General features: G+C 62.1%; 105 protein-coding genes, 3 tRNA genes and 1 pseudogene (1 of these 109 cut by a window edge). 55 read left to right on the forward strand and 54 right to left on the reverse strand.

Annotation, left to right across the window (positions count from 1 at the left end; all coding sequences use genetic code 11):
- Positions 1-100: 100 nt before the first annotated feature.
- The 12 genes from dnaA (at position 101) to ARUE_RS00055 (ending at position 13384) form a co-directional block, all read left to right on the forward strand.
- Complete coding sequence (gene dnaA, locus ARUE_RS00005) at positions 101-1519, forward strand: chromosomal replication initiator protein DnaA (RefSeq protein WP_011772782.1); 1419 nt, start codon at positions 101-103, stop codon at positions 1517-1519.
- 575 nt (positions 1520-2094) lie between these two features.
- The gene (dnaN, locus tag ARUE_RS00010) at positions 2095-3219 is read left to right on the forward strand and encodes a DNA polymerase III subunit beta (RefSeq protein ID WP_011772783.1); all 1125 of its coding nucleotides are present in this window, start codon (positions 2095-2097) and stop codon (positions 3217-3219) included.
- A 41-nt stretch (positions 3220-3260) separates the two neighbouring features.
- Entirely contained in the window at positions 3261-4208 is a 948-nt protein-coding gene (gene gnd, locus ARUE_RS00015) for a phosphogluconate dehydrogenase (NAD(+)-dependent, decarboxylating) (protein ID WP_014920277.1), read from the forward strand.
- Positions 4209-4231: 23 nt separating this feature from the next.
- Positions 4232-5425, forward strand: a complete 1194-nt coding sequence (gene recF, locus ARUE_RS00020) for a DNA replication/repair protein RecF (RefSeq protein ID WP_014920278.1) — start codon at positions 4232-4234, stop codon at positions 5423-5425.
- Entirely contained in the window at positions 5412-5966 is a 555-nt protein-coding gene (locus tag ARUE_RS00025) for a DciA family protein (RefSeq protein ID WP_011772786.1), read from the forward strand. Before recF ends, ARUE_RS00025 begins: the two co-directional genes overlap by 14 nt.
- A 337-nt stretch (positions 5967-6303) precedes the next feature.
- Positions 6304-8382, forward strand: coding sequence for a DNA topoisomerase (ATP-hydrolyzing) subunit B (gene gyrB, locus ARUE_RS00030; protein WP_011772787.1), 2079 nt, complete (start codon positions 6304-6306; stop codon positions 8380-8382).
- Between the two features lie 62 nt (positions 8383-8444).
- The gene (gene gyrA, locus ARUE_RS00035; RefSeq protein WP_011772788.1) at positions 8445-11114 is read left to right on the forward strand and encodes a DNA gyrase subunit A; all 2670 of its coding nucleotides are present in this window, start codon (positions 8445-8447) and stop codon (positions 11112-11114) included.
- Positions 11111-11830, forward strand: a complete 720-nt coding sequence (locus tag ARUE_RS00040; RefSeq protein ID WP_014920279.1) for a DUF3566 domain-containing protein — start codon at positions 11111-11113, stop codon at positions 11828-11830. Before gyrA ends, ARUE_RS00040 begins: the two co-directional genes overlap by 4 nt.
- Positions 11831-11943: 113 nt before the next feature.
- Positions 11944-12017: transfer RNA gene (locus tag ARUE_RS00045), tRNA-Ile, on the forward strand.
- Positions 12018-12064: 47 nt separating this feature from the next.
- Complete coding sequence (locus ARUE_RS24560; RefSeq protein WP_210065230.1) at positions 12065-12184, forward strand: DLW-39 family protein; 120 nt, start codon at positions 12065-12067, stop codon at positions 12182-12184.
- Between the two features lie 70 nt (positions 12185-12254).
- Positions 12255-12330: transfer RNA gene (locus ARUE_RS00050), tRNA-Ala, on the forward strand.
- A gap of 145 nt (positions 12331-12475) precedes the next feature.
- A complete protein-coding gene (locus ARUE_RS00055) occupies positions 12476-13384 on the forward strand; it encodes a DMT family transporter (RefSeq protein WP_014920280.1) in 909 nt (302 codons plus the stop codon).
- An 18-nt stretch (positions 13385-13402) separates the two neighbouring features.
- Here the strand turns inward: ARUE_RS00055 and ARUE_RS00060 are convergent, their stop codons facing one another.
- Positions 13403-14278, reverse strand: a complete 876-nt coding sequence (locus tag ARUE_RS00060; RefSeq protein ID WP_014920281.1) for a glycosyltransferase family 2 protein — start codon at positions 14276-14278, stop codon at positions 13403-13405.
- Positions 14279-14422: 144 nt separating this feature from the next.
- A complete protein-coding gene (locus ARUE_RS00065) occupies positions 14423-15394 on the reverse strand; it encodes a hypothetical protein (RefSeq protein WP_014920282.1) in 972 nt (323 codons plus the stop codon).
- Between the two features lie 154 nt (positions 15395-15548).
- On the opposite strand from ARUE_RS00065, the gene ARUE_RS00070 reads away from it, so the two are divergent.
- Positions 15549-16091, forward strand: a complete 543-nt coding sequence (locus ARUE_RS00070; RefSeq protein ID WP_011772794.1) for a peptidylprolyl isomerase — start codon at positions 15549-15551, stop codon at positions 16089-16091.
- Positions 16092-16112: 21 nt separating this feature from the next.
- Complete coding sequence (locus ARUE_RS00075) at positions 16113-16967, forward strand: rhomboid family intramembrane serine protease (RefSeq protein ID WP_011772795.1); 855 nt, start codon at positions 16113-16115, stop codon at positions 16965-16967.
- Here ARUE_RS00075 and ARUE_RS00080 read toward each other — a convergent pair.
- From ARUE_RS00080 to ARUE_RS00115, 7 genes are all read right to left on the reverse strand, one after another.
- Positions 16954-17583, reverse strand: a complete 630-nt coding sequence (locus tag ARUE_RS00080) for a GyrI-like domain-containing protein (RefSeq protein ID WP_014920283.1) — start codon at positions 17581-17583, stop codon at positions 16954-16956. The genes ARUE_RS00075 and ARUE_RS00080 overlap by 14 nt on opposite strands.
- 723 nt (positions 17584-18306) lie before the next feature.
- A complete protein-coding gene (locus ARUE_RS00090; protein WP_014920285.1) occupies positions 18307-18906 on the reverse strand; it encodes a DNA-3-methyladenine glycosylase I in 600 nt (199 codons plus the stop codon).
- Between the two features lie 104 nt (positions 18907-19010).
- Entirely contained in the window at positions 19011-19745 is a 735-nt protein-coding gene (locus ARUE_RS00095) for an alpha-ketoglutarate-dependent dioxygenase AlkB family protein (protein ID WP_014920286.1), read from the reverse strand.
- Positions 19742-20371 carry a methylated-DNA--[protein]-cysteine S-methyltransferase gene (locus tag ARUE_RS00100; protein WP_014920287.1) on the reverse strand — a complete coding sequence of 210 codons (630 nt, stop codon included), beginning with the start codon at positions 20369-20371 and terminating at the stop codon, positions 19742-19744. The genes ARUE_RS00095 and ARUE_RS00100 overlap by 4 nt, the downstream gene beginning before the upstream one ends.
- Entirely contained in the window at positions 20371-20898 is a 528-nt protein-coding gene (locus ARUE_RS00105; protein ID WP_014920288.1) for an RNA polymerase sigma factor, read from the reverse strand. The genes ARUE_RS00100 and ARUE_RS00105 overlap by 1 nt, the downstream gene beginning before the upstream one ends.
- Complete coding sequence (locus ARUE_RS00110; RefSeq protein WP_014920289.1) at positions 20898-21407, reverse strand: methylated-DNA--[protein]-cysteine S-methyltransferase; 510 nt, start codon at positions 21405-21407, stop codon at positions 20898-20900. Before ARUE_RS00110 ends, ARUE_RS00105 begins: the two co-directional genes overlap by 1 nt.
- 45 nt (positions 21408-21452) lie before the next feature.
- Entirely contained in the window at positions 21453-21707 is a 255-nt protein-coding gene (locus ARUE_RS00115) for a cell division protein CrgA (protein WP_043469552.1), read from the reverse strand.
- 156 nt (positions 21708-21863) lie between these two features.
- Between ARUE_RS00115 and ARUE_RS00120 the strand changes: the two genes are divergently transcribed.
- Complete coding sequence (locus tag ARUE_RS00120; RefSeq protein ID WP_014920290.1) at positions 21864-22694, forward strand: class E sortase; 831 nt, start codon at positions 21864-21866, stop codon at positions 22692-22694.
- 170 nt (positions 22695-22864) lie between these two features.
- Positions 22865-23506: an aminodeoxychorismate/anthranilate synthase component II gene (locus ARUE_RS00130; RefSeq protein WP_014920291.1), complete on the forward strand. Its 642-nt coding sequence runs from the start codon at positions 22865-22867 to the stop codon at positions 23504-23506.
- Between the two features lie 102 nt (positions 23507-23608).
- Here the strand turns inward: ARUE_RS00130 and pknB are convergent, their stop codons facing one another.
- From pknB to ARUE_RS00165, 7 genes are read right to left on the reverse strand one after another with little or no spacing between them, the layout of a single operon-like run.
- Positions 23609-25522, reverse strand: coding sequence for a Stk1 family PASTA domain-containing Ser/Thr kinase (gene pknB, locus ARUE_RS00135; RefSeq protein ID WP_011772807.1), 1914 nt, complete (start codon positions 25520-25522; stop codon positions 23609-23611).
- Between the two features lie 10 nt (positions 25523-25532).
- On the reverse strand, positions 25533-27374 hold the full coding sequence (locus ARUE_RS00140) for a protein kinase domain-containing protein (RefSeq protein WP_011772808.1): 1842 nt from the start codon (positions 27372-27374) through the stop codon (positions 25533-25535).
- Positions 27371-28828, reverse strand: coding sequence for a penicillin-binding transpeptidase domain-containing protein (locus tag ARUE_RS00145; protein WP_011772809.1), 1458 nt, complete (start codon positions 28826-28828; stop codon positions 27371-27373). Before ARUE_RS00145 ends, ARUE_RS00140 begins: the two co-directional genes overlap by 4 nt.
- Positions 28825-30255, reverse strand: coding sequence for an FtsW/RodA/SpoVE family cell cycle protein (locus ARUE_RS00150; RefSeq protein ID WP_014920292.1), 1431 nt, complete (start codon positions 30253-30255; stop codon positions 28825-28827). Before ARUE_RS00150 ends, ARUE_RS00145 begins: the two co-directional genes overlap by 4 nt.
- Entirely contained in the window at positions 30252-31955 is a 1704-nt protein-coding gene (locus tag ARUE_RS00155) for a PP2C family protein-serine/threonine phosphatase (RefSeq protein WP_014920293.1), read from the reverse strand. The genes ARUE_RS00150 and ARUE_RS00155 overlap by 4 nt, the downstream gene beginning before the upstream one ends.
- A 3-nt stretch (positions 31956-31958) precedes the next feature.
- Positions 31959-32438, reverse strand: a complete 480-nt coding sequence (locus ARUE_RS00160) for an FHA domain-containing protein FhaB/FipA (protein WP_024818875.1) — start codon at positions 32436-32438, stop codon at positions 31959-31961.
- Positions 32439-32443: 5 nt separating this feature from the next.
- Positions 32444-33187: an FHA domain-containing protein gene (locus tag ARUE_RS00165; protein ID WP_011772813.1), complete on the reverse strand. Its 744-nt coding sequence runs from the start codon at positions 33185-33187 to the stop codon at positions 32444-32446.
- A gap of 375 nt (positions 33188-33562) precedes the next feature.
- On the opposite strand from ARUE_RS00165, the gene ARUE_RS00170 reads away from it, so the two are divergent.
- Positions 33563-33645: transfer RNA gene (locus ARUE_RS00170), tRNA-Leu, on the forward strand.
- Positions 33646-33845: 200 nt separating this feature from the next.
- On the opposite strand, the gene ARUE_RS00175 is transcribed toward ARUE_RS00170, so the two are convergent.
- On the reverse strand, positions 33846-34544 hold the full coding sequence (locus tag ARUE_RS00175) for a FadR/GntR family transcriptional regulator (RefSeq protein ID WP_014920294.1): 699 nt from the start codon (positions 34542-34544) through the stop codon (positions 33846-33848).
- Positions 34545-34554: 10 nt separating this feature from the next.
- Positions 34555-35682: an L-talarate/galactarate dehydratase gene (locus tag ARUE_RS00180; RefSeq protein WP_014920295.1), complete on the reverse strand. Its 1128-nt coding sequence runs from the start codon at positions 35680-35682 to the stop codon at positions 34555-34557.
- 151 nt (positions 35683-35833) lie between these two features.
- Between ARUE_RS00180 and ARUE_RS24005 the strand changes: the two genes are divergently transcribed.
- The 3 genes from ARUE_RS24005 to ARUE_RS00195 all read left to right on the forward strand — a co-directional run bounded on the left by ARUE_RS24005 (position 35834) and on the right by ARUE_RS00195 (position 38880).
- Complete coding sequence (locus ARUE_RS24005; protein ID WP_014920296.1) at positions 35834-35986, forward strand: hypothetical protein; 153 nt, start codon at positions 35834-35836, stop codon at positions 35984-35986.
- A 1503-nt stretch (positions 35987-37489) separates the two neighbouring features.
- Complete coding sequence (locus tag ARUE_RS00190) at positions 37490-38059, forward strand: RNA polymerase sigma factor (RefSeq protein WP_043469557.1); 570 nt, start codon at positions 37490-37492, stop codon at positions 38057-38059.
- Positions 38056-38880, forward strand: coding sequence for a hypothetical protein (locus ARUE_RS00195; RefSeq protein WP_014920298.1), 825 nt, complete (start codon positions 38056-38058; stop codon positions 38878-38880). Before ARUE_RS00190 ends, ARUE_RS00195 begins: the two co-directional genes overlap by 4 nt.
- Positions 38881-38905: 25 nt before the next feature.
- On the opposite strand, the gene ARUE_RS00200 is transcribed toward ARUE_RS00195, so the two are convergent.
- Complete coding sequence (locus tag ARUE_RS00200; RefSeq protein WP_014920299.1) at positions 38906-39622, reverse strand: TetR/AcrR family transcriptional regulator; 717 nt, start codon at positions 39620-39622, stop codon at positions 38906-38908.
- A gap of 55 nt (positions 39623-39677) precedes the next feature.
- On the opposite strand from ARUE_RS00200, the gene ARUE_RS00205 reads away from it, so the two are divergent.
- From ARUE_RS00205 to ARUE_RS00215, 3 genes are all read left to right on the forward strand, one after another.
- Complete coding sequence (locus ARUE_RS00205) at positions 39678-41105, forward strand: flavin monoamine oxidase family protein (protein WP_081589106.1); 1428 nt, start codon at positions 39678-39680, stop codon at positions 41103-41105.
- A 90-nt stretch (positions 41106-41195) separates the two neighbouring features.
- Positions 41196-42092 (forward strand): universal stress protein, encoded by an 897-nt coding sequence (locus ARUE_RS00210; RefSeq protein WP_014920300.1) that lies wholly within the window; start codon positions 41196-41198, stop codon positions 42090-42092.
- Between the two features lie 23 nt (positions 42093-42115).
- A complete protein-coding gene (locus ARUE_RS00215; protein WP_014920301.1) occupies positions 42116-43618 on the forward strand; it encodes an APC family permease in 1503 nt (500 codons plus the stop codon).
- Between the two features lie 5 nt (positions 43619-43623).
- Here ARUE_RS00215 and ARUE_RS00220 read toward each other — a convergent pair whose 3' ends face one another.
- Positions 43624-44181 carry a hypothetical protein gene (locus ARUE_RS00220; protein ID WP_014920302.1) on the reverse strand — a complete coding sequence of 186 codons (558 nt, stop codon included), beginning with the start codon at positions 44179-44181 and terminating at the stop codon, positions 43624-43626.
- 168 nt (positions 44182-44349) lie between these two features.
- On the opposite strand from ARUE_RS00220, the gene ARUE_RS00225 reads away from it, so the two are divergent.
- Complete coding sequence (locus ARUE_RS00225; RefSeq protein WP_043470916.1) at positions 44350-44733, forward strand: VOC family protein; 384 nt, start codon at positions 44350-44352, stop codon at positions 44731-44733.
- Positions 44734-44788: 55 nt separating this feature from the next.
- Here ARUE_RS00225 and ARUE_RS00230 read toward each other — a convergent pair whose 3' ends face one another.
- Positions 44789-45238, reverse strand: a complete 450-nt coding sequence (locus ARUE_RS00230) for a DUF5997 family protein (RefSeq protein WP_014920304.1) — start codon at positions 45236-45238, stop codon at positions 44789-44791.
- A 33-nt stretch (positions 45239-45271) separates the two neighbouring features.
- Here ARUE_RS00230 and ARUE_RS00235 point away from each other — a divergent pair, with 33 nt between their 5' ends.
- Positions 45272-45997: a LysR family transcriptional regulator substrate-binding protein gene (locus ARUE_RS00235; protein ID WP_043469560.1), complete on the forward strand. Its 726-nt coding sequence runs from the start codon at positions 45272-45274 to the stop codon at positions 45995-45997.
- Positions 45998-46104: 107 nt separating this feature from the next.
- Here ARUE_RS00235 and ARUE_RS00240 read toward each other — a convergent pair whose 3' ends face one another.
- The gene (locus tag ARUE_RS00240) at positions 46105-46803 is read right to left on the reverse strand and encodes a GntR family transcriptional regulator (protein ID WP_014920306.1); all 699 of its coding nucleotides are present in this window, start codon (positions 46801-46803) and stop codon (positions 46105-46107) included.
- 109 nt (positions 46804-46912) lie between these two features.
- On the opposite strand from ARUE_RS00240, the gene ARUE_RS00245 reads away from it, so the two are divergent.
- Genes ARUE_RS00245 through ARUE_RS00260 form a run of 4 tightly spaced genes read left to right on the forward strand, consistent with a single transcriptional unit; the run spans position 46913 to position 52507 of the window.
- Entirely contained in the window at positions 46913-47671 is a 759-nt protein-coding gene (locus ARUE_RS00245; protein ID WP_081589107.1) for a LamB/YcsF family protein, read from the forward strand.
- Between the two features lie 47 nt (positions 47672-47718).
- On the forward strand, positions 47719-49068 hold the full coding sequence (locus tag ARUE_RS00250) for an MFS transporter (RefSeq protein WP_014920307.1): 1350 nt from the start codon (positions 47719-47721) through the stop codon (positions 49066-49068).
- A gap of 6 nt (positions 49069-49074) precedes the next feature.
- The gene (locus ARUE_RS00255; protein ID WP_014920308.1) at positions 49075-50739 is read left to right on the forward strand and encodes a 5-oxoprolinase subunit B/C family protein; all 1665 of its coding nucleotides are present in this window, start codon (positions 49075-49077) and stop codon (positions 50737-50739) included.
- A gap of 7 nt (positions 50740-50746) precedes the next feature.
- The gene (locus ARUE_RS00260) at positions 50747-52507 is read left to right on the forward strand and encodes an acetyl/propionyl/methylcrotonyl-CoA carboxylase subunit alpha (protein ID WP_014920309.1); all 1761 of its coding nucleotides are present in this window, start codon (positions 50747-50749) and stop codon (positions 52505-52507) included.
- On the opposite strand, the gene ARUE_RS00265 is transcribed toward ARUE_RS00260, so the two are convergent.
- Positions 52508-53755, reverse strand: coding sequence for a D-arabinono-1,4-lactone oxidase (locus tag ARUE_RS00265; RefSeq protein ID WP_014920310.1), 1248 nt, complete (start codon positions 53753-53755; stop codon positions 52508-52510).
- A gap of 129 nt (positions 53756-53884) precedes the next feature.
- Between ARUE_RS00265 and ARUE_RS00270 the strand changes: the two genes are divergently transcribed.
- Entirely contained in the window at positions 53885-54889 is a 1005-nt protein-coding gene (locus ARUE_RS00270; protein WP_043469564.1) for a LacI family DNA-binding transcriptional regulator, read from the forward strand.
- On the opposite strand, the gene ARUE_RS00275 is transcribed toward ARUE_RS00270, so the two are convergent.
- From ARUE_RS00275 to ARUE_RS00285, 3 genes are all read right to left on the reverse strand, one after another.
- The gene (locus ARUE_RS00275) at positions 54890-55885 is read right to left on the reverse strand and encodes a bile acid:sodium symporter family protein (RefSeq protein WP_014920312.1); all 996 of its coding nucleotides are present in this window, start codon (positions 55883-55885) and stop codon (positions 54890-54892) included.
- Between the two features lie 106 nt (positions 55886-55991).
- Entirely contained in the window at positions 55992-57488 is a 1497-nt protein-coding gene (locus ARUE_RS00280) for a SulP family inorganic anion transporter (protein WP_014920313.1), read from the reverse strand.
- 22 nt (positions 57489-57510) lie between these two features.
- Positions 57511-58617 carry a GTP pyrophosphokinase gene (locus ARUE_RS00285; protein WP_011772837.1) on the reverse strand — a complete coding sequence of 369 codons (1107 nt, stop codon included), beginning with the start codon at positions 58615-58617 and terminating at the stop codon, positions 57511-57513.
- 110 nt (positions 58618-58727) lie between these two features.
- Between ARUE_RS00285 and ARUE_RS00290 the strand changes: the two genes are divergently transcribed.
- Both ARUE_RS00290 and ARUE_RS00295 read left to right on the forward strand, forming a co-directional pair.
- The gene (locus ARUE_RS00290) at positions 58728-59549 is read left to right on the forward strand and encodes an alpha/beta hydrolase fold domain-containing protein (protein ID WP_011772838.1); all 822 of its coding nucleotides are present in this window, start codon (positions 58728-58730) and stop codon (positions 59547-59549) included.
- A gap of 39 nt (positions 59550-59588) precedes the next feature.
- Positions 59589-60524 (forward strand): carbohydrate kinase family protein, encoded by a 936-nt coding sequence (locus ARUE_RS00295; RefSeq protein WP_011772839.1) that lies wholly within the window; start codon positions 59589-59591, stop codon positions 60522-60524.
- A gap of 15 nt (positions 60525-60539) precedes the next feature.
- Here the strand turns inward: ARUE_RS00295 and ARUE_RS00300 are convergent, their stop codons facing one another.
- On the reverse strand, positions 60540-61598 hold the full coding sequence (locus ARUE_RS00300; protein ID WP_011772840.1) for a glutathione S-transferase family protein: 1059 nt from the start codon (positions 61596-61598) through the stop codon (positions 60540-60542).
- Positions 61599-61683: 85 nt separating this feature from the next.
- Here ARUE_RS00300 and ARUE_RS00305 point away from each other — a divergent pair, with 85 nt between their 5' ends.
- Positions 61684-62493 (forward strand): HAD family hydrolase, encoded by an 810-nt coding sequence (locus tag ARUE_RS00305; RefSeq protein ID WP_187329940.1) that lies wholly within the window; start codon positions 61684-61686, stop codon positions 62491-62493.
- On the opposite strand, the gene ARUE_RS00310 is transcribed toward ARUE_RS00305, so the two are convergent.
- Both ARUE_RS00310 and ARUE_RS00315 read right to left on the reverse strand, forming a co-directional pair.
- On the reverse strand, positions 62490-63419 hold the full coding sequence (locus tag ARUE_RS00310) for a methyltransferase family protein (protein ID WP_014920314.1): 930 nt from the start codon (positions 63417-63419) through the stop codon (positions 62490-62492). The genes ARUE_RS00305 and ARUE_RS00310 overlap by 4 nt on opposite strands.
- Complete coding sequence (locus tag ARUE_RS00315; protein ID WP_014920315.1) at positions 63416-64282, reverse strand: NAD-dependent epimerase/dehydratase family protein; 867 nt, start codon at positions 64280-64282, stop codon at positions 63416-63418. The genes ARUE_RS00310 and ARUE_RS00315 overlap by 4 nt, the downstream gene beginning before the upstream one ends.
- A gap of 135 nt (positions 64283-64417) precedes the next feature.
- On the opposite strand from ARUE_RS00315, the gene ARUE_RS00320 reads away from it, so the two are divergent.
- Both ARUE_RS00320 and ARUE_RS00325 read left to right on the forward strand, forming a co-directional pair.
- Positions 64418-64687, forward strand: coding sequence for a hypothetical protein (locus ARUE_RS00320; RefSeq protein ID WP_014920316.1), 270 nt, complete (start codon positions 64418-64420; stop codon positions 64685-64687).
- Between the two features lie 13 nt (positions 64688-64700).
- Positions 64701-65498: a glycerophosphodiester phosphodiesterase family protein gene (locus ARUE_RS00325; protein ID WP_014920317.1), complete on the forward strand. Its 798-nt coding sequence runs from the start codon at positions 64701-64703 to the stop codon at positions 65496-65498.
- 41 nt (positions 65499-65539) lie between these two features.
- On the opposite strand, the gene ARUE_RS00330 is transcribed toward ARUE_RS00325, so the two are convergent.
- The gene (locus ARUE_RS00330; protein WP_014920318.1) at positions 65540-67357 is read right to left on the reverse strand and encodes a glycoside hydrolase family 2 protein; all 1818 of its coding nucleotides are present in this window, start codon (positions 67355-67357) and stop codon (positions 65540-65542) included.
- A 65-nt stretch (positions 67358-67422) separates the two neighbouring features.
- Here ARUE_RS00330 and ARUE_RS00335 point away from each other — a divergent pair, with 65 nt between their 5' ends.
- Positions 67423-68394 carry a D-2-hydroxyacid dehydrogenase family protein gene (locus ARUE_RS00335; protein WP_014920319.1) on the forward strand — a complete coding sequence of 324 codons (972 nt, stop codon included), beginning with the start codon at positions 67423-67425 and terminating at the stop codon, positions 68392-68394.
- A 225-nt stretch (positions 68395-68619) separates the two neighbouring features.
- Positions 68620-69762 carry a glycerate kinase gene (locus ARUE_RS00340; RefSeq protein ID WP_043469569.1) on the forward strand — a complete coding sequence of 381 codons (1143 nt, stop codon included), beginning with the start codon at positions 68620-68622 and terminating at the stop codon, positions 69760-69762.
- On the opposite strand, the gene ARUE_RS00345 is transcribed toward ARUE_RS00340, so the two are convergent.
- Positions 69763-70005, reverse strand: coding sequence for a DUF2630 family protein (locus tag ARUE_RS00345; RefSeq protein WP_011772849.1), 243 nt, complete (start codon positions 70003-70005; stop codon positions 69763-69765).
- 94 nt (positions 70006-70099) lie between these two features.
- Here ARUE_RS00345 and ARUE_RS00350 point away from each other — a divergent pair, with 94 nt between their 5' ends.
- Positions 70100-70543, forward strand: coding sequence for a YdeI/OmpD-associated family protein (locus ARUE_RS00350; RefSeq protein WP_011772850.1), 444 nt, complete (start codon positions 70100-70102; stop codon positions 70541-70543).
- Between the two features lie 360 nt (positions 70544-70903).
- Positions 70904-72046 (forward strand): alpha/beta hydrolase family protein, encoded by a 1143-nt coding sequence (locus ARUE_RS00355; protein ID WP_014920321.1) that lies wholly within the window; start codon positions 70904-70906, stop codon positions 72044-72046.
- Positions 72047-72052: 6 nt separating this feature from the next.
- On the opposite strand, the gene ARUE_RS00360 is transcribed toward ARUE_RS00355, so the two are convergent.
- The 4 genes from ARUE_RS00360 to ARUE_RS00380 form a co-directional block, all read right to left on the reverse strand.
- Positions 72053-72967 carry a hypothetical protein gene (locus tag ARUE_RS00360; RefSeq protein ID WP_143711591.1) on the reverse strand — a complete coding sequence of 305 codons (915 nt, stop codon included), beginning with the start codon at positions 72965-72967 and terminating at the stop codon, positions 72053-72055.
- Between the two features lie 6 nt (positions 72968-72973).
- Positions 72974-73420, reverse strand: coding sequence for a hypothetical protein (locus ARUE_RS00365; protein ID WP_014920323.1), 447 nt, complete (start codon positions 73418-73420; stop codon positions 72974-72976).
- Entirely contained in the window at positions 73417-73887 is a 471-nt protein-coding gene (locus ARUE_RS00370; protein WP_286140006.1) for a hypothetical protein, read from the reverse strand. The genes ARUE_RS00365 and ARUE_RS00370 overlap by 4 nt, the downstream gene beginning before the upstream one ends.
- A gap of 575 nt (positions 73888-74462) precedes the next feature.
- Positions 74463-75719, reverse strand: a complete 1257-nt coding sequence (locus ARUE_RS00380) for an MFS transporter (protein ID WP_014920325.1) — start codon at positions 75717-75719, stop codon at positions 74463-74465.
- 70 nt (positions 75720-75789) lie between these two features.
- Between ARUE_RS00380 and ARUE_RS00385 the strand changes: the two genes are divergently transcribed.
- A complete protein-coding gene (locus tag ARUE_RS00385; protein WP_286140008.1) occupies positions 75790-76728 on the forward strand; it encodes an ArsR/SmtB family transcription factor in 939 nt (312 codons plus the stop codon).
- Positions 76729-76775: 47 nt separating this feature from the next.
- On the opposite strand, the gene ARUE_RS00390 is transcribed toward ARUE_RS00385, so the two are convergent.
- Both ARUE_RS00390 and ARUE_RS00395 read right to left on the reverse strand, forming a co-directional pair.
- Positions 76776-77327: a dihydrofolate reductase family protein gene (locus ARUE_RS00390; RefSeq protein WP_014920327.1), complete on the reverse strand. Its 552-nt coding sequence runs from the start codon at positions 77325-77327 to the stop codon at positions 76776-76778.
- A 38-nt stretch (positions 77328-77365) separates the two neighbouring features.
- Entirely contained in the window at positions 77366-77692 is a 327-nt protein-coding gene (locus tag ARUE_RS00395) for a hypothetical protein (RefSeq protein WP_014920328.1), read from the reverse strand.
- A gap of 232 nt (positions 77693-77924) precedes the next feature.
- Between ARUE_RS00395 and ARUE_RS00400 the strand changes: the two genes are divergently transcribed.
- Positions 77925-79745, forward strand: a complete 1821-nt coding sequence (locus ARUE_RS00400; protein WP_286140011.1) for an FG-GAP-like repeat-containing protein — start codon at positions 77925-77927, stop codon at positions 79743-79745.
- A 92-nt stretch (positions 79746-79837) separates the two neighbouring features.
- On the opposite strand, the gene ARUE_RS00405 is transcribed toward ARUE_RS00400, so the two are convergent.
- Positions 79838-80404: a type 1 glutamine amidotransferase domain-containing protein gene (locus tag ARUE_RS00405; protein WP_011772860.1), complete on the reverse strand. Its 567-nt coding sequence runs from the start codon at positions 80402-80404 to the stop codon at positions 79838-79840.
- A gap of 193 nt (positions 80405-80597) precedes the next feature.
- Here ARUE_RS00405 and ARUE_RS00410 point away from each other — a divergent pair, with 193 nt between their 5' ends.
- Positions 80598-81089 carry a DUF2975 domain-containing protein gene (locus ARUE_RS00410; RefSeq protein WP_014920330.1) on the forward strand — a complete coding sequence of 164 codons (492 nt, stop codon included), beginning with the start codon at positions 80598-80600 and terminating at the stop codon, positions 81087-81089.
- On the forward strand, positions 81089-81376 hold the full coding sequence (locus ARUE_RS23545) for a helix-turn-helix domain-containing protein (protein WP_071162400.1): 288 nt from the start codon (positions 81089-81091) through the stop codon (positions 81374-81376). Before ARUE_RS00410 ends, ARUE_RS23545 begins: the two co-directional genes overlap by 1 nt.
- A gap of 169 nt (positions 81377-81545) precedes the next feature.
- On the opposite strand, the pseudogene ARUE_RS25060 reads toward ARUE_RS23545, so the two are convergent.
- The 6 genes and pseudogenes from ARUE_RS25060 to ARUE_RS00440 form a co-directional block, all read right to left on the reverse strand.
- Positions 81546-82334 (reverse strand): annotated as a pseudogene (locus ARUE_RS25060) (Gfo/Idh/MocA family protein); the annotation flags it as partial.
- 27 nt (positions 82335-82361) lie between these two features.
- Entirely contained in the window at positions 82362-83381 is a 1020-nt protein-coding gene (locus ARUE_RS00420; protein ID WP_014920332.1) for a LacI family DNA-binding transcriptional regulator, read from the reverse strand.
- A gap of 44 nt (positions 83382-83425) precedes the next feature.
- A complete protein-coding gene (locus ARUE_RS00425; RefSeq protein WP_014920333.1) occupies positions 83426-84883 on the reverse strand; it encodes a GH1 family beta-glucosidase in 1458 nt (485 codons plus the stop codon).
- Positions 84883-85785, reverse strand: coding sequence for a carbohydrate ABC transporter permease (locus ARUE_RS00430; RefSeq protein WP_014920334.1), 903 nt, complete (start codon positions 85783-85785; stop codon positions 84883-84885). The genes ARUE_RS00425 and ARUE_RS00430 overlap by 1 nt, the downstream gene beginning before the upstream one ends.
- Positions 85782-86879, reverse strand: a complete 1098-nt coding sequence (locus tag ARUE_RS00435; RefSeq protein ID WP_014920335.1) for a carbohydrate ABC transporter permease — start codon at positions 86877-86879, stop codon at positions 85782-85784. The genes ARUE_RS00430 and ARUE_RS00435 overlap by 4 nt, the downstream gene beginning before the upstream one ends.
- Positions 86880-86946: 67 nt before the next feature.
- Complete coding sequence (locus ARUE_RS00440) at positions 86947-88263, reverse strand: ABC transporter substrate-binding protein (RefSeq protein ID WP_017198221.1); 1317 nt, start codon at positions 88261-88263, stop codon at positions 86947-86949.
- Positions 88264-88715: 452 nt separating this feature from the next.
- Here ARUE_RS00440 and ARUE_RS00445 point away from each other — a divergent pair, with 452 nt between their 5' ends.
- Complete coding sequence (locus tag ARUE_RS00445) at positions 88716-90182, forward strand: GH25 family lysozyme (protein WP_014920337.1); 1467 nt, start codon at positions 88716-88718, stop codon at positions 90180-90182.
- 48 nt (positions 90183-90230) lie between these two features.
- Here ARUE_RS00445 and ARUE_RS00450 read toward each other — a convergent pair whose 3' ends face one another.
- Together ARUE_RS00450 and opgC are read right to left on the reverse strand one after the other, a co-directional pair.
- On the reverse strand, positions 90231-91586 hold the full coding sequence (locus ARUE_RS00450; protein ID WP_014920338.1) for a uracil-xanthine permease family protein: 1356 nt from the start codon (positions 91584-91586) through the stop codon (positions 90231-90233).
- 74 nt (positions 91587-91660) lie between these two features.
- Positions 91661-94135, reverse strand: a complete 2475-nt coding sequence (gene opgC, locus ARUE_RS00455; RefSeq protein ID WP_014920339.1) for an OpgC domain-containing protein — start codon at positions 94133-94135, stop codon at positions 91661-91663.
- A 204-nt stretch (positions 94136-94339) separates the two neighbouring features.
- Between opgC and ARUE_RS00460 the strand changes: the two genes are divergently transcribed.
- Together ARUE_RS00460 and ARUE_RS00465 are read left to right on the forward strand one after the other, a co-directional pair.
- Positions 94340-94945, forward strand: a complete 606-nt coding sequence (locus ARUE_RS00460) for a malonic semialdehyde reductase (RefSeq protein WP_014920340.1) — start codon at positions 94340-94342, stop codon at positions 94943-94945.
- A 248-nt stretch (positions 94946-95193) separates the two neighbouring features.
- The gene (locus ARUE_RS00465; RefSeq protein WP_014920341.1) at positions 95194-95694 is read left to right on the forward strand and encodes a 2'-5' RNA ligase family protein; all 501 of its coding nucleotides are present in this window, start codon (positions 95194-95196) and stop codon (positions 95692-95694) included.
- 128 nt (positions 95695-95822) lie between these two features.
- On the opposite strand, the gene pgm is transcribed toward ARUE_RS00465, so the two are convergent.
- Positions 95823-97484: a phosphoglucomutase (alpha-D-glucose-1,6-bisphosphate-dependent) gene (pgm, locus tag ARUE_RS00470; protein ID WP_238324454.1), complete on the reverse strand. Its 1662-nt coding sequence runs from the start codon at positions 97482-97484 to the stop codon at positions 95823-95825.
- Between the two features lie 196 nt (positions 97485-97680).
- Positions 97681-98436, reverse strand: coding sequence for an SDR family NAD(P)-dependent oxidoreductase (locus ARUE_RS00475; protein WP_011772873.1), 756 nt, complete (start codon positions 98434-98436; stop codon positions 97681-97683).
- 192 nt (positions 98437-98628) lie between these two features.
- On the opposite strand from ARUE_RS00475, the gene ARUE_RS00480 reads away from it, so the two are divergent.
- Positions 98629-99258, forward strand: a complete 630-nt coding sequence (locus ARUE_RS00480) for a DUF4190 domain-containing protein (protein ID WP_014920342.1) — start codon at positions 98629-98631, stop codon at positions 99256-99258.
- An 84-nt stretch (positions 99259-99342) separates the two neighbouring features.
- On the opposite strand, the gene ARUE_RS00485 is transcribed toward ARUE_RS00480, so the two are convergent.
- From ARUE_RS00485 to ARUE_RS00495, 3 genes are read right to left on the reverse strand one after another with little or no spacing between them, the layout of a single operon-like run.
- On the reverse strand, positions 99343-100842 hold the full coding sequence (locus ARUE_RS00485; protein ID WP_014920343.1) for a peptide MFS transporter: 1500 nt from the start codon (positions 100840-100842) through the stop codon (positions 99343-99345).
- 54 nt (positions 100843-100896) lie between these two features.
- The gene (locus ARUE_RS00490) at positions 100897-102333 is read right to left on the reverse strand and encodes an amidase (RefSeq protein ID WP_014920344.1); all 1437 of its coding nucleotides are present in this window, start codon (positions 102331-102333) and stop codon (positions 100897-100899) included.
- The gene (locus tag ARUE_RS00495) at positions 102326-103069 is read right to left on the reverse strand and encodes a Type 1 glutamine amidotransferase-like domain-containing protein (RefSeq protein WP_014920345.1); all 744 of its coding nucleotides are present in this window, start codon (positions 103067-103069) and stop codon (positions 102326-102328) included. Before ARUE_RS00495 ends, ARUE_RS00490 begins: the two co-directional genes overlap by 8 nt.
- Positions 103070-103223: 154 nt before the next feature.
- Between ARUE_RS00495 and ARUE_RS00500 the strand changes: the two genes are divergently transcribed.
- The 3 genes from ARUE_RS00500 to ARUE_RS00510 all read left to right on the forward strand — a co-directional run bounded on the left by ARUE_RS00500 (position 103224) and on the right by ARUE_RS00510 (position 104850).
- The gene (locus ARUE_RS00500; RefSeq protein WP_011772877.1) at positions 103224-103550 is read left to right on the forward strand and encodes a rhodanese-like domain-containing protein; all 327 of its coding nucleotides are present in this window, start codon (positions 103224-103226) and stop codon (positions 103548-103550) included.
- Between the two features lie 32 nt (positions 103551-103582).
- On the forward strand, positions 103583-104515 hold the full coding sequence (gene pheA / locus ARUE_RS00505) for a prephenate dehydratase (RefSeq protein ID WP_011772878.1): 933 nt from the start codon (positions 103583-103585) through the stop codon (positions 104513-104515).
- A gap of 104 nt (positions 104516-104619) precedes the next feature.
- Positions 104620-104850: a hypothetical protein gene (locus ARUE_RS00510; RefSeq protein ID WP_043470919.1), complete on the forward strand. Its 231-nt coding sequence runs from the start codon at positions 104620-104622 to the stop codon at positions 104848-104850.
- Here the strand turns inward: ARUE_RS00510 and ARUE_RS00515 are convergent.
- Positions 104847-105908, reverse strand: a complete 1062-nt coding sequence (locus ARUE_RS00515) for a diacylglycerol/lipid kinase family protein (RefSeq protein WP_011772879.1) — start codon at positions 105906-105908, stop codon at positions 104847-104849. The genes ARUE_RS00510 and ARUE_RS00515 overlap by 4 nt on opposite strands.
- 112 nt (positions 105909-106020) lie before the next feature.
- Between ARUE_RS00515 and serS the strand changes: the two genes are divergently transcribed.
- Positions 106021-107301, forward strand: a complete 1281-nt coding sequence (gene serS / locus ARUE_RS00520) for a serine--tRNA ligase (RefSeq protein WP_014920347.1) — start codon at positions 106021-106023, stop codon at positions 107299-107301.
- A 30-nt stretch (positions 107302-107331) separates the two neighbouring features.
- Here the strand turns inward: serS and ARUE_RS00525 are convergent, their stop codons facing one another.
- Entirely contained in the window at positions 107332-108360 is a 1029-nt protein-coding gene (locus ARUE_RS00525) for a hypothetical protein (RefSeq protein ID WP_014920348.1), read from the reverse strand.
- A 218-nt stretch (positions 108361-108578) separates the two neighbouring features.
- Between ARUE_RS00525 and ARUE_RS00530 the strand changes: the two genes are divergently transcribed.
- From ARUE_RS00530 to ARUE_RS00540, 3 genes are all read left to right on the forward strand, one after another.
- Positions 108579-109424: a Cof-type HAD-IIB family hydrolase gene (locus tag ARUE_RS00530; protein ID WP_014920349.1), complete on the forward strand. Its 846-nt coding sequence runs from the start codon at positions 108579-108581 to the stop codon at positions 109422-109424.
- A gap of 38 nt (positions 109425-109462) precedes the next feature.
- Positions 109463-110317 carry a helix-turn-helix domain-containing protein gene (locus tag ARUE_RS00535; protein WP_014920350.1) on the forward strand — a complete coding sequence of 285 codons (855 nt, stop codon included), beginning with the start codon at positions 109463-109465 and terminating at the stop codon, positions 110315-110317.
- A 78-nt stretch (positions 110318-110395) separates the two neighbouring features.
- Positions 110396-110791, forward strand: coding sequence for a DUF1761 domain-containing protein (locus ARUE_RS00540; protein ID WP_011772884.1), 396 nt, complete (start codon positions 110396-110398; stop codon positions 110789-110791).
- A gap of 16 nt (positions 110792-110807) precedes the next feature.
- Here the strand turns inward: ARUE_RS00540 and ARUE_RS00545 are convergent, their stop codons facing one another.
- Positions 110808-111548, reverse strand: coding sequence for a GAF and ANTAR domain-containing protein (locus tag ARUE_RS00545; protein ID WP_014920351.1), 741 nt, complete (start codon positions 111546-111548; stop codon positions 110808-110810).
- 141 nt (positions 111549-111689) lie between these two features.
- On the opposite strand from ARUE_RS00545, the gene ARUE_RS00550 reads away from it, so the two are divergent.
- Positions 111690-112159: the 5' portion of a sigma-70 family RNA polymerase sigma factor gene (locus ARUE_RS00550; RefSeq protein WP_014920352.1), read on the forward strand. Its footprint extends 307 nt past the window's final position; the window shows 470 of its 777 coding nt (coding positions 1-470); it begins with the start codon at positions 111690-111692; its stop codon lies beyond the right edge, outside the window.

A 112159-nucleotide genomic window follows, 5' to 3' on the forward strand; every position in this document is an offset into this window, starting at 1 on the left:
CCCGCTGTGTATAACTCTGTGGATTATCGCCCAGAACAGCGCCGCCGGAGACACTTCGGCTGCCAGCAACGCCGGCAAGCAAGTATTTAGGAACTGATTGATGACAGTAGACGAAGCCAACCACGCCAACACTGTCGGAAGTTCCTGGCGCAGGGTGCTGAGCCTCATGGAACAGGACGACCGGGTTTCACCCCGTCAGCGCGGTTTCGTCATCCTCGCCCAAGCGCAGGGCCTTATCGGTTCAACACTTCTGGTGGCTGTTCCCAACGAACTCACCCGCGAAGTCCTCCAGACGCAGGTCAAGGACGCCCTGGACGATGCCCTCCGCAACGTCTTCTCGGACGACATTCGCTGCGCAATCGACGTGGACACCGATCTGGTGCCCGTCCACGCAGAGCCGGAACCCGCCGTCGAGCTTTCCTCAGTCTCTGACTTCGCAGAACCGAAGCCGCAGCCCACGCCGCCCAGCACCTCGCATGAGTTCGGCCGACTGAACCCGAAGTACATCTTCGATACCTTCGTGATCGGTTCATCGAACCGCTTTGCGCATGCTGCCGCAGTTGCCGTAGCTGAAGCTCCGGCAAAGGCATACAACCCGCTGTTCATCTATGGCGACTCAGGATTGGGTAAGACCCACCTGCTGCACGCAATCGGGCACTATGCCCGCCGGCTCTACAGTGGCATCCGGGTCCGCTACGTGAACTCGGAAGAGTTCACCAATGACTTCATCAACTCGATCCGCGACGACGAAGGCACCAGCTTCAAGACCACGTACCGCAACGTGGATGTGCTCCTGATCGATGACATCCAATTCCTGGCGGGCAAGGATCGAACCCAGGAAGAGTTCTTCCACACGTTCAACGCCCTGCACAATGCCAACAAGCAGGTTGTCATCACCTCCGATCAGCCGCCCAAGATGCTCGCCGGCTTCGAGGACCGCATGACGTCCCGCTTCGAGTGGGGCCTGCTGACGGACATCCAGCCGCCGGAACTCGAGACCCGTATCGCGATCCTCCGCAAGAAGGGCCTCAGCGAAGGCCTTTCTGCGCCTGACGACGCCCTGGAGTACATCGCCTCCAAGATTTCCAGCAACATCCGGGAACTTGAGGGCGCATTGATCCGCGTCACGGCCTTCGCGAGCCTCAACCGCCAGCCGGTGGATGTGGCCCTCGCTGAGATGGTTCTCAAGGACCTGATCACCGACGACGGAGCCCAAGAGATCACGGCAAAGCAGATCTTGGACCAGACAGCTGACTACTTCAAGCTCAGCATGGAAGAGCTCTGCAGCAAGTCCCGTACGCGCACCCTGGTGACTGCCCGGCAGATCGCCATGTACCTGTGCCGCGAGCTGACAGATATGTCCCTGCCGAAGATCGGCCAGGAACTCGGCGGTCGGGACCACACCACTGTGATCCACGCAGACCGCAAGATCCGCGAGCTGATGGCGGAGCGCCGTGTGATTTACAACCAGGTCACCGAGCTGACCAACCGGATCAAACAGCAGCAACGCGACTCCTGAAATCCACACCGGGCCCGCCACTACATACCTTATTAACAGGTGCATGTGGATAAGCCTGTGGATACTTAAGGGGACAAGCTCGGTTAATGGGCTTAAAACCCTTAAGGCATCTGTGGATCGTTAAAAACTGCCCAGGGAGTTGTCCCCATCCACACCCTGTTTAAAACCCAGTTAACACACAATCCGTGAACAGGGCTTAACCGCGAAACGACGCGGTGAGATCGAGTTATCCACAGTTTCCACAGCAGTTATTAACACTACGAATCCCAAAAAATTGAAATCCCTCAAATAACAATCTCGTTCTGCCACACGTCCCGACCTGAACAGAGCAGACCAACAGCCCGGCCCAAGCCGGCCTGCGACTGTCCACATACGAGGGGGCAGGCCCGACGGGGATGGGTTAATCGCAGATCTTCCGGCTAAGCTGTCAGCAGCGCTCCCATCCTTGGGTCTGTTTGTAGTTCGCTGAGTGCGGACCATGCAGGTTCCGGTGCCGGACTGCGAAGATTTAGCGGCTTCCAAGCAGGAATCCGCAGCTACTACATGGCAGCAGCAATGAAAGGCGGCACCCTTCCGTGAAGTTCAGAGTCGACCGCGACGTCCTGGCAGAAGCCGTTACGTGGACCGCGCGGTCGTTGTCTCCGCGGCCGCCCGTACCTGTGCTTTCCGGCCTCCTCCTCAAAGCCGAGGCAGGCACCGTTAGCCTCTCCAGCTTTGACTACGAGACCTCGGCGCGTTTGGAAATCCCCGCAGATATCGCTGTTGAGGGCACCATCTTGGTTTCCGGACGCCTGTTGGCAGACATCTGCCGCAGCCTTCCATCGGCGCCTGTCGAAGTGGAGACCGACGGCAGCAAGGTCACCCTGACGTGCCGTCGAAGCAGCTTCCACCTGGCCACCATGCCTGAGTCCGAGTACCCCGCACTTCCGGCCCTCCCGGCAATCAGCGGAACCTTGCCGGGCGACGCTTTCGCCCAAGCCGTGTCCCAAGTGATCATCGCGGCAAGCAAGGATGACACCCTGCCGATCCTTACCGGCGTCCGCATGGAGATCGAGGATGACCTCATCACACTCCTTGCCACGGACCGCTACCGGCTCGCCATGCGCGAGGTTCCCTGGAAACCTGTCACTCCGGGCATTTCCACCAGCGCACTGGTCAAGTCCAAGACCCTGAACGAAGTAGCCAAAACTCTCGGTGGCAGCGGCGACATCAACCTGGCACTTGCTGATGACGACAGCCGGCTCATTGGCTTCGAAAGCGGCGGACGAACCACCACATCACTCTTGGTGGATGGCGACTACCCCAAGATCCGTTCGCTCTTCCCGGATTCCACTCCGATCCACGCAACAGTCCAGACTCAGGAACTCGTCGAGGCCGTTCGCCGAGTGTCGCTCGTGGCCGAGCGAAACACTCCGGTCCGCCTTGCCTTCACCCAGGGACTGCTGAATCTCGACGCCGGTACAGGCGAGGACGCACAGGCTTCCGAGGAGTTGGAAGCCCAGCTTTCCGGCGAGGACATTACCGTTGCCTTCAACCCGCATTACCTCGTTGAGGGCTTGAGCGTGATCGAAACCAAGTACGTTCGTTTCTCTTTCACCACTGCTCCGAAGCCGGCCATGATCACAGCCCAGGCTGAAGCGGATGGCGAAGACCAGGACGATTACCGCTACCTCGTGATGCCGGTCCGCCTCCCCAACTAACTGGCAGTCGTGGCGGTTCCGGAGCCCCGGAACAATCACGAATGCAAGCCACTTGGGCCAGCCCGTACCGTCTCCCGCCACCTTCACAGAAAAGAGTTCACACTGTGCACATCGGACTGATCGGCCTCGGAAAAATGGGTTTCAACATGCGGGAACGCATGCGGAACGGCGGCATTGAGGTCACAGGTTTTGACCGCAATCCCGATGTCACGGATGTCGCGTCGGTGGATGACCTCATCGCTGCACTGCCCACTCCGCGGTTGGTGTGGGTGATGGTTCCCTCCGGCGCCATCACTGATGCGGTGGTGACGGAACTCGGCGAAAAGCTCAGCCCCGGTGACATGGTGATCGACGGCGGCAACTCGCGTTTCACGGAAGACCAAAAGCACGCTGCTGCACTTGCCGAGAAAAGCATCCGCTTCGCGGATTGCGGTGTCTCCGGCGGTGTCTGGGGCCTGCAGAACGGTTACGGCCTGATGGCAGGCGGTGCCGACGAAGACATCGAACTCGCCATGCCTGTTTTCGACGCTCTCCGCCCCGAAGGTGAACGAGCTGACAGTTTCGTCCACGTGGGCGGCGTTGGTGCGGGCCACTACGCCAAGATGGTTCACAACGGTATCGAGTACGGCCTCATGCAGGCATACGCCGAGGGCTACGAATTGCTAGCGGCAAAAGACATCGTGAAGGACCTTCCCGGGACTTTCCGTGCATGGCAAAAGGGCACGGTTGTCCGGTCCTGGCTCCTGGACCTCATGGTCAAGGCACTCGACGAAGATCCGGGTCTGGCCTCGATCGATGACTACGTTGAGGACTCCGGCGAAGGACGTTGGACCGTGGAAGAGGCAATCGCCAACGCAGTGCCCGCCCCTGCAATCACGGCTGCGCTCTTTGCCCGCTTTGCCTCCCGCGAAGATAATTCTCCGGCCATGAAAATGGTTTCCGCCCTGCGCCACCAGTTCGGCGGACACGCCACCCGTCCGGCCAACTAGGCCGCAGGAGTCCTGCAAACGGCGTGTACCTAGAACATCTTTCGCTGACGGATTTCCGAAGCTACGCACAGGTCGACCTGAAACTCGGCCCCGGTGTGACGGTCTTGGTGGGTTCAAACGGAATCGGCAAGACCAACCTGATGGAAGCCATCGGGTACCTGGCCACGCTGAGCTCCCACCGGGTCAGCACGGACGCTCCGCTGCTTCGTTTCGGTACGGAGCGCGCTTTGATCCGGGCCAAGTTGGTCCGTGGAGAGCAGTCAACGGTCATAGAGCTTGAGATCAATGCCGGCCGCGCAAACCGGGGACGCATCAACCGCAGCAACCCTGTCCGGGCACGGGACATACTGGGAATCTGCCAAACGGTGTTGTTCGCGCCCGAGGACTTGGCTCTGGTCAAGGGTGATCCTTCGAACCGACGTCGCTTCCTGGACGAACTGCTGGTGAGTCTGGTTCCGCGGCACGCCGCAACCCGCAGCGACTACGACCGCGTATTGAAGCAACGCAATGCTTTGCTGAAATCCGCACGTACCGGCAAGTTCACCGCCGGGCACGAGGCAACCCTGGATGTCTGGGACCAGCACATGGCCCGCGCCGGCGCAGAACTCCTGCATGCCCGCCTGGAACTTGTGGAGCGGTTGCGTCCCCACCTGAACAGCGCTTACGCGCAACTTACTGACGCTTCCAAGGACGCCGGCGCTATCTACCGCTCAACCATTCAGGGCGTACTTGACGACGACGGCGGTCCAACCGATCACGGAACGGAACCTTCGCCGTCGGTTGACGACCTCCGGCTGCTGTCCGTTGACGAACTCACTGAGCGCTACGTTCAGGCCTTCGCAGCATCGCGGAAAAAGGAACTGGAACGCGGTATCTCCTTGGTAGGTCCGCACCGCGACGAACTGGAACTCGTTCTGGGGCAGGCCCCGGCCAAGGGGTACGCGTCACACGGTGAAACGTGGTCAATGTGCCTGTCCTTGCGCTTGGCTTCCTACTATGTGATGTTGGATGACGCCCGCACCGGTGGCACCGCCCCGATCCTGATCCTGGACGACGTTTTCGCCGAACTGGATGTCCATCGTCGGCGTAAACTGGCTGCTATAGTCGCCGGTGCCGAGCAAGTGCTGGTGACTGCCGCCGTCGATGCCGATATCCCCGAGGAGCTGGCCGGACGGCGCGTAACCGTTGTTCCGGGAGGCATCGATGGCGAAGGATAGCCGCGACGGACTACAACCCGGCCGCGAGCCGGATGAGATCGATGCTGCCCAGGCGGCTCTGAACCGCATGCGCGAGGCCGCAGCGGCCCGTGGGGAAGTTCGGCAGCGCGCGCCCAGGCCCGGATCTGCTCCAAAACGCCAAGGGCTTCGGGATACCAGGGGTTTCGCCCAATTCCACGGCAGCGGCCGGGATCCCTTGGGGCTTGGAAAAGTGGTTGGCCGCTTGGTCGCCGAGCGCGGTTGGACGTCCCCCGTGGCCGTCGGTTCGGTTATGGCGGAATGGGAAACTCTGGTGGGACCGGACATCTCCTCCCACTGCACTCCGGAGAGTTTCACTGACACCACGCTGCATGTCCGCTGCGACTCCACGGCTTGGGCCACTCAGCTTCGGCTGTTGAGCACGAGTCTTCTGGAGATGTTTCGCAATGAACTGGGCGAAGGAGTGGTCACCAGCATTCACGTGTTGGGGCCCTCGGCTCCAAGTTGGCGAAAAGGTGGACGCAGCGTTAACGGTCGTGGACCCAGGGACACTTACGGCTAAACGGCGTGCAGGGCGTTTCAACGCCCCCGAGTCGTATAGGCCCCCGTCGGGACCTCCAAAGGGCCATTCCAGATAGGGCCAGCGGTCTCCCATGGGCATATTCAGCTGTCGGCTGCCCCCGTATTTGCAAGGATTCGAGCGTTTCCACGATAGAATTGGCGTAGATCACTGAGCGCCGGTGAAACGTCGTCTGGACCTGAATCCACTCTTGTGGCATCGGGGACCCCTGTCGTCGTAGTAATCGGCGCAATCAGTCACGTGCCCGTTGGCCGCTGCGGTTCGCCGTGGGCAGCTCCGGGAACGGCCGACATCGAGTACAGAGGAGTCGAAAGCGCCTGTGGCTAACGACAATGCAGAGACCTTGGCAGTAGAGCCCGAAGAGGAGACTGTTCCCAAGCCTGACACGCCCGCGGAGGCGCCCAGGGAGTACGGTGCCAGCGACATCACCGTGCTGGAGGGCCTCGAAGCCGTGCGCAAACGCCCCGGCATGTACATCGGCTCAACCGGTCCCCGCGGCTTGCACCACCTGGTCTACGAAGTGGTGGACAACTCTGTTGACGAGGCTTTGGCCGGCTACTGCAGCCACATTGAAGTTACGCTCCGTGCTGATGGCGGCGTCCGCGTTGTGGACGACGGCCGCGGTATCCCCGTGGACATTCACCCAACCGAAGGCAAGCCCACGGTTGAAGTGGTCATGACCATCCTGCACGCCGGCGGTAAGTTCGGCGGCGGCGGTTACGCCGTATCCGGTGGCCTCCACGGCGTGGGTATCTCGGTAGTTAACGCCTTGTCCCGCCGGGTGGACACCGAAGTTCGTCGGCAGGGCCACGTTTGGCGGATGACCTTCGCCGACGGCGGCAAGCCGCAAGGTGAACTCGTCAAAGGCGAGGCCACCGACGTTACCGGGACGTCCCAAACGTTCTACCCTGACGGCACCATCTTTGAGTCCACGGAGTTCGACTTCGAGACGCTCCGTGCACGTTTCCAGCAGATGGCCTTCCTCAACAAGGGCCTCCGGATCACGCTGACGGATGAGCGGCCGGTAAACCGCGACGGCGACGACGACCTCGACCTGGACGCTGTGGCAACCGAGGGCGAAGTAGCCGCCGAGCACCGCACTGTGGTGTACCAGTACCCGGACGGCTTGCTGGACTACGTCAAGCACCTGAACTCGAGCAAGAAGGTTGAAATCGTCCACGAGGACGTCATCGCTTTCGAAACCGAGGACACTGAGCGGCATATCGCCGTCGAGGTTGCCATGCAGTGGACCACCGCTTACTCGGAAAGCGTCCACACGTACGCAAACACAATCAACACCCATGAGGGTGGAACGCACGAAGAAGGCTTCCGCGCCGCGATGACCTCTCTCATCAACCGCTACGCGCGGGAGAAGAGCATCATCAAGGAGAAGGAAGACAACCTCACCGGCGATGACATCCGCGAAGGTTTGACGGCCGTCATCTCTGTGAAGCTTTCCGAGCCGCAGTTCGAAGGCCAGACCAAGACCAAGCTGGGTAATTCCGAGGTCAAGGGCTTCGTCCAGCGCGTTGTTACGGACCAGCTGGGTGACTGGCTGGAACGGAATCCCGGCCCCGCCCGCGATGTTATCCGCAAGGCCATTTCCGCTGCCCAAGCACGCATGGCCGCGCGCAAGGCCCGCGATAATGCCCGCCGGAAGAGCCCGCTGGAGTCCTTCGGCATGCCTGGCAAGCTCTCCGACTGCTCCTCGAAGGATCCCTCGCGCTGCGAGGTCTACCTCGTGGAGGGTGACTCCGCAGGCGGCTCAGCCAAGCGTGGCCGTAACCCGGAGACCCAGGCCATCCTGCCCCTCCGCGGCAAGATCCTGAATGTTGAGCGTGCCCGCCTGGACAAGGCCCTGGGCAACGCCGAAGTCCAGTCCATGATCACCGCCTTCGGTACGGGTATCGGTGAGGACTTCGACATCGCCAAGCTCCGCTACCACAAGATCGTCCTGATGGCAGATGCTGACGTCGATGGTCAGCACATCACCACCCTGTTGATGACGCTCTTGTTCCGCTACATGCGTCCGCTCATCGAGAACGGTTATGTGTACCTAGCTCAGCCGCCGCTGTACAGGATCAAGTGGTCCAACGCGGCCCACGACTACGTCTACAGCGACCGCGAACGCGATGAAACCATCCGTAAGGGTGCCGCTATGAACAAGCGCCTGCCCAAGGACAACGGAATCCAGCGCTACAAGGGCCTCGGCGAGATGGATTACACCGAGTTGTGGGATACCACCATGGACCCGGATCGTCGCACGTTGTTGCAGGTCACCATGGATGACGCACTGGCCGCCGATCAAACCTTCTCCGTCCTGATGGGCGAGGACGTCGAATCGCGCCGAAACTTCATCCAGCAGAACGCCAAGGACGTCAGGTTCCTCGATATCTAGGGCCCACACGGGCATCTGAATATTCCAGAACTGACATATACCTGAAACGGAAATCTTAGATTATGAGTGACGAAACTCCCGAAGTCCCGGAACCGAACGACGTCGAGGATGTTGTTCTCGAAGGTGATGTGCTGACAGACCGCGTGGAGCAGGTGGACCTGCAGACGGAAATGCAGCGCTCCTACCTGGACTACGCCATGGCCGTGATCGTCGGCCGCGCCCTCCCGGACGTCCGCGACGGTCTCAAGCCGGTGCACCGCCGCGTTCTGTACGCAATGTTCGACGGCGGATACCGCCCCGACCGCTCGTTCAACAAGTGCGCCCGCGTTGTGGGCGACGTCATGGGCACCTACCACCCTCACGGCGACATGGCGATCTACGACGCTTTGGTCCGCTTGATCCAGGACTGGACCATGCGCTACCCGCTGGCACTGGGCCAGGGCAACTTCGGTTCGCCCGGTAACGACGGCGCGGCCGCACCCCGTTACACCGAAACCAAGATGGCCCAGCTTGCCATGGAAATGGTCCGCGACATCGACGAGGAAACCGTCGACTTCCAGGACAACTACGACGGCAAGAACCAGGAACCAACCATCCTTCCGGCGCGTTTCCCCAACCTGCTGGTCAACGGCTCCTCAGGTATCGCCGTCGGCATGGCCACCAACATTCCGCCGCACAACCTTCGCGAAGTCGCAGAAGGCGTGCAGTGGGCGCTTGATAACCCCACAGCCACGCGCGAAGAACTCCTCGAAGCACTGCTGCTGCGCATCAAGGGACCCGATTTCCCTACGGGTGCCACCATCCTTGGCCACAAGGGCATTGAAGATGCTTATCGCACCGGCCGTGGCTCCATCACCATGCGTGCCGTGGTTAATGTTGAGGAACTCCAGGGACGTACGTGCCTTGTGGTGACCGAGCTTCCCTACCAGGCCAACCCGGACAACCTGGCCATCAAGATTGCCGAACTGGTCAAGGACGGTAAGATCCAGGGCATCGCGGACCTTCGCGATGAAACGTCCGGCCGAACCGGCCAGCGCCTGGTGATCGTGCTCAAGCGCGATGCCGTGGCCAAGGTGGTCCTGAACAACCTTTACAAGCACACCCAGCTGCAGGACAACTTCTCGGCGAACATGCTGGCAATTGTGGACGGCGTACCGCGTACGTTGAGCCTTGATGCCTTCATCCGTCACTGGGTTGCGCACCAGATGGACGTCATTGCCCGGCGAACCCGCTACCGCTTGCGCAAGGCTGAGGAAGAAGCGCACATCCTGCGCGCACTCCTCAAGGCTTTGGACATGCTGGACGAGGTGATTGCGCTCATCCGCGCATCCAACACCACGGAAGCGGCTCGCGAAGGCCTTATGGAGCTTTTGGAGATCGACGAACTCCAGGCCCGTGCCATCCTGGACATGCAGCTGCGCCGACTTGCTGCCCTCGAACGCCAGAAGATCCAGGACCGTCATTCCGAGCTCGAAGCGATGATCCAGGAGTACAACGCGATCCTGGCTTCTGAGGAACGCCAGCGCCAGATCATCAGCGAGGAACTCGCGGAGATCGTTGCCAAGCACGGCGACGACCGCCGCACCCACATTCTGATGGGCTTCGACGGCGACATGTCCATGGAAGACCTGATCCCTGAAGAGGAAATGGTAGTCACCATCACCCGTGGCGGCTACGTGAAGCGGACTCGGAGTGACAACTACCGCTCGCAGCAGCGTGGCGGCAAGGGCATCAAGGGTGCGCAGCTGCGCGGTGACGACGTCGTGGAGCACTTCTTCGTGACCACCACCCACCACTGGTTGTTGTTCTTCACCAACCTTGGTCGCGTGTACCGGGCAAAGGCTTACGAACTGGCGGAAGCCGGCCGAGACGCCAAGGGCCAGCATGTTGCCAACCTGCTGGCGTTCCAGCCGGATGAGCACATCGCCCAGGTCCTTGACTTGAGGGACTACCAGCAGGCTCCGTACCTGGTGCTGGCTACCAAGAATGGCCTGGTCAAGAAGACTCGGTTGGAGGACTACGACACCAACCGCACAGCCGGCGTCATCGCCATTAACCTGCGCGATGAGGACGAACTCGTTTCGGCCCAGTTGGTCAGTGAAACCGATGACCTCCTCCTGGTTTCTCGCAAGGGCCAGTCAATCCGCTTCACGGCCACCGATGATGCTTTGCGTCCCATGGGCCGCGCCACCTCCGGTGTGACCGGTATGAAGTTCCGTGAAGACGACGAACTACTTGCCGCAGACGTGGTCCAGGACGGCTCGTTCGTCTTCATCGTGACGGAGGGCGGCTATGCCAAGCGAACCGCCGTGGACGAATACCGTCTGCAGGGTCGTGGCGGCCTGGGCATCAAGGTGGCCAAGCTCGCTGAAGACCGCGGTGACCTTGTTGGCGCCTTGATCGTGCAGGAAGAGGACGAAGTCCTGGTAGTCATGGAGGGTGGCAAGGTGGTCCGCTCGGCTGTGACCGGTGTCCCTGCCAAGGGACGCGACACCATGGGCGTCATCTTCGCCAAGCCGGACAAGAATGACCGCATTATCGAGGTTGCCCGCAACAGCGAACGCGGATTGGAAGTGGAAGAGTCAGAGGACGGACTCGACGATGACGTAACGTTGGCTGCAAACGACGGCGCCTCCGAGGCGACCGTGACGGCCGAAACGGAAAACGACGCAGACCCGGAATTCGAAACGGGCGCGGAGCTGAACGAAGACAATACCGGAGGTAACGAGTGAGTAATTCCGACTCATATCCCAAGCCGAGCACAGGTGTCCCCGGCGGACTCCGGCAGCCCGCGGGCAGCGCACAGGCAGGAACGCCTGCAAGGCCCCAGCAGCGTCCCGGAACCGGCGCACCCGGAACCGGTGCTTCCGGGAGCGGAGCAGCAGGCGCACGTCCCGCAAGCGGCACCAACTCCGCTCAACGGCCTGCTGGTGCTCCCGGACAACGCCCTGCCACGGGAGCTCAGCGTCCCGCTGGTGCCCCGGGCCAGCGCCCGGTGCAGCCCGGCCAACGTCCGGCGGGCACCGCTCCCCAGCGGCCGGCGCAGGGTGGGCCCGGACTGGTGAAGCCGGCCCCCAAGGCAAAAGTTCGCCGTGCGCGCCTCTTGGTCAGCAAGGTGGACCCGTGGTCAGTACTGAAGATGGCATTCCTGTTGTCCGTGGCGTTGGGTATCGTCACGGTGGTTGCCGCGATCGTTCTGTGGACTGTGCTGGATCTCACAGGCATCTTCGACCAGGTGGATAGCCTCCTCGGTACCTTGGCGGGTTCCGAAGGTGGCGGATTCGAACTGAAGAAGATTGCTTCGCTCGGCCAGGTGGCGTCCTTTGCCACCATCATTGCCGTAGTGAACGTGGTCCTCCTGACCGCACTGTCCATGCTGTCAGCCGTTCTGTATAACATTTCTGCAACGTTGGTTGGTGGCGTCGGCGTCACTCTGACCGACGACTAGTCAAAACCCCCGGAAATACGCCAAAAAGGGCGGAAATCCTCCGGGGAAATGCCTCGATTTGAGATCGGGCCGGGATGTGCTGTACAGTCATATCTCGGCCCGATGAGGCATCGGGGCGTATAGCTCAGGCGGTTAGAGCGCTTCGCTGATAACGAAGAGGTCCCAGGTTCAAGTCCTGGTACGCCCACGGAACCGAAAGAGGTTCAGGTAAAACTGAACCAGAATGAGGTGCTTGTGAAGAAGTTGCTGGTAGTAGTAGCAGCGGTAGTCGCAGGTGTCCTGGCCTATAAAAAGGCCCAGGAATCCGAAGCCCGGAAGGATGTCTGGAGCAAGTCAACCGACACGGTCGACTAGCCGAGGAGCCCGGTTTGAGCTGGTAAATACCAGTCCAGACATGGGGTATGATTGACGGGTTGCTTCTTATGGGGGCATGGCGCAATTGGTAGCGCACCTGCTTTGCAAGCAGGGGGTTCGGGGTTCGAGTCCCCGTGCCTCCACCATAAGAAAAGTCCCGGTCAGAAATGACCGGGACTTTTGCATTTAAGGTTGCTTTCCCAATAACTGGAGTAGGTGTTCTGATGCCTTACCTGCAGAGCATCTACGGCCGCTTGGTTGGGGAACCTCCCGCCACACTATGGTGGATCCGTGAACCTTCTCATTGCCGCGCTCGGTGTACTGGGTGTGGCCTCCTCCGGACCCCTCATTGCCGGCACGCTCGGTGCCACCTCAGTGACAGCATTGGCAATCGCGTTCTGGCGCAACGCGATCGGCGCCGTGGTGATGGCGGGCCCCGTCGTCATCCGGGAGCCGAAGGCATTCGGGAGGATCACGCGCCGTGAATTCGGCTGGTCCGCGGTAGCGGCCGTGGCACTTGCCTTCCACTTCGCGTGCTTCATCACCGCCTTGCAGCTGACGTCCGTGGCGGCCGCTACTGCCTTGGTGTGCCTGCAGTCGGGTTGGATTGCCGTCTTCCAGTTGATTCGGGGGACACGGCACCGGTGGCCGGTTCTTGTAGGCCTGGGCATTGCGTTCGGCGGCGTTGTGGCCATCACCGGGTTCGACATGGGTTCATCCCCCGAAGCGCTTCTGGGCGACCTCTTGGCCCTTGCTGGCGGTGCCTTGGCCGGGCTGTACACCCTGGCTGGGGGCAAAGCACGCCAGTCCATGGGGACGGGAACTTACACGACGCTCTGCTACGGCATGTGCGCGGCGATTGTGGCGGTGATGGCTTTGTTCAGCGGCCAGCCGCTGACAGGGTTCGACGCCGGCGGTTGGCTTGGCATTATTGCCATCACCGTTTGTGCGCAGTTGGTGGGACACACGGCGTTCAACCACTTGCTGGCCACCATGAGCCCGTTGCTGGTTTCCATGATCATCCTGCTGGAGATTCCAGGTGCTGCCATCCTGGCGGCCATTTTCCTCAATGAAACCCTGCCTGCCGGAACTTATGCGGGTTTGGCGCTGATCTTGGTGGGTCTGGCAGTCGTCGTCTCCGGTCAGCGGCGTGGGCGGCCGGTAGCAGACCGGCGCGAAGCCGAGCTGGGCGCGGACTAAGGTGCCGCCGTCGGGCGTTTACACACCGCCGCGGCGGGCGCCTTGCGCCGAGTTGGCCGTGTGGATGGCACGAAGCAACTTGGCCGGGAAGTACACCGAGAAGAACACCACCATGGGTGCCTTCAGCGCCATTTTCTTGACGTTGTGGGCCTTGTACGTTCGATCGAAACGCTGGACGTAATATCGGTAGTCCCGCGGCGAGTCCTCAAGCCGCCGGGCAGACATCCCGGACACCATCTGGGGCAGGTACTGCACTTTGAGGTCGTGCTCGAACAGGTGCAGCGAAAGATCAATGTCCTCGTGCATCTCGTCTTTGGGATCCAGGCACGTTTCATCACGGATGGTCTCCCATGCCGAGCGGCGAAGGGCCATGTTGGAGCCGAAGAGGAAATGGTACTGGTGCTTCGCTAGGCGGAGCATAAGCTGGCGCATCTTGTCGTCCGCTTTGAGTCCAAAGCGCCGCATGGGCATGTCGTAATAAACCACGGGACCCGTAGCTGCGGCGACGGACGGGTCCATGAATGCCTTTTGGACTTGCTCCACCCAGTCCGGTTCAAGGACGGAGTCAGCGTCGATGCGGCCCACCACGTCCCCTGTGGCGTTGTTCAGCCCGTGGTTGCGTGTGGGGATCAGGCCCTGGGTGGATTCCTGGCTCAAGAGGATGATGGGACTCTCGGGGTATTCCTGCTGCATCTGGCGCACGATCCTGGCCGTGCGATCCGTTGACAGGTTATCCACCACAATGATCTCTTCGGCGGGAACAGACTGGTAGATGGCCGCGATGAGGCACTGGCGAATGACGCTTTCCTCGTTATACGCCGGGATGACGATGGACACACCCGGAGGTTCCGGAGCGTCCTGGAGGGCACCCGCAAGGGGTCTATCGGCTGACATCCCCTCAAATCTAACACCCGGGGCGTTGCGTCCAATGGAGGCTAGGGTTACAAGCCGGCAAACACTGAAGGGACCACGGCTGACGCCATGATCCCTTCACATGCTTGACTTGCTGGCCCTTGATTGAGGCCGTATGTTCAGGGTTTAGCTTTGTGCACCCTTGGCGTCTGAGTCCTTGCCTTCGGTGTCCTTTTGCAGGCTGGCCGCAATGTTCTTGACGGCAGTCTTGGCGTCGGTTGCCACCTTCTCGGTGGAATCCTCCACGTTCTTGAAGGCGTCTTTGGTTGCCTGCTCGGCCTCAGCTGCGGCTTCTTCCGGCGTGATGTCCGAAGCCTTCGGCTCAGCAACTGCTGCTGTAGCCGACACAGAGGCTTCGGCCGGAGCCGGAGTTGAACTCGTTGCCGGAACCGGAGCGGGCGTCGGCGTCACCGGTGAAGGGGTCTTCCACGGATCTTCAACCGGCTTGGAGGCCTTCCAAGCAGCAACACCGGCAGCAGCGGCGGCGGCAATGACCGTGACGATCAACCAACCGCGCTTCTTGGGCTTAGGTTCCTTGACCAGCGTGGTGGAGACGGCCTTGCTGGCTTGGTCCGCAACTGCCTTGATCTGCTTGCCAGTGGTGTGGGCTTGCTCCTGGACACTGTGGACAACACCCGAATCAACCAGCTTCTGGGCTACGGCATCCACCTGTGCCGGCGCGTTCTCCAAGGCATGGTGAACGGCTACCGAAGCCTGGCCCAGCTGCTCGGAGAGCCTGGGCAGGTATTCGTCAACAACCTTGTCCCGCGCGTGGCCGAGTGCCGGAGTTGCCCTGTTGAGGGTCTCCTGGATCCTGGGTGTGGCGTCTTCAACTACGTCATGGATCTTCGGCGCGAGGTGCGCCAACCCGTCCTGAATCCGCGGCGTTACAACTGCAACGCCGTCGGCGAGGTTGTGCGCAGCGGACTTCAGCCCCTCTTGGATCTTGGGGGAAGCGCTGTCAATGCCGTGCTGGATACGCGGAACAGCCCAATTGACGGCTGCTTCCACGCGTGGCGCAGCCCAGTCGCGGGCGTTATCCACACCGGCCGTGACTGATTGTTCGAGTTCGCGGGCAATACGGTCTGATTTCTTCACAACTACCTCCCGATACACATGCTCGTTTGTTGCTAGCCTACGTCGCTTGTGGAACACCGGCTATTCATCTGTCCGAGTTCGTCCCGGATTTCACCGAGCGCGGAACCGGCTTTACAGCCGGACGGGCGTTGACCCTGCATGGAAGAATGGGCCCATGACCATCGCAACCGCAAAAGCAACGATCCACACGAGCCTCGGCGACATCAAGGTTGACCTCTTCGGCAACCACGCCCCCAAGACGGTCGCCAACTTCGTTGGCCTGGCCACGGGCGAAAAGTCCTGGAACCACCCCGAAACCGGCGAAGACAAGACCGGCACCCCGCTTTACAACGGCACCATCTTCCACCGGATCATCAAAGATTTCATGATCCAGGCAGGCGACCCCTTGGGCCGCGGCGTGGGTGGACCGGGCTACCAGTTCGATGACGAAATCCACCCGGAACTGACCTTCAACGCTCCGTACAAGCTTGCTATGGCCAACGCCGGCATCCAGATGGGCAAGGGCACCAACGGGTCACAGTTCTTCATCACCACCGTGAACACGGACTGGCTGTTCGGCAAGCACAGCATCTTCGGTGAAGTGACGGACGAAGAGTCCCGCAAGGTTGTTGACGCGATCGAGTCCGTCCGCACGGGCATGGGCGACCGCCCGGTTGAGGACGTCGTCATCAACAGCATCGACATCGAACAGCTCTAGTCGCACGCTGAACCAGAGCCCATGAGTTACGGAATTCCGTCGGCCGAGCCGTCCGCTGATATTCCGGTGTGCCCCAGGCACCCGGACAGGCCCTCCTATGTGCGGTGCCAGCGCTGCGGGCGCCCTGCGTGCCCCGAGTGCCAGCGGGCGGCCGCCGTCGGGTTCCAATGCGTTGACTGCGTCAACGAACAAAAACGTACGACGCCGACATATCGCTCACCGTATGGCGGAGCCTTGGCAGTAGGCCGGCCTTTGGTGACGTTCGTAATCATCGGTCTGTGCGCACTGGTTTATGTCCTTCAGTGGATTGTGCCCGGGGACGCAGTCTTCGAGGACTTTGCGTTCGCCAACATCTTTGCCGTCAGTGAGCCATGGCGCATGGTCACGGCGGCGTTCTTGCACTCGCAGGGCTTCCTGCTCCATATCGTCCTGAACATGTATACGCTGTGGATTTTCGGACAAGCCCTTGAGCCGTTGCTCGGGCGGATCCGATTCCTCGCTGTGTATCTGATCTCCGCAATTGGCGGATCCGTGGGCTTCCTTGCCCTGACTCCCACATTGCCCCCGGTGGGAGTGGTAGGTGCTTCCGGTGCCATCTTCGGTCTCTTCGGCGCCATGCTTGTTGTGCAGCGGCACAGGGGTGGAGAGACCAAGCAACTGTGGGTCTTGATCGCCATCAATGGCGCCATTGGCTTCTTCGTGCCCAGCATTGCATGGCAAGCCCACCTGGGCGGCCTGATTACCGGAGGCCTGGCTGCTGCCGCAATCGCCTATGCTCCGCGCGGCAAGAACCAGGCCCTGCTCCAAGCCGGCGGGTTGGTTCTGGTGGCGGGCCTGTTGGCCGTAGTCACATGGTTCCGCGTCACCGCTGGATAGCGGGCTCGTTCAAGACCGGCTGCCGCAGGATGGTCTTGAGTTTCTCGGCCGCAGTGCGGCGAGGATCGCCCAGGTAGATCTCGTGGTGCCTGCCGGTCATCGTCAGTGACTGTTCCGGAATGAACTTGGTGTGCATCTCTTCAAGGACCGGACCTTCATCGTCGTACGGCCCTACGTGAAGCGTTTGCACGCACAAACCTTCATTGAGGGGCTCCAAGCGCAGTGCTTCCAGAAGCGGGGCCTCCCCCTTCTTGGCGACGGTCTCCCGCGCCATATCCACGTGCTCCTGCGTGATCCATTCGGGGACCATGTTCATCAACGTCCAGTCCCAGCGTGATTTGTCCCTGGCGCTGGTGAAGGACTCCATATCGTCGGACCACCACAAAGCTTCAAGCGGCATCACCGTGTAGTCCTGGCCGAGCTCACCCTTGCTGAAGAACTTCAATTTATAGGCGACGGGATACAGCGTAGCCAGCGAGTCCTTGTAGGACTGCGCCGTGTTGGGGTCACCGTGACCGTCGATCATCAAGAACTGCAAAGTGGGAACGCTGACCACCGAGAACCGGCCGTGCTTGGCACTGTAGCTGGAGATCTGCTTCTTGAAGTCGCTCTTCATGACACCACCGTACTCTCAGGGCTTATCCACAGACTTTATCCACAGTGTGCGTAACTTACATGCGTGTAGTTAGCCTCCGAAACCGTCCGTACGCTCGTCAGGACGGTAGATATCCCCCGAAAGGCATGCGTTTCTCCACATCTGTGGATAACTTTGTCCCCGTCGAGAGAGAATATGTGGACAAACGGCCCATATTGTTGGCGGCTGTGGACAACCCTGTTAATACGGCTGTGGGCAGCCATATATCAACAGGCTTATCAACAGTGTTAATAACTTACACTCGTGTAGTTCAACCCGTCGGAAGGGCTGTAAAGCCCGGCAAAGCAGTGATCTGGATCTGGAAACCCACACGTTTTCCCCAGTTGTGGATAACTTGTGGGTATGGGGTTGTTGTTAAGTGGGTAAGTCCTCAGCCGCTCCCGGTAACGCGGACGAGCCTTTGGGCCGGAAGGTAGGGCCCGAGTCTTCCCTTGGCAAATCGGACAATCCCGAGAAGCTGAACTTTAAGTGAAGCTTGGGGCACTATCCACAGCGCGGTGCACAGTGGGTAAAAGTCTGTCGGGTCCGGCTCCAGGTCTGCGATCGCCGGGTTGGTGCTGTTTTTCCCCACAACTACGTGGATGTCCACAGAAGTTATCCACGCCTGTGGATAAAGTTACACACTTCTGTGGACAAGCGCTGTGGACCAACGGAAGCGATTCGGCGTCGGCGAAGACGGCAAACTTACGTCCAAACTCCCGAGGCACCCCGACGGTGACTATCCATCAGATGGGTGTCGATGATGCCCACGGCTTCCATGAGGGCATACATGGTGGTTGGGCCCACGAAAGCGAAACCCTTCTTTCTGAGGGCCTTGGACAACGCGATCGACTCCGGGGACGTCGTAGGGATGTCGGCCATGGTGCTGGGCGTCGGCGTGTTTTCGGGTTGGAACGACCAAACGAAGTCCACCAGGCCGCCTTCGTCGCGCAAGGCAATGGTGGCCTTGGCATTGGTGATGGCTGCCTTGATCTTTAGTCTGTTGCGCACAATTCCGGCGTCAAGCATGAGCCGCTCCACGTCGGCTTCGGTGAAGGCAGCGACACTCTCCGGATGGAAGTCCAGGAAGGCCTTCCTGAAAGCATCCCGTTTCCGAAGAATGGTGGCCCAAGACAGGCCGGCTTGGAACGCTTCGAGGCTGATGCGCTCGTACATGCCCTGCTCATCGCGGACAGGCATTCCCCACTCGTGATCGTAGTAGGCCTGCATGAGGGTGTCAGAGGCAGCCCACAGCGGACGTGCCAAGCCATCCTCGCCGAGGACGGTGCCGTTATCCGGGGTCATGCATGCTCCTCTGCAGCCGGGCCGCTCCCGTGGCCGACCAGTAATTCAGCTTCCGGGGATATTCTGCCCGGTGCCTCTGACATTCTTGGGGTGGGACTCCGGAATCACGACAACCCCGTCACCCGCATGGTGATGTTGATACGACCTTCTGAGAGGCCGCACCCATCCGGTGCCGTTCCCGGGAGGACTTTGGGGATGCCGTGATAAGAGAACCGTGCAGGTCCTCCAAAGACGAAGAGGTCTCCGGAACGAAGTTCAACGTCAGTGTAGGGCTTGGTCCGTGTCTTCGTATTTCCAAACCGAAAGACGCACGTCTCTCCTATGCTGAGCGAAACCACAGGTGCGCTGGAGCGCTCGTCCTTGTCTTGATGCATTCCCATGGCAGCGCCGTCATTGTAGAAGTTCACCAGGGCAGCGTCGGGTGTGTACTGGTTGGCAAGCCCACTCAGCGAGCTCGTTACCTCATCGAGTTCAACGCCTTCATCGCCTGGCGAGTAGGCCGCTTCCAGTGCTTTACGGCCCAATCGCACCATCCAGTCCGGGAAGTCGAGCACGGGACGACCATTGACGTCCGTGGCTTCCCTTGTGTACCGGTAAGGCTGCCAGTGCCAACCAAGGCAAACGGTTCGAACCGACATCTGGTGTCCGCCCGGAAGGGTGGCGGCACGCAGGGGAACCGGCCCCTGGGTCCATTCGCCAAAGCGCGCCACGATCCATCGTTGCTGCTCAAGGGTGAGCCAACCAGGAACGTGGACGGCACCGGGCGCAATCAGGCGGGGACCGGCGTCGTGCCCTTCCGGCTGGAGAAGTTCCAACGGAAACAGGGCGTCGTCACTCATGCCGCCGCCTCAAGGCGGAGCAATGCGCGTTTGGCCTCGCTTCCGCCAAGATAGCCGCCGAAACTGCCGTCGGACTTCACTACCCGGTGGCACGGCACAATGAGGGGCAAAGGGTTGGTGGCGCAGGCGGTTCCCACGGCGCGTACCGCGTTGGGGCTGCCGGCTGCCTGGGCCACCTGGGCATAGCTGGCTGTGTTGCCATACGGGATCCGAGGCAGATGACGCAGAACGTTAAGACGGAAACCGCGGGACAAACGGAAGTCCAGCGTGAGGTCAAACTCCTTCCGGGCGCCTGTGAAGTACTCGTCGAGTTCCCGCGCGGCGTCGTCCAACCGGGCCGGTGCCTCAAGGATCCGTGGACTTACGGTATTAGCCAGGAGCTGCAGGACGGACTGGTGGTCTTCCACCTCGAATGCCACGCGGATAATTCCCCGATCCGTGGCAGCCAAGAGGAGTTTCCCTAACGGGGAGTCCACAATCCTGTACGCGATGTCCAAAATGTGGGTGAGCTGAGCGTCGCTCTCCAACCGGGCATGGAGGCTGGCCATGGCCAGTTCGAGTCCTGCGTCCAACGGTTTCAGAAGCGAAACGACCTCGGCGTGATCGGGGCTGAGTTCAAGTGTCATCAGATATCACCTTTCGAGGATGTATGAGCCAGCGACGGGTGGATGGCCAGAGCGGAGCGGAGCGACTTCACGCCGTCAGCGCCGGCGCGACGGGCGGCCTCGGCGGTGCCCCCCAACAGGGCGGCAATATCGCCATAGGGAAGACCCGCAAGATAGTGGTAGGCAACGGCCTGGCGCTGCTTGGGCGGGAGGCTTGTGACTGCGTCGAGCAGTTCCTCGTGCCCGTCACCAGGAATGCCCAGGCTGGAGGGTTGTTCCGGTGGATTGTCTACCGGCATGGCGCGGCGGGTTCCGGCCCTCACATGGTCGATGCACTTGCGGTGGGCGATGGTGACCAGCCAGGCCTCAACATTCGCCTCTGCCGGGAGAGCCGGATACGCCTGCAGCGCGGCCAGGAACGTATCTGACCATGCATCATCGGCGTCGTGCACGCCGAGAATCGCACGACACACCCGAAGCACTGTGGCGCCCTGCTCGCGCACCACCGCTTCGAACGGCTTCTTATTAACCATTTGCCTGGGCTTCATCAAAAAAGCTTGCCCTCCCGCACTTCAGCCGGCTCTTCCAATTCCAAGAGGAAACGCTTGTTTCGAAGACCACCCGCGTACCCGGTGAGTTGACCGTTGCGCCCAACCACTCGATGGCAGGGAATAATGATGCTGATGGGGTTGCGTCCCACCGCGGAGCCAACGGCCTGGGCAAGATGGGGATCCCCGAATTCAGCAGCCAACTGCCCGTAGCTGACGGTTTCACCGAAAGGAATATGTTGAAGCCGCTCCCAGACCTTCTCCTGGAACGGGTTTCCCAAAGCTTGGAAGGGGACATCGAAAACTGTCCGGTGGCCATCCAAATACTCGGCTAGTTCGGTCCGGGTACGCGCGAAGACCGGGTCCTCGATTCCGGCTGGGTCTCCGAAATAGTCGGGCGGAGGCATATGCCAGTGTCCCTCGTAGAAAATGCCCGTCAAAACTTCCCCGCGGGCAGTCAGCGTCAGCTGCCCCAGTGGGGAATCCAAGGTGGTGTGCCGGCTGCTCATATCTTGTAGACGTTCACGGGCACGGAAATGTGAGGCGCGGAATTCCTAGGAGCGCCACCGAGTGGTCATGAGGAAGCCGACGATCGCAATCCCGAAGCCTGCCACGATGTTCCACGAGGCCCACTCGCGGATGGGGAGCTGGCCCTCTGTGATGTAGAAAGTAATGATCCAGATCAGGCCGAGGATCATCAGGCCGAACATGACAGCCTTGTACCAAACCGGGTTGGGCTTGTACTGCTGTGCTGCGGAAGTCTGCTGGGCCTGACGGGCAGGCCGCTTGCGGGGCTTGGACTCGGGCACGGATCCTCCTGGCTGTTCGGTTAATACCCGTCCCGCCAGCCTTGATATCCTGCAGGAAGGAAATTTCCAGCGGTTAACGGCCACACGGCGTTCCGGGTTGGTTCTAGCTGTCAAGTCTAGCCGCAACCGGGGGTCCGCCCACGCCGCCCGCGCCCTATGCAAGGAGACCTTGTGGCGCATCAGCAGCAGACGGCGGTTTCAGCCGTGCCGTCCGCCCGCCATGGGCAGGAACTCCGCCCCCGCAAGCGTCTTCGGGCTTCGGACGTCATCCGGAAAATCAGTCAGATCCTGGGAGAACTGCTCATCACGGCAGGCATCGTCCTGCTCCTCTTTGTGGGCTGGGAGCTGTGGTGGACCAACGTGGAAGCAGACGCCAAGCAGACTGAAGCGGTGAAGAGCTTCGCTCAGGACTTCTCCGGCCCCATAACTCCTGCAGCGCCTGCCGCCGCCCCCGTGGACTACGGACCGCCTGTGGTTACGCCGGCACCGGCCTACGCTGGAATGATCGGAATCATCTACATTCCTCGTTTCGGCCCGGACTACACACGCCCCATCATCGAAGGCACCGGTTCAGACGTCTTGGACACCCTTGGACTGGGACACTACGGAAGCACCGCCATGCCTGGCGCCCCCGGCAACTTCGCAGTGGCCGGCCACCGTCAAACCCACGGCGCCGTACTGGATAACATCCACACTCTGGTTCCCGGGGACAAGATCTACATCCAGACGGCTGACGGCTATTACACCTACGTGTTCCGCAACAATCAGATCGTCCTCCCGGACCGCACGGACGTCCTGATGCCCGTTCCCACCCAACCGGGAGTCCAGCCCACGGAAAGTATCCTCACCATGACGAGTTGCAACCCGCGGTTTGGGGCACAGGAACGCATCATCGCGTACTCGATGCTGGATAGTTGGCAACCCGCCTCAGCCGGACCGCCGTCGGAAATCGCCGCCCAAGTAGCCCGGGCACACGGAAAGGGGTAACAGATGTACGCGTGGATCTTCCGTAATTTGCCAGGCCCCCTATGGGTGCGGATCCTGACATCCTTGGTACTGGTGGGCGTAGCACTGGTACTGATGGTCGAGTTCCTCTTCCCGTGGTTCTCCCAATTCACCACTTTGACCGACTCAACGATTGGTTCAGTGCAGCAGCCATGAGCACAACAAAAATCCTTGTAGTGGATAACTACGACAGCTTCGTCTACACGCTGGTGGGATACCTCCAGGAACTCGGCGCCGAAACAACGGTGGTCCGCAACGACGACGTGACACTCGCCGAAGCCACCGAGCTCGCAGCAACCCGCGACGGCGTCCTGGTCTCCCCCGGCCCGGGTACCCCCGCCGAAGCAGGCGTCTGCATCGAGCTCATCAAGTGGTGCGGTGAGGCCGCCAAGCCTATGTTCGGTGTCTGCCTGGGACACCAGGCCCTGGCCGAAGCCTATGGCGGAGTGGTGACTCACGCGCCGGAACTCATGCACGGCAAGACGTCACCGGTCCGGCATGAAGGCAAGAGTGTTTTTGTAGGCCTCCCGTCGCCCGTCACGGCAACGCGCTACCACTCACTCGCAGCGGTCCGGGACTCCATCCCTGACGTTCTGGAAATCACCGCGGAGACCACCAACGGCGTTGTGATGGGGCTGCAGCATAAGACGGCACCCCTCTGCGGCGTGCAATTCCATCCCGAATCGGTGCTCACTGAAGGCGGATACCAGATGCTGGGTAACTGGTTGGAGTCCCTCGGCATGACCGGGGCGGCCGAACGCGCCTCAAAGCTGAGCCCACTGATCAAGCAATAAAACCTAAACCGTCTGTCGCGGGCTGTCGACCGGAAGCGTGCGTCTAAGCGAGCAACGAGCGAGCACGCGGAGGTCGGCGGACGCGACAGACGCAGAAGCCCCCTATTTCTTAGTTGGCGTAGGTGTGGGCTTCGGCGTCGGCTTCTCAGTCTCCGTAGGAGTCGGGGTAGGCGTCGGTGTGGGGACCGGTGCGGGGGCCTTGGCCACCGTGACAGTGACCACCTTGCCCTGGGCCACCTCAGTGTTGAAGGCATCGCTCTGAGCCGTGACTGTTCCCGCCGCAACCTGCGAATTTTCCTGTTCCACGATTGCGATGTTCAGCCCGTTGGCCTTCAGCGCGGCTTCCGCTTCAGCTGCCGGTAACGCGATCAACTGAGGCATGAGGACCTTGCCGGTGGAAACCTGCAGCTCCACTTTGCTTTCCACAGCAATCGCGCCGCCCGGTGCGGGAGCAGTGCCGAGCACTACGCCGGCCGGGACAGTGGGGCTGTGGGTCAAAGCGGTCACTACTTCGCCGGTGATGCCAAGCCTGCGCAAAGCTTCCCGTGCGTCGGGTTCAGTGCGCCCCACGATGTCCGCCGGGATGGTCACTGAGCTGGGACCGCTGGAGATCTTCAGGACGACCTCAGCATCTTGTTCCAACATGGCACCAGCAATCGGCGATGTCCCGATTGTCATGTCCTTGGCCACGGTGTCGCTGGGCTCACGAACAGATGTGGGTTTCAGTTTGGCCGAGTACAGGGCCTGGATGGCCTGGGATTCGGACATGTTGGTGACTACCGGAACGGCAATTTTCGCCGGTGGCGGCGGTTGCATGTTCATGAGGCTGTAGAGCCAGAAGCCGCCGCCGGCCAGCACCAGGACTGTGAAGATCACCAACGTGGCAACCCAGGCTCGACGGCGGGACTTCTGGCGCTCGGGCACCTCACGTTCCGGTGGGAGGCCCAACGGAAGCGGTTCTTCCTGAGGCTGATCGGTCGGTTCGTCCTTAAACTGATCGGCATCGAGGAAGCCTACGGCCGTTGTGCTCAAAAGCTCTGTTGCCGGGTCTTCAGGGTCCACGAGGTCGTTGGGGTCCGTGGGAGCCTCGCTGGCTGCCACCGCGGGTACGGGGATGCCGTTGCTGGCGGCACGCAGGGCCCGACGGAAGGCTGCCGCATCCTGGAATCGATCCGTGCGGCTCTTCTGCAGCGCCTTAACCAACACGGAATCCAGTGCTTCGGAGACCTCCGGGTTGTGGGCGCTGGCCAAGTCCGGGGTCTCACGGACGTGTTGGTAAGCAACCGATACGGGGCTGTCGCCAATGAACGGAGGCCTGCTGGTCAGCAGCTCGAACAGCAGGCAACCGGCCGAGTAGAGGTCACTGCGCGCATCCACCGTTTCGCCACGGGCCTGCTCCGGCGAAAGATATTGGGCAGTGCCCACCACGGCCTGTGTCTGGGTCATTGTGGCGGCAGAATCGGCCATGGCACGCGCGATGCCGAAGTCCATGACCTTCACATCCCCGGTGTCGGCACAGACCATCACATTGGCCGGCTTGATATCGCGGTGGACGATGCCTGCACGGTGGCTGTACTCGAGAGCGCCCAACACACCCAGGGTGAAGCCGACGGAGTCCTCGACGCCAAGCTCGTTGGCCTTGATCATGTCGCGCAGGGTACGTCCGGCCACGTATTCCATGACGATATACGGGACGCGCACGTCTTCGCCCGGCCCTCCAGGTACCGAGTATTCGCCGGTGTCGAAGATGGCCACGATGGACGGGTGGTTCAACGCCGCTACAGCTTGGGCCTCGCGCTTGAAACGGGCCTGAAACTGGGGATCCCGTGCAAGGTCCGCTCGCAGGACCTTGACGGCGATGGTCCGTCCCAGCAGGGTGTCCGTTCCCCGGTAGACATCCGCCATACCGCCACGACCGATCAGCTCGCCAAGTTCATAGCGAGAATTGAGGATGCGCTGGGAGGACACGGGTGTGCTCTCCTCTCGATGCGCAGGACCTGGGCGTGACGTTGACATGGCGGTTTACTTATCTGCTCGGGCTGCCGGTGCCGGTGGGCGTGGCAGTGGACGTCCCGGGATCGATCGGAACAAGTTCCTTGGACAGGTAGTAGGTGACCGTTGAGCCTGCTGCGACCTGGCTGCCGGCTGCCGGCGAGGACCGGACAAAGGTTCCGGGCTGCTGGCCGATTGCACCGTTGACGGGTTCGCCCGCCACCCACTGCAGTCCGGCACCTTCAATGGCTTGCTGAACTCGGGCTTCGTCCACCCCTGGAGCAATGGCGGGTACAGCCACCAATTCCGGGCCCTTGGAGTAGGTCACGGTGATGGTTTCTCCCGGGTTAACAGGACCGGTGGGGTTCAGGCCCGTCACGATACCAACGGGAGCTGTGTCGTCGAAGACTTCCTGACCGTCCACTCCAAGCCCCAAGGCACGAAGTTGTGCGCTGACCGTCTCAAAAGGCTGGCCCTGGTATTGCTCCGGGATGACGTTGATTTTCTGGGGAACCGACTGCGTGGGTTGGGGTGCCTCAGAGGTCTCCGTAGGCCTCGGCGTCGGGGTGGCCGACGCGGAGGTGGGGCTTGCGCTCCGGCTGGCACTGGTGGTGGTGGACTCACTCGGCGCGGGGCTCGGCGAGAAGAATCCCGACTGGGAGATCAGGAAACCAACCAAGGCAAACAGGACCAGAAGGATCAGGGCAACCAAGGGCCACGTCCACGGACTGCGCTTCTTGCGCTCCGGTTCAGCGTCATCGTAGTTCTCGTCGTCGGTGTAAACCACTTCTTCGTCGTCGCTAAGCTGCCGCTCAGCCTCCAGCGCGTTGGCACGCGTCAGGGGGTTGTCAGACGCAGCAGCGGCTCCGAGAGCAGCCCCTGCAGCACCGGCGCCCAGCACCGGAAGTGCGGAGGTCGCCGTCGTCGACTGCTCCTTGCCGTAAGGCGAGGTTACGACGCCGGTGGGTGCTGTTGCGGTGTCCACAGGCGCCGTGATGGGTCCGGTAGTGGATTCGAACAACAGCATGCCGGGTACGGCTGCGTGCGCCGTGGCGATGTCCCCATTGCGGATGGCTTCAGCGGCTTCGGCCAGCTTGATGGCGTTGGCGGGGCGGTTCTTGGGATCCTTGGCCAGCATGGACATCAGGAGAGCGCGCACGGGCGTGGGCAGCGTTTCCGGAAGGGGCGGCGGTGCGTCGTTTACCTGGGCGAGGGCAATGGCAATCTGCGATTCACCGGAGAACGGACGGTGCCCTGTGAGGCACTCGTAGCCGATGACGCCGAGCGAGTAGATGTCCGAGGAGCCCGTTGCCGTCTGGCCCGTCGCCTGCTCCGGAGCCAAATACTGGGCGGTGCCCATGACCTGGCCGGTTTGCGTGAGCGGCACCTGGTCTGCCAATCGAGCGATGCCGAAGTCGGTGACCTTGACGCGGTTGTCCGGCGTGATCAGCAGGTTGCCTGGCTTGATGTCACGGTGGACCAAGCCCTGCGCGTGCGCAACCGCCAGGGCCCGCGCTGTCTGCGAGATGATAGAGAGCGTCATGTCCGGTGACAGGACCTGCTCGCGCTCGAGGATGCCACTCAAGGGGTGTCCGGGCACGAGCTCCATCACCAGATAGGCCGAACCGGCTTCCTCGCCGTAATCGAAGACGTTGGCGATGCCGACGTGGTTGAGCAGGGCAGTGTGCCGTGCCTCGGCGCGGAAGCGCTGGAGGAAGCCGGGGTCACCGGTGTATTCCTCTTTGAGCACCTTGATGGCAACGATCCGGCCGAGGATTTGGTCCTTGGCCTTCCAGACCTCGCCCATGCCGCCAATCGCAATGCGACTGGTCAGCTGGAACCTGCCGCCGAGTGTGATTCCTGAAGTAGGCCTCACTTATTCAACACCGCCTCAAAAATCTTCTTTGCGTTCGGACTGGTTAGCTGGGCCCCGGTTTGCACGTCCACACTCTCCATGACAATGGTGACGGCTACTTGCGGGTCGTTTGCCGGGGCGAACCCGGTAAACCATGAGTTGTTCAAACCTGAATCGCCGAGCTCGGCGGTGCCGGTCTTGCCGGCCACCTTGACGCCGGGAACGGCTGCACCCTTGGCAATGCCATTGTCTACGGCACTGGTCATCCACTCAGTGATCTGACTGGCGATGGGCTGCGTGGTGCTGGTGCGGAGCGCCTCAGGCTTGGGTTCGTTGATGACGCGCAGATCAGGCGCACGGATGGCCTCAACCAGGTTCGGCTTCATCTGCACTCCGCCGTTGGCGATGGCCGCCGTCATCAGGTTGATCTGAAGCGGTGTGGCTTTGACGTCGCGCTGACCCACTGAGGACTGTGCCAACTGGGCCTGGTCCAGGTCCTCCGGGAAGATGCTGGTGGCCTGCTGCAGCTTGAGTTGATCGCCGAAGTCCTGGCCGAAGCCGAACTTCTGCGCCTGTTCCCGGATGGCATCCTGGCCGAGATCAAGCGCGATGCTCGCAAACGGGGTGTTGCAGGACTGCTCAAGGGCAAAGGCGAAGGACGCAGTTTCGCGGACGTTGCAGTTGCCGCCTGCGTAGTTGGGCAGGCTGGCACTGCTTCCGGGCAATGGCAGGCTGCTGGGGTTGGGCAGTTCACTGTCCTTGTTGTACTTCCCTGAGTTCAGTGCAGCAGCCGTATCAATGATCTTGAAGACCGAGCCAGGTGAGAGGAGATTGCCGGTAGGGCCGCTGACGTTCTGGTTCAGGTTGATGCCGGGAATCTGGTTCAGCTGGGCGTAATTGGCCTCCGCAGTGGTTCGGTCATGCGTGGCAATCAAGTTGGGATCGTACGTCGGCTTGGAAGCCATTGCGAGAATGGCGCCGGTCTTGGGGTTGGTCACCACAATGGAACCGCGCTGGCCTTCAGGAATCAGATCCATGGCCAACTGCTGGATGGCAGGATCCAAGGTCAACTCCACTGACGCTCCCTTGGGCTCCTTGCCGAGGAACATCTGGCTCATGCGATCCAGGAACAACTGATCGGAATTGCCCGCCAGAGTTTCCCCCATGGACTGTTCCAAGCCGGTGGAACCAAAGAACTTGGAGAAGTATCCCGTGATGCCGGCATAAAGCTCCGGCTGGTTGTACTTTCGCTGGAAGGCGCAAGATTCAGTCCCGGGAACTGACTCCGCCACAGGCTTTCCACCCACAATGATCGAGCCGCGCTCGTTGCAGAAGGACGCCAAAACAGCTCGCTGGTTCCAGGGGTTGGCATTGAGGTCATCAGCACCAATCACCTGGACGTAGCTGATGGCGCCGAAGATCAACGCGAACATGGCGACGGCAGCCATCCAACTACTGCGAATAGCCTGGTTCATTGTTGCTTCACCGCCTCTGTTGATGCGCTGGGTGTCTGTCCTGTGGCCGGTTTACGTGAGCCCGGGGTGCTGCTGCTTGCCGGAGGTTTGTTGACCATGGGGGTGGTGTCCACTGGACCGCGGGCTGTATTGGAGATCATGAGCAGAAGGCCGACGATTATCCAGTTGGCCAGAAGCGAAGAACCGCCGGCCGCAAGGAACGGAGTGGTGAGGCCGGTCAGCGGGATGAGCCGGGTGACGCCGCCAATGACCACGAAGCACTGTAGGGCGATCGCAAAGGACAAACCGCATGCAAGGAGCTTTCCAAACGCATCACGTGTGCCCAAGGCTGCACGAAAGCCACGGGTAAAGAGCAGCAGGTAAAGCATCACCACGGCGAAGAGGCCAATCAGGCCAAGTTCCTCGCCGATGAGGGCCACAATCATGTCGCTGTTGGCGAACGGAACCAGATCCGGCCTGCCTTGGCCAAGACCAGTGCCTACCAGCCCGCCGTCGGCCATGCCGAACAGGCCCTCCACGATCTGCCCGCTGCCACCGGGGGACCTGCCAAAGACCTCCGGCGTGAACGCATTGATCCAGCTGTCGATGCGGAACGCGACGTGGGAGAAGATCTGGGAGGCAATGAAGCCGCCGCCAAGAATCAACAACAGGCCGATGACCACCCACGAGATCCGGCTGGTGGCCACGTAGATCATCACGATGAACAGGCCAAAGAAGAGGATGGAGGATCCGAGGTCACGCTGGAAGACGAGCACGCCAATGCTCACCAGCCAGGCGGTGATCATGGGACCGAGGTCCTTGAAGCGCGGGAACTGCATGGGGCCGATCTTCCGGCCGGCCAACAGAATGAGATCCCGGTTGGAGGAAAGATAACCCGCAAAGAATATGGCGAGGGTGATCTTGGCGATTTCACCGGGCTGGAACGTCATGGGACCCACACGGATCCAGACACGCGCACCCAGGATCTCACCGGCGGAGATGCCCGGAATCAACGGAAGAACCAGCAGGAACGCACTGGCCGCCAGGGAGATGTAGGTGAAGCGGCGAAGGATGCGGTGATCCTTAAGGAACCAGATCACGGCAATGGAGACCGCCATGGCTATGAGTGTCCAACGGAGCTGGTTGTTGCCGGTATCGTCCCCGGGACCGTCCATCCGGTGAATCAGCGCAAGGCCAAGACCGTTGAGCGCAACCACGATGGGAAGAATTACTGGATCCGCATACTTCGCGCGGAGCCTCAGGACAATGTGGAACGCGAAAGCCGCGACGGCGAGGAGGCTCGACTGGAACCAGAAGTCACTGTCCAGGCCGACTTCCGAGTTGATGCTCACCAGCGCACTGGCGCCGATGCCTACGGCAAGGGCCAGGACGATGAGCACCAGCTCAACGTTCCTGCGGGGCTTGGGGGCGATCTCAGTCTGCATCATTTGGCCGCCTCACAGGGAGTCGGGACGGGCGAAGGAGTAGGGCTGGCAACGGCAGCCGTGCTGGGTATGGGCACAGTGGCTGTCGGAGTCGGCGTCGGGGTGGTAGTAGCTGATCCCGAGGCCGTGGGCGAGGGGCTCGGGCAGTTGGCGGAGGCGCTGCCAGTGTTCCGCAGGTTCTCCACGATGCCCTGTGCGCCGTTGAGGTCACCCGCCGGGACCGTCTGGCGTACGCTCTGCTGGCCGTATTCCGGCAATGAATCCACCCTGATGTCGGTTACGGCTTCAAGCCGGGAAAGCTGAATGGGTCCAAGCCTCTGCGAGATCCCATTGAAAATCGCGACCCGCTGATCGTATTCGCCTACGTAGTACCGCGTCTGTGTCCAGGCATAGCCAAGCCATAGGCCAACCACGACGCCCAAGACCACAACGGCCGCGACGGCAGGCATGAGCCAACGCACGCGTCGACGAGCCGGCTCTTCGACCTCAACACGGTCTTGCTCGGCTTTATGCGTCAGGACAGTCGCTGCCCTGCGTGCCACAGTGCGGCCGGCGACGGTAGGAATGGAGCCCGTCTCAGCAGCGGTGGCGGCGGCGCCAACGAGTTCATGAGGGCGACTGGCCAACTCCTCGCGCAGCACTTCGGCCGACAAGTGCTCACCAAGATGGGGGTCGGTAGTGGCAGGAGGTTCTTTGGACTCGTCCGAAGACGCAGCGTCGTCCTTTGAGTCGCCAGGATCCCCCGCGCTGAACGATGATCCAGCATCGGCCTCCCGTGCGGCCTTGGCTTGGGAGTCGGCTTTGGTGTCTTCTGCCGCCTTGTCCGCAGACAGGTCATCCGCGGACTTGGTGGCCGTGACTGCCTCGGGCTCGTCAACCGCGGCAAGTGCCGCGGCAGGAACGATGTCGACGGCGGCCGTGTTGACGTCGTCGTCCGTCTCCTCCGCAATCTCCAACATCACCACGGTGACGTTGTCCGGGGCGCCGGCTTCCAGCGTGAGGGCCACAAGGATCTCAGCACATTCATGCAGGTCCTTGGTCTCGCGGACCATGCGTTCCACGACGTGGCCCGCTACGTAGTTGAGTCCGTCGGAGCACAGGAGCCAACGTTCGCCAGGCTCGACGTCCAAGACGTCCAGATCCAGTTCAGGGCTGGCATCTACGTCACCGAGGACTCGCATAAGGACGTTCTTGTGCGGATGCGTTTCGGCTTCCTCAGGGCGGAGCCTGCCCTCGTCAATAAGGCGCTGCACGAACGTGTGGTCAATGCTGACCTGCTCAAACTTGTTGTTGCGCAGCCGGTAGGCGCGGGAATCGCCAATGTGGGCGAAGTGAAGCTTGCGGCCCTCCAAGAGCAGGGCGGTAACGGTGGTACCCATGCCCGAAAGCTTGGGATTCTGGTGCACAAGCTCGGAAAGCAGCGAATTAGCGGTCTGGATCTCGTCGGCAAGGACGGTCTCAGCACCCTCCGGATAGTCGTCATGATCAAGGTGGATCATGTCCAGGACCGTTGAAGCGGAGGCGACATCGCCGCCGGCGTGACCGCCCATGCCGTCGGCCACGACTGCAAGATGGCGGCCCACATAAGCGGAGTCGTCATTCTTGGAGCGGATCCGTCCGACGTCGGAACGCGCGGCGTAGCGCATGATCAGCGGGCGCTCCGCAGGCTTTTCCTGGCCTTTGGGGGTCTCGGGAGAAGCCATGGACTATGGCCTCAATTCAATGACCGTCTTGCCGATTCTCACGGGGACGCCAAGCTCAACCGGTAAAGCACGGGTGAGCTGTTGATCGGCCAGGTAGGTGCCGTTGGTGGAGCCAAGGTCCTCGATAAACCAGCGGCTGCCCTGCGGGAACAGGCGTGCGTGCCGGCCGGAAGCGTAATCATCTTCCAAGACAAGCGTGGCTTCCTGTGCGCGGCCGAGCAGGATGGGGCTGGCCGCCAAGGGAACCGTGGTGCCCTTGAGCGGGCCCTCCGTGACTACCAGCGTGCGTGCATGCTGGATTGCCGGTGGCGGAGAAGCTGCGAGCTCAGGATGCTTGCGCACTTCGCGTGCTGTGGGAACGCCAGTGACGGCCTTGCGGCCAATCTGGAAGTCGCGGCGCATGGTGGTCACGATGCTGAAGATCAAGACCCACAACAGAAGGAGGAACCCGAAGCGAAGCGCTGTAATGGTCAGCTCGCTGATGTCGTTCACGCGTGGCCACCCGGGGTTTGGGGGAGGAGGCGGAAAATGATCTTGGTACGTCCCATCGTGATGGTTGAGCCGTCTGTGAGCTCCACGCTGCCGTTCACTTTATGTCCGTTAACGTAACTGCCGTTGGTTGAGCCAAGGTCAACTGCCCAAGTGCTGCCATTCTCGGTGCGGACCTCAAGGTGCTTCCGGGAAACGCCCGTGTCATCCACAAGGATGTCCGCTTCCGAGGAGCGGCCCAGGACAACGGACAGGGCGTTGAGGGAATACCGCTGGCCGCCGATGTCCAGCACAGGCTGCAGGCGGGTGGGTTTCCGCGCCGGGGCAGCCGGAACGTGGGCACGAGGGGCTTGTGGAGCAGCGTCATCCGACGACTTCTCGGTGCGCGAGTTAATTTCGAAGTGACCGGCACGCTCTTCGTCATTGCGCCTGAACGAAATGCGGACGGCACCTTGAAGGGTGTAGCCCTGGCTACGGACGTGCTGGATAACGACGTCGCACAGTTCCTCGGCCAGCGGGGTTCCCCATTCCTGGGCCCTGGCAAAATCCTCGTCGCTGAGCAGGACATCAAAAACGTTGGGAGCCAGCGTCCGCCCGGCTGCGATGGTGATGGACTTGTTGTCCAACTCGCGCCTTAGCTTGCTTGCAATCTCCACCGGCTCAACACGTGCCCGCGACCCCGTGGAGAAGACGTTGCGGACGGCCTTTTCAATGCCGCGCTCGACTTTGTCCAGCAAACCCATGGTCCTTCTCCTTTCCTTGCCGCGGCACCCGTTGTGCCTGGTCCGATAGTCCGTCCATTGCTCCGTCCGCGCACACAGCGAAGTACGCGCCTGACGGCCCTTCCACTTCCCGATACTACTGGGACTGACTGGGAATGGCCTTAATCCACAACGCCTTGCGACCCGGAAAAGTTCGATCCAGGCCCATGTTGGCGCGGGAGGCGGGGGCTGAAATTCTCGTCAGGTTCAGCTGTTGTTAGGGGACTCCCAGCCCGCTCCGGAGCCCTGCCAACCCGTCGATTGGTGTTTTGCTCCGGATGTCCGTTATGCTTGATCTCGCTGCTTTTGAAGGAAACGAAGCTGGGAGACCAGCCGAAGTCCGGAAAAAGAAGTTGCGCGCGAGTGGCGGAACGGCAGACGCGCTGGCTTCAGGTGCCAGTATCCGAAAGGGTGTGGGGGTTCAAATCCCCCCTCGCGCACGCAATTGAAAGAGCCCCGGTCTTAGGACTGGGGCTCTTTTGCGTTTCACGGCTCGGCCTGTCTCGCGGATCCCGCCCCGCGGCTCTCCGAAACCCGCCCTTGTCCGGTCTCCTCGGCGTTGTACGGCGGGGGATTCCTGTAAGCCGGGGAGCTATCGCAAGGTGCCCGGACCCTCCGCTCCGGTCCCCAACCGCGACCGTCAGCTGCGCGCGGTACCCGTGAACCGGCGTCGTGAGTTGCTCAGGTGCAGGCGCATCGCCGCTGCGGCAGCCACAGCATCGCCCTCCGCGATTGCTGCGTATATAGAGGAGTGCTCGTGGACCACTTGCTCGAAGCGTCCGCGGGAATCCTGCTCATCGTCCGATACGAGGCGCGGGCGGGGCATGGTGATCATGGTTTGGCCCAGGGCCGAGATGCAATCCGTATAAAAGGGATTACCGGTGGCAGCCGCAACGGCCCGATGGAACTCGAAGTCGGCCTTCATTGAATGGGCGGGGTGGCCTGAGCTCGCGATGAACTGTTCCAAGGCGCCGTGCGCGGCCTTGAGTTGCCGTTCGCTGTGGTTTCGCGCGGCAAGTGCGGCAGCTTCGGTTTCGACGCCGATCCGGAAGTCGAGCATCTGAAGCCGCTCTTCGATGCTGGCAACCGCCCGCGTTCCGGGGGCGGGCGTGGGGCCGCCCGAGGGTGGGGTCAGCGCAAAGCTGCCCCGTCCTCGTTCGGTTTCCACAAGTCCCTCGGCCTGCAAGCGTGTCAGCGCGGAGCGGACGACGGTCCGGCTCACCCCGAACTCGCTGATGAGGGTGTTTTCGCTGGGGAGCTTCTCACCTGGCTGGATGACGCCGTCGACGATGCGGTTGCGAAGGTCGGCGGCGAGATCCGCGGTCAGGTTTCGGCTCATGGGTTCCAGATTACGCGCCGAACTCCACGGAATCGGTGGTCCACGCACGTGCCTGATCGCTCAGGGTGACGCCCAGTCCGGGGCGGTCCGGAACAATCATGCGGCCGTTCTTGGTTTCCAGGCGTTCCTCGAACAGGGGATCGAGCCAGTCGAAGTGCTCCACCCAAGGCTCCCGCGGGTACGCGGCGGCCAGGTGCAGATGGATTTCCATGGCGAAGTGCGGCGCGAGGCCCAGACCTCTTTCATCCGCCAATGCGGCCAAGCGCAGGAACTGGGTGATGCCGCCGACGCGCGGAGCATCTGGCTGGATGATGTCGCAGCCGTTGGCGTTGATGAGGCCCTTGTGCTCGGAGACAGACGCCAGCATCTCGCCCGTGGCAATGGGTGTGTCCAGGACCTGGGCCAGGTGCGCGTGGCCTTCGAAGTCATAAGCGTCCAGCGGCTCTTCGATCCAGATGAGGTTGAATTCCTCGAGTTGGCGGCCCATGCGGAGCGCGGTGGCCCGGTCCCATTGCTGGTTGGCGTCCACCATGAGCGGGACGTCCCAGCCAATGTGTTCGCGGATGCCAGCTACGCGGCGGAGGTCTTCCTTGGAATCAGGCAGGCCAACTTTGATCTTGATGCCGCCGATGCCTTCCTCGATGGACTGGCTGGCGCGGGCCTTGACCTCGTCCAGGGTGGCGTTGAGGAAGCCGCCGGAGGTGTTGTAGGTCTGCACTGAGTCGCGGTAGGAACCCAGGAGCTTGGCAAGGGGGAGTCCGGCACGCTTGGCTTTGAGATCGTAAAGCGCGATGTCGATGGCGGCCAACGCTTGTGTTGCAACACCTGAGCGTCCAACGGAGGCGCCGGCCCAGAGGAGCTTGGTGTAGATCTTGCCGATGTCGTTGGGGTCTTCGCCGATGATGCCCTCGGCGACTTCCTTGGCGTGGGCGTATTGTGCGGGGCCGCCAGCGCGCTTGGAGTAGCTGAAGCCAATGCCGCTGTGACCTTGTTCCGTGGTGATCTCGGCAAACAGGAACACCACCTCGGTCATGGGCTTTTGGCGGCCTGTAAAGACTTTGGCGTCGCTGATCGGTACGGTGAGGGGCAAACGTGCCGTGGACAGCTTGACGTGGCGAATGAGATCTACGGTGCTCATGGTTCTCCTAGTGGGTACGGCGTCCTTGCCTGTCACTTAGGATACAAGTTATGTACTTGTACTACAAGAGTTCGGGGTTAGTTGTGGCGGCGGCTGAGACTTCGCATAGCCATTTGTTCCCGGGGCTGTTGTTAAGGTTCGCGGCTCGGGGATGGAGCTGGTGGTTACCTTCTCTGACGGCGCTACGGCTGCCGCTGAAATAGTCGACGACGGCGGCAAGCCCGCCTTGGTGGTAGAGGCGTACACCACGGGTGCCGGGAAGGAGATCACGCGGGATGTGGTTTGTGTGTGCTGTTTTTGCTGAGGGGCGGGGCTGAGGGTTGGGTGGTGAGTGGCTTTGGAGTATTGCCCCTGCGGCCGATCCTTGGTGACTCCGCGGCCGAAGAGGCCTCACCGTGATCCTCGATACCGTGAACGGGGCAGATCTGCACTACGCGGCATCTTTGTTGGTATCAGTCGACGTCGCCGTGTATGTCTCGTGCAGAGGTGGAGTGGTCCGCTGGAGCGCGTCTTACTCCGGCACCCCTAACACCACCTGCAACCGAAATATTCACTAGCTAACGAATTCTGCGCTGTCGGGCAGTCCTTTCCTATATCGTCACAGGATGCAAGGCACCCCACGTGTGGGCAGAAAACCTCGGCCGTGTCGTGCGACGTTGCACAGCCCTTGGCGGGAGGCCTTAGGAGGATCAACGAACTATGGCCACCACCCGCCCAATAAGGGGGTGGTGGCCACGGCCTGCAATCAGCGGCCGTAGGTTTGGGTTTGCCACACTGCCCGGGCGCTGCTGCCACTGTTGTGGTACATCACAAAGTTTCCGTCCGACTGCATTCGCAGGGCCCTGGTGCTGCCGCTGCTCAGCCCTGGGGTGCCTGACTGCCATAACACGTTCATCGATTGCCCGTACACGACAATGTTGCCGTCGTGCTGAAGCGCCAGCATCTTCGCGTTCTTCCCGTTGGTTCGGGTGTGCCAGAGAGCCGTCCCATTCTTGTACACGACAAAGTTCGAGTCGCTCTGGAAGACTGCCTTGTATGGGCCGTTAACAAGGCAGAAATTACCAGGCGAGTACATTAGGCTCCAGTCTGGAACTATGCCGATGCTCTGTCCCGTGCGGTAGCACGGGAGGAAACCCCAAGATGACCCCGTTGCGGCGCTGGCGGGTTGGACACCCAACCCGCCGAGGAGGCTCAGCGCCAAGACACCAGACCCTAGGGCTGTGACCATCCTCTTTCTGCGGGTTACTTGCTTTCGCATATTCGCTCCAATCGTTCGCCCCTTCCGGGGCGTTTCTTGATGGGTGATAGCCCGCCCGATAACGGGCCAACAGTCTGGCCAACAGTGGCCATCCATCTGTTAAGTGACCCGGTGGCCAGCTTCATGACGGACTGGCGCCCTCACTCCAAAGATCGATCCGAACGCTACAGACGGGTGCCGCTGCTCACATCAACTCCTATGGCAGATTCCGCCGAGCGGCTCGAGCGTGTCGCGGCGGGCAGCCTCGAGGCCCCCAAAACAGGAGAGGTCCAGGTCATAGTCGAGCGATTCGTCTCAGCCGTCAGAGCAAGCCATTTCTTGCCCGTTGTAGTTCTCCCCGGTCAATGCTCACTGGCTCTTGCAACCGGCGCGGTGGAGCTTGAATCTGGAGTTTGACCCTCCGGGTCGGCCTACGCCGCGACCGCAATCCACAGCGTGCCGTGCGGAGTGTCCCGGTTCTAAGGAAGTGGAACACCCTGTGTCCCCGAGTTCCGGGAATATTTTGAGTGACTGCAACACACTTGGATATGTGGCGGACAGGTATTGGGTATGAGCTACCTATCGAGAGCCCCCGATCGGGAAGAGGCCTTTCGGGCGCTTTACAAGTCCGCCTACGCCGATCTACTGAAGTTTGTTCAGCGTCGAACCGAGGTGGCGAATGCCGAGGACGTAGTAGCTGAGGCATTTCTCATAGTCTGGCGGCGGTTTTCGGAAACGCCGAAGCATGAGGATGAGGCGCGGGCATGGATCTTTGGCATCACACGAAATCTCATGCTCAACGCCCACCGCGGAGAACAGCGAAGACAGGCGCTGGGTGTGCGCCTCGCCGAGACGTCGACTCAAACCCACACCGCTTCCCACGCTGACGCGGTCAGTAGCCGCGTTGATTTAGGCAGAGCCTGGGAGTTGCTCTCCGAAGTCCACCAAGAGGCCCTCGGGCTTGCGATCTTCGAGAACATGACCGCACCCCAGGCGGCGCATGTACTGGGTATTTCTCCTGTCGCGTTTCGGCTCCGCCTAACCCGTGCAAGGCGAGCCCTGCGACTACTCCTTGACCACGTTCCCCGCCATGAGTCGCCGGCGCCAGCGACCTTTCCCGAAAGGGCCTCGACACCATGAAAGACACCCAGAATATCGACACACTGCTGCGGTCCATGGACGCCGCTGAGCAGAACAAACCCACTGACCGGCGACGTTCGCAGAAGGACCTGGAATTGATTCTCCGGTCCCACCCAGCTCCGGCAGCCAAGGGCATCAGACCTGCGGAACACCAAACGTCGACGTCGTTCCCAAGCCGCCGTCGTCGTCGAACACTCGCATTGGGTGCCTTTGCTTTTGCCACAACAGTTGGGTTCCTGATCGGGCCCACCCTCTCAGGAGGCGACCCGGCCTTTGCAACGTGGACCGCCGTGCCGGGTGCGCTGGTAGGTGCCGAGCGCAACAGCGCGGTCTCGGACTGTGCCAAGTCCAGCAAAGGTGTTGGTGACGGCATGTTCGCCAGTGATGTGGCGGCAGCGGAAGTAGCCATCGCTGAGAAGCGTGGTGCGTGGACCACCGTGGTTCTCAGCGGAGCTGACGGCTTCGAAGCAACCTGCACCACGGATTCCACAGCCCCTTGGTTCAAAAGAGGGTCCTTCGGCTCGGTTGGCAAGCCGGGCAATGGGCACGAACTCGCAGCCCGGGAAATCAGAACCACCCAGCTTGGTACCGGCGTCATCGCAGACAACCCGCTGTCAATCGCAGCGGGTCAAGTTGGTCCGGAAGTCATTGCGATGACTTACACCAGCATTGCCGGTGAACGGATTACGGCTACCGTATCGAAAGGCCAATTCGCCTTCTGGCTGCCGGGTGGGGAACTGGAAAACTCGTCGGAACAAGACGTGCCTGTTGAGGTGACGTACACCGACAACACTAGAGAAATCCGATATCTCAGTCTCTGATGGGCACCCTTGGAATCAAGGCCACTTACTCCCGCAACGCCCCAAACCCAGTAATCAGCGCCTCAAGCCCCAAGCTAAACGCAACATCCGTTGGCCGCGTGTGCTTCTCCGCAGCCAAGCGATCCACGGCAGCGGTGAAGTTGGGGACCTGCTCGGCGAGGCTGCCGGCGTCGAAGATGTCCTCCGGAGCGGTGACGTCGTACGCGGCGCCAAACACAAAGGCTTCCAAAGCGACGATCGCCGAGATGATTTTCTCCTCCGGGAACCCGGCGTCGCGGAAACCAGCGGTTACGGCCTCGTACATCGCCAAAGTCTTGGGCGCATTTGCCACGGGAAGCACTGCAATCACGGGGATCAGTGGCGTATGTTCCGAGAACACATCCCGGTAGGACCACGCCCAGCGACGCACGGCAACATCCCATGCCTCCACGCCGAACGCGGAGACATCCACCATCGCCGCCAAGTGGTCTTCCACCAGCAACAACACGTCATCCTTGGAGGCCACGTGGTTGTACAGGGCAGATGGCGCTACGCCGAGGGAGCGGGCAAGGGCGGCCATGGTGAGTCCGTCGTAACCCTTGCTGCTGATCAACTCGAGGGCCGCCGTCGTGATGCCGTCCTGGCCCAAAATTGCCGCGGTTGGTCGGCCGGCGCGGCGGCGTACAGAACCGGCCGGGAGGGCGGAAGGAGCGGGCGTTGGTGCGGGCATCGGAGGCCTTTCTGCTGCCTGTGTCCCCAGCATTATTCCATCGGGCCTTCACAGTAGGCGCCTCCAACGCTACTATGGAGATAAATGAATGGCATTCATTTATTGGTCAGCCACCACGGACGGCCACGGAGAGGACATCATGCAGAATCTTGATCGCGACGTTGTGATCGTCGGCGCCGGACCGTCAGGGCTGACGGCGGCACGGGAATTGAAGAAGGCCGGACTCAGCGTCGCAGTGCTCGAAGCACGCGACCGCGTGGGCGGCCGCACATGGACGGACACCATCGACGGTGCCATGCTGGAGATCGGCGGCCAGTGGGTTTCCCCGGACCAGACGGTCCTCATGGAGCTGCTGGACGAGCTCGGCCTGAAAATGTACTCGCGCTACCGTGACGGTGAATCCGTCTACATCGGCGCAGACGGCAAGCGCACCCAGTACACCGGTGACACCTTCCCGGTGAACGAGACCACCAAGGCCGAGATGGACAAGCTCGTGGCCATCCTGGATGAGCTTGCGGCAGAGATCGGCCCCACCGAGCCTTGGGCACACCCCAAGGCACGCGAGCTGGACACCATCTCCTTCCACCACTGGCTCCGCCAGAACTCCAACGACGAGGAAGCCTGCAACAACATCGGCCTCTTCATCGCCGGTGGCATGCTGACCAAGCCTGCACACGCCTTCTCCGCACTTCAGGCCGTCCTCATGGCCGCCTCCGCCGGCTCCTTCAGTCACCTGACGGACGAAGACTTCATCCTGGACAAGCGCGTCATCGGCGGCATGCAGCAGGTTTCGCTGCTGCAGGCAGCAGAGCTGGGCGACGACGTGGTCCTCAACAGCCCGGTTCGCACCATCAAGTGGGATGAGAACGGCGTGAGCGTCGTCTCTGAGCGGGCCACCGTCAATGCGCGGTTCGTGATCATGGCCGTTCCGCCGAACCTGTACTCCCGCGTCTCCTTCGACCCGCCGCTGCCGCGCCGCCAGCACCAGATGCACCAGCACCAGTCGCTGGGCCTGGTCATCAAGGTTCATGCTGTTTATGACACGCCGTTCTGGCGTGAAGAAGGACTGTCCGGCACCGGCTTCAGCGCCGGCGCACTGGTCCAGGAGGTCTACGACAACACCAACCACGGAGATTCCCGCGGCACTCTGGTTGGCTTCGTGTCCGACGAAAAGGCCGATGCCGTGTTCGAGCTCAGCGCCGAAGACCGCAAGAAGGCCATCCTGGAGTCGATCGCCGGCTTCCTGGGTGACAAGGCCCTCACCCCCGAGGTCTACTACGAGTCCGACTGGGGCTCCGAGGAATGGACCCGCGGCGCTTACGCTTCCAGCTACGACCTCGGTGGCCTGCACCGCTACGGCAAGGACCAGCACGCGAACGTCGGACCCATCTATTGGTCCTCGTCCGACCTCGCAGCCGAGGGCTACCAGCACGTGGATGGCGCGGTCCGCATGGGCCAGGCAACTGCCGCCCGAATCGTTGAGGCCAACAAGTTGGCTTCTGTACCTGTCGCCTGACGCGATCAGCACCACACCGGCAGGCTGGGGGAGCACCATTCCCCGGCCTGCCGGCTCCACTGTTTAAACAGCACCACAGGAAGGACCACCATGCGCTACGTAGTGGGGTACACCGCCAACGCGAGGGGGCACGACGCCGTTCACCTTGCCGTCGCGCTGGCCCGGAACCACGATGTCAGCCTGGACCTGGTCCTGGTGATCCCGGAAGATTCCCCGTTTAACGCGGTCTACCCGCCTGAGGCCGGCTACAACGACATCCTCAACGAACAGGCACAGCGCTGGCTGGACGAAGGCCTTGCGCTGGTTCCGGCCGACGTCACCGCCCGCGCCCACATACGCCGCGGTGACTCCGAAGCCCGGACGCTTATTGACGCTGCCGTGGAGATGGACGCGGCGGCCCTGGTTATCGGCGCAACCAACGATGGCCTGTTCAGGCGGTTCACCATTGGCTCCGTGGCGAGTTCGCTGCTCCACTCGTCTCCCGTTCCGGTCGCTTTGGCGCCCCACGGTTACCGGCGCACCGAGCCGATCACGCGCTTGAGCTGCGGTTTCGGGACGCGTCCGGGCGCTGATGAACTGCTCGACGTCGCTGTCGAGTCCGCGCGGGACCGTGGCCTTCCGTTGCGGCTCGTCTCCTTGTTGGCGCTCGACGGCGGTAACTCGCCTGGGTTGGCCGACGCCGCCTGGATGCATGCCGCCGACCGTCTTGCCGCCGTCGGAAGTTCTGTGGACGCGGACGGTTCTGCGGACGCGACCGCCGCCGGTTCCCTTCAAGGTGAGCCGGAGATCGTCGTGGCGCAAGGCCGGACGATCGAAGAGGCCGTTGACCGACTCGACTGGGAAGACGGCGAAATCCTGCTGATCGGTTCCAGCCGCCTGGCACAGCAGCGGGCCACTTTCCTTGGCACCACCGCAAACCGGATCCTGCGTGCCCTCCCCGTTCCCATGATCGTGGTCCCCCGCGACTACACGCGACAAAGCTCCTAGCAATCGCCTGAGAGGCAAAACCCATGTCAACTGCACCAAAGACGGTCCAGTCGAAAGAGACGTCCCTGAGTGAAAAGGGACTGAAAGCCGGATCGGTGGGCCTGATCGGCGCCGTCGTGATCGGTGTTTCCTGCATCGCGCCCGCCTATACGCTCACCGCGGCCCTGGGCCCCACCGTGTCCGAGGTTGGTGTGCATCTGCCCGCCATCTTCCTGGTGGGATTCATCCCCATGCTGCTGGTGGCGCTCGGTTACCGCGAACTCAACAACGCAATGCCCGACGCCGGTACCTCCTTCACGTGGGCGACGCGCGCCTTTGGTCCGTGGATCGGTTGGATGGGTGGCTGGGGGCTGATCGCGGCCACGATCATCGTGTTGTCCAACCTTGCCGCCGTCGCCGTGGACTTTTTCTACCTGATGCTCGCGCAAATTTTCAGTAACCCGGAACTGGGCGAGCTCAGCAAGATCCTGCCGCTGAACATTGCAACGACCCTGGTGTTCATCGCCCTGGCCTGTTGGATTTCCTACCGGGGCATGGAGACCACCAAGGGCGTTCAGTATGTACTTGTGGCCTTCCAGTTGCTGGTCCTGGGCTGGTTCGCGGTTTCCGCGTTCGCGCACGTGGCAAACGGAACGGCCTTCGATGCCACCGCCATTTCGCCCGACTGGTTCAACCCCTTCGCCGTGGACTCGTTCTCACAATTCGCCGCGGGCGTGTCGCTCTCGATCTTCATTTATTGGGGCTGGGACGTCACGCTAACCATGAACGAAGAGACCAAGAACCCGGAGAAGACCCCAGGCCGTGCCGCGACCATCACCGTGCTGGTCATCGTGATCATCTACATGACGGTTGCCTTGGCGACGCTGTCCTTCGCGGGCGTTGGCGAGACCGGTCTGGGTGCCGGCAACCCCGAGAACCAGTCCAGTATCTTCGCCGTGCTTGCAGGTCCTGTGATGGGCCCGTTCGCGATCCTGATGTCGCTGGCCATCCTGAGCAGCTCGGCCGCATCCCTGCAGTCGACGTTCGTTTCACCCGCCCGCACCATGCTGGCCATGGGCCATTACCGCGCTATCTCTCCTCGCTTTGGCCGCATTAGTCCTACTTTCAAATCGCCAAGCTTCGCCACCATTGCGGCTGCGATCGCTGCCGCCGGCTTCTACGTGATCACCCGGACGGTGTCCGAGAACGCGCTGTGGGACACCATCACGGCCTTGGGCATGATGATCTGCTTCTATTACGGCATCACCGCGCTGGCCTGCGTCTGGTTCTTCCGGGCCGAGGCTTTCCGAGGTGGCCGGGCGTTCTTCTTCAAGTTCCTCGCCCCGCTGGTGGGTGGCGTGATCCTGCTGGTCATGTTCGTGAAGACGGCCATGGACTCGATGGATCCTGAGTACGGCTCGGGTTCGTCCGTGGGAGGCGTGGGCCTGGTGTTCGTGCTGGGCATGGGCGTGATCCTGCTGGGCGTGGTGGTCATGCTGGTGATGTACCGGCTGCGGCCCGAGTTCTTCAAGGGCAAGGTTTTGTAGCTCTTCTACCTCGGCGCGGGTAGGGCGGGGACTCCTGCTGCCCGCTCCGCTGCGGCGAGGGCTTCAGCAAGGCGCTCGACGGCGGCACGGTAGTCGGTGCCGGCTGTCATCTTGCAGTATTCGGCCTCGCGCATGGCCCGCGTGAGCGCCGCCGTTTCCGCAGACCTCACATCCGTCATGGCTGGGAAATCGATGGTCTTCGCCGGATCGAGTTCGTAGCGACGCCACCGCTCCAGGATGCTCTCGTGGCGGGCAGCATCGTCCGGGAAGCCAGCACGACGCCGGGGCTCGGCTGCGTGGATCCGCTCCACTTTGCGGATGCTTACCACGGTTCCTGCCGCGGTGGCGATTCCGACGAAAACCATGATGAGTCCGGCCGGAGACCACTGCACGGTGGGGACGAGGATGGCGGGTGCTATGACTACGAGCCCCCCGAAAACGTCCCAGAAGACGCCGTCCGGCTCAGGGCCGCGGCCATGGGTCAGTTTCCTGTGCAGGACATATGTGGTTGCTGCGGTTGCGAGAACCAGAGCTACACCCCACAGGAGCATCATGGCGGGCATCGAACCACCTCCAGGCGACATCACGCTGCTTTGAATTCAGTATGCGCTAGTGCCTGCGCGGGCGACACCTTCCACCGGACAATTCACCACCGCGCGCGCAGGTGAATTGTCCGAATGAGGGTGATTGCTGCCCGGGCCCTGTCAGACCCGGGGCGTAGCCTAGGCACCATGAGACTGAAAATGTGCAGTATCCACGTCAAGGACCCCGCGGCCGCCCATGTCTTCTACACGGAGACCCTGGGTTTTGAGACCTTGATGGCTATGCCGGAGTACAACCTGTTCATCATCAAGGATCCCGGGGCTGACAACAGCAGTTCTCCCGGGCTGTTGCTGGAGCCCAGTGACAACCCCATCGCCTCGAACTACATGAACGCTTTGCATGAGTCCGGATTGGCCGCCATTACCTTCGGCGTGCCCGATGTCCAGGCTGAGTATGGGCGTTTGCTTGCCGCCGGCGTGAAGTTTCAAGGTGAACCGTCAGAGGATCCCTCCGGAGTCAGCGCAGTCTTCGACGACGGTTGCGGCAACTTCATTCAGCTCCATCAAGACTAGCTCGGCCTAAACAACTGTGGCCGGGACATCAAGTCCCGGCCACAGCTAGTGAAAGCTACGCGTGATCGCGCTTGGAAGTCTTCGGGGCGTCGCGCTTTGCGGCTGCGTTGTCCCTGGCTTCCTTGGTGGCCGCCTTCTTGGCAGCTTCATCCTTGACGCGCTGCGCCTCGGAGCGGACAGCAGCGTGCGTGGCGCGCTCGGTGACCAGCCACTGCGGCGGAGCCTGCAGCAGCTCGGTGATTTCCGCGGTCGTGAGTGCCTCCTCAACGCCGCCGCGGGCGAGGCCGCTGATGGAGATGTTGAGCTTGTGCGCGACTACCGGGCGCGGGTGCGGGCCGTTGCGGCGCAGTTCGGCGAGCCACTCCGGCGGGTTGGCCTGGAGTTCGGCGAATTCCTCGCGGGAGATGGACGAATCCTGGAACTCCTGGGGTGTTGCGGGCAGGTAGATGCCGAGTTTCTTGGCAACTGTTGCCGGCTTCATGGACTGGGAGTTCGAGGACGTCATGCTTCAAGGGTATCTGGCCGGTACTGTGAGTGTGTGCCAGACGCTGAAGATTCCGCCGAAACAACCGAACCCCTAGCCGGCCTCCGCTTCGCCTATGTTGCGGGTGTGACTCCTGGGAAATGGATCCGGCGGTGGGAAGAGCGGATGCCCAACTTCCCGTTGCACTCCTTCATGTCCGACGACGCCGCTCAGGTTTCGGTGTTGCGTGACGGTTCCGCGGACCTCAGTTTCGTCCGGTTGCCCGTAGACCGTGAAGGCCTCAACGTCATCCCCCTGTACGAAGAGCAGCCCGTGGTGGTCGCTCCGAAGGGGCACGAGATCTCGGTGTTTGAGGAAGTCGCGCTGGAAGACCTCGCCGAGGAGAACTTCCTGGATGTTGACGAGATGGGCGGGCCGGACATGGCCCTCCAGGTGGTCGCATCCGGTGCCGGTCTGGTGATCATGCCGATGTCCGTGGCACGTCACCTGAACGCCAAGGACACTGTAATGCGTCGCCTTACCGGTGCTCCCGGGACGCAGATCGGCCTGGCTTGGCTGCTTGGAACGGACAGTCCCGTGATCGAGGAGTTCATAGGGATCGTGCGGGGCCGGACAGCGCAGAGCTCGCGCCAGCCTTCAGCCCAGCAGGAGAAGCCCAAGAAGGCGCCTAAGCCTGATCGTCGTGGTGGCGGCCCCAAGAAACCGGCAGTGGCGCAGCGATACGCCCCGAATCCGGACAAAGGCCGTGGCAAGGGTTCACGCAAGAAGGGCAAACGGTGACGCTCCTGCCCACTTAGCGGGTGGACGTGCCGGATTTTGCGGCCAGATCGCTGGCTTTTTGCTCTTTCGCGTGAGGCAACCGGGGAGGAACGCGGCCTATTCCGGGCTTACTCGCCGTGGATGGCGGTTTGCTGCTGTTCAGAGCGGTTGAGGTAGGCCAGGAGCAGGTCCCCGGCGCGTTCCCGCTCGCCGGCTTCCAACGCTGAGCAGATCTGCTCATTTTCCTTCAGCCAATCGCTGTAGAAGTGGGCGTTCATGGTGGCCTTATGAAAGTAGAGCCGCATCTCGGCCAGGATCTGGGCCATGATCGTGTTCAGCCGGTTGCTCTCGGCCAAGGCAACTATTGCTCCATGAAAATGTTGGTTGGCGCTGCCCAATCCCTCATTATCGTTGGCGGCAGCGGCGCGCTTGCCCTCGTCGACGGCGGCCCTGACGGCGGCAATGCGTTCCGGCGAACCACCCGCTCGGATAGAGCTGACCTCGATTGCGCGACGAACTGTGTAGACGTCGTGGATGTCGCCTGCTTCTAGGGTGGCCACAAATACACCCTTATTTGGCTGACGCAGCAGTAGCCGCTCCCCGGCCAGCTCGGCGAAGGCTTCGCGGACCGTGTTCCTGGAGACGCCCAAATCCTCAGCGATGGTGGCTTCGGTGAGCTTGGCGCCTGGGACCAGGAAGCCCTCAGCAAGTTGGTAGCGCAGTTCTTCGGCGACCCTCTCCGCAACGGACGGGACCTTCATGCGTACCCGTGCCCGCGCGCTATCAAAGCCGGCGTGTTCGCTGGAATCCTGATCTGCACCGGCCATAACTCCAAAATTACACGATTACCCACAATTCGGATCGCTGGATTGTTGAACAATCCGGCGATTTGATGCATGCTGGATGTAACGCACATCACGAGGCAGGGATCACATCATGGCAATCATCGATTTGAACAGCGACGTCGGAGAGTCTTTCGGACGCTGGACACTCGGCGATGACGCAGCCATGTTCGAGTCCGTCTCCAGTGCCAACGTTGCGTGCGGATTCCATGCTGGCGACCCCAGCGTCATCCGCAGCACGTGCGAAAAGGCGGCCAAGGCCGGCGTCGTGATTGGCGCCCATGTTGGCTACCGCGACCTCGCTGGGTTCGGCCGCCGCTTCATGGACATCGATCCCATGGAACTGGCTGATGACGTGGTTTACCAGATCGGTGCGCTGCAAGCGTTGGCGGCCACCACGGGAGCCAGCGTCCAGTACGTGAAGCCGCATGGCGGACTCTACAACGCAATCGTGAAGCACACCGCCCAGGCGCGTGCCGTCGTCGACGCCGTGAAATCGGTTGACCCCAACCTCCCGATCCTCGGCCTTCCCGGTTCCGAAGTCCTGCGTCTTGCAGAGGAAGCCGGCCTCCGGGCTGTTTCCGAAGCGTTCGCAGACCGCGCATATAACCCTGACGGCACGCTTGTCTCGCGCTCCCAGCCGGGCGCGGTTCTGCATGATCCCGCCGAAGTGGCCGAACACGTTCTTCGGATGGCTACCGAACAATCCGTCAAGACCGTTGACGGTTCCATCCTGAAAATCCGCGCAGAAAGCATCTGCGTGCATGGTGACTCACCGGGAGCCGTGGCAATGGCTACCGCTGTGAAGTCCGCTCTGGCCGACGCCGACGTCAGCATCGGCTCGTTCCTCTAGCCCGCCCCGGGCTCCCCGCACCATCCCTCATCCCCCCGGAGGACATCATGACCAGCACCAACAACGCAGCCAAGGCAGCGACAAGGAAGCCACCGCCCGGCGCCATCAAGGCGTACGTCGCCAGCCTCACCGGCACGTCGCTTGAGTACTACGACTTCGCCATCTACTCGGTGGCCTCGGCACTCGTTTTCCCCAAGATCTTTTTCCCGGGCAACGACGAATTCGTTGCACTGCTGCTCTCTTTCTCAGCCTTCGCGGTTGGGTACCTGGCTCGACCCATCGGTGGCGTGATCTTCGGGCGCCTCGGTGACAAGATCGGCCGCAAGTACGTCCTGGTCTTCACGCTGGTCCTGATCGGTGTGGCCACGGTGCTCATCGGGGCGCTGCCCGACTACTCTGTGATCGGCGTAGCGGCACCCACTATTCTTGTGCTGCTGCGTCTGGCGCAGGGTATTGGTGTTGGTGGCGAATGGGGTGGCGCAGTGCTGCTGTCCAGCGAATTCGGTGACCCCAACAAGCGCGGCTTCTGGTCCTCCGCGGCCCAGATCGGCCCGCCCGCCGGCAACCTCATGGCCAACGGTGTCCTGGCAATCCTTGCCGCTTCCCTCAGCGAAGAAGCATTCCTCTCCTGGGGCTGGCGCGTAGCCTTCCTTGCTTCCGCACTGCTGGTGGTCTTCGGCCTGATCATCCGACTCAAGCTCGAAGAAACCCCGGTCTTCAAGGCCATCCAGGCCCACGGCGACCGTCCCAAGGCTCCCATCAAGGAAGTCTTCACCACCCAGCCCAAGGCCTTGGTCGCCGCAGCACTTTCCCGCGTTTGCCCTGACATTCTCTACGCGCTGTTCACGGTGTTCGTAGCCGTCTACGCCACCAAGGAACTGGGCATGACCACAGGCAACGTCCTCTCCGCCATCTTGATTGGCTCTGCGTTCCAGCTCTTCCTGATCCCGCTGGCCGGCGCCCTGACGGACCGCTTCAACCGCCGGTGGGTCTACGGAATCGCAGCAGCGGCCACGGCAGCCTACATCCCGCTGTTCTTCCTCATGATCCAGGGCAAGTCCGTGGCCATGCTCACCATTGGCACCGTGATCGGCTTGGCCCTCCACGCCTTCATGTACGGTCCTCAGGCGGCCTTCATCACCGAACAGTTCCCCGCCCGGCTCCGGTACGCCGGCAGCTCGCTGGCCTACACCCTGGCCGGTGTGATCGGTGGAGCAGTTGCACCCATCATCTTCACCGCTCTTTACGGTGCAGCTGGCGGTGGCTGGTACCTGATCGCCGGATACATCCTTCTGGCGGCCATCATCACAATCGTGGGCATGCTCCTCGGCCGTGACCCCAAGCCGGAAGAAGACGTCCGTTTGATGCAGGGGACGCACGCTCAGCCGGCGGCGTAACTAAAGATGGAAACCGTGATGCAAACCACCACCGCTAAAAGGGTCCGCTCTGTCAGACCCGTCGGCACCCGTGCGGTGCTGGCCGAGCTGGACGGACTGCAGGACGTCCTCGCCCTGCAGGACATGCTCTATAAGTCACCGCTTCCGGGTCAGGTGGACGTACTTGCCGCCGCAGAAACGGTCATGGTGGTGGGCGAGTCCGCAGCGGCAACCCGCACCATCGGCGCGCGGCTCATGGAGTTGGAACTGACGGCGCCGGAGGTCACTGACTCCGGACTGGTGGTTATAGATACCGTGTACGACGGCGACGACCTCGCCGATGTCGCGGAGCTCACCGGGCTCAGCACGGAGGGCGTCGTTGCCGCGCACACCGGTCAGATCTGGACCGTAGCCTTCGCTGGCTTCGCGCCCGGCTTCGGCTACATGGTGGGCGAAAACGAGGCCCTCACGGTTCCACGGCGCTCTTCCCCAAGGACTGCCGTTCCCGCTGGATCGGTGGCCCTCGGTGGTCAGTATTCTGCCGTCTACCCGCGCCGTTCCCCGGGTGGATGGCAGCTGATCGGCCGGACCGGCGCACGGATGTGGGACCTGAACCGATCGCAGCCAGCCCTCGTAAGGCCGGGCGATCGTGTGCAGTATCGGGCAGTCCGGGAAGTCGTGACCACCAGTGACACTCCGGCGCGCGAACCCGAAAAGGAGCGCCACACTGAGTCTGGACTGAGGATTCTCAATCCGGGCGCGCAGAGCCTGATTCAGGATCTCGGCCGGCGAGGTTTTGGTCCGTTGGGCGTGTCTGCTGCGGGGGCCCTGGACAGGGCCTCGTTGCGGCGGGCCAACCGGCTGGTCGGGAACGCTTCCTCAGCCGCGGCCATCGAATCCGTCAATGGCGGGCTCACGGTGGAAGCTGTGGGTGATCAGGTGATTGCCGTGACCGGTGCGCCGACGACGCTGACCATCGAGTCGCCGTCGTGGGTTGGGTCTGACGACGACGACGGCGGCGCCCGGCCGGGTGCGAGGCGGACCGTCCCCATGGCCGCACCTTTCGCATTGCTCGACGGCGAAGTCCTCACCCTGGGCGCTCCGGAATCGGGGTTCCGAAACTACGTGGCGATCCGGGGCGGAGTGGACGCCCCGGAGGTCTTGGGCAGCAGATCCGCGGACACGATGTCAGGGATCGGGCCCGCACCGCTGGCCATCAGGCAGGTCCTCGCCACCGGCGAGCAAACTGCATCCACGGCTGTTGGCGCCCCCGAATTGCAGCCGGACTTCCCTGGCGCGGGTGTCACAGTGCTGGACGTTGTCCCCGGGCCGCGCGCCGACTGGTTCGACCAAGAAGCCCTCGATTCCCTCTGCAACCAGGAATGGCTTGTCACGCCCCAGTCCAACCGCGTGGGCATGCGCCTGGACGGCAAGCCGCTGGAGAGAACACGGGAAGGTGAGCTTCCCAGTGAAGGCACCATGGCTGGCGCCCTCCAGATCCCGCCCGCGGGACTGCCCGTCCTCTTCCTGGCGGACCACCCCATCACCGGCGGATATCCCGTGATCGGCGTGGTGCGGGACGAACACTTGGATAGAGCTGCACAGGTTCCCATTGGCGGAAGAATCCGCTTCCGGCTGGTTCCGGATTCCGCAGACTTCACCACGACTACTACCAAGACCCCAGAGAAGTGAGTATTTGATGCGCAAGGTCCTGATCGCGAACCGTGGCGAAATCGCTGTCCGTGTCGCCCGAGCCTGTGACGACGCCGGCATCCAGTCAGTCGCCGTCTACGCAGACATCGATGCCGATGCCATGCACGTTGGCGCTGCTGACGAAGCCTTCAGCCTGGGCGGCAATTCGCCGGCTGACACCTACTTGAACATTGAAAAGCTGCTGGCCGTTGCGGAGCAGTCCGGCGCGGATTCCGTTCATCCCGGATACGGGTTCTTGTCCGAGAACGCGGACTTTGCACAAGCAGTCCTCGACGCCGGACTCGAGTGGATCGGTCCCTCACCGGAGTCGATTCGCCAGTTGGGCAACAAGATCACGGCCCGCGAGATCGCTGTCAGGGCCGGTGCCCCGTTGGTTGCAGGTAGTGACGGACCGGTGTCCTCTGCTGCGGAAGCCCGGGCCTTCGCGGAGGAACACGGTCTTCCGCTGGCTATTAAGGCTGCATTTGGGGGCGGTGGCCGTGGGCTGAAGGTGGTTCGCGAGCTCGCTGAAGTGGAAGAAGCGTTCGACTCTGCAGTCCGTGAGGCCGTGGCTGCCTTCGGCCGTGGCGAGTGCTTCGTGGAGCAGTACTTGGACCGGCCGCGGCACGTCGAGGCACAGGTCATCGCGGACAAGCTGGGCAACGTCATTGTGGTGGGCACCCGCGACTGCTCACTCCAACGTCGCCACCAAAAGCTCGTGGAAGAAGCCCCCACCCCCTTCCTGAGCGATACGCAGCGGCAAAAGATCTACGAGGGCTCCAAAGCAATCATCCGTGAAGCCGGCTATTACGGCGCCGGGACCGTGGAGTTCCTGGTTTCGGCGGACGGAGCCGTGGCGTTCCTTGAAGTCAACACACGACTTCAGGTGGAGCACCCCATCACGGAGGAAACTGCCGGGATTGACCTGGTGCAGGAGCAGTTCCGGATCGCTGCAGGTTTGCCGCTGAGCATTTCCGAAGACCCGACTCCTCGAGGGCACTCGTTCGAGTTCCGCATCAACGCCGAAGACGTAGGCCGCGGCTTCCTGCCGTCCCCGGGAACAGTGGCTTCTTTTGAGGCGCCCACTGGTCCCGGCATCCGCATCGACACAGGCGTACGGTCCGGCTCATTCGTGGCACCGCAGTTCGACTCCTTGCTTGCCAAGCTGATAGTCACTGGAGCCGACCGACAGCAAGCCCTTCGCCGTGCGCGCCGTGCCCTCGCAGAAATCAAGATCACCGGCCTGGCTACAGTTCTGCCGTTCCACCGCGCGGTTCTGGAGTCCGACGACTTCACGTCAGTGGCTGGCCTGCGCGTACACACGCGCTGGATAGAGACCGACTTCGCGGACCAGATCCCCGTGGATCCTGACTACAACGTCATTGCCCCGAGCGGAGAACGCAGGACCATCACGGTGGATGTCGACGGCAAACGGCTCGCAGTGGGGCTTCCCGCAGACCTGCTGGACGGCTGGGCACGCTCCGGCCAAGGGCTCCCGGCCACGGCGGACGTTACGGGACTGCCCGGATCCTCGGACAGCACTGACTCGCCCACCGAATCCGCCTTGGTCTCCAGCATGGCCGGCACGGTGGTGAAGTGGCTCGTGGAGCCCGGTACTGCGGTAGCTGCCGGGGACCCTTTGGTGGTTCTTGAAGCCATGAAAATGGAAACCCAGGTCCCGGCACACCGTACGGGCACACTCTCCGAGGTGTTGTCGGCTCCCGGTGGAGTGGTGACTGCGGGTGCAGTGCTGGCCCACATCGAGTAGTTACGAGGTAACGGCCACACCCAGCACGCTGTCCAGGAGGCTGTTGGAGAACTTCCCCGTGGGGTCGTTGGCCTGGACTAGAGCACGGAAGTCCTCGAAGCGCGGGTAGAGCGCCGCGAAGTCGTACTCGCCGGGTGTGAAGAGCTTGCCCCAATGCGGGCGGGCGCCAAAAGGCCTTAGTGCTGTTTCAAGCTCGGGGAGTATTGCTTCTACCTCGGCCTGCAGCGGCTTCCACGTGAAGTGGAGTGCCACGCTTTGCTGCTGGTAGAACGGGCTAAGCCAGAACTCGTCGGCGGCCACGGTGCGAATCTCGGAGACGAACAGCAGCGGCGCGAACTTATGGGCGAGTTCCCGTACAGCCCGCAGCGCGGCGGGTGCCTGTTCCAAGGGGAGGAGGAACTCGCTTTGCAGTTCCTCGCCGTTGCTTGGGGTGAATTCGTGGCGGAAGTGCGGCAACCGGTCCAGCCACTTGCCAGCGACGTCCAGCTGCTCGGTGCAGTTCTCTGCAGACATGTCCGGCAAGGGATGCAGGGCCGCCGTCGCAGCCGTTGCCCCAAAGAGGTCGGTCAGCGGAGCCTCGGAGTCCAGGGCTTTGAACCACACCTGCGGGATGGTGTCGCCGGTGTAGTCGGTGAAGAAGCTAACGCTGTAAGCGCTGGAAGCGATGGCCTCAAAGTTTGCCAGCGCTCCTTCCCAGGAAAGTCCGGTGAGCACACGCTGCCGGACGTCATAGCTCGGCCGGACCGCGAGTTCCAGCCCTGTGACGATGCCTAGAGCGCCCATTCCCACCACGCTGGCGAGGAATTCGTCGTCGTCCGCCGTGAGGGTCACCAGCTCGCCTGAGGCGCGCACCAGGTCAACACTGACGACGGCGGCAGCCAAGGAGGGGTTGTTGACGCCACTGCCGTGCGTCCCGGTTTGGATGGCGCCGGCCACTGAGATGTGCGGAAGGGACGCGAGGTTGTGAATGGCGTAGCCCTGCTCTTCGAGCGCGCGGCCCAGGGCTCCGTAACTGATGCCACCACTGACTTTGACGGTATTCTTCGCGGTGTCCAGCACGACTTCCTGGGGCAGGGCGTCCAGCAGGATGTGTGTGCCGTCGGTGTCGGCGACCGTGTTGAAGGAGTGCCGGGAACCGAGTGCTTTAATCCGCGACGCGTTGGCTACGAGTTCCTGCAGCTCCTCCACCGACGTGGGACTGTGGACGTCCGCAGACGAGTACTCAAGGTTTCCTGCCCAGTTCTTCATCGAATCATCTTCCCGCTCTGATACTTATTGGCTCCCGCAATTGTTAACGTTCACAACTAATTGCGTCAAGGGGTGTCCACGCCGTTGCGGCTAGAGTTCAAGAAACCCGCCGTCTATCAGGAGCTGCACGTGAGCAAGGGATCCAAGCCCACCATCAGGGACGTAGCTATGGCGGCGGAGGTTTCGCTGACCACCGTGTCCTATGTGCTCTCCGGCCGGCACGGCGGCACTACCCGGATCAGTCAGCCCACGCAGGACCGGGTCCTGGCAGCGGTCAAGGAACTGGGGTACGTGCCCAATCAAGCCGCACGTGGCATGCGTCGGGGCAAGACGGACGTTGTGGCGGTGGCTATCGGCAACCTTGAATGGCCGTGGGATCGTGCCCTCGCCACAGCCGCAGCAAGGATCCTTCCCGAGCGTGGCTACCAGCCGGTGATCCTCTTGGGTGATGACTGGCGGAAGTTCATGATGTCCGGCGGCGCGGATGGCGTCATCATCGGCTACTTTCCAGAGGCCAGGTCCGAGGACGAAACCGTCACGGAATTAGCACGCCGTGGCGTCGCCCAGGTGGTGATCTCGGGAACCATGAAGCCTGCGGGTTTCGATGTCCTTGCTCCCGAGGCCGATGCCGGGCTCGCCGAGTGCATGGAGTTCCTCACCGCATCCCACCGCAGGATTGGCTGCATTCGAAGAGCGGACCCGGCCGGCAGGCCGAAGAGCCGGTTCGCCGCTTACGCAGCCGGACTGGAGAGGGCGGGCATCGCGCTGGATGAGTCTTTGGTCAGGACGTCGCACCACCGTCCGGCCACGGCGTATCAGTCTGCTCTTGAGTTGCTCCAGCTACCGGACAGGCCAACTGCCATCTTGTGCACCGACGACATGGAAGCCCTGCAGACCATCCGTGCCGCTTACCGACTGGGCCTCCGCGTCCCCGAGGACGTCCAGATTGTGGGCGTCGGAAACTCTACCGAGGGCCAGGACTACGATCCCGCCCTGACAACGGTGGGACCTGAACCGATCTTTGAGCAGGTAGTCCGGATGTTGCTCGATCGCTTGGCGGGAATTACGCCTGCCGAGGGCATTCGGGTAGCGTCGCCGTGGAAGTTGCACCGCCGCGGCACCACGCAGGGATAGCTAGTCCTTCAGCGGACGGCGAGCCAGCCAAGCAGCCACGATTGCGCCCGAGATGTTGTGCCACAAAGAGAACACAGCGGACGGCAGTGCGGCCAGCGCACCGAAGTGCGCAGTAGCCAGCGTCGCGGCCAAGCCGGAGTTCTGCATGCCGACTTCGAATGCGAGGGCGCGGCGCGCCTTGTCGTCCAGGCGGCCGAGCTTGCCGGCGAGGTAGCCGAGGCCCAGGCCGAAACCGTTGTGGAGGACCACTGCCAGAAACACGATGGCGCCTGCGGCAACGATCTTGCTGGCGCTTCCCGCCACAACAATGGCCACGATCAACGAAATCACGACGGCGGATGCCCACGGAAGTGCCGGAAGCACCTTTGCGACGAGCTTCGAGAGGAATAGCCGGGCCAGGAGGCCTGCGATCACCGGCAGCAGCACGGTCTTCACGATGTCCATCACCATGGCGCCGGCATCAATGTGCAGGAAAGATCCGGCCAGGAAGAGCGTCAGGGCAGGGGTCACGATGGGCGCGATCAGTGTGGAGACTGAGGCCACGGCTACAGAGAGCGCAACGTCGCCCTTGGCAAGGAAGGCCATGACGTTGGAGGCGGTGCCGGAAGGTGCGCAGCCAACGAGGATCAGGCCGACAGCCAGTTCGGGCGGCAACTGCAAAAGGACGGCAATAAGCCAGCCAGCGCCGGGCATGATCACGTAGTGCGCCACGATGCCGAGCGCTACAGCCCAGGGGCGGCGGGCCACCGAGGCAAAGTCCGGAGGGGTCAGGGTGAGTCCCATGCAGAACATGATGACGCCCAGCAGATAAGGAACCGCGACGCCCATGGGCTTGAACAGATCAGGAATCAGGAAGCCGAGGACGCCGGCTACCACCACGAGAAGCGGGAACACTGTGACGGCGATGCGCGCGATCTTGGCTTCAGCGGCAAGGGCGGCGTTCGCGGGAGCAGTGGGTTCTTCGGTTTTCGACGGGGTATTGGTTGCCTCAAGCATTCATCCATGCTCACATCTGCCCCGTAGCCCCCACTAATTCTTTACTTGCAGGGGAGCGTATATGTCAGATGACCGCTCTTTACCACCCAAATGCTACTTAGTTGGGCTAGGAGTTGAGCTTGCCGGCCAAGCGCTCACGCATACGGACGCTGGCCTCGTTGAGCCCAATGAACTCCACTTCCCGGCCGTGATTCCGGTACTTCTCAGTCACCGAATCCAGCACGGCCACCGTTGAGGCGTCCCAGATGTGCGAACCGTGCAGATCGATGATCACCCGATCTATGCCGTCCGAGGAATCCTTCGCGTAATCGAATTGCGTGTACAGATCATTGGACGAAGCGAAGAACAGCTCGCCGTCCACCGTGTACGTCGCAACCCTTTCACCGTTGAGTTCCAGTTCGGTCCGCTCCACGGTTGCGAAATGGGCCACCCGCCGCGCGAACAGCACCATTGCGGTCAAGACGCCGACGCCGACACCTACCGCGAGGTTGTGCGTCGCCACCACCGCGGCAACCGTGATGAGCATGACCGCGGTTTCGGACTTCGGCAGGCGCTTGAGTGTGGAAGGCCGGATGGAGTGCCAGTCGAAAGTAATCAGCGAAACGAAGATCATCACAGCCACCAACGCCGCCATGGGGATCATGCCCACAACGTCACCCAGGACCACCACCAGGATCAGCAGGAACACACCGGCCAGGAACGTTGAGAGGCGGCTCCTGGCTCCCGAGCCCTTGACGTTGATCATGGTCTGGCCGATCACCGCGCAACCACCCAGGCCGCCAAGGAAACCCGTGACGATGTTGGCCGCACCTTGACCCCACGAGACCCGCGTCTTGTTGGAACGGGTGTCCGTGATGTCGTCCACGAGCTTGGCAGTCATCAACGATTCCAAAAGGCCCACCAGCGCCATGGACAAGGCAAAGGGTGCAATGATCTGGAACGTCTCCAGGTTCAGGGGCACGTTGGGTAGGAAGAATCCGGGCAGGCTGTCCGGGAGTTCGCCCTTATCGCTGACGGTGGGAACGTTGACGTTCCCCAAAACAGTGACCAGCGTGATGGCTACGATCGCTACCAAAGGTGCAGGAATAGCTGTGGTGATGCGGGGCAGCCCGAACACGATCACCAAACCCACCACCACGATCGGATAGACCATCCAAGGCACGCCAAAGAGCTCGGGCATCTGGGACATGAACACCAGAATTGCCAAGGCGTTCACGAATCCGATCATCACGGACCGCGGGATGAAACGCATCAGTTTGGTGACGCCAAGGACAGCAAGGATGATCTGGAAAACGCCCGCCAGGATGATAGTGGCAATCAGGTAGTCAAGCCCATGTTCTTTCATCACCGGAGCGATCACCAGGGCCACGGCACCGGTGGCCGCAGAGATCATGGCCGGGCGACCACCCACAATGGCAGTGACCACGCCCATGGTGAAGGACGCGAACAGCCCGATGCGCGGATCAACGCCCGCAATCACTGAGAACGCGATGGCCTCGGGGATCAATGCCAGAGCCACTACGAGTCCCGCAAGGGACTCCGTCAGGAGCCGGCGGGGCGAGCGAAAGGTCGCCCGCAGTGACATGAGTTGCTCGGGAGTCATGGGTCCTTACAGTGCAGTTGTCTTAGAGCGCTGTCTGGCGGTAGCGCTCAATCTGCTTTAGACGCCGCTGGAGGCTGTCGCGCCGCGGGTGCGGGACGACGTCGGGCGCCTCAGCGGTGAGATCAATGTGTTCGGTTCCGTACTGCCACAGCAGGAGGTCATCCAGGAGGCGGTCGGGGCCGGGGGAGTAACGGTGGTCCAAAGCCTTGCGGACCTCGGTGATTCGGTTGGCGCTGAGCAGGCCGGCTAGCTCCACGGTCTTGGTGAGTCCGTGTGCGGCGAGCAGCTCGGCAGCCCATCCCCAGTCGTCATCAACTTTACGGTCAACGTGCGGCAGGAGCGTACGCCAAACGTCGCGTACCCGGTTTGGCGTCAGGGGCATGCCTCCATCGCCTTCGAGATCCCAGTAGCCGCGGACTTCCTCATAACGCTCGTGAAGATCGGCGAAGGCGCTCTCAACGGTTTCCAACATGGCGGCAGTGGCCGTGAACTGGCGGTCGAAATGTGGTGTCCAAGCGCGCGGATCTTCGGCCTTGAAACGGATGTCGTGCTCGATCTCGCTCCAAGCGTGTGCGAACACCGTGCGGATCTGGCACTCGAAGAAGTAGCTGCCGTTGGCGGGCATGTCCGGATTGAAGACGTGCTGGTACTCCTTCACGGCCTCGTTCTGGATGGTCCGCAGGATGAGGTGCCGGCTGGAGTATCCGTACGTTCCGGACTCGATGGAGCCGATGTCCTTCTCGCGGTCGCCGCGGCAATCGAAGAGCTGACGCTGCCGCTTGATGATGTTGGCTACCGCTGCGTTCTCAGCCGGCAGCTTGGTGATGACACGGATGCCCACCATGTCGTTCAACGTGCGGAACGGGTCCGGGAACTTGAGTACACGCGGCCCGCCGGGCTCCAACGGATCATCCGTGCGGGAAATCTTTTCGCGGAACGACTCAACGGTTTTGGTCCGCCCCGTGACAAACAACGGAGTGACCTCAGCGTCGTTCAGCATGTCCCTCAGAGTGAGCAGCACATCCCGTGTGACCCGCTTCAATGCAGGGCGAACACGCTCGTAGAGCGCCACATTCGCATCCACTGCGTCGCGCTGGGCCTGGTCCAGGCTGTCCCAATTGCTTGCCATGCCCCCAGCTTACGGGGCGGGTCCGACACTCAACCGAGCCACTCGCCGTCGGGGTGCCTCTAGCCAAACTTCCGAATCGTCACGATAGGCTCAGTACAAAGGAGGGCGCAATGTTGCGGCACAAGTACAGCTACGGCGAACACCCCAGTCAGTGGGGCGAACTCTTCATACCTGAACCGAGCAACGGAAACCATCGCGGCGCATCAGCTGTGGCCGGTGGAATCGCCGTTGTGATCCATGGCGGCTACTGGCGGTCACAGTACGGCGCTGAGCTTGGCGAGCCCCTTGCGCGCGATCTCGCCGCGCATGGCATCACCGCCTGGAACCTCGAGTACCGGAGGGCCGGAAACGGCGGTGGTTGGCCTCATACCTTCGAGGACATCTTGGCCGGCATCGACCATCTGTCCGAAATCGCCGGCCAGCACGACCTTCAGCTCGGCAAGGTGGTGGCACTGGGCCACTCGGCCGGCGGCCACTTGGCTGTTTGGGCCGCAGGCCGGCAGCGGCTTTCTGAAATCGGAACACCCGACGCCGACCGCCAACTCCAGCGCGGGCCGGAGGATAACGCCGTGCACCTGACGGGCGTCGTCAGCCAGTCCGGCCTCCTGAACCTCGCCGCCGCCGAGAAACTGAACCTCAGCAACGGCGCGGTCTGCAACCTCATGGGTGGGGACTCCGGTAGATACCCCAAACGGCATAAATACGCCGACCCCATGAGTTCCTTGCCCATCGACGTCCCCGTATATGCCGTGCACGCCACAGAAGACGAGGATGTTCCTGCGAGTCAGTCCGAAGCTTATGTCGCGGCTGCAACGGCAGCAGGCAGTGCGGCCCAGTTGTTGCGCGTCCCGGGTGACCACTTCGACCTCATCGACCCCAAGGCCGTGGCGTATAAGAAGTGCCGCGAGCTGGTGCAACGGCTGCTCTCGTAACCTGTGGTTCGTGGGGGCCGGCTCTGGCAGAGTGGTCCCATGCTGACAGTCATTGGTGAAGCCCTGGTCGACGTCGTTCAACGCTCCTCGGGAATCGAGGCGCATGTGGGCGGGAGCCCGCTCAACGTTGCCGTCGGTTTGGCGCGGCTGGATCACCCGGTGCAGTTCATCGGCCGCTACGGCAGGGACGCCTATGGTGATTCCGTTGCTGCGCACTTGCGCTCGAGTTCCGTGATGGTTCCGCTTCCGCCGGACGAGAAGCCAACCAGCGTGGCCACCGCGCAGATCGACGACGACGGCGCCGCCACCTACGCTTTCGACCTCGCTTGGGAGCTGCCCGGGCTCGCCGGACGGTTGCCGCTCATGCTGCAAGGCTCCACCCTGCTGCACACAGGATCCATTGCCACCTTCCTGGAGCCAGGCGCCGCGGAGGTGCTTGCCGCCGTCGAGCATGCCCACCCGAGCAGCACCATCAGCTTCGACCCCAACTGCCGTCCCAGCATTATTACGGACGTTGAGTACGCGCGGACGCAAGCCGAGCGCTTTGTGGTGCTGTCCGACGTCGTGAAGGCTTCTGACGAGGACCTCGAGTGGCTGTATCCCGGTGTTGATCCGACGGAATCCGCGCGTCGGTGGCTGTCTTTGGGCGGCGAAGAAGGTCCGGCGTTGGTGGTGGTGACTCGGGGTTCACGCGGGCCGTGGGGCGTCACAAGGGCAGGCGAAACCCAGGTTCCCGCACCGTCCGTGAACGTGGTGGACACCGTGGGAGCAGGGGATTCCTTCATGGCCGGGCTGTTGTCTGCGATTGTGGATCACGGCCTGGATGGCGCGCAGAACCGCGGCGACCTCAGGGCGATGCCCGCAGAAACGCTGGCCGCCATCATGGACCATGCAACACGGGCGGCCGCCGTAACCGTGTCGCGGGCAGGCGCCAATCCGCCCACCCGGGCCGAGCTCAACCATGGTGTGGCCTAAGCGGAGCGCAGGCGCTTAACCTGCCCCGTGTCCGGCAGCCACTTCCTCACCGACCTTCACAGGACCCGGGGGAGTGCCTTCCCCGAATGGGCTGCCACCGAGCGATTCCCGTCCGTGAGGAGTGAGCCAGCCCGATAGATCCGGACCGGCGGGGACGATCTGCGTGGGATTGATGTCCTCGTGGACGATGTAGTAGTGCTGTTTGATCTGCACAAAGTCAGTGGTGTCCCCGAACCCGGGTGTCTGGAACAGGTCCCGGGCATAACCCCACAGTGCCGGCATCTCGCTGAGTTTGTTGCGATTGCACTTGAAGTGTCCGTGATAGACGGCGTCGAAGCGTGCCAGGGTGGTGAAGAGCCGCACGTCTGCTTCCGTGATGGAGTCACCAACCAGGTACCGCTGGCCTGTGAGCCGTTCCTCGAGCCAGTCCAACGCGTTCCACAAGCGGGTGTAAGCGGCATCGTAGGCTTCCTGGGAGCCTGCGAAGCCACACCTGTAAACGCCGTTGTTGACCTCGGTGAAGACGCGTTTGTTGACCTGGTCGATCTCCTCCCGCAGGTGCTCCGGGTACAGCTGCGGAGCGCCGGGACGGTGAAACTCTGTCCACTCAGTGGAGAAGTCCAGCGTGATCTGGGGGAAGTTGTTGGTCACTACTGCGCCGCTGGCAATGTCCACTACGGCCGGAACGGTGATGCCGCGCGGGTAGTCGGGGAAGCGGCGGAAGTACGCTTCCTGCAGCCGTTCAATGCCCAAGACGGGATCTTTGCCCTCCGGGTCCACATCAAAAGTCCAGGATCGGGCATCGTGGGTGGGGCCGGGCTGGCCGAGGCTGATGACATCCTCAAGTCCCAAGAGCCTACGGACGATGACCGTCCGGTTGGCCCAGGGGCAGGCCCGCGCCGCAATCAGCCGATACCGGCCGGGTTCCACTGGCCAACCCGGTTCGCCGTTGGGTCCTGAAGCGCCGTCGCGGGTGATGCGGTCCTCGATGTAGTTGGTATCCCGGTTGAACTCGTTTCCGGTGACGTACGCGCCGCGTGTGCTGTGCTCTTCGCTTATGGTTTTGTCACTCATCAGCCCAGCCTATTCTCCGGTTTTGGGAATGTGCACGGTCAGCGAAGGGGGATTAGGCCACGCTGAGCCCACGTAGACTGACATGATGCGGCTCGTAGCAAGCGATATTGACGGCACCATCCTCGGTCACGACGGAAAAATCAGTGACCGGACCATCAAGGCATTCCAGGCGTGCCGCGACGCAGGGGTGGAACTCGTCTTCGTCACGGGTCGTCCGCCGCGCTGGCTGTACCCGCTCCAGGAGCAGCTGGGCCACAGCGGGATCGTGATCTGTTCCAACGGTGCCGTGGTGTGGGATCTCGAAACCGAGAAGGCCCTGTCCTCGTGTGTCTTGGACGCAGAATCCGTCTTTGAAGCCCGCCGCATCATCAAGTCCATCCGGCCTGACGCCCTGTTCGCTGTCGAAACCCTCACGGGTTTCCAGCTGGAGCCGGGCTTCATCGAGAACGAAACCAGCGAACTGCTCGCGGAGTTCACCCCCAAACCGCTGGCCGAGACGCTCACGGCGGATGACGCCGTCGTAAAGTTCCTGGCGATCACCCGGGAAGGCACCCCGGACGAGTTCCTTGCCGAGGTGCAGCCCGCCGTAGCCCACCTTGTGTCCACCACACACTCAGCGCCGCGGACGGCGATGCTGGAGATGTCCGTTCCGGGCATTAACAAGGCCGTCACACTCGCCCAGTACGCCGAGTCGCTGGGGATCGAAGCCGCCGACGTTGTGGCGTTCGGGGACATGCCCAATGACATCGAGATGCTGCGCTGGGCCGGGCACGGTTACGCGATGGCCAGCGGCCACCCGGAAGCTATTCTGGCGGCTGGCCAGCAGGCGCCGCACTTCGACGACGACGGCGTAGCTCAGATTCTCGAGGCAAAGCTGACTGAGCAGCGGGTCTAGTTCCGCCCGACGCGGGGAATCCAGCAGCGTACTGAATCACGGTAGTGCCGGAACTCGGCTCCAAACCGGCTTTCGAGGTCTGCTTCTTCGAGCGGCCGGACAGCATAGTTCCACAGCAGCGAGCCGATCGCCGCGTATGCGACCACGAGCCATGAGCCCAGGATCAGGCCAACCGCAACGCCTTGGGTGATGCCGGCAACCGCCATCGGGTTCCGAACCCACCGGTAAGGTCCGGCGATAACCAGGCGGTTGGGCATGGCGGAGGGCAGAGGGGTGCCGCCTCCGGCAGAGGACATGGTCACCGCGGACGCGATACCGAGGCAACTGGCCAGCACCAGCACCACCAGGCCGGCTGGCGCTGCGGTGGAGGGAAGAGCCAGCGAAACGGCCCACCTTTGCTCGAACCAGCAGATGACTGACGGAAGCACAACCAGAAAGAGTCCCCAAAAGAGGGCCAATTGACCCATAGTTGCCGCCACGTTAGCCGCAGCGCCGCGGAGGGTGGGTGCCGGACGGAACGCGAATGGCCCCCGCACGATCAACTCCGTGGGGACACGGCCCTCCACCACAAGGAACAGCGCAATGGTTGAACAAGCGGCCGCAGCCAGCATGATCAGGACGCCCCACCCGGCTTCGGTACTGAATGTTGCGTAGGTGGCGAGGGCGACCGCAACGAGGCCGGTCCAGCTGGTAGCCACCATCGCGCCGGCCCGCACCCCGAAGGCGGCCCAAGCGGAAGCGACGACGAACAGCGGAACATCAAAGGCCGCCACAAGAACGGGGTCCAGACTGCCGAGAGTGGCCGTCCGAATGGCCGGTGACAGGAAAACTCCCACCCACCACGCCAGCCCGGCCACGGCTTGGACAGCGAAGTAGATCCGGCCCCACCCTTGCGCCCGCGAAGCGGTAGGAGCCTCGCGATTCACGGGTGCCGCACGCCCTCTCCTGCCAGCAACGCGCGGTAGCCCTCCTTGTAAGTGGGAAAGGTGAATTCGAAACCGGTCGCCCTAATCCGCGCATTTGAACAGCGCTTATCGCCGGGGCCGGCGTCGGACGCGCCGCCAGGTTCCGCCGTCGGGGGTTCCGCGCATCCCATCTCAGAGGCGAGGAACCGCATGACCTCGCCCATTTCGGCAGCGTGATCATCAACGCCCACGTAGACCCTGTCCGGGGTTGGCGTCATGGTGGTGAGGTGGACGATCATGGCCGCGGCATCGTCCCGATGGACGCGGTTGGTGTGCCGGGGTTGGGCGGGAATGACGGCTTGGCCGGTCCGGACCTGGTCGATCAGCCGGGTGCGACCAGGGCCGTAAATACCGCCGAGCCTTAGGGAGATGGGCTGTGTGGCCGTGCCGCGAGTCCGGGAGAACAACAGCTCCTCAGCCTCCACCAAGACTTTCCCGCTGAACCGTGTGGGCTCCGTGGGTGTTGATTCGTCCACAACAGCTCCGCCGGAATCCTTGTACACAGCCGTTGAGGAGACGAAGAGGATCCGCTGCGGCTCAATGGATTGCCGTTTCAGCGCATCCAGGACGTTCTTTACACCGTTCAGATAGGCCGCGCGGTACGCCTCTTCGGTGGAAGCGTCGGCCGCGACAGCCACCACCACGATGTCCACATCCGCGGGTAATTCCGGCACACGCTTGGAGAGGTCCGCGAAGACACCCCGTATCCCGGACGGCAGCTTCTCAGGGGACCTGCGAAGGCCCACAACGTCATGGCCAGCGGCTGCGAAGCGCAGTCCGGCTTCGGTTCCAAGGTCGCCGCAGCCGGCAATCAACACAGTCATGCCCCTAGTTTGTCAGTACCGCAGTGTCATCCAGTTCCCAGCCTCCATACAACCGGCGTTCACGTTGCGCCCGTAGGCTTCCAGCCAAGGACCCGTTCGCATCGTGTCTTACAAGTCGGATTTGCAGGGGGAAACATGGCCAAGCGCAGGATCAACAACGTCAATACCGCGCCAATGCGTCGCATCGAACCGGATCACCATTGGCGCTCGCTTCGCCAGGGAGACCGGGTCAAGGTCACGCTGACGCCCGGCTTCGAATCGGCCGGAGTGGTGGACGCCGTTACTGGCGATGCCACCGCGGTGTGGGTGGAGCTCGACGGCGGTCGCGGCCGGACGCTGGTGCATGTCAGCGACGGCGTGGCGATCGTTCCGCAATCGACGGCGGTCCTCCCGCAGGAGAGCTAACCGCGCCTTCGCCATGGGCTACGCTACGGGAGTGACGCTGCCCTATTTCTTCCGCAAGGACGGTTCGGTGGGCCCTTTGGCCTTCGCCCACAGAGGGTTCTCGTTGGACGGCCTGGAGAATTCCATGGCCGCGTTCCGGGCAGCAACGGAACTCGGAACTGTGCACCTTGAAACCGACGTCCACACGACGGCCGACGGCGTATTGCTGGTATTCCACGATTCATCCCTGGACCGGGTTACCGATTCAGTGGGCAAGATTTCCGAGCTGACCGCCACCCAAGTTGCTGCTGCCCGAATCGGCGGGGTGGAGCCGGTCCCAACCTTTGATGAGCTGGTTACCGCCCTGCCCCATGCCCGGCTGAACCTGGACGTCAAGGACTGGAACTCGGTGGGTCCCATGGCTGCTGCGATCGAGAAGCATGGTGTCCATGACAGGGTGTTGGTCACCAGCTTTTCGGACAGGCGTCGACGAGCAGTACTTTCCAGGCTGTCCCGTCGGGTGGCTTCCTCTGCCGGCAGCTCGCTGGCCGCGCTGTTCGTTGTACTTGGCCCGGTGCTACCGGCGCCTTTGGCACGCAAGCTGCTTGCCGGCGTCGACGTCTTCCAAGTCCCTGTCCGTTACGGGCGGGTCCCCGTGGTGACCCCGGGGTTCATACGCCGCGCTCATCGCTTGGACAGGCAAGTGCATGTGTGGACCGTCAACGATCCCGTGGAGATGGAGCGTCTCCTGGACCTCGGTGTGGACGGCATCGTGTCCGACCGCCTCGACCTGCTCAAGGAAGTCCTGGTGCGCCGGGGCCAGTGGGCGTAAACCGCCGCGCGAGTTGGCATTAATTGCCATTTCGGTGGGGGTTAGTTGCCGCCCTCGATCGCGGCCGGACGGGTTTGGCTTGCGCGGATCCTCTCCAGGTGGAACTTATTGCTGCGGTCGAAGTTGAAGATGCCGTTCTTCTCCTGGAAAACGTCCGTTAGCTGCGTGTAGCAGTAGCCGAACATGTCCGGGTTATCCAGCAGCACAGAGCAGAGGCCGTCGAAGCGGGTGTAGAACTCTTCCTCGCTGCTGACGCGCTGGCCGTAGCCCCATGACGTGGATACATCGCTTCCTTTCACCGCCTGGCGGGCTTCAACTTCGTTCCACCAGATGCCACCGAACTCCGAGACGAAGAACGGCTGGCCGGCGTAGGGCACAGAGTATTCCTCGCCGTCGGCTTTGCGGTTGATGTACGGCTTACCCTCGGCCAGGCCTTGCTGTTCAATGCGGAAGCGGTCCGGATCTTGCTCGTAAGAGTGGGAATCGTAGATGTCCGTTTCCCGGATCCGATGCGCGTAACCGGATGCGTCGATGACAGGCCGGGTGGGATCGGCGAGCTTGGTGGCCAGGAACATGGCCTCCGTGACGTCATCCAGGACCGTCAACCGATCGTGCAGAATCTGGTGTGTCTCATTGAGGGGGCACCAGCCGATGATCGAGGGGTGGTTGAAGTCGCGCTTGAGCACCTCGAGCCATTGGGCTACGAAGCTCGCCGTGGGTTTCTGGTTGTGGCCTATGGTGCCGCCGCCGGAGACACCCCAGTCACCGAACTCGCCCCACACCAAGTATCCAAGCCGGTCCGCGTGATAGAGGAATCGCTCTTCGAAGACCTTCTGGTGCAGGCGGGCACCGTTGAATCCCGCGGCCATGGACAGCTCGATGTCCCTGACCAGGGCTGCCTCGTCCGGGGAGGTCATGAGCGACTCCGGCCAGTAACCCTGATCCAGGACAAGCCGTTGGAAAACAGCCTTGCCGTTGATGCGGACAACCTTGCCGTCCAACGCAATCGATCGCACGGCTGCGTAGCTGCTGACGTGGTCAACAACCTCGCCGGAGCCGTTCCGCACACAAACCTCGAGGTCGTAGAGGAAAGGATCCTCGATGGACCAGGGCCGGAGGGAGCCCTCCGGAATGCTGAGACGGAGTGACGGAGTGAGGTCAAGATCGGCCTTCGCCGATTCCTCGATCCGCATCCCCGAACCGTCAGACAGGACGGCGGTAACCGTGTGCCCGCTCCTGTTCTGGCTGACGGGCACCTCCAGGGTGATGCTGGAGTCCGCGAGGTTGGGGGTCATACGGAGCCGCTTGATGTGAACTGCGGGGACGGCTTCCATCCACACCGTCTGCCAAATCCCGGTGGTCCGGGTGTACTGGCAGTGGGTGTTGTTGTACCAAGTGGCCTGCTTGCCACGCGCCTGCATTTCGTGCCGCGAGTCCCTGGCCCGCACCACGATCACAGCGTCCGTTCCGGGCTCGACGACTCCTTTGAGGTCCGCAGTGAAGGGCGTGAAGCCGCCGCGGTGGCGGGCTACTTCAACCCCGTTAACCCAAACTGTCGCGTCGTGATCCACGGCGCCAAAGTGCAGCAGGACATTCTGACCTGCCCATTCCTGAGGGATTGTCACTGTTCGTCGATACCAGACGGCTTCCATGAAATCGACGTGCTCGATCCCCGAAAGGGACGATTCCGGTGCGAACGGAACCAGGATCTCGCTGTTGAGTTCGCGGGTGGTGAGTCCGCGTTCCAGACCGGAGTCGCCGGCGTCGATCTCAAAACCCCAGGTTCCGTTGAGGTTCAGCCACTTGTCGCGGACCAATTGCGGACGGGGATGCTCGGGTTTGGGCATGGCGGGGGTCACATTTTGGCTCACAATCAAAAACCTAACGTGCCACGGGGTTGAGTACCACCGGCCGCCGCGCAAGGATGAATACCGTGACCCGATTCCGTTTAGCAATCCTTGACGATTACCAGCAGGTCTCCGGCGATTACGCCCCGTGGGATTCACTGCTCGACGACGGCGTAAAGGTCAGCGTCTTCAGCGCACCTTTCCTTTCGAAAGAGCAAGCCGTGGCCGCCTTGGCGCCGTTCGACATCATTGTGGCGATGCGCGAGCGAACCCGTTTTCCACAGGATGTCCTGGAGTCGCTGCCGAACCTGAAGCTGCTGGTAACCACTGGCATGGCCAACGCTGCGATCGATCTCGAGGCTGCGTCGGAGCGGGGCATCGTAGTGTGTGGAACGGGTGGTTCACCGGCTGCGGCGCCCGAACTGACGTGGGCTTTGCTGCTCGCTTTTGCCCGCAACCTGGCTGTGGAGGAGAACTCGCTGCGGGCCGGCGGCTGGCAGACCGGAGTTGGGTTTGAACTCGAAGGCAAGACGCTTGGAATAGTTGGACTGGGCAAGATCGGCAAGCGGATGGCGGGGTACGCCAAGGCATTCGGGATGGACGTTCTCGCGTGGAGCCAAAACCTCACGGCGGAAACGGCTGAGGCGGCTGGAGCCCGCAAGGTCAGCAAGGAAGAGTTGTTCAGGGAGTCCGACGTCGTGACGCTGCACTTGAGGCTTTCCGAGAGGACCGAGGGCATAGTTGGCTCGGAGGAACTCCGGCTCCTCGGCCCCGACGGCGTGCTGATCAACACCGCCCGCGGCCCCTTGGTGGATGAGGAAGCACTTATCCGAGCCTTGGAAGAGGGGTGGATCCGCGGCGCCGCACTGGATGTCTTCGACGAGGAACCCCTTCCGGCCGGCCATGCGCTGCTGCATTCCCCGCGGACTGTTCTCTCGCCGCATATCGGCTACGTGACGCACGAGAGCTACCGCCAGTTCTACGGTGGGGCCTTCGAAGATGTGAAGGCGTGGCTTGAAGGGGCTCCTGTGCGGGTGCTTGGCGGGTAGCTCCAGCCGTTGCTGTGCGCGCGTCGCACCCGTTAGCGCCAAGCGCACCCGTTAGCGCCGCTCGCACCCGGTGGGCGTGCTAGCCGCACCCGGTAACGCCAAGCGCACCAGAGGTTACGGGGGCGCGTGGCGGCTATTGGTGCGCAGCTCCGGAACGCGGGCCTTCCATTGCCAACATTACGCGCTGGGCAAGCGCTTTCCGAGCGAAGCTGGCAAGATGGACCCATGCGTATCCTCATCGCCCCTGACAAGTTCAAGGGATCCCTGACCGCCGCCGAAGCCGCGTCAGCCATGGCCGAAGGCGCACTGCGCGTTTATCCGGATGCCGTAACCACCCAGTTTCCGGTGGCCGATGGCGGCGAAGGCACCTTGGATGCCGCGATTGCCGCGGGCTACGAGGAGCGGAACAACGCAGTCGTGGGCCCCATCCTCAAGCCCGTTGGGGCCTCGTGGGCGATCCGCAAAGATGCCTTCGGCGGCGCAAGCGCAGTCATCGAGACCGCAATGGCTTCCGGCTTGGCGCACATGGAGCCCACCCCGGAGAACTCGCTTCGCGCCCACAGCTACGGCTGCGGCCAGCTGGTAGCGGCAGCCCTCGACGCCGGTGCAACTGAGGTCGTGCTCGGATTGGGCGGCTCTGCAATGTCCGACGGCGGCAGCGGCGCCTTGCGTGCATTGGGGCTCAAACCCCTTGATTCGGCCGGCAATGTGGTGCCGCTCGGCGGAGGTTCCCTGACCGACGTCGTTGCTTTGGACGTCTCCGAGCTGGATCCGCGGCTTTCGAGCGTAAAGTTCCGTATCGCCGTCGACGTCCAAAACCCGCTGTACGGCCCGGAAGGTGCCGCCCATGTTTTCGGCCCGCAGAAGGGTGCCGATGAGGACGCCGTTGAAAAGCTCGACGCCGGTCTCCGCAACTGGGCGTCGCTCCTTCGGGCGGCCACTGGCCGCGACGTGAACGTTCCGGGAGCTGGAGCAGCGGGCGGGTTCCCGGCGTCGTTCCTGGCTTTCACTGACGCCGCGCTGGAAGGTGGGTTTGCGCTGGTGGCAGGGCTGACGGGTCTCGCGAAGCACCTTGGCGAGGCCGATCTGGTGATCACCGGCGAGGGCTCCATGGACGAGCAATCGCTCACGGGCAAGGCCCCGATTGCCCTGGCCGACGCCGCGAGCGTGCATGGAATTCCCGTGATTGCAGTGGCTGGACGCATCACGGTGACGCCGGAAGACCTGGCCAAGCACGGCATCGTGGCAGCCGCTCAGTTGCTGGACGTAGCGCAGCGCAAGGATGGCGTTCCGGACGTCGCCGACGCCGTTGCGAACGCCGGGAAATACCTCGCGTGGGCTACGAGCCAGGTGCTCGAAGGCGCCTGATTACTGGCGGTAGCCCTCCACTTCGCTGACTGGTCGTGCCGAAGCGTCGTCAGGGTTCTCTCCTGCGTCCCTCTTTGCCCGGCGTTGGCGCAGCAAGTCCCAGCACTGGTCGAGCTGGGCTTCCAGCTGCGCCAAGCGGGCGGTGCTGTCGCCGCCGCCGTCATCCGACCCGGCAGCATCGCGGAGGCGGTGTTCCTCCTCCACCAGCGATTGAATTCGCTCCAGAAGATCCTGATTGTCCATTGTCATGACTCCTCGTAGTGGTTTGCGCGGTTAGTTAGCAACGTAGTCCTGCTGATGGGGTGCGTCTACTGGTAGCCACCGGCATACTTGGCTCATGAAATTCACTACCACCATCGTGGGCGATGGCAACAAGGCGGGCATCGAGGTTCCGGACGAGATCGTTGATGGGCTGGGTGCAGGCAAGCGGCCCCCGGTGGTGGTGACCATCAACGGCCAGAGTTATCGCAGCAGCATCGCCGTGATGGGCGGTAAATATATGGTGGGTGTCAGCTCGGCAAACCGTGAACTGACCGGGGCTGCGGCGGGGGACACCGTGGACGTCGGCCTTGAAGTGGACACCGAACCGCGGGTTATCGAGGTTCCCGAGGACCTGGCCGCCGCGCTGGACTCGGAGCCTGACGCGAAGGCGTTCTACGCCACTTTGAACTACAGCAGCCAACGGCGCTACGTCGAGCCGATCGGTGATGCCAAGACCGAGGAGACGCGCGCCCGGCGGATCGCGAAGGTAGTTTCGGATTTAAAGGCCGGCAAGAAATAGCATCCTTGGGACAGGCTCGTTGGCAAGAACTTGAACTGAATCACGACACGTTCCGTCCTCTGGGTTCACTACTAAGTCGTGACAGGCTGCAGGGCGCACTCCGGATGCGGAACAGCTGCCACAGTCGATGAGGAGATGAGACCCTCTTGTCGGCTGGTCACGGCGCACGAGCAGGGCCCCATCTCTCGGCTGGCCGGCCGTGCGTGTGTCCGCTGGCTCAGCGGACAGTGTGGCCGGCTCTGACTTAGACCACCGGGGCCGGCCACATCCGGAGCGTTTTTGGTCCTGGCCTCAGGGCCAACGTTATGATGTCCGGGTTCCGTTTCTTGCCTTGATCGGGCGCTGGAGGATGAAGACCTAATGCTGACGACGCGGCGAATCATGGCCTGCCTGGCGTTCCTTGTCCCGGTTGCCGGGCTTTCAGGGTTCGCGGTGGTCATGGCCTCCAAGATCGTCAAACGGGGTCCCAAGGACTATCGCCGGGCTGAGATGACGGAAGACGGACGACGCATCCGCATCGACTTGGACGACTACACCAAAGCCCCGGGCGACTTCGGCGTTTTCGATCCCGCGACAGAGAAGTACACGCGAGTCGGCGAGGTCACGCTGATCAATGAGGACAAGAAGTACGTAGAACGGCGGGTTGATTCTCTTGGGTCCGCCACGGGTAGTCTGGGGCCAATCGTCGACTGGACCCCGGACGTGTTTTTCGAGCCGTCTTCTGTCGGAGGAAGCTACAAAGAGGTGGACGTCCCCACGGAGTATGGTGCGGCGCCTGCATGGCTCTTCGAAGCTGAAAACACGGACGTATGGGTGATCCATATCCATGGCAGCTGGACCGACCGCTCCATCATGTTCAGAGACGTCCACGCATTCAGTCCTTTGGGATTCACCTCCTTGGTCCCCACATTTCGCAGCGACCCGGAGGTCAGCCCACCACAGGCCGAATCGAGTCACCTTGGTCAAACGGAATGGCGTGACGTGGAAAGCGCCGTGTCCTACGCCGTAGCTCATGGAGCCAAGCGCATTGTTCTCTCCGGCTGGTCAATGGGTGGGACCATTGCCCTCCTCACAGCGGAGCACAGCGCCCACCGGGACCGGATCGTAGGGCTTGTCCTGGTAGGCCCCGTCACGAGCTGGCGGAAGGCCATCGCGGCAGGGGCAGTGCGGGCAGGGGTGCCGGCAATTGGTGCCGGCCTTGTTATGCGCCTGTTGGAGGCTCCGTTGTTCGCCAGGATGCTCGGGCTGGAGGAACCGATCGATTTCGATGCACTTGACTGGGTGGACGTACCTAGCCGGGTGGCAGTCCCCACCCTCGTCTTGCACTCCAACGCAGACCAAGAGGTGCCTTGGGAGATCTCGGCCGCGTTCCAACGTGCGAATCCGGCCACCGTCACCTTGATTACACTCCCTGAGGCTCACCATACCCAGGAGTGGAACGCCTCGCCCTCTGCCTTCACCAATGAACTCAAGAGCTGGGTCAGCAAGACGATCCTGAATTGACTAAAGCTACGTCTGCGCGTCCAGCTTGGCTTCAATGTGGCTGATCCGGCCCTGAACAGACTCCGGGAACTCCATCAAGTTCACCCGCTCGTAGTTGTGCAGGACTATAAGGCTCTTGTAGACGCCATTTTCGAGTGTCTCGTTGAAGAGGTCCCATGCCGGACTGACGCGCGACCGATCTGCGTTAACCCGCATTCTCATCGCAGTCAGCCATAGGGCATCGATCATCCAGAGACGCAACCTAGGGAGCTGCTTGGACAGGAAAAGAATCAGCCACCCCGCCGCCGTCACCGTGAGGCCTATATAGAAAAGGCGGTCGAACCAGGTTCCGATCGCTCGGGCGAAGTCGTCCCAGGGCGAGAAGTAGTACAGCACCACATACGCGATATGGCAGGAAACAGCCACTGCAACCACCATCAAGCCCGCTGAGAATGTTGCGTATGGTCCCTTGGCGTTGTGCCGAAGCATGTAGATGATCCTGAGCACGGTGAACAACAACGCGAACATGTACGTCCCGCTGTACACGGCAGTTGCCAGCTGGTCCATGCGGGTATCGATGAAGTCGGCAGCCGTTGGAGCTTTGTCCGCAATCAGGGAGAAGCTGGCAATCATGACGGGAATGCTCAGCAGCGGAGCGTAGTAGGTCCATCTGACAACGGGTACGTTCGCCAAGCGCCGCACGCTGTCGTTGAAGAAGAAGATCGCCAGCAGCGCGAAGATGGCCTGAAGCAGGTTTGTCACGTTGACGCCACCGAGGTGGCTGTCGATGTCCTCCAAGGGTGTCACCGTTCCCAGGACATAGAGAGCCGCGAGTCCGAATACTGACGCCACCCACGACGTCCGGGATTCCGCCACTTTGATCACCGATGGGATCCGAAGGAGGCACAGGGCGCTCAGCAGCGCGAAAAGCAGCAGTTTCATGGTCTGTTATAGGAAAGGATCAGGATCGGACGAGCTGCGTGAACGGGTCTTCTTCGACATCTCGAAAGCGAAGTCCTCCACCCACCGTTCCACGGGATGATTTGGAACGGACCGGCACGTGACACTGATTGCGTCCGCGGTTTCCCGCAGCATCTCTTCGGAGAGGTCCGGCAGAGCCAAGGCCATCTGAAAGCTCTCCAAGTAGATGTGTCCGAGCTCGTGATATATGCAGTGAAGTTTGTATTGTTGCGACTTCTGCGGGGGAAAATAGACGTTGATGCGGTCTTCGAATTCGGCTTTGAATGCCGTCAGCGAACCCCAGGACTCCTTGTACTCGATCAGATTGATCGGCTTCTTGCAGATCACGGTCAAGCGGTCCACAACTTCCTTCATGGACGTGGTGCCGTCACCGCATAACTCTCGAACCTTGTCCTGAACCGGCGGGAGAGTCATTCATCCTCACCGTTCATCGACGCATCGATAATCCTGGTGATTGTCCTTAGCGTTTCGGGCGAAGTTGCCCCAAGGTTTCTCGCGGCAAAATTCTTCACCTTGAGCTTGCGCATCTGCACAAGGAACTCCATCCGCGCTTCTACCTCGGGAGGAGTCTCACTGTTGAGATCAACGAGGTAACTGGCTGGTACGGCAAAAACGAGCTCGGCGATGCCCTTCAGGAGTTCTTGATCCGTCACCAGGCTGCCAGTGCCATTGATTAAGTACGACCACCGTGTTCGCGACATGTGGATTCCGTGAGCAGAAAGTGCTTCCTCGACATGAGGGTAAGTGAGCGCCGTGTTGTTATCGGACTCCCAGATATCCACCAGGATGCCCATGCGATCCGCCAGGCGCTCTTTCTTCTGTTGTTGCGTTAGGAACACTCTGGGGGCCCCATTTGCCATCGTTAAAGCTCCTTCAGCCAAGGTCAGCTGTTTATGGTGCGACCGCTGCACAGAGCAGGCGGACAGCCGACAAAGAATTTTACCTGATGCTGTTCACAGCGTATAGGCCATGAGTTACAACTGAGTTGTACATGTGCGGAGCATGTCTGTAGGCTGTCGCTTACTTGATTTCTTGGGGGATTCAAGTCCGCACCGCCGAAACCCGCCCTGGGGACAGGTTCTCAGGAGCCGGGTTTCGGCGGCACTTACCGTGGCACTGTCACGAACCCTGCCGGCATCTCTCGTCCCCGGAGCGGATCCTGCTCAGATTACCTGCGCTATCTTGCGTAATGAATCACCCCGGTGCGCCACATAAAGCGCGGGAGAGAAGTGGCGCTTGAGGGGATGATCTGTGGTGCAAAAGGACTGTCGGAACGACCACTGCCTGGAGGGGTTGATCTGGAAGCAAGTCGGTGAGTTCCCTGATGGGCCTTGCCCGGATTGCGTGGCCGAGGACCAGGGCCAATCTGGGGACCAGGACCAACTCGGGAAACCGTCCGGCCCAAGCGTGCTGAGGAGTTGGCAGCGCAGGGTCCTCCGCAGATAAGCGCGTCTCTTTAGGCGACCGCCGCCGTCGATGCCTTCCGCGCTATCAGCGCGACGCCCGCTGAGGATGCGAGGAAGACAGCACCCAAGACTGCCCACCCCAGTGCACCATGTTCGACCACCGTGGCGGTCACCACGAGCGGTGCGAGCATGGCGCCCAGCGCTGATCCCATACCGAACATCCCTTGGTAAGCGCCGGCTTGGAGTGGGTTGGCGAGCTCGAAGCTGAGTCCCCAGGCTTCCGCTTGCGAGAGGATTTCCGCAAACGCATGAAGGAGAGCTGCGCCGCACAGCAGGGCGACGGCGGCGATGACCGGCGCCCCGCCCGCCGATGCGTAGAGCACGCAGGCTACGGCCATGAGCATCCCACCAGTAAGCACGATCTTTCCTGCACGGCGAGGGTGGTCGGTGCCCCGGGAGAGCGGCACTTGCAGCAGGACGACACACGCGGTGTTGATGACAAGGATGACGGATATCAGGACCTCCGGGGCACTGGTGTCCTGTGAAATCCACAACGGAACACCCATTTCGGCGAGTCCGAACTGCATGCCAAAAATACCGGACAACACGGTCAGCAGTACGTAGCGACGGTCCCTGAAGGGGGAGATTCCGCGCTTCGGTGCCGGGGTGGCGGGATCACGGCGCGGTGCGTCTACACGCTTGGGGAGGCGGCGGAGGTGCAGGGCGCTCAGGATGTAGACCACGCCGGCACCGATCATCATTCCCCGGAATGCGTCGGCGGTTCCGGCCAACAGTGCGAGTCCGGCAATCATGCCTCCAACAGCAATGCCGAGGTTGGTGACGGTGCGGAGGACTGCGCGCGCATTCACACGGTGAGGGCCGTCGAAAGCCCTGGCGATGATTGCGGAACGCGTGGCGTTCGCACCCCGATCGAGGCCTACCGCGATGCAGGCAAGCACGACGGCGGTACTGAAGTTGCCGGCGAACGTGTAGGTTGCGATCGCGAGGCCTTGGGTGGCTACCATCCCGACCAAGAGCCGACGCGCGGAAAAGTGGTCGGCAAGTCGACCGCCGATATACGAAGTTGCGACGCCGACGCCGCTGGAAACCGAGAGGATCACTGCGATTTCCACGGCGTTCAGGCCGACAAAGCGGCTGAAGTACAGCACGGTCAGGGTAAGGAAGATGCCGCGGCCCAGTGTGGAAACGAGGATGGCTGAAGCGAGGATCTTGAGGGTGGGATCGGAGAGTGCCACGCGGAGGGTGCGCTGTGGGGCAGGAGCGGTGTCTGCGGGGGATTTAGTCACACCATAGTTCTGCCACCCCCTGACAGCGGTTGGAATTGATGTAGCTTAATGCTTCATGTTGAGGTACGAATTGTCAGACGCAGACCTGGGCGGCGTGCGTTTTGGCATCTCGCCTTTGTGCGAACTTGGACTTTCCTTGAGGGCTATTCGCGATCCCAGCCAGTACCCACTTCAACTACCTTGGTTGCGTCGGACAGAAGAGGCCCGTTCGCGCCTGGACCACGAGGGTTTGCTGGCCCTGGTTGATGACCGATTGTGGACGCCGGACTTCCTGAACCCCCGGCCCGAGTCCCCACTCACCCGGATCGACGACGAGTTCGCGGCATTGGAGCAGATTTCCGCCGAGCAGTTTCATGGTGACCTCATCCGGGTGCACGGCGATGTTCCGGCTGTTTTCGCCGGCCCTGTAGGTCCGGCGATCCGGCGAATGGTCCGTATCCTCCGGGAGTTCTGGGACACCTGTTTCGCCCCGCACTGGCTGCGGATGCGCACCATCCTGGAAGCGGATATCGTCTACCGCGGCCGGCAGATTGCGCAGGGCGGCCTGTTCACCATGCTCAACGATTTGTCCGGTGCAGTGGAGTTCGACGGCCGCGTCATTTCCGTGAGACTGAAGAACCCGGCGTCGCGGACCGAAACGACTGACGGTCTGGGGTTGACCCTTGTTCCCACCATGTTCACCCGCAGGGCTTCTGCTCCCGTGAACCACGGCGACCCGCCGCTGCTGATGTACCCGGCCCGGGGCCAAGGTGCCATGTGGGAGACCGAGCGGGTCACGAATCCGGCCGCGATAGTCGCCGTGTTGGGTGAGGTTCGGACCAGCCTGCTCACGGCCCTGGCTGCTCCCGCCTCGTCCACCGAGTTGGGCCTTCGTTTCGGCGTCACAACGTCCGCCGTGAATCAGCATCTCAGAGTGCTCCGAGACGCCGGACTCGTGACCTCAACCCGCTACGGACACAGCGTGCTCTACTTCAGGAGCGAGCTGGGCGCGTCGTTGCTGTTGGGGTGATCGCTGAGGCCGCCCGACGGCGGCAGGCGGGTGCCGCCGTCGTGCGTTCAGTCTTTGCGCAGACTGTATGTGCTGACTACGTTGCCCTTACTGGTGGCGTACTGGTTCTCGAGAACGAGCCGGTGCAGGGGATCGCCGTCTTCGAAAAGTCGTCGCCCGCTGCCGGCCACCACAGGGTGTGTCATCAGGGTGAGCTCGTCGAGGATGCCCGCGAACAGCAGCTGTCGGACCAAGGAGATGCTGCCGCAGACAGCGATTTCGCCGCCTTCCCGCGCCTTCAGGTCGGTGACGAACTGCTCAACATCACCCTCGATCAGGTGCGAGTTCTCCCATTCAAGGGGCTCGGTGAGGGTGCGGGATGCAACGAACTTCTCCACAGGGTTGATGAAGGCGGCAAAGTCGTCGTCTTGCTGCGCGTTCGGCCAATAGCTAGCCCACTCCTGGTAGCTGACGCGACCCAGAACCACGGTGTCCACCGTGTTGATCATTTTGGTCAGTCCCGCGCCGAGTTCGTCGTCGAAGCTGTCGAACTGGAACTTGAAGGGGTCCTGCACCACGCCGTCCACTGAGTGGAAAAGGCCAGCGGTAACTTTGCGCATCTGTGTCTCCTGTTGGGCGGCGGCGTTGAACGGCGCTGTTAGGCGGCGCGGCTGGTGGTTTGGAGGATGCGGGGCGCAAGGGCCGTCACGTTGCCGAACTCTGCGGGCAGACGGACCGGCACCTCGTGGAGCGCGGCGTACCCTTGGAGTTGATCCAACGCGTCCTCATCAATGGTCGCTTGGGTAAGGTCCATTTCAACTCCGAGGCCACCGCCCAGGCTCTTGGTCCGTTGGACCACGGGGTAGAGCCCCTGGAGGCTCAAAGTGGTCACACGACCGGTCGCTGCGATCTGGATCAGTTCGCCGTCAACGTCGACGCGAACAACTACGGAGAGCTTGTCGCTGGCCAATGTACTGCCTTTCATCCTTGCTGCCACGCTGCAGCGCCCCCCAGCGTATGCGTCGGGTGTGACCTGCGCAACATTGCGACGGCGGAACTGCCGCCAGCGCTGCGGTCACATAGCACGTATTCCTGCGAGGAAACTGTATTCTCTACCGAGAGGCCTCTATCAGGCCATCCATAGCCTGAATATTGGGGGAGAAGTGCGCTCAAATACCGACGCTGGCGTGCCGGAAAAGTCTCGTCAACATAGGCTTTTGTCCAAGCTGACGGCTGCGCTTGTGGCCGTGCTGTTGATGATGGTCGGGCTCCCTGCCCTGCCGGCCCAGGCCGCCACAGTGGCGAGCGAAGCTCCCCAACTCACAGCCGTGGAGTTGGTCTCTGCAGCCCAACTAGCGCCTGGGCAGACTGCGAAGGTGCGATTTACTTTGAGCCAACCGGCTCAAAGTGTCGTATTCAGCTACTACGACGAGTCGCTCTCGGAGACCCGCCAAATCAAGTGGTCGGGGAATCCCGGCCCGGGCGCCTTTACCGCGGAAGCCTCGGCGGTCGTTGGCGGTGATGACTACTACGACGGCCTATACAGGTTGTCCTCCATTGACGTGAAATACGAGAAGCCAGGCGTGGATTACCCTTATGTCCGGTTCCTCCGCAATAGCACCTATGAGGCCTTAAACGTAGACGGCGCCGGGGACCCTCGCCTTCAGTCACTGGACTTTGTTATCAAGAACCCGTCTCGTGTCCTGCTTGTACCGCAAAACACCCTTGCGCCTAGCTTTGCAGCCAGGATGGATCTTGACTGGAGTCGGGCGGTTCAAGGAACGATTTCCCCGGGCTCATGGACCACGGGCGTCAATATCATCAAGGTGCAATGGGTTGTGGACGGCCTGGTTGAGAATTACGGCACCATGGCCTCGACGAAACCCTTCGTTGGTTGGGCATCCTCGCCTAATTACGGGAAGAGCCTCAAGCTTCGGATCACCACCATTACGCCCGGTTTCAAATCAGTATCCGCAGAGTCGGTGCCGTACCTGTTCGTTGCCGCCAGCCCCTTCGTTATATCAGGCAAGCCGTGGATCGGTTCCACGTTGAATACCAACTTTGATGTCGCGTCCATTGAGGGCATTCCCCTCGGCGCGAAACCCAAAGTGGAAGTGCTTTGGCGAACACTTTCGACGTCCTATGCTGGATCACCGGCGGCTCCCGGCGCGAGCTACCTGGTCAAAGACTCAGATGGCGGGGGTTCAATATCGGCTCTAGTCGTCATTTCCCTTGACGGCAAAATTGTTGGTCGTTTCGGCAGTGAATGGACGGCCGAAGTGACTAACCCTGCTCCGTCGCGACAGTTTGAGAGTAGGGGAGTCAGCGACTATTACATGGTTCGAAGTGCTGATGGCAGGCTGTGGGAGTGGGGCCCGTACTTTGGAGCGTTCCCCAGGGAAATCGGAACGGGGTGGAATGTCTTTGACAAGATCTTCTCCCCCGGCGACTTCAACGAGGATGGGTTCCCCGATGTCATGGCCCGGAAACCGTCCGGAGAATTGTGGATGTATCCCACCGACGGACAGTCGTGGTGGAAACCCGCGTCCGTCGTGGGCGTCGGCTGGCAGGGAATGACTGAACTCATTGCTCCCGGCGATTTCGACTCGGATGGCCACGACGACGTCCTGGCGAAGGACCGCGACGGCAGGCTGCTCCTTTACCCCGGCAACGGCAAGGGCGGCTGGTTGGCTCCCCGACAAGTTGGTGCTGGTTGGAATATGTTCAAAAGGGTCTTCTCGCCCGGTGACTTCGACGGAGACTCGCACGCAGACCTCCTCGCCACGAACAGCAGTGGCCAGCTGTTCCTCTATTCCTCAAACGGCAGGGGAGGATGGCTAGGCGCCAAGGTGATCGGCTCCGGTTGGCAGTCCTTCAAAACGATCTATAGCGCAGGAGATAGGGACGGCGACGGCTGGCACGACGTTCTGGGTGTCGATGGCGCAGGGTACATGTACGTCTACCCATTCAAATCGGGTCACTGGAAGCCGCGCTATTTGGTTGGCGCGGACTGGGACGTCTTCACCGCACTGTTCTAAGCAGCGGGCAACTTTGTAGCGAAACGGCAAGTGCCGCCGTCGTACTTCCTGAAAGTACGACGGCGGCACTTGCCGTAAGTAGACAGGGCCCGTTAAGCGGTTTGGCCGGCGTGCTGGCCCTCGGAGATCTCCTCCACAACCTTGCTGTTGAAGGCGGGGAGGTCGTCCGGAGTGCGGCTGGTAACCAGGCCTTGGTCCACAACGACTTCTTCGTCCGTCCAGTTGGCGCCCGCGTTCTTCAGGTCGGTTTGGAGCGTGTGGTATGAGGTGACGTTGCGGCCCTTGATGACGCCGGCGTCGATGAGGATCCATGGTCCGTGGCAGATGGAAGCCACCGGCTTGTGCTGCTCAAAGAACGCGCGGGTGAAGTTCTGCGCATCCTTGTCGACGCGGAGATGATCGGCGTTGACGACGCCGCCGGGGAGGACCAGCGCGTCGAAGTTGGAGGCATCCGCGTCGGCCACTGCAAGGTCGACGTCGAACGTGTCGCCTTTGTCCACGCCGTTGAATCCTTGGAGTTTTCCCTTGGAGGGGGCCACAAGGGTGGGCTCGCCGCCGGCGTCCTTGACGGCCTGCCACGGGCTGGTGAGCTCCACCTGCTCCACGCCGTCAGTCAGCAGAAATGCGACCTTCTTGCCTGCGATGTTGTGTTCTGACATTGTTCCTCCTCGTTGCGCAGCGGGGTGCTTTTTGGGCGATGCCGCCGCTGTGAGAGTTGTTTGTCTGACCTGTTCCACCCTAGGGAAGGATGCTTTAGTAAGCAAGCTGACTAATTCTGAGTATTCACTGGGAAAGTTGCTTAACTATCGAATAACGATAGAATCTCATTGTTGTTCGATAAAGGAGATTCCCATGGGAAAGCTGACAATCCTCGCGCTGCGGATCGTCATCGCGATGGTGCTCGCTGGCTCGCTGTTCATTCAGCTGTGGATGGTGCCGTTATTCTCGGTCGATCTAGTAGAGGCCGGAGCTCCGGACGGTCCGCGCATTGCGCTGCTGGCCATCGTGGTCCTGGGGATTCTGTGTGTCCAGGTGGTGGCAGTCTGTGTGTGGCGGTTGCTGACAATGGTGCGTCGCGGCACCGTGTTTTCGCATGGAGCCTTCCGTTTCGTGGACATCATCTTCGGGGCCATCGCCTTTGCTGCGGTGCTGATGTTCGGTATCGCCGTGATCCTGGCTCCCGGTGAGATAGCGCCAGGCATCGTAATGCTGATCTGCGGGGCAGCGTTGATGATCGGGGGAGTGGCGTTGGTTGTGCTGGTGATGCGGACGTTGCTCGCCCAAGCCGTAGCCCGGGACGCAGAAGCGAAGCATCTCCGGTCCGAGCTCGACGAGGTGATCTGATGCCGATCATCGTGGATATCGACGTCATGCTGGCCAAGCGCAAAATGCCCGTAGGAGTGCTTGCCGAGAAAGTTGGCATCACGCCGGCCAACTTGGCTGTACTCAAGAACGGGCGAGCGAAGGCCGTGAGGTTTACAACGCTCGAAGCGCTGTGCGAGGTGCTGGAGTGTCAGCCAGGTGATCTGCTCCGGTGGGAGTCTGAGGATCGCTGGGATAGCGGAGACCCATCTGCCGGCGAGCTTCGTCCAACTGTTCCATCATCGCAACCGACTCCTCAGGAGTCATGAACGGGCTCTCCGCCAGTCCGGCCTGAAGGCAACGCGTCACCTCGCGCAGTTCGTAGCTGAATCCGTGCCCGGTCACCTCGAATCTTTCCGTTCGCGGCGTGCCGCTGCGTGGCTGGATAATGAGCTCGGCCGGGTTGAACAGGGGAGCAGAGGATCGCAGCCAACCTTCCGCCCCTCCGACCGTCACCACGCTGGGGCATTCTGCGCCGATTGACGTGATGAGCTGGGCATGCGCCCCGCCCTGGTAGCTCAGGGTGAGGGAGTTCTGCAGGTCGACCCCGTCAGGAGTCAAGACTCCGCTGGCGAGCATACTAAGGGGTTCACCGAAAACTCCGAGCGCCCACGTCAGCGGATATACGGCGAGGTCCAGCAATGCTCCTCCGCCGGCTGCCGGATCCCAGATCCGCGATGCAGGATCAAAAGCAGGTACGAAGCCGAGGTCAGCCTGGAGCCAGCGCGGCTCGCCGATCTCCCCTGACCGCAAGATCTCGACGGCGCGGCAGAAACTCGGCAGAAACCGGGTCCACACCGCCTCCATCAGAAACAGTCCACGCTCCCGCGCGAGATCAACCAGCTCGCGCGCCTGCACGGCATCCATGGCAATGGGCTTCTCGCACAGGACATGCTTCCCCGCCCTAAGCGCCGCCAGCGCCACTTCGTGATGTTGCGCGTGGGGCGTGGCGACGTAAACGACGTCGACGGCGGTATCGGCGAGCAGCCGCTCGTAGCCCGGCGCCCCTCCGGCGTCCGAATAGGCCGTGGCAAACCCGAACTTCTCGGCAAAGGCGCGGGCCGATGCCTCAGAGCGGGAGCTGACAGCCTGCAAGATGGCGTCGTCGAGGAGCGCCAGGTCCTGCACCACTCGCGCTGCAATGGAGCCGGTGGCCACCACTCCCCAGCGGATGGGGCGACCTGTCGCGACGGAAGGAGCCACGGTGCTGACGGGAGCAGGAAGCATGGAAGAGCCTTTCAGGGCATGGGAACGCTAAACGGAATCGCGGATCACGATCGAGGTAGGCATCCTGGTGACGCGTTCCGCCGGTTTGCCCTCGATCAGGTTCACCAGGGTCTCGGCCATCTTCTTGCCGAGTTCAACAATCGGGTGATGCACTGTGGTGAGGGCAGGCGTCACGGAGGTAGCAAAGGAATCGTCGTCAAAACCGACCACCGCGATGTCCTCCGGGATGCGGAGGCCACGCCCCTGGATGGCGGTATAGGCGCCGGCAGCCATCTGGTCATTCGCTGCGAAGACGGCGTCAAGGGGAACGCCGCGATCCAACAAGCGGCGCATTGCCTGGGCGCCCGATGCCAAGGTGAAGTCGCCCTCCTCCACCAAGCCCTCCCCAAGACCTGCCTCCCGCACAGCGGTCCGCCAACCGGCAAGGCGGTCGAGCCCGGGCGGCATGTCTTGCGGACCTGCAATCGTGGCAACGTTCTTTCGGCCGCTCTCGGTCAAGAGCCGGGTGACATCGTAGGCCGCTTGCTCGTTGGCCACATCCACGTAATAGCTCTCTTTGCCGCCTACCAAGGGACGTCCCGCAAACACCATGGGAAGTGATCCTGAAAGATGCGTCCAGGAGTTGTCACCACTGTGGTGTGAGACCACTAGGACGCCGTCCACGTTGCCTCCGAGCAGGAAGCTGCGGGTTTTCTCGGGCTTCGACTCCGAGGAGATCACCATGTTCAGCGTGTACTCGGTATCCGTGAGATACAGGGCGATGCCTTGAACAACAGAGGCGAAGAAGGGATCCGCGAAGACCTTGGACGTTGACTCCGGAACGATCAGCGTGACGGCATTTGCCCGTCGTTTGGCGAGCGAGCGTGCCGCGCGGTTTGGCGTGTAGTCGAGTGCAAGGATGGCCTTCCTCACGGACTGCGCCATCTCAGGGTCTACGCTCGGGCTGTCATTGACTACACGGGACACAGTGGCCCGCGAGACCCCGGCCAAGGCAGCCACCATCTCAAGGGTGGGTACCGGCCGGGGGCCGCTGGTGTCCTGCGTCATCGTCATCTCCGGAACGTAAGAAAAGTATGCCTTTGAAGGCTACTTTAGGCGTTCACAGTGGCGCTCGCCGATGCCTTGGCTGACGCAATGACCCGGGCGTATGCCAGTCCGCTGTCCTTGACCGTCCGCTCAAAGGTGTCGTAGTCCACGCGAACCACCCCGAAGCGCTTGCCGTATCCCCAGGACCATTCGAAGTTGTCCAGGAGCGACCAAACAAAGTAGCCGCGCACATCGGCGCCCTGATCGAGCGCCTCACCCACGGCTGCGATGTGGTCCAGGACGAACTGAGTCCGCTCGGCGTCGTGGACTGCACCGTCAGGACTGACGACGTCGTCGTATGCCGCACCGTTTTCCGTGATGTAGAGCGGCGGCAGCGCTGGGTATTCCTCGCCAAGGCGCACCAGAAGCATCCGAAGTCCATCCGGGTTGACCTCCCAGTTCATGGCCGTGCGTGGCAGACCGCGGCTGGGGAAGGCGATATCTTCCGAACCGATCCAGCACGACGACGTCGGACGGGTTGCGCCGCCCGAGTGGCCGTCGCCGTGTTCAGCGGTGGGGTGTCCGCTGATGAGGTCATCGTGGTAGTGGTTGACGCCCAGGAAGTCGATGGGAGCCCCGATGATGTCCAGATCGCCGGGCTTGATCACATCCCGAATGCCGAACTGCTCAAGATCATTGAGGGTGTCCTCCGGGTAGGCGCCACGGAGGATTGGATCCAGGAAGATTCTGTTCTGCAGCGAATCGAACCGCCGGGCGGCATCGAGGTCCACAGGATCGGAGGGATCCCGCGGGATGGAGTTGCTGAGATTGAGCGTGATCCCCAGCTGTTGGGCGCCGCGACTCCGCAGCTCGTTGACCACCAAACCGTGGGCGAGGTGCTGGTGATGGATCGCCGCGACGGCTGCTTCCGGTTCCTGGCGGCCAGGGGCGTGGACGCCTGCCGCATAGCCAAGGAGTGATGAGCAGAACGGTTCGTTGAAAGTGGTCCAGTGCTGGACCCGATCACCCAGAGCCGAATAGACGTCGTTCGCGTAGTCGACGAAGCGGTAGGCGGTGTCGCGGTTGGCCCAGCCGCCTTTCTCCTCCAGCGCCTGCGGCAGGTCCCAGTGGTAAAGGGTCAACCAAGGGAGGATGCCGGCGTCGAGCAGTTCATCCACCAGCCGCGAGTAAAAGTCCAGGCCCTCCGCGTTCACGGAACGGCCGCCGGGCCGGACACGGGACCAGCTGGTAGAGAACCGGTAGGAATCCAGGCCCAGCTCCTTCATGATCCTGACGTCCTGGGGCATGCGGTGGTAGTGCTGCACCGCGTCCTTCAGCGTCTCACCGTTGGCGACGGCACCCGGAATACGGGCGAAGGCATCCCACACGGAATCTTCCTTGCCGCCTTCGTGGCTGGCACCTTCCACCTGGGCTGCGGCGGTGGCCGAACCCCAGAGGAAGCCCTCGGGCCACACCCTGCTATGAGGTGTGATCGCTGGGTGGGTTGTTGCTTCGAATGGCATTAGCCCTTCACTGCTCCTTGCATGATTCCGGATATGAGTTGGCGTCCCGCTATGACGAAGAGAGCCAACAGGGGAAGTGTTGCCATGACGGCACCGGCCAGGACGATTGAATAGTCCACGTAGCGGGCCGACTGCAGTTGGCTGAGCGCCGTCTGCAAGGTGGGGTTGCCGGCGTCGAGAACCAACAGGGGCCACAGGAAATCAGTCCACGCCGTCATGAACGTGAACAGACCGAGGATTGCCATGGCCGGACGTGCGGCCGGGAGTGCCACATGCCAGAACGTTGAGATCATGGACGCTCCATCCATGCGTGCCGACTCGATGAGCTCGTCCGGGATCACGTCCACCAGGTACTGCCGCATGAAGAAGACACCGAACGCTGTGACCAGCGTGGGGATGACGACGGCGCCGATCTCACCTGTCCAGCCCAGCGTGCGCATCAGCATGAACAGCGGGATGATGCCGAGCTGCGTGGGGATGGCCATGGTGGCGATGACTGCCACCATCAGCCAGTTGCGGCCACGGAAGCGCAGCTTGGCGAACGCGTACCCGGCCAAGGTGGAGAACCCCACAACAGAGACGGTGATGATGCCTGAAATCAGTACGCTGTTGCCAAGTGCCAGCCAGAACGGGATGGTGTCGAAGACTTCCCCGACGTTGGTCCAGAAGTTGCCGCCCGGGAAAAGTGGCGGCCACGTTTCCCCGAGGGCCTCGTTGGAGCGGCTGCCGATGATGACGGACCACCAGAGCGGGTAGGCCGAGGCCAGGAAGAACGCGAGCAGCAGCCCATAGGTGAGGAAGCCGGGCCGGCGGCCGTTGCCGAAGAGTGCATTCCGTGCGGTCAGGGACCGGGAGGTTCGCTGAGGGGCCGGTGCTTGTGGGCGGTTTTGCGTGAGGGTCATTGCCCGCTCCTCGGGGTTGAGTCTGGTGCGGCGGCCGGTGCCCCTGCCGCTTGGGCGGCGAGGCCGGCGTCGTCAGCTTTTGCGCTCGCGGCCAAAGGGCGCTTCCGACGGCGGCGGCTGGCGGCCCCGCGATCGTCGCCATTGGTGGCGATACGGCGTGAGATCAGCCAGTTCACAATGCCGAAAAGCAGGATGATCAGGAACAGGAGCCAAGCGATAGTGGAGGCTTTGCCGAAGTTCTGCCGCTGGAAGGCCATTTCCCACAGGTAAAGCACGGTGGTCTGGAACTGCCGTGCCGTTCCACCTGCGGCCACGGGATCGAAGAGCCGGGGCTCAGTGAAGATCTGCAGCCCGCCGATGGTCGCCGTGACAATGACGAACACCACGGTGGGCCGGATGCTCGGGAGGGTGATGCTGAAGAAGCGGCGGACCGAGCCGGCGCCGTCGATCGCTGCGGACTCGTAAATATCGCGCGGCACCGACTGCATTGCCGCCAGGAGGATCAACGCGTTGTAGCCAGTCCAGCGCCAGTTCACCATGGTGGCGATGGCGATGTGGCTGGGAAGAGTGTCGTTCTTCCACATGATGGGGTCGATGCCGAAGCTCGACAGGATGTTGTTGATAAGCCCGTACTGCTCCCCGAACATGTTGGTGAAGATCATGGCCACAGCCACGGGAGTCACGACGTAGGGGAGCAGGATGCTCATGCGCCAAAAGGTCTTGGCGCGGAGGTTCTGATCCAGGACCGCGGCAATGATGGTAGCCATGATCAGCTGGGGGATGGTGGAGATCAGGAAGATGCTGACGGTGTTGAACAAGGAGTTCCAGAAGAACCTGTCCTGCAGCACCTCCGCGAAGTTTTGGAATCCTACAAACTCTCCTTGGCCTTTGAGCAGGTGCCAGTCGAAGAGGGAGACGAAGAACGTGTAGCCCAGGGGAAAGAGGCCCACCAAGGCAAACAGGATGAAAAACGGGGCGATATAGAAGTAGGGGGACGCCTTCATATCAAAGACGCTCAAACGTTGGCGGAAGGTCGGTTTCGGTTTACTGGCAGCCGATCTGCTCGCTGCCGGGCGGTTCAATGTGGTGGTCATGGACGGGTCTCAGACTCTGTGAGGGGGCCTCCGGCTTTTATCCCGGAGGCCCCACGGCCGGGTTCTGCTAGTTGTTGACCACGAGGTCGTTGAGGAGCTTGACGGCTTCGTTCCAGGCTTCATCCGCGGTGCCCTTGCCCGAATCGAGCATCTTGAGGGCGGGACCGAAGACGTTCTCCTGGATCACAGAGTCATCCGGACCCTTGAACTGGGCGATGACACCCTCAGCGCGGGACTCAAAGATCGCTCCGTAGGGAGCGTTGTTGAACAGTTCGTTCGGCTTGGCTGCTTCCACGATCTTTGCCTGGGCTTCGAGCGTGCTCGGGAAGTTGTTCGCTGCGGCGGACTGCTTGATCTGCTGCTCCGGTGCGGTCAGCCATGCTGCCAGCTTGGCTGCTTCAGCAGGGTGCTTGGAGCTCTTGGGAACCGAGAGGAAGGCTCCGCCCCAGTTGGAGGCGCCGCCCGGGAACACGTCAGCTACATCCCAGCCGCTTGCTGCCCCGCCGCCGGCGGACTCGAGCTGGCCCTTAATGGTGCCGAGCATCCACGCCGGGCATACGTGTGTTGCAAAGGAACCGTCCACGAAGGCCTTGCCGTTACCCCAGTCGAACTGGGTTTGGTTGGAGGACAGGCCATCGGCGGTGCCTGCAGCGAGCATGTCGAACTTTGCCCGCATCTCCTTGTTGCCCTCGACGTTCAGCTTGCCGTCTTTCGTGTAGTAACCCTCGTCCATCTGGTTGACCATGGAGTTCCAGACGAAGCCGGACTGGTCATACCAGGCCTTGCCGGTGGCCTCTTTGTACTGGCGGCCCAGCTTGAAGTACGTATCCCAGCTGGCGTCCTTGCCGCCGAAGAGCTCGGCCACCTTTTCGCGGTCGCTCGGTAGGCCGGCCGCTTCGAACAGCTTGCCGTTGAAGCACAATGCCTGCGGTCCGATGTCCGTGCCATAGCCGATCACGCGCCCGTTGGGGTCAGTGCCCTGCTTGTACTTCCAGTCCACCCAGTTGCCTTTGATGTCCTCGGCGCCGTGTTCCTTGAGGTCAACGAACTGGTCCGAGACCTCCATGATCGAGCCGAGCCAGCCCTCCTCGATGGCCGTGACGTCGCTGAGGCCTGAACCGGCAGCGAGCTTGGTGAACGCATCGGTCCTGGCGTTGGAACCGCGGTCGATGTTGGTGGCCTCAATCGTGACGCCGGGGTTCTGCTTCTCATATTCGGCATACAGGTCGTCGTATCCGAAAGTGCCGAAGGTGGTCACAGTCAGTGTGACGGGGTTGTCGGCGCTCGCCGCTTTGTCGCCTCCGCCGCTGCAGCCCGCGGCCACGAGGGCTAGTGAGGCTACGCCCGCCAGGGCAGTGAATTTCCTTAGTCGCGAAAACTCCACGATCACTCCTTTGTGTGTTCGAGCGACCGTACGCCGATGGCGAGAGAGCGCTCTCTGAGATGTGGGACCAATGTATGTGCTGCAAGTCACGTACGTCAAGAGAGCGCTCTCTGACGATTACTCTGTGTCTCTAAAAGACCACTCACGCCGAGGGGTTAGCTCTCGGGGTTATTGGGGGCCCTTTCTGCCGAAAGCTAACCCCTCGACGAGCCGATATCCCACGCTCCTCGGCCCCTTTTCTGCTGCAGGGTCTGTTGCCACTGGTGTTAGCGTTCGAGGGTGCATTCTGTTGAATACGGGGCGGGGACCCCAATTCTGATCATCCACGGGTTCTGCGTTGCTAGAGCGGCGCGCGGCGTTCATGGAGGAAGTGGGAGTGTGACGTTGGATAGTAGGCTGGGCTGAACCACGTGGGGGCGCCGGTTCCTCTCGAACGTCGAAGGAATCGTCGAATGAAATTCTCCATGTCCAGCTGCTCAAGCCTCCCGAAAACTTCAGCCAAACCGCCGACACGAGGGTTCGCCGGCGCTAAAACGGCCGCTGTCCTACTCGCCACCATGCTTCTCGCCGCGTCTGGTGCAACGGCGGCCACCGCCTCCGAAGAATCGCCCATAGTCCAAAACGACCACGCGATGGGATCGACCATTCGTGGTCATGAAAGCGCAGGCCAATTGTTCTCCATTCAGGCCACAGATTCCGCTTCTTCATTACCGGGTGTGCCGGGCATGGATGTCAGTAGCCACCAAGGGGTGGTGGACTGGACCAAGGCTGCAGCAAACGGGGCCAAGTTCGCGTACGTCAAAGCCAGCGAGGGGACCGAATACAGCAATCCGTACTTCGCTGACCAATATGCCGGAGCTGCTTCAGCCGGGATGCTGCGCGGCGCCTACCATTTCGCGCTTCCCAACGCGTCTTCCGGTGCCGCTCAAGCCAGCTACTTCCTCCAGAGCGGTGCAGCCTGGACGCCGGATGGAAAAACACTGCCTGCGCTGCTGGACCTCGAATACAACCCTTACGGCAGCACTTGCTACGGTATGACCCCTGGCGAGATGGTGTCGTGGGTCTCCGATTTCGCCACCACCATCCTGTCGCGAACCGGCCGCCTTCCTGCCATCTACACCACCACGGACTGGTGGAATACCTGCACGGGTAGGGCCAATGGCTTCGGAAACCACCCTCTGCACATCGCCAAGTGGGAGTCGACACCCGGGGCGCTGCCAGCTGGTTGGAATGCCTACACCTTGTGGCAGTACGCCGATTCCGGCGTGTTCCCGGGCGATCAGAATGTCTTCAACGGTACCGTCGGGCAGTTGACGGCCTTCGCCAGCAACCCCGGCCCCATTTTCTCCGACATATCCGGCGGGCAGTTCACCACTGAAGTCAATTGGCTCGGGTCCCGCGGCATTTCAACAGGATGGACCGAGGCCAACGGAGCCAGGACCTACCGACCCTTGGCCCCCGTAGCCCGTGACGCCATGGCCGCCTTCATGTACCGGCTGGCAGGCTCACCCGCCTTCACAGCTCCCGCCAAGTCGCCCTTTACGGACGTAGCCACGACCAACCCGTTCTACAAACAGATCACCTGGCTTGCCAGCAAGGGCATCAGTACCGGGTGGATCGAGCCCACTGGGACCAAGACCTACAGGCCCTTCGAGCCGGTGGCCCGCGACGCCATGGCCGCATTTATGTACAGGCTGGCTGGTTCGCCGGAGTTCAATGCCCCCGCGGAGTCGCCGTTTACGGACGTTGCCACGACCAACCCGTTCTACAAACAGATCACGTGGCTCGCGAGCAGCGGCATCAGTTCCGGATGGACCGAAGCTGATGGGACCAAGACCTATAGGCCCTTTGAGCCGGTGGCCCGCGATGCCATGGCCGCGTTCATGAGCCGTTTCGACACCAAGTTCGGGGACCAGTAGGGGCTGCTCCCGGCTTAACGCCGCATCAGAATTGCCCGGAAGGAACCCCTACTTCCCCTTCTTCCCGCCCCTCTTCGCCGCAGCATTCATCGCCGACTTCACCGCTGGCGGCAGCCCTGCCGTCTCGGTTTCCGGTTCGGCGACGGTCCCGCGCCAGTGGGCCAGCCCCTTCATGCCGTGGTAGATCACCAGGGCAGCAGCGGACCCGAGCGCAATGCCCGTGAACTTCAGCTCGCCAATGGTCCAGGTGTAGTCCGCGATGCCGATAATCAGGGCAACAGCAGCCGTGGTCAGGTTTATGGGGTTGGAGAAGTTGACCTTGTTCTGCACCCAGATCTTCACGCCGAGAACGCCGATCATGCCGTACAGCATGGTCGCGGCGCCGCCTAGCACACCGGGCGGGACAGTGGCGATCAGTTCGCCGAATTTCGGGGAGAAGCTCAGCAGGATGGCGAAGACACCAGCCACCCAGTAGGCCGCCGTCGAATAGACCTTGGTGGCGGCCATGACGCCGATGTTCTCCGCATAAGTCGTGGTACCGGAACCGCCGCCGAACCCGGCAAGTACCGTCGCGGCGCCGTCGGCCATCAGCGCGCGGCCGGAGACGCCGTCGAGGTTTTGGCCGGTCATCGCGGCAACCGACTTCACATGCCCCACGTTCTCAGCCACGAGCACCAGCACCACGGGGACGAACAGGCCCACCACGCCGATGTGGAACTCGGGCGTCTGGAACAGCGGCAGGCCAACCCACGCGGCTGCGTCCATCTTTTCGTAGGACACCTCACCGCGCATCATGGCCACGAGATACCCGACCACAACACCCACCAAAATGCTCAGACGCCCCAGAATTCCGCGGAAGAGGACACTGACCAGGATGATCGTCACCAGCGTGATCAGCGCGGTGACGGGAGCGGCGTCGAAGTTTGCCTTCGCGGCTGGCGCGAGATTCAAGCCGATCAGCGCCACAATCGCGCCGGTGACGATCGGCGGCATGAGCCGGTTGATCCATTCGGCGCCAAACTTCTGGACCACCGCACCAATAAGCGCCAGTACGACGCCGGCAAGCACCACGCCGCCCAAGGCGCCGCTAACGCCGTACTGCTGCTGGGACGCCATGATCGGGGCGATGAACGCGAAGCTCGAACCGAGGTAGCTGGGCACCCGGCCCTTGGTGATCACGAGGAACAGTAGCGTTCCGATGCCCGAGAAGAGCAGGGTGGTGGCCGGCGGCATGCCGGTGATGATGGGGACCAGGAAAGTGGCGCCGAACATGGCCACCACGTGCTGCATGCCAATGCCGATGGTCAGGGGCCACGCAAGCCGCTCGTCGGGAGCCACCACGTGGCCGGGGCGAATGGACTTGCCGTTGCCGTGGAGCTTCCATTTGATGCCGAGCATGCTCATGGCGGGGCCTTCCTCAGAAGAGTATTGGGATTCGGTGCAACATTACCGCCAAATGCCCACCCACATGCGGCGCTTTAGCGGGGAACCAGCCTGAACAGGAACTTGGTTTTCACCATCACCCAAAGTATGGCGAGCAAGGCGATATACACGCCGGTGTTCAGCCAGAGGTTCCCGTCCCGCAGCACAGGGATGTTGGCGATGGCCACAATGAAGAACACGTGCATGATGAACACGTACAACGTGGCTTGGCCCAGGGGTATGAAGAACCAGCCAACGGCGCGTGACAACGGCTTCCAAAAGGCACTTAGCAATGCGTACAAGGCGATGGTGATGAGGAAGACGTTGAGCACCCGCCCCGGGCCGAGATAAGTCCGGCTGAAGAAGGTGTCGTAGACGTACCTGAACGTCGTTTCAGGGATAAGCGCGAGCCGGAAGTCCAGTTGGTTGGTCAGATACGGGCCGCTCCAAGAGAAGACGGCACAGGCAGCCGCCAGGAAAATGCACACCCCAAGCAGCCAACGCCGACGCCGATCGGCAAACCACTCGATGATGTGATGTCGATAGAACCCGGCGGTCATTCCCACAACGAACAGGAGCTGCCACACGAGAAGCGGGAAGGAATCCTCGAACTGCGAAGGCAGCAGGCGGAAACGGAAGATCGACCCCGCGATGTAAAGGCCGACGCTGAGCGTGAGGACCAGCCAGGTAAACCCGCGGGAAAGCGCAACGAGGATTAGCGGGCTGATGAGCAAGAGGACGACGTAGAGACCCATGATGTTGAACTGCCACGGCCCAACTTGCAGCAACAGGAGAGCCGGGATGAGCCCCTGCGGGACGGGGAACTGCAGCAGCCCCTCCATGCCTGCGTAGAGGTCATACGTAGTTCCCGCGGCCGCGCGCCCCGCCCCACCGGTTCCTTGATCCGTGAATGTGGTGACTGCTGCGGCGTTGATGAAGGGCAGCAGGCTCAGGCCGTAAACGATCAGGACCACGGCGAGGGCTGTGAAATACAGCTTCCAGGCACGCTTGGTGGTCCCGTCCACTACGTCCCCGAGTTCGGTGGCAATCCGGGGACCATAGACCATGCCCAGGACCACCCCGGAGAGCATGACGAAGAGCTCCGCTCCGGAAACTACTCCGAGGGTCTCTTGGCTCAGCAGTTGGAATACGGAGTTGATGCCAACGTGGTTAACCACCACAAACACGATGGCCAGGCCCCGGAGCATGTCGATCCGCGCATCACGTTTACCCGTGCCGGTGTAGGACCATTTGCTGGCGAAAGCCCGTGAGGACAAGAACCACAACGCCGCCACAGCTACCAGCACTGATCCGGCAGAAGCCCATGCCGCCCAGCCTTGGATGACCGTCCCCGTCTTCGGCTGTGGTGCCTCAATGCCGGGCACGTTGTCCAGGCCCTTCTCGGTGACCGGTCCAATGGTGAGGCCTGAGGTGTCCAACGAGGTTCGGAAGGGGTTGGCCAGCGAGGGTTCGGCGGTAGCCCTCCAATCGATGGGCACCCGGCCAGGATCGCGCACTTCTGTGGTTTCGTTCCAGACCACTGCCCGGACGGACCCATTCCCGGGCTCCGCAACTGAGGCGAAAACCTGGTGCCACCACGTTTCCTTAACATCCAGCTCAGCGGCGCCACCGGCCCCGGGCGAGAAAAAGGCTCCGGTTTCAACCAGAAGAGGCTTGGTCCGGGCTTGCACGTAAGTGCTGTAGAAATTGTCGGTTCCGTCCCCACCACTTGACGCGTGCAGGGCTTCATTGAACTCGCCCGCGGCGGGCAGGGTATTACTGGCCGCGCCGGCGCCCGTTGTGTCGTGGTAAACGGACAGGCCAACCCAGTCCACCACGTCATCGCCCGGGTAATAGGGCTCGAAGGCGGAATCGTCCTGGTCCCAGATGCCGTTCCCGCTGGTGTCCAGCGATGCCAAGGGCACACCCTTGGGAGGGGTGGACGTCGCTACCTGAAAGGGGTAATCCTTCTCTGCGGTCGGAGACCACACCATCACGGGATCCGGCAGGGTGGCCCGGAGTGCTGCGGCTACGTTGTCGAAAGCAGCTCGATAAGCTTCCGGTTCTTGACCCCAGCTGACCCACGGGGCGTTCATTTCCGGTGCGAAGCGGACCAGGACCTTCCCCCGGAAGCCGGCTGCCGCCGTCGTGATTTGACGCGCAAAAGCGGACGCAACGTCCTGGTTGATGTCCTTAAGCGGGATCCCGGGGCGGACCGTGAGCAACGCATGCGAGCCTTGCTCGGCGATCTGGGAGAAGTAGCCCTTCAGGTATTCGCGGCCGCCTTCGTCCACGGGCAAGGACACGTTTTGGCCGTAGAGTGCCGCGGGCGCCCCGAGCCGCTGGGCGTAATCTGCTGCCGAATCCGTGTCCCAGTCCAACAAGGCACCAAAGAACCGCGTTCCGGGATCCTCGACGCCGGGCTGTTGAACGGAGCCCCAGGCCTGCGCGGTTGGCATCAGGAACATCGCCAGAAGCATGGCAAGAACAGCCAGCGCCCGCTGACGGGCCGCTAGGGGAAACGTAGGCATCAGGCCCCTTCTGGTGTCGTCATTCCCACGGCTGAACCTCCCCAAAGCGGCGGCAGCTCGTATGCATGATGCTACCGACTTTTGTGCTGTGCCCAACGTCACGGACCGTCACGGGAAGAGGACAACGGAAGTTGAAGTTGCAACCATGGAAAGCAGAAGTGCCCGGCCGGCTCAGGGGCCAGGGCCCACCGAAAGGTTCACGAAATGACGATCGCCCACGAAGAAGCAGTCATTGACGCCGCAGCAGTCGACGCCATTTTTGCCGAAGCCCGTACCGCCAACAGCTTCGCCGGTGAGGTCACCGACGAGCAGGCCCGCGCCATCTACGAGCTCACCAAGTTCGGCCCCACTGCCTTCAACTCCCAGCCGCTCCGCGTGACCTACGTCCGCTCGGACGATGCCCGAGCCAAGCTGGTAGATGCCCTCTCGCGCGGCAACCAGGCGAAGACAGCCTCCGCGCCGCTGGTCGCCATCCTGTCCTATGACACCGACTGGCAGGGCCAGTGGGACAAGTTCCTGCCCGCCTACGGCGCGCCTAAGGCAATGTACGACGCCGACCCCGCTTTAGCCGCTGCTACTGGCAACAACAACGCACACTTGCAGGCCGGCTACTTCATCCTCGCCGTGCGCTCGCTCGGTTTCGCTGCCGGCCCGATGACCGGCGCCGACTTCGCCGCCATCGACGCCGAATTCTTCCCGGCCGGCGACCAGAAGAGCTTCTTGGTGGTCAACATCGGCCAGCCCGGCCCGGACGCCTGGGGCGAAGCCAAGCCGAAGTTCGCTTACGACGACGTTGTTCGCACCGTCTAGCGTTTCCCGACAGAAACGCCCGCTCACGTTCCGGTGAGCGGGCGTTTTTTGCATTGCCGGCACCCTGGACGCTCTCTCACATCCCTCGGGCTTGGGGCCATCGCTCTCTCACATCCCTCGGGCTTTGGGGCCAATCAGGGCCGGTAGGTGAGAGAAGGATTCGGTTATAGGCGCGGGATGTGAGAGAGCGTCGGCCTTTAAGGGCTGGGATGTGAGAGAGGGATGGGTGCTGGTGGCAAACTATGCCTATGCGGAACCTCATCTGGGTGGCGTTCACGGAGCCCGTCTCGCCGGGGCTGGTCTTTCCGCGCAGCGACTGGCCGCTCCACATCACGCTGTTAAGGTTCGACGTCGGCGCGAACGTGAGTGCCGATGTCGCCGATGTCCTTGCGGACCAGGCCGAAGCGCCGGTCAAGGGTGCGCTTGGTACCCGGCTGAGAGTGGGCGAAGAGGCGGGCTTTGGGCATATGGGGTCCATCCCGGTGAGCCTGATCGAGCACAACCCGCTGCTTCAGGGGTTGCATGAAGAGATCGTGGACGCCGTGAACAGCATCGGCGGGAGGATAGCTACGCCGAACTATGTGATGGAACGCTACCGGCCGCACATCTCGCACCACGACGGCAAGAGACCAAAGTCCGGAGACGCCGTCGTGCTTGACCAAGTAGCCCTGGTGGACATGGCTCCCGAAGGCGACCACACCATCCGCCGCATCCTCAGGCTCTGGACTCAGGACACCAAAACCGGCTGAAGACACGGCAACGGGCTGAAGACACCCATATCCAAGCGTCCTCAGCCCGTCTCAGGGCCCTTAGCGAATATGCGCGTCGCCAGCGGCCGAAGCCGCTGCCATCGCGGCACGAAGGTCACCCACAAGCACTACGCGATAACGCCGTCTACCAGTGCCTTGGCTTCTTTCTGCACCTGCGCCAAGTGGTCCGCGCCCTTGAAGGACTCGGCGTAGATCTTGTACACATCCTCGGTGCCGGAAGGGCGGGCTGCGAACCAGGCATTCTCGGTGACAACCTTCAGGCCGCCGATCGGAGCGCCGTTGCCGGGAGCCTCAGTGAGCTTCGCAGTGATCTCTTCGCCGGCAAGGGAAGTGGCGGTGACATCGGCGGCGGAGAGTTTGCCCAGCTTGGACTTCTGCTCACGGGTAGCGGCGGCGTCGATGCGAGCGTAAACGGGGGAACCGAACTGGTCGGTCAGGCCCTTGTAGAGCTGTGAAGGAGAGGACCCCGTGACGGCCGTGATCTCGGACGCCAGCAGTGCCAGTAGGATGCCGTCCTTGTCCGTGGTCCACACACTGCCGTCGAGCTTGTTGAAGGATGCGCCGGCAGACTCTTCGCCACCGAAGGCACCCTCGCCGGACAGCAGGCCGGGAACGAACCACTTGAAACCAACAGGAACCTCAACCAGTTTGCGCCCAAGTCCGGCAGCAACGCGGTCGATGATCGAGGACGAAACCAGTGTCTTGCCCACGACAGACTCGGGATTCCAGCCACTGCGGTTCCGGTACAGGTAGTCAATGGCGACTGCGAGGTAGTGGTTCGGGTTCATGAGCCCGCCATCGGGGGTGACAATGCCGTGGCGGTCGGCGTCGGCATCGTTCCCGGTGGCGACGTCGTAAGCGGCGGTGCCATCGGCACCTGCGGCCATCCGCTTGATCAGTGACGCCATGGCCGACGGCGACGAGCAATCCATGCGGATCTTCTCGTCCCAGTCGAGGGTCATGAATGCCCACTGCGGATCAACGGTGGGGTTGACCACCGTGAGGTTTAGTTGGTGGCGTTCGCCGATTTCGCCCCAGTAGTCCACGGAGGCGCCGCCCATGGGATCTGCTCCGATGCGGACGCCGGCGTTCCGGATGGCGTCAAGGTTCAGCACGGAAGGGAGGTCGTCAACATAGCTGCTGAGGAAGTCGAACTTGCCGGTGGTGTCAGCGGCCAAGGCGTCGTTCAGGGGCATGCGCTTGACGCCGCGCAGGCCGTTCTCAAGCAGCTGGTTGGCGCGATCGGCGATCCAGCCGGTGGCGTCGGTGTCGGCCGGGCCGCCGTGCGGAGGGTTGTACTTGAAGCCTCCATCGCCTGGCGGGTTGTGGCTGGGGGTGACCACGATGCCGTCAGCCTGGGGAGTGCCTGGCGCAGCTTCGCGGTTGTACTTGAGGATCGCGTGGCTCAGTGCAGGCGTCGGGGTGTAGCCGTGGCGGGCGTCCACCAGGACGGTCACACCATTGGCGGCCAGTACCTCCAATGCGGAGTTCTGTGCCGGCTCGCTCAGGGCATGGGTGTCGCGGCCGATGAACAACGGCCCGGTGATGCCCTGGCGGCCGCGATATTCAACGATTGCCTGCGTGATTGCGAGGATGTGCGGCTCGTTGAAGGACGCCTTCAAACTGGATCCGCGGTGTCCCGACGTTCCAAACGCCACGCGCTGCGCAGGGTCGCCCAAATCCGGAGTGACGTCGAAATACGCGTCCAGCAGGGCTGTGATGTCAACAAGGTCCTGGGGAAGGGCAACTGTGCCCGCTCGGCTAGCCATGGGGTCCAGCATGCCAGACCGCGGCGCAAGCCGGAACGAAATGTCCGTGTTGCGGCCCCTGTGACGCCGAATGGCGGAATCGCGATCGCAAAAGGCTAAAGATTAACCCCTCGTTCAAGAGCGGCTGCTAGCAAAACAACGCTCCGCCCGGTCTTGAACCAGGGCGGAGCGACGTCGTCCAAAGAGCTGCCGAGGGTTAGACGGCGGTGTATCCGCCATCGACGAGTACATACGAACCGGTCATGAAACTGGCCTTGTCGGAGAGGAGGAACGTGGTGACGTTCGCGATCTCCTCGGCCTTGCCCAACCGACCCAGCGGGTGCTTTGCTTCGAGCCCGCTGATGACTTCCTTCGGTGCGGCGGCCAGCAAGGGAGTATCGATGTAGCCGGGGCCGATGGCGTTGACGCGAAGACCCTGTGCGCCGTATTCAGCGGCGGCGTTCTTGGTCAGGCCCACCACGCCGTGCTTGGCTGCGGTGTACGCGGCGTTGCCGGGTGCAGCGACGGCGCCGTGGATTGAGGCCATGTTGACGATGGCGCCCTCGGAGGCTCCGGCGGCCAGGATCGCCGGGACTTGGTAGCGCATGCCGTACAGGACACCGCTCAGGTTGATGGCAATGACCCTGTCCCAGTCTTCGATGTCTACTTCGCCGACCGGGGCGCTGGCTCCGCCGATTCCGGCGTTGTTGACGGCGTAGTTGAGGGCACCATAGGTCTCGATTGCGAAGTCCACGGCTTTCTTGCTGTCCTCGGCCACGGCGGTGTTGCCTTGGAAGGCAACTGCTGTGCCGCCGTCGGCCGTGATCTGGTCAGCCACGCGTGTGGCGGCGTCGAGATTGACGTCCACAACAACAACGTTGACGCCGTTCTTCGCGAGGTCCTTGCTGATCGCTTCTCCGAGTCCCGAGCCGCCGCCAGTGACGAGCGCGGTCTTGCCTTCGAAGTTACCCATGATTCCTCCTTCGCGGGGTTGACCCGCAGATTTCGTAGTTAGCGCTGCTTACGTCGCTATTAATGCCAACCGGGTCCCTTCCCGGCATATTCCATGCATTTGCATGAATCCAGTCACAGCAACGGGCCCTACTTATGCGGTGCCCCCGGCGGCGGTAGTGTTGGGTTCAAAGACCAATCCAGGGGGATTTCTATGTCAGACCAGCCAGCCAGGGGCAACGAGGACAAGCCGTCCGGCTACGAACCGCCGCAGTATGTTCCGCCGGCACAGTTCAGCGCTCCCGAGTCCACCACGCACAATCAGGGCACGCCCGCCGAGTACGCGCCGGAGCAGGGCGCCAACGCTACCCAGCCGCTCCCGCCCTACGAGCAGAGCGCGCACGGGCAGAATCCGTACGCTCAGCCACAGCAGCCCGCCGGCGCGTACGCACCGGGCGACTACAGTCAGCAGCCCCCGTCACCGTACGGTCAGCCGCCGAGCCCCTACCAGCAGCAGGCCTTCAACCAGCAGCCTTACGGTCAGCCGCAGTCGCCGTACGGCCAGCCCGCCTACTACGCCATGCAGGCCGAGCCCAAGGGCCTGAGCATCGCCAGCATGTGCTGCGGCATCGCCGTCTACGTTGGCTTCGGATTCTTCATCCTCCCGCAGATCGCAGCCGTGATCCTGGGTCACCTCGCGCTGAAGCGCGAGCCCGCGGGCAAGGGCATGGCAATAGCCGGCCTGGTGATGGGTTACCTCGGTGTGGCCCTGACGGTGATTTTTGGCATCATTTTCTTCATCGCCATCGGCGCGTCAAGCAGCAGCTATAACAACAGGTTCTAAACCGCATACGACGGCGACCCTTGCGTCAGGTGGGAATCCCACCGAACGCAAGGGTCGCCGTCGTTGTGCCGTCAGCCGGGAAGTCTAGCGAACGCCACCCATCAGTTTCTTGATCGCGGGCGATGCCGCAGCCAGGCCAACAGCCAGGACCACTGCCACGCCGCCGATCCCCAGGAAGTACGGGAGCTCGTCCTCGGGGTTGTAGAGGCCTGCGAGGATGCCGGCCAGTGTGGTGCCGAGCGAGACGGACAGGAAGAACAGGGCCACCATCTGCGTATGGAACGCCTTGGGTGCGAGCTTGGTGCTCACTGACAAGCCGATGGGGGAGAGGAACAGTTCCGCCAGGGTGAACATGAACAGGATGCCCACCAGTGCCAGCAGCGGGGTCTTGCCGTCGCCGGCCAGCGGGATGAACGCAAGGAACGCCAGGCCCATGATGAACAGGCCAGCGGAGAACTTCAGCGGCGAACTGGGCTGCTTGGAGCCCAGCTTGGTCCAGAGTGCAGCCATGACGCCGGCGAAGATGATGATGAACACCGGGTTGATGGACTGGACCCACGCGGCCGGCATTTCCCAGCCGAACAGGTTGCGGTCCAGCTTCTCCTGCGAGTACACGGCAATGAACGTGAACTGCTGCTGGAACAGTGCCCAGAATCCGGCCGATGCGATGAACAAGGGTATGAAGGCCACAACGCGCTTGCGCTCCACACCGGTGACCAACGGGCTGCGGAAGATCAGGAAAAGGTAGATCACGGCGGCACCGATGGCCGCGTAGGCCATGCTCCGGGCCAGGTTGTTGGCGTTGACAATCCCTGTGCCGAGCAGCACGCCGATGACAATCAGGATGCCCAGGAAAATCAGGCCGTACTTGGTGCGGTCCTTCGTCGGCAGCGGATTGGGTACGCGGTGTGCTTCCTCCGGGAGCTTCTTGCGGCCCAGGGAGTAGATGACCAGGCCGATCGCCATACCCACGGCGGCGGCGCCGAAGCCAATGTGGAAGCCGTAGCTGGTCTGCAGCCATCCGGTCACCAGTGGGCCGATCAGCCCGCCGATGTTGATGCCCATGTAGAAGATGGAGAAGCCGGCGTCGCGGCGCTCATCCTTCTCGCCGTACAGGGTGCCCACCAGGGCGGTGGCGTTGGCTTTCAGGCCACCCGAGCCGATGCCCACCAGCACCAAGCCCGCGATCAAGCCAGGGATGCCCGGCAGAAGCGCCAGTGCGATGTGGCCTGCCATGATCATGATGGCAGAACCGAACAGGACCTTTTCGGAGCCGAAGAGACGGTCGGCGAGCCAGGCGCCGAGGATCGTCGACAGGTAAACGCCACCACCGTACGCACCCACCAAACCAGCAGCGAGCCCCTGGTCAATGGAAAGACCGCCCTGCTCGGCGGTGAAGTACATGTAGTAGAGCAGAATGCCCTGCATGCCGTAGAAGGAGAATCGCTCCCACATTTCCACGGAGAAGAGGCTGGCCAACATCTTTGGGTGGCCGAAGAATGACGTATCGCCCGCTGGCTTTGCGGACTCAGCCGTGGTTTGAGGTGTGCTCATTTTCTCAATGCTGGCACTGACTGCGGGCATTGTCACATCGATGAATGCCCGGGGCAACCACTTTCCATATGTTAGACACGAGTCTCATGGGGTCTCGAGGGCGGCTGCCAGCTGGAGAAGCAGCAGTTCAGATCCCATCCGGCCGATGACCTGAATCCCCATGGGCAACCCTGCGGCAGTGGTGTGCACCGGGATGCTGATCGCCGGAAGCCCGCACACGTTCACCATGGAGGACCAGGGCGCGTACTCGCATTGCCTTTTGTAGTCCTCATCCGCGTCGCCGGCCCACTCGCTCGGCCACGGTTCGCCGCTGTGTCCGCCGCCGGTAAACCAGCCGATGGGACGCGGTGTCTGCGCCAACGTCGGCATGAGGATCACGTCCCATGCGGAGTATTGGGTGACCGTGTCGTGCTCGAACTGCCGCAGGAAACCCAGTGCCTCGTTGACCTTCACAGCGCTCCGCTGTTGCGCCCGACGCCGGAACGTCCGGGTCAACGGGGTCAGCAACGCCTCGCGTTGAGGTGCTATCCGGGCACTCCCGACGCCGGCAGTCCAGGCTGTTGTGAACGCTTCCGGATAGCGGTTATCGTAGCGGATTTCCGCTTCAGTGAGGCTGTGACCGGTCTTCTCGAGCAACTCGGCCCCACGTTCCAGAGCGTCCATCGCTTCCGGCTCCACCCCGAACGGATAGACGCCGGCCCAGGGGCTGTCCAGGCTTACCCCGATCCTCAGGGGTTCCGGCGCCCGCCCCACGTTGGCGAGGTAACCGCCGTCGGGCGCTTGATGCTGGGGTACCAGTGCGTCCATCAGCAACGCCGCATCCGCCGCCGTTCTTGCGAGCGGTCCCGCAACCACCAACTTGGCGGCATCTCCCGCGCTGGCCCCGGATGGTACCAACCCGCGTCCCGGCTTCAGCCCCACCAGACCGCAAGCGCCGGCAGGAATGCGGATGGAGCCGCCGCCGTCGGTCCCCGGAGCGAACGGAACAAGTCCCGCGGCCACCGCCGCGGCGCTACCGCCCGAGGATCCACCGGAGCTTCGCGCCAGGGAATGCGGATTGCGCGACGGCGGCGCCACGCGGTTTTCGCTGTAGGCGGTCAGTCCGAACTCTGGAACCTGCGTCTTACCCAGCGAGATGACGCCTTGATCCTTCAGGGCTGCTGCAAGGGCACCGTCCTCCGGCGCAGGCTTATGCTCGAGGGCTGCGCTGCCGTGCGTGGTGGGCACGCCGGCCACATCGGTGAGGTCCTTGAAGGCGATGGGCATGCCGTGAAGCAGCGGCAGCTTTTCGGGGCGGCCCTCCCGGATCAGCTTCGCGTGCAGCTTGTCCGCGGCCGTGGCGTCGGTGAAGGCTTGCTCGGCAGTCACTGTGACAAAGGCGCCCAGTTGCCTGTTCCGGGTTTCGATGGCCGACAGGAAGTGCGATGTTGCCTCCCGCGCTGAGAGTTCCCCCGAAGCCAAGGCATCGCGGAGCGCTACAGCTGTGAGTCGTGAAAGGTCCTGCGATGAGGGATCAACCAAGGAAACGCGACTCCAACCGTTCCTCCACAGCGACAGCGTCCACACTCTCGCCGGCGCCTGCAGTCACCCGGAAGGCGGCCTTGTTCTTCACTTCGGACACCACTTCCGCGAGTTCCGTGCCCCGGTAAACCAGCCCCACGCCGTCGTCCGTGCAGTGCGTCTCACCGAGCGTTCCGTTGGCCACCAACCTGTGGATGGCGGGTGCCCGACGTGGTTCGGAGTCGTAGTGGACGCCGTTGCCATAGGGGAGGAAACCGAGCGCGTTGGTGACAGGCTTGAGTTCCGGACCAAAGGAATCGGTGACGCCGCCTTGGTACCAACAGATGGACCCGGCCGAGACGCCGGCCAGCACTACGCCGCTTTCCCAGGCCTTCCGCAAAATTCCGTCCAGATCGTGAGCCCGCCAAACTGCCAGGAGGTTCACCACCGACCCACCGTTCACCCACACCACGTCCTGCTCCAGAAGGTGCGCTTCCGGGTCCTCGATGTTGGGCATCGTGAAGAGGCTGAGGTGGCTGAAGTCGAACCCCGCAATGCGTGCTGCCTGATCCATTTCAGCCGCCCACCAGCGCTGATCACCCGACGCCGTACCGATGTGTGTCACCCGCGGCGCACGGCCGGAGACGCCGGACAACTCCACGGCGTAATGCATCAGGTGGTTGAACTCGATCCTGGTGCGTTCGCCGGGCTTGTATCCACCGGACGTTGCCAGAATGGTCGGCTGCCCAGTAGCCATTGGGGGTACTCCTAACGGGCCGAGGGTGGGTGGCTTCCGTCCCAGTCTTAACGTCCGGGCGTCGGGAAGCAAGGGCGGGCTTTCCGTGAAGTTACGGTGTCACGCCTCGGGGACTAGGCTGGATGCTGGACTTAATCGATGGGAAGGGACCGCCATGAGCGACTTCGATACCGTGCCTGTGGGCGACATTCCGGCCGACGCCAGCATTCTGGACGTCCGCGAAGATTACGAGTGGGTGGCCGGGCACGCCGAAGGTGCACGCCACATTCCCATGGACCAACTGCCCGCGCGCTTGGAAGAACTCGATCCTGACGACGACCTGTTCGTCATCTGCCGGACCGGAGGCCGCTCCTTCCGGGCGGTGCAATGGCTGGTGGGCCAAGGCTACTCTGCCGTCAACGTTGCCGGCGGCATGGACATGTGGTTTGAGGCCGGAAAGCCGATGGTGTCAGACAACGGGCTCAAACCGGTTGTCCTGTAACCCACGTATATAACCAGCAAGGAATATTTCGGATGTCCGCAGTCACCTACACGTTCCTCGGCCCCCAAGGCACCTTCACCGAGGCTGCGCTCATGCAGGTGCCGGGTGCTGCCGACGCCACACGCATCCCCTGCACCAACGTCAACACAGCGCTGGAGCGGGTCCGTGCCGGCGAGGCGGATGCGGCCATGGTCCCCATCGAGAACTCGGTGGAGGGCGGGGTCACAGCCACCCTGGACGCGATCGCCACAGGCCAAGAGCTCCGGATCATCCGTGAGGCCTTGGTTCCCATCACCTTCGTGCTCGTGGCGAGGCCCGGCGTCGAGCTTTCAGACATCAAACGGATCTCGACGCACGGCCATGCGTGGGCGCAATGCCGTTTGTGGGTGGATGAGCACCTTCCGAACGCCGATTACGTTCCGGGATCGTCGACGGCGGCGTCCGCCATGGGCCTGCTGGAGGACGACGCTCCCTATGAGGCCGCCATCTGTGCCCCGTTGATTGCTGCCGAACAACCGGGCCTGAACGTTCTGGCCGAGGACATCGGAGACAACCCCGACGCGGTCACGCGGTTCATCCTGGTGAGTCGACCCGGTGCCCTGCCCGAGCGAACCGGGGCAGACAAGACCACCGTGGTGGTGCCCCTGCCGGAGGATCACCCCGGTGCGCTCATGGAAATACTGGACCAGTTCGCCTCCCGCGGAGTGAACCTCAGCCGCATCGAATCTCGCCCCACTGGACAGTACCTGGGCCACTACTTCTTCAGCATCGACGCCGACGGACACGCCACCGATTCGCGGGTGGCCGACGCCCTTGCCGGCCTCCACCGGATCAGTCCGGCAACCCGGTTCCTGGGCTCCTACGCCCGAGCGGACAAGCAGCCGGCCGTGGTTGCCCCGCACACATCGGACGCTGCTTTCGCCTCGGCTCACGCATGGGTGGATTCAATTCTTAAGGGCTCGTAGGCGCTGTCCACAGGCAGAACGGCGGCCCTTTCGCAAGGATGCTTCTGTGCGTATGCTTGCCTGATCCATAAACGATGGATGAATGCCAAATGAAGGGAGCGGTCATGACGGTCCACAGCGATGACAAAGACGGCCAGGGCATGATCGTCAATCCCAAGCCTTCAAGTGAAAACAAAGATGACTGGGACGGCGACGATGCTGATCGTGCGGATCGCCTGCGTTTTGAAGAAGAACAAGCCATGATCAAGGAGCAGTCCGAGGCTCGGGCTGCCGCCAAGGCCGCGGCCGAAGAAGCCGAGAGTAAAGCGGCTCAACCTGAAAAAGGCGCTGTCTAGGCGGTCTTGGCCTTCGGTACGCGCACCAACAATGACCCTGGCGCCACCTGGACGGTGACCGTCGTCGCCTCACCCGACGGGTCGCCGTCGAGCTGGGTAGCCATCGGTTCCTGACTGCGGATGGTGACTTTACCGGAGCGGTAGAAGCTCATCATCGGCAAGTTGGCGTTGTGCTTGAACAGGACTTTTGTGTACATTGCGAGCCAGCCGAAGGCGCTGCGCGGGCTCATCACCACAATGTCCAACATGCCGTCGTCGATCATGGCCTGCGGGATGAAGTCGATGCCGCCTGGAATCAATCCACAGTTGGCGAACAGCACGCTGCGTATCTTCCGTGTCTGCTCGGGCTGGTCATCCATGGTGATGGTGACGCGTTTGCGGCGACCAGGAAGGTGACGGACGCCGGCCTCGGTGTAAGCCAGCCAGCCGACGCTCTTCTTGAGGTTGTCCCTGGTGTCGCCAACAACCTCGGCGTCCAAGCCCATGCCCGCGATAACCAGGAACGTGTGCTCGGCAGACTCACCGGTGATGTCGTTGTCGATGCCCATGGTGGCGGTGTCAATGAAACGCTGGTGGCCGAACAACGCAACCTGAATGCAGTCCGCGATGTCCGTGACATCCAGGTCAACGTTGCGCGCCAGCAGGTTTCCGGTGCCCAACGGGATGAGGCCCATGGCCACGTTCTTGTGCGCCAGGCATTCAGCCACGACGCGCACTGTACCGTCGCCGCCGCACGCAAGGACGACGTCGGCTCCGTAGGCCAGCGCTTGGCGCGACTGGCCATAGCCGGGATCGTCCACGGTGGTTTCAAAAAACTTGGGCGCGTCCCAACCGGCAAGATCGCAGGCGTCAATAATGGCCTGGCGGGCTACTTCCGCGTTGTTTTTCACCGGATTCAGGATCACAGCAACCCGCTGATCCCCGGGGCCCGGCTTGTGGGCGTCCTCGCGAACCGCGCTCCTGATGTGGCGGGCTTTCAATCGGCGCACACCCCACCAACTGGAGACGGCAAACGCCACGCCCCCAGCGAGAATCAGGTACAGGATCCAGTCGCTCATGTGCTCCAACACTATCGTCCTGGGCACTACTGAATTTCCCCGATTGGTGGGACGCCAGACTCGTGGAGGGCCTGGCTCCGGGAAGTCGCAGCCGATTCGATACTCTTGTCTGGTGATCGACGTAAAAGACCTCAGCGAAAATCCGGACAAGTTCCGTGCCAGCCAGCGCGCCCGTGGCGCCGACGAGTCCGTTGTGGACGCGATCATCTCCGCTGACTCCGATCGCCGCGCTGCCCTGATCCGGCATGAAACCCTCCGCGCCGAGCAGAACGCCTTCGGCAAAAAGGTGGCACAGGCCAAGGGCGAGGAAAAGCAGGCCCTGCTGGCCGAGGTCAAGGAACTCGCCAACTCGGTCAAGGCCGCTTCTGCTGAAGCCGCAGCTGCACAGGCCAAGCAGGAAGAGCTGCTCCGCGTCATCCCCAACCTGGTGGTGGACGGTGTCCCCGAGGGCGGCGAGGATGACTACGTTGTGGTCAAGACCGTGGGTACGCCGCGTGAGTTCACGGACTTCGAGCCGAAGGATCACCTTGAAATCGGTGAGCTGATCGGCGCGATCGACATGGAACGCGGTGCCAAGGTCTCCGGTTCACGTTTCTACTTCCTCCGTGGCGTCGGTGCCCGGTTGGAAATGGCGCTGCTGCAGATGGCCATGGAGCAGGCCATCGACGCTGGCTTCGTCCCCATGATCACCCCCACTTTGGTGCGTCCCGAGACCATGCAGGGCACCGGTTTTGATGTAAAGCACGACGCCGAGATCTACCGTCTCGCTGAAGACGACCTTTACCTTGTGGGAACCTCGGAGGTGGCCCTCGCCGGCTACCACGCAGATGAGATTCTGGACTTTTCCGCGGGCCCCATCCGCTACGCCGGCCAGAGCTCCTGCTACCGCCGTGAGGCCGGTTCGCACGGCAAGGACACCCGAGGCATCATCCGCGTGCACCAGTTCAACAAGGTGGAGATGTTCATCTACACCACCGTTGAGGAAGCAGCGGCCGAGCACGAGCGCCTGCTGGCCTGGGAAGAGGAGATGCTTGCCAAGTGCGAGCTTCCTTACCGGGTGATCGACACCGCCGCCGGTGACCTGGGAATGTCCGCAGCCCGCAAGTTCGACTGTGAAGCCTGGGTCCCCACGCAGAACGCCTACCGTGAGCTCACCTCTACGTCCAACTGCACCACGTTCCAGGCACGCCGCCTCAACATCCGCGAACGCGTGATCAACGACGAAGGAGTTGCCAAGGGAACCCGCGCCGTTGCCACGCTGAACGGCACCCTGGCCACCACGCGCTGGATCGTTGCCATCCTCGAGCACCACCAGAACCCGGACGGCTCCGTCAACGTTCCCAAGGCACTGCAGAAGTACCTTGGCGGGCTTGAGGTTCTGCCGGTTCTCTAGTTTTTCGGCCGACACTCACCTACGGACAATTCACCCTCGAGCACGCGGGTGAATTGTCCGTAAGTGGGTGTTTCTTGTTGGAGCCAGTCCCTTCGCGAGGAGCTTCGCGTAGAGCTTGGCCGGGTCCTTGGCTGTGGCCCAGTCCCAGCGCACTATTGTGAACCCGAGGGCGCGCAGCCGGTCCTCTCGCTTCTTCTCGGCCAGGACAGCTTCCCGGGCACTCTGACCGCCCAGATATTCGTCCCGCAGGTACTTCGCATCACCATCGAACTCCCCGATAATTCCCTGTTCCCGCCAAAAGAAGTCCGTGCGGCCTATGAAGCCCTCGGTATCGTAAAACTCGATCTGCAATTCCGGGGGAGGAAAACCCAGCAAGAGCATCTGCGCACGACTCAGTGACTCGCCTGCGGATCCGGAATTCTGATTGGCAAACTCAAGAATGTGGTTCACCCGTTGTCTTTTGGCCTCGGAAGACAGGTTCCCGGCGGCCTTTTCCAGCGCTTCTTTGCTGGTAAAGAGCTTCTTGAACCGGGACGCGCTGATGACGTGATCGGCCAGGACGACGCCGTGGCTGAATGAACCTCTGGATATGACATCCACTGCCGTTTGCACCAAGTTGGTGAGCTGCAATCCACGGTGGAAGACGGTCACGGTGTTGTAGTGGTGCCGGTAGATTCCGTATGCACGGATCCTCTCCAGTCCGTTGGTTCCTGACGGCTTCAGGGCGGCCGCGATGGTGCTCGGGCTTCGGGCGCCAGCATGCCCGCGCGACGCGTTGGCAAGGTGGATGTGTGAGGGCACGCCAACTATTTGGAGTCCCCAGAAGAGTGCCGCGGTTTCATAACAGAAATCCACGGATGGGTTCTCCGCGGCCACAGCCCGCGCAGTCGCCCTGTAGCGTTCCCACGGTTTGAGCGCGAGCCAATGCTGTTTGTCCGTGTAGATTCCCCTGCGTACCCTCACGAGTTCGCCCTTTTCGTATCGGCGGCTGAGCTGCCGTGACGCGCCGGTTTCCAGCGCGTAGCGGGCAGCTACGATGAATTCGTTCCCATAGTCCATAAACCACTGTTGCCCCAAGGGGAGGTCACGACTCCGAGGAAAGTCGGCTATGTGGAAAGCAACCAACTTATTCATCCCTCCGCGGACAAATCACCATCGTCCCCGGGGGTGAATTGTCCCGAAGAGGGTGAAAACGGGGGCACTATTCACCATCAGTTAACGCGTAGCTGTGGCGCCGGTCCTAGTTCAGTGTCGGAGGTGTCTGTTCTACTGTAAGCATGACTATTTTGACTGATACTCCAGTTGCTGGCATCGATGACCAGCCGAATAACAACAACAAGCTCATGATCGCCTTGGACGTCGATGGCACACTCGTGGACCATGACGGCCACATGTCCCCGGCTGTTCGCTCCGCTGCGCAGGCGGTGGTGGCCAGCGGCCACGACGTCATGATCGCCACGGGCCGCTCCCTCAACGCCACGCTTCCCATCATCCAGCAGATAGGCCTCGAGCGGGGCTACGCCGTGTGCTGTAACGGTGGTGTGACACTTCGTCTGGATCCCTCGTTGGACAAGGGCTACGAGATTATCCACAAGGCAACCTTCGATCCCGCCCCGGCTCTGAAGGCCCTGCGCGAACGGCTGCCCAACGCAAAGTACGCCTTGGAGGATGAGGACGGAAACTTCCTGTCCACCGAACGCTTTCAGGATGCCAGTTTCGGCGTGGAGTCCATCGGCGTGGACTTCCAGACCATGTTGGATTCCACGGCAGTCCGCGTAGTGGTCTTCAGCAGCGAGAACACTTCGGACGAGTTCAACGAGGCCATCAGGCACATCGGACTTTCCGGCGTGACCTACTCGGTGGGTTGGACCGCATGGCTGGACATCGCAGCCGAGGGCGTCACCAAGGCAAGTGCGTTGGAGGCCTTGCGCCACAAGCTCGGCACGGACCTGGCCAACACGGTGGCAGTGGGTGACGGTCGCAACGACATCGAGATGCTCACTTGGGCTGGCCGAGGCGTTGCTATGGGCCAGGCGCCTGATGAAGTGATCGCAGTTGCGGATGAGGTCACCGCGTCAGTGCTCGACGACGGCGCGGCGCAGGTTCTGCTCAGCGTGCTGTAACTGCCACGCGGCAGAGCGGGGCTGCCTAGACTGGGCCTGTGTTCTACGAAGAGTGCCCGGCGCCACCAATTCTGCAGCCGTTCGTCACCCGGCTGTGGTTTGTTCGCGCGCAGCCTCAGGCCCGGTACGAGAAGATTCTTCCCGGGCCGGAGGCGCACCTGATCCTGAATTTGTCGGACCCCTACCGCCTTATAAGCCCAAGCGAAAGCAGTCCGGCCGGGAGCACTGAGCAGCCCAAGGCCACTGAAGTCTCCACAGGTTTCTATGCTGGACTGCAGCGCAGCTATTTGATCAGCGAAAACCCGGACCAGCTCTTCAACGTGGGTGCCCGCCTGACTCCCTATGGCCTGGCAGCGTTCACCAGCCAGCCGCCGTCGGGGTTTCAGAACCGCGTAGTGGACGCCGAAAGCATCTTCCCGGGCTTCTCGGAACTGCGCTCGCCCCTCACCCGCGCGGAACCTGAGCAGGCGTTCACGGCCCTGAGCACCTTCCTCCAACACCTGCTTAGGCCCGGTTACCGAGCAGATCCCAGAGTGGTGAAGGCAGCCGAAATCCTCGCCCGGGAGGACGTCGAAATCGGCGTGCTGGCGGCCGAGCTAGGTATCAGCACATCCACGCTGGAGCGCATCGTCATGCGTGATTGTGGAACTACGGCCAAAGCTTATTCGGATGTTTGCCGCTTCAACAGGATCGTGAACCAGGCTGCAGCGCTCCCCAAGGGCGCAGTGCCGGGCAGGGACCTGCTGCACTTGGCGGATTACTACGACCAACCGCACCTGATCCGTTCCTTCAGGCGCTTCAGCGGGTTCACGCCGACGGAGTACCTGCAGGTGGTGCAGAGCTACGGAGCGGAATACGCCACGTTTGTCCCGCTGGAGCAAGTGACCGGTTAGCCTGCGGGGTTTTTACAAGACCACGGCCCGGCTCTGACGTACTGTCCATTCAGGAACGGCCCACCCTGGAGGACATCGATGGACATTCAGATCAATTGGCTCGCAGTTCTGTTGGCTGCTCTCGCCACTTTTGTGGTGGGTGGGCTGTGGTATTCGGTGCTCTTCGCCAAACCTTGGCAAAAGGCAGCGGGTGTGAGTGATGAGCAGTTGAAGTCCGGAACGGCGCGTGTGTTTGTGGGTTCGTTTGTTCTTGCTGTGGTGATGGCCGTGTTTCTGGCGGCTTTCATTGGCCGTGGTGGCTTCGCGTTCGGGTCGTTTGCGGGTCTTGCCGCCGGCCTGGGGTGGGTGGCGACTGCACTTGGAGTGAACTACCTGTTCGAGCGCCGCAGCTTGACGCTGTTCGCGATCAACGGCAGTTACAACGTGGTCACCTTCACGGCTATGGGCGCAATCATCGGTGCGATGCAGGGCTGACGCCCGCAACACACAGCTATTTGAAGACGGTTTGGATCGGTCCGCCGCCGGCAGACTCAACAATGGCCTGCGCCACCACCCGCAGCTTGACGTTCCGGTTGCTGGAGGCCTTCTTGATGAGTTCCATCGCGTCCTCCTGGGTGCAGCGGTTTTGCGCGATGATGATTCCTGTGGCGATGTCGATCACGGTCCGCGACTCCATGGCCGCCTTCAGGTTGGCGGCGGTTTGGCTGTGCTGGGCAATCAAAACGGCCAACTGAAGACCCTTGGAAGCCTGTTGAACGTAGTCGTTTGCGCGTTGAACAGCTGCTTGGTCAAAGGCGTTGGGGCGGTCGGAATACAAGTTCAGGCCTGCCCGGGAGGTGTCGTCCGGAAGTGGGAAGGGAACCGCCAAGACAGAGCGAAGGCCGTGGTCGGTGATGGCCTCGTTGTAGTCAGGCCACGTGTTGTCTTTTTCAAAATCGGGGATGTGGACCTGCGTGCCCTCGCGGCAAGCATGGAGACAGGGACCGTCGGCGAACGCGTATTGCACCTCATCCAGTTGCTTTGCGCGTTCGCTGCTGCTGGCCACAGTGCCGGCATTGCGGTGACGCATCAGCGTGATGCCGCAGTAGACCTCGTGGTCTGGGCTGGTGAACATCTCCGATGAGTGCCGGGCCAACTCTTCGAGGAACGCCTCGACGTCAGGCGTGCTGAGCAGCAAGTCCTGAATATCTGACAGCACCGTACTCGGCTCTGCAAGTTGGGGGTCTTCCATGTGGATCTCCGATCCGTGGATATGGCTACCTTTCGAGACTAACCCGGGGCACCCGTTGAAAGCTAATAGTAAGTGTGCTTCTCTTTTTAAGGAGTCTTGCCGTGGGCTCACCCTCTCCTTCGGTCAAAGGATTGAAGCCCCATGCGTCAAACCCGACCTTTCGACGTCCGCACCATGCCCCCTGCAGGCGCTCCTGAAGGCAGCATCCGGCAGAGCTTCCAAGACAGTTTGGTCTTGGATCATCTCAATCTGGCCAAGTCCATTGCCGCCAGATATTCCGCTCATACACATGACCTCGACGACGTCCGGCAGGTTGCGTATATGGGCCTCATCAAGGCGTCGCGCGGCTATGACGAGGCAAAAGGGGTCAGTTTCCCCGCTTACGCCGCACCTACCATCGCCGGAGAGGTCAAGCGCTACCTTCGCGACCATTGCTGGGTGGTGCGCCCACCCCGCACTATCCAAGACGTCCGCCGCCAGGTGCTGGCACGGACGGAGGAAATGACCCAAACGCTGCAACGCACCCCCTCTCCGGAGGAAGTGGCGGAAGACCTAAACCTGGAGCCCTGCCAGGTGCGCGAAGCACTCATGGCCGGTACCAGCAAGCGCCC

Origin of the sequence: Arthrobacter sp. Rue61a (assembly GCF_000294695.2) — a bacterium.
GTDB lineage: Bacteria > Actinomycetota > Actinomycetes > Actinomycetales > Micrococcaceae > Arthrobacter > Arthrobacter aurescens_A.

Excerpts from the sequence above, each read along its gene's own strand:
- dnaA (WP_011772782.1), top strand. The coding sequence starts at position 101 with ATGACAGTAGACGAAGCCAACCACGCCAACACTGTCGGAAGTTCCTGG.
- gnd (WP_014920277.1), top strand. The coding sequence starts at position 3,261 with ATGCAAGCCACTTGGGCCAGCCCGTACCGTCTCCCGCCACCTTCACAG.
- ARUE_RS00025 (WP_011772786.1), top strand. The coding sequence starts at position 5,412 with ATGGCGAAGGATAGCCGCGACGGACTACAACCCGGCCGCGAGCCGGAT.
- gyrA (WP_011772788.1), top strand. The coding sequence starts at position 8,445 with ATGAGTGACGAAACTCCCGAAGTCCCGGAACCGAACGACGTCGAGGAT.
- ARUE_RS00060 (WP_014920281.1), bottom strand. The coding sequence starts at position 14,278 with ATGTCAGCCGATAGACCCCTTGCGGGTGCCCTCCAGGACGCTCCGGAA.
- ARUE_RS00070 (WP_011772794.1), top strand. The coding sequence starts at position 15,549 with ATGACCATCGCAACCGCAAAAGCAACGATCCACACGAGCCTCGGCGAC.
- ARUE_RS00075 (WP_011772795.1), top strand. The coding sequence starts at position 16,113 with ATGAGTTACGGAATTCCGTCGGCCGAGCCGTCCGCTGATATTCCGGTG.
- ARUE_RS00080 (WP_014920283.1), bottom strand. The coding sequence starts at position 17,583 with ATGAAGAGCGACTTCAAGAAGCAGATCTCCAGCTACAGTGCCAAGCAC.
- ARUE_RS00090 (WP_014920285.1), bottom strand. The coding sequence starts at position 18,906 with ATGACCCCGGATAACGGCACCGTCCTCGGCGAGGATGGCTTGGCACGT.
- ARUE_RS00095 (WP_014920286.1), bottom strand. The coding sequence starts at position 19,745 with ATGAGTGACGACGCCCTGTTTCCGTTGGAACTTCTCCAGCCGGAAGGG.
- ARUE_RS00100 (WP_014920287.1), bottom strand. The coding sequence starts at position 20,371 with ATGACACTTGAACTCAGCCCCGATCACGCCGAGGTCGTTTCGCTTCTG.
- ARUE_RS00105 (WP_014920288.1), bottom strand. The coding sequence starts at position 20,898 with ATGAAGCCCAGGCAAATGGTTAATAAGAAGCCGTTCGAAGCGGTGGTG.
- ARUE_RS00110 (WP_014920289.1), bottom strand. The coding sequence starts at position 21,407 with ATGAGCAGCCGGCACACCACCTTGGATTCCCCACTGGGGCAGCTGACG.
- ARUE_RS00120 (WP_014920290.1), top strand. The coding sequence starts at position 21,864 with ATGCAAGGAGACCTTGTGGCGCATCAGCAGCAGACGGCGGTTTCAGCC.
- ARUE_RS00130 (WP_014920291.1), top strand. The coding sequence starts at position 22,865 with ATGAGCACAACAAAAATCCTTGTAGTGGATAACTACGACAGCTTCGTC.
- pknB (WP_011772807.1), bottom strand. The coding sequence starts at position 25,522 with ATGTCAACGTCACGCCCAGGTCCTGCGCATCGAGAGGAGAGCACACCC.
- ARUE_RS00145 (WP_011772809.1), bottom strand. The coding sequence starts at position 28,828 with ATGAACCAGGCTATTCGCAGTAGTTGGATGGCTGCCGTCGCCATGTTC.
- ARUE_RS00150 (WP_014920292.1), bottom strand. The coding sequence starts at position 30,255 with ATGATGCAGACTGAGATCGCCCCCAAGCCCCGCAGGAACGTTGAGCTG.
- ARUE_RS00155 (WP_014920293.1), bottom strand. The coding sequence starts at position 31,955 with ATGGCTTCTCCCGAGACCCCCAAAGGCCAGGAAAAGCCTGCGGAGCGC.
- ARUE_RS00165 (WP_011772813.1), bottom strand. The coding sequence starts at position 33,187 with ATGGGTTTGCTGGACAAAGTCGAGCGCGGCATTGAAAAGGCCGTCCGC.
- ARUE_RS00175 (WP_014920294.1), bottom strand. The coding sequence starts at position 34,544 with ATGAGCCGAAACCTGACCGCGGATCTCGCCGCCGACCTTCGCAACCGC.
- ARUE_RS00180 (WP_014920295.1), bottom strand. The coding sequence starts at position 35,682 with ATGAGCACCGTAGATCTCATTCGCCACGTCAAGCTGTCCACGGCACGT.
- ARUE_RS24005 (WP_014920296.1), top strand. The coding sequence starts at position 35,834 with ATGGAGCTGGTGGTTACCTTCTCTGACGGCGCTACGGCTGCCGCTGAA.
- ARUE_RS00190 (WP_043469557.1), top strand. The coding sequence starts at position 37,490 with ATGAGCTACCTATCGAGAGCCCCCGATCGGGAAGAGGCCTTTCGGGCG.
- ARUE_RS00195 (WP_014920298.1), top strand. The coding sequence starts at position 38,056 with ATGAAAGACACCCAGAATATCGACACACTGCTGCGGTCCATGGACGCC.
- ARUE_RS00200 (WP_014920299.1), bottom strand. The coding sequence starts at position 39,622 with ATGCTGGGGACACAGGCAGCAGAAAGGCCTCCGATGCCCGCACCAACG.
- ARUE_RS00205 (WP_081589106.1), top strand. The coding sequence starts at position 39,678 with ATGGCATTCATTTATTGGTCAGCCACCACGGACGGCCACGGAGAGGAC.
- ARUE_RS00210 (WP_014920300.1), top strand. The coding sequence starts at position 41,196 with ATGCGCTACGTAGTGGGGTACACCGCCAACGCGAGGGGGCACGACGCC.
- ARUE_RS00215 (WP_014920301.1), top strand. The coding sequence starts at position 42,116 with ATGTCAACTGCACCAAAGACGGTCCAGTCGAAAGAGACGTCCCTGAGT.
- ARUE_RS00220 (WP_014920302.1), bottom strand. The coding sequence starts at position 44,181 with ATGCCCGCCATGATGCTCCTGTGGGGTGTAGCTCTGGTTCTCGCAACC.
- ARUE_RS00225 (WP_043470916.1), top strand. The coding sequence starts at position 44,350 with ATGAGACTGAAAATGTGCAGTATCCACGTCAAGGACCCCGCGGCCGCC.
- ARUE_RS00230 (WP_014920304.1), bottom strand. The coding sequence starts at position 45,238 with ATGACGTCCTCGAACTCCCAGTCCATGAAGCCGGCAACAGTTGCCAAG.
- ARUE_RS00240 (WP_014920306.1), bottom strand. The coding sequence starts at position 46,803 with ATGGCCGGTGCAGATCAGGATTCCAGCGAACACGCCGGCTTTGATAGC.
- ARUE_RS00245 (WP_081589107.1), top strand. The coding sequence starts at position 46,913 with ATGGCAATCATCGATTTGAACAGCGACGTCGGAGAGTCTTTCGGACGC.
- ARUE_RS00250 (WP_014920307.1), top strand. The coding sequence starts at position 47,719 with ATGACCAGCACCAACAACGCAGCCAAGGCAGCGACAAGGAAGCCACCG.
- ARUE_RS00255 (WP_014920308.1), top strand. The coding sequence starts at position 49,075 with ATGGAAACCGTGATGCAAACCACCACCGCTAAAAGGGTCCGCTCTGTC.
- ARUE_RS00260 (WP_014920309.1), top strand. The coding sequence starts at position 50,747 with ATGCGCAAGGTCCTGATCGCGAACCGTGGCGAAATCGCTGTCCGTGTC.
- ARUE_RS00265 (WP_014920310.1), bottom strand. The coding sequence starts at position 53,755 with ATGAAGAACTGGGCAGGAAACCTTGAGTACTCGTCTGCGGACGTCCAC.
- ARUE_RS00275 (WP_014920312.1), bottom strand. The coding sequence starts at position 55,885 with ATGCTTGAGGCAACCAATACCCCGTCGAAAACCGAAGAACCCACTGCT.
- ARUE_RS00280 (WP_014920313.1), bottom strand. The coding sequence starts at position 57,488 with ATGACTCCCGAGCAACTCATGTCACTGCGGGCGACCTTTCGCTCGCCC.
- ARUE_RS00285 (WP_011772837.1), bottom strand. The coding sequence starts at position 58,617 with ATGGCAAGCAATTGGGACAGCCTGGACCAGGCCCAGCGCGACGCAGTG.
- ARUE_RS00290 (WP_011772838.1), top strand. The coding sequence starts at position 58,728 with ATGTTGCGGCACAAGTACAGCTACGGCGAACACCCCAGTCAGTGGGGC.
- ARUE_RS00295 (WP_011772839.1), top strand. The coding sequence starts at position 59,589 with ATGCTGACAGTCATTGGTGAAGCCCTGGTCGACGTCGTTCAACGCTCC.
- ARUE_RS00300 (WP_011772840.1), bottom strand. The coding sequence starts at position 61,598 with ATGAGTGACAAAACCATAAGCGAAGAGCACAGCACACGCGGCGCGTAC.
- ARUE_RS00305 (WP_187329940.1), top strand. The coding sequence starts at position 61,684 with ATGCGGCTCGTAGCAAGCGATATTGACGGCACCATCCTCGGTCACGAC.
- ARUE_RS00315 (WP_014920315.1), bottom strand. The coding sequence starts at position 64,282 with ATGACTGTGTTGATTGCCGGCTGCGGCGACCTTGGAACCGAAGCCGGA.
- ARUE_RS00320 (WP_014920316.1), top strand. The coding sequence starts at position 64,418 with ATGGCCAAGCGCAGGATCAACAACGTCAATACCGCGCCAATGCGTCGC.
- ARUE_RS00325 (WP_014920317.1), top strand. The coding sequence starts at position 64,701 with ATGGGCTACGCTACGGGAGTGACGCTGCCCTATTTCTTCCGCAAGGAC.
- ARUE_RS00335 (WP_014920319.1), top strand. The coding sequence starts at position 67,423 with ATGAATACCGTGACCCGATTCCGTTTAGCAATCCTTGACGATTACCAG.
- ARUE_RS00340 (WP_043469569.1), top strand. The coding sequence starts at position 68,620 with ATGCGTATCCTCATCGCCCCTGACAAGTTCAAGGGATCCCTGACCGCC.
- ARUE_RS00345 (WP_011772849.1), bottom strand. The coding sequence starts at position 70,005 with ATGGACAATCAGGATCTTCTGGAGCGAATTCAATCGCTGGTGGAGGAG.
- ARUE_RS00350 (WP_011772850.1), top strand. The coding sequence starts at position 70,100 with ATGAAATTCACTACCACCATCGTGGGCGATGGCAACAAGGCGGGCATC.
- ARUE_RS00355 (WP_014920321.1), top strand. The coding sequence starts at position 70,904 with ATGCTGACGACGCGGCGAATCATGGCCTGCCTGGCGTTCCTTGTCCCG.
- ARUE_RS00360 (WP_143711591.1), bottom strand. The coding sequence starts at position 72,967 with ATGAAACTGCTGCTTTTCGCGCTGCTGAGCGCCCTGTGCCTCCTTCGG.
- ARUE_RS00365 (WP_014920323.1), bottom strand. The coding sequence starts at position 73,420 with ATGACTCTCCCGCCGGTTCAGGACAAGGTTCGAGAGTTATGCGGTGAC.
- ARUE_RS00390 (WP_014920327.1), bottom strand. The coding sequence starts at position 77,327 with ATGCGCAAAGTTACCGCTGGCCTTTTCCACTCAGTGGACGGCGTGGTG.
- ARUE_RS00395 (WP_014920328.1), bottom strand. The coding sequence starts at position 77,692 with ATGAAAGGCAGTACATTGGCCAGCGACAAGCTCTCCGTAGTTGTTCGC.
- ARUE_RS00405 (WP_011772860.1), bottom strand. The coding sequence starts at position 80,404 with ATGTCAGAACACAACATCGCAGGCAAGAAGGTCGCATTTCTGCTGACT.
- ARUE_RS00410 (WP_014920330.1), top strand. The coding sequence starts at position 80,598 with ATGGGAAAGCTGACAATCCTCGCGCTGCGGATCGTCATCGCGATGGTG.
- ARUE_RS23545 (WP_071162400.1), top strand. The coding sequence starts at position 81,089 with ATGCCGATCATCGTGGATATCGACGTCATGCTGGCCAAGCGCAAAATG.
- ARUE_RS00420 (WP_014920332.1), bottom strand. The coding sequence starts at position 83,381 with ATGACGCAGGACACCAGCGGCCCCCGGCCGGTACCCACCCTTGAGATG.
- ARUE_RS00425 (WP_014920333.1), bottom strand. The coding sequence starts at position 84,883 with ATGCCATTCGAAGCAACAACCCACCCAGCGATCACACCTCATAGCAGG.
- ARUE_RS00430 (WP_014920334.1), bottom strand. The coding sequence starts at position 85,785 with ATGACCCTCACGCAAAACCGCCCACAAGCACCGGCCCCTCAGCGAACC.
- ARUE_RS00435 (WP_014920335.1), bottom strand. The coding sequence starts at position 86,879 with ATGACCACCACATTGAACCGCCCGGCAGCGAGCAGATCGGCTGCCAGT.
- ARUE_RS00445 (WP_014920337.1), top strand. The coding sequence starts at position 88,716 with ATGAAATTCTCCATGTCCAGCTGCTCAAGCCTCCCGAAAACTTCAGCC.
- ARUE_RS00450 (WP_014920338.1), bottom strand. The coding sequence starts at position 91,586 with ATGAGCATGCTCGGCATCAAATGGAAGCTCCACGGCAACGGCAAGTCC.
- opgC (WP_014920339.1), bottom strand. The coding sequence starts at position 94,135 with ATGCCTACGTTTCCCCTAGCGGCCCGTCAGCGGGCGCTGGCTGTTCTT.
- ARUE_RS00460 (WP_014920340.1), top strand. The coding sequence starts at position 94,340 with ATGACGATCGCCCACGAAGAAGCAGTCATTGACGCCGCAGCAGTCGAC.
- ARUE_RS00465 (WP_014920341.1), top strand. The coding sequence starts at position 95,194 with ATGCGGAACCTCATCTGGGTGGCGTTCACGGAGCCCGTCTCGCCGGGG.
- pgm (WP_238324454.1), bottom strand. The coding sequence starts at position 97,484 with ATGGCTAGCCGAGCGGGCACAGTTGCCCTTCCCCAGGACCTTGTTGAC.
- ARUE_RS00475 (WP_011772873.1), bottom strand. The coding sequence starts at position 98,436 with ATGGGTAACTTCGAAGGCAAGACCGCGCTCGTCACTGGCGGCGGCTCG.
- ARUE_RS00480 (WP_014920342.1), top strand. The coding sequence starts at position 98,629 with ATGTCAGACCAGCCAGCCAGGGGCAACGAGGACAAGCCGTCCGGCTAC.
- ARUE_RS00485 (WP_014920343.1), bottom strand. The coding sequence starts at position 100,842 with ATGCCCGCAGTCAGTGCCAGCATTGAGAAAATGAGCACACCTCAAACC.
- ARUE_RS00495 (WP_014920345.1), bottom strand. The coding sequence starts at position 103,069 with ATGGCTACTGGGCAGCCGACCATTCTGGCAACGTCCGGTGGATACAAG.
- ARUE_RS00500 (WP_011772877.1), top strand. The coding sequence starts at position 103,224 with ATGAGCGACTTCGATACCGTGCCTGTGGGCGACATTCCGGCCGACGCC.
- pheA (WP_011772878.1), top strand. The coding sequence starts at position 103,583 with ATGTCCGCAGTCACCTACACGTTCCTCGGCCCCCAAGGCACCTTCACC.
- ARUE_RS00510 (WP_043470919.1), top strand. The coding sequence starts at position 104,620 with ATGACGGTCCACAGCGATGACAAAGACGGCCAGGGCATGATCGTCAAT.
- ARUE_RS00515 (WP_011772879.1), bottom strand. The coding sequence starts at position 105,908 with ATGAGCGACTGGATCCTGTACCTGATTCTCGCTGGGGGCGTGGCGTTT.
- ARUE_RS00525 (WP_014920348.1), bottom strand. The coding sequence starts at position 108,360 with ATGGACTATGGGAACGAATTCATCGTAGCTGCCCGCTACGCGCTGGAA.
- ARUE_RS00530 (WP_014920349.1), top strand. The coding sequence starts at position 108,579 with ATGACTATTTTGACTGATACTCCAGTTGCTGGCATCGATGACCAGCCG.
- ARUE_RS00540 (WP_011772884.1), top strand. The coding sequence starts at position 110,396 with ATGGACATTCAGATCAATTGGCTCGCAGTTCTGTTGGCTGCTCTCGCC.
- ARUE_RS00545 (WP_014920351.1), bottom strand. The coding sequence starts at position 111,548 with ATGGAAGACCCCCAACTTGCAGAGCCGAGTACGGTGCTGTCAGATATT.